At 62.5% G+C, this 115343-nt stretch carries 100 protein-coding genes (2 of these 100 cut by a window edge); 64 read left to right on the forward strand and 36 right to left on the reverse strand.

Features of this window, described 5'->3' with window-relative positions; translation table 11 throughout:
• On the forward strand, window positions 1–794 hold the 3' portion of the coding sequence (locus AC07OJ_RS06885; RefSeq protein ID WP_065906984.1) for a TonB-dependent siderophore receptor. It extends 1633 nt beyond the left edge of the window; 794 of the gene's 2427 nt are visible here — the last part of the coding sequence; the start codon falls outside the window, past its left edge; it ends in the stop codon at window positions 792–794.
• Window positions 795–1450: 656 nt separating this feature from the next.
• Complete coding sequence (gene dacB / locus AC07OJ_RS06890; RefSeq protein ID WP_495094284.1) at window positions 1451–2908, forward strand: D-alanyl-D-alanine carboxypeptidase/D-alanyl-D-alanine endopeptidase; 1458 nt, start codon at window positions 1451–1453, stop codon at window positions 2906–2908.
• A 6-nt stretch (window positions 2909–2914) separates the two neighbouring features.
• On the opposite strand, the gene AC07OJ_RS06895 is transcribed toward dacB, so the two are convergent.
• On the reverse strand, window positions 2915–3694 hold the full coding sequence (locus AC07OJ_RS06895) for an IclR family transcriptional regulator (protein ID WP_106805085.1): 780 nt from the start codon (window positions 3692–3694) through the stop codon (window positions 2915–2917).
• Between the two features lie 119 nt (window positions 3695–3813).
• On the opposite strand from AC07OJ_RS06895, the gene hmgA reads away from it, so the two are divergent.
• From hmgA to AC07OJ_RS06915, 4 genes are all read left to right on the forward strand, one after another.
• A complete protein-coding gene (gene hmgA, locus AC07OJ_RS06900; protein ID WP_120447682.1) occupies window positions 3814–5097 on the forward strand; it encodes a homogentisate 1,2-dioxygenase in 1284 nt (427 codons plus the stop codon).
• 3 nt (window positions 5098–5100) lie between these two features.
• Entirely contained in the window at window positions 5101–6387 is a 1287-nt protein-coding gene (gene fahA / locus AC07OJ_RS06905; RefSeq protein WP_495094285.1) for a fumarylacetoacetase, read from the forward strand.
• A 12-nt stretch (window positions 6388–6399) separates the two neighbouring features.
• Window positions 6400–7044, forward strand: coding sequence for a maleylacetoacetate isomerase (maiA, locus tag AC07OJ_RS06910; RefSeq protein WP_495094286.1), 645 nt, complete (start codon window positions 6400–6402; stop codon window positions 7042–7044).
• Between the two features lie 162 nt (window positions 7045–7206).
• A complete protein-coding gene (locus AC07OJ_RS06915) occupies window positions 7207–8568 on the forward strand; it encodes an MFS transporter (RefSeq protein WP_106805081.1) in 1362 nt (453 codons plus the stop codon).
• Between the two features lie 397 nt (window positions 8569–8965).
• On the opposite strand, the gene AC07OJ_RS06920 is transcribed toward AC07OJ_RS06915, so the two are convergent.
• Window positions 8966–9769: a SirB1 family protein gene (locus tag AC07OJ_RS06920; protein ID WP_282397805.1), complete on the reverse strand. Its 804-nt coding sequence runs from the start codon at window positions 9767–9769 to the stop codon at window positions 8966–8968.
• A 188-nt stretch (window positions 9770–9957) separates the two neighbouring features.
• Between AC07OJ_RS06920 and AC07OJ_RS06925 the strand changes: the two genes are divergently transcribed.
• Complete coding sequence (locus AC07OJ_RS06925; protein WP_065906967.1) at window positions 9958–10977, forward strand: Glu/Leu/Phe/Val dehydrogenase family protein; 1020 nt, start codon at window positions 9958–9960, stop codon at window positions 10975–10977.
• Window positions 10978–11032: 55 nt separating this feature from the next.
• On the opposite strand, the gene AC07OJ_RS06930 is transcribed toward AC07OJ_RS06925, so the two are convergent.
• Window positions 11033–11293: a YebG family protein gene (locus AC07OJ_RS06930; protein WP_012722374.1), complete on the reverse strand. Its 261-nt coding sequence runs from the start codon at window positions 11291–11293 to the stop codon at window positions 11033–11035.
• A 248-nt stretch (window positions 11294–11541) separates the two neighbouring features.
• Here AC07OJ_RS06930 and AC07OJ_RS06935 point away from each other — a divergent pair, with 248 nt between their 5' ends.
• Window positions 11542–12030, forward strand: a complete 489-nt coding sequence (locus tag AC07OJ_RS06935; protein ID WP_201143581.1) for a phosphate-starvation-inducible PsiE family protein — start codon at window positions 11542–11544, stop codon at window positions 12028–12030.
• On the opposite strand, the gene AC07OJ_RS06940 is transcribed toward AC07OJ_RS06935, so the two are convergent.
• The 3 genes from AC07OJ_RS06940 to AC07OJ_RS06950 all read right to left on the reverse strand — a co-directional run bounded on the left by AC07OJ_RS06940 (window position 12027) and on the right by AC07OJ_RS06950 (window position 15373).
• Entirely contained in the window at window positions 12027–12344 is a 318-nt protein-coding gene (locus AC07OJ_RS06940) for a DUF3509 domain-containing protein (RefSeq protein WP_065906965.1), read from the reverse strand. The two genes, AC07OJ_RS06935 and AC07OJ_RS06940, sit on opposite strands and share 4 nt — an antisense overlap.
• Window positions 12345–12643: 299 nt before the next feature.
• A complete protein-coding gene (locus AC07OJ_RS06945) occupies window positions 12644–13936 on the reverse strand; it encodes a serine/threonine transporter (protein ID WP_495094287.1) in 1293 nt (430 codons plus the stop codon).
• A 60-nt stretch (window positions 13937–13996) separates the two neighbouring features.
• Window positions 13997–15373, reverse strand: a complete 1377-nt coding sequence (locus tag AC07OJ_RS06950; protein ID WP_495094288.1) for an L-serine ammonia-lyase — start codon at window positions 15371–15373, stop codon at window positions 13997–13999.
• 137 nt (window positions 15374–15510) lie between these two features.
• On the opposite strand from AC07OJ_RS06950, the gene AC07OJ_RS06955 reads away from it, so the two are divergent.
• Both AC07OJ_RS06955 and AC07OJ_RS06960 read left to right on the forward strand, forming a co-directional pair.
• On the forward strand, window positions 15511–16458 hold the full coding sequence (locus AC07OJ_RS06955) for a LysR substrate-binding domain-containing protein (protein WP_065906960.1): 948 nt from the start codon (window positions 15511–15513) through the stop codon (window positions 16456–16458).
• A 212-nt stretch (window positions 16459–16670) separates the two neighbouring features.
• Window positions 16671–17081, forward strand: coding sequence for an HPF/RaiA family ribosome-associated protein (locus tag AC07OJ_RS06960; RefSeq protein WP_065906958.1), 411 nt, complete (start codon window positions 16671–16673; stop codon window positions 17079–17081).
• 59 nt (window positions 17082–17140) lie between these two features.
• Here AC07OJ_RS06960 and AC07OJ_RS06965 read toward each other — a convergent pair whose 3' ends face one another.
• Complete coding sequence (locus tag AC07OJ_RS06965; RefSeq protein WP_495094289.1) at window positions 17141–18652, reverse strand: MFS transporter; 1512 nt, start codon at window positions 18650–18652, stop codon at window positions 17141–17143.
• 104 nt (window positions 18653–18756) lie between these two features.
• On the opposite strand from AC07OJ_RS06965, the gene AC07OJ_RS06970 reads away from it, so the two are divergent.
• The gene (locus tag AC07OJ_RS06970; protein WP_495094290.1) at window positions 18757–19668 is read left to right on the forward strand and encodes a LysR family transcriptional regulator; all 912 of its coding nucleotides are present in this window, start codon (window positions 18757–18759) and stop codon (window positions 19666–19668) included.
• Between the two features lie 130 nt (window positions 19669–19798).
• Here the strand turns inward: AC07OJ_RS06970 and fecA are convergent, their stop codons facing one another.
• From fecA to AC07OJ_RS06985, 3 genes are all read right to left on the reverse strand, one after another.
• Window positions 19799–22135, reverse strand: coding sequence for a TonB-dependent Fe(3+) dicitrate receptor FecA (gene fecA / locus AC07OJ_RS06975; protein ID WP_213552968.1), 2337 nt, complete (start codon window positions 22133–22135; stop codon window positions 19799–19801).
• Window positions 22136–22226: 91 nt separating this feature from the next.
• A complete protein-coding gene (locus AC07OJ_RS06980; protein WP_495094291.1) occupies window positions 22227–23168 on the reverse strand; it encodes a FecR domain-containing protein in 942 nt (313 codons plus the stop codon).
• Window positions 23165–23653, reverse strand: coding sequence for a sigma-70 family RNA polymerase sigma factor (locus AC07OJ_RS06985; RefSeq protein ID WP_120447691.1), 489 nt, complete (start codon window positions 23651–23653; stop codon window positions 23165–23167). The genes AC07OJ_RS06980 and AC07OJ_RS06985 overlap by 4 nt, the downstream gene beginning before the upstream one ends.
• 170 nt (window positions 23654–23823) lie before the next feature.
• On the opposite strand from AC07OJ_RS06985, the gene AC07OJ_RS06990 reads away from it, so the two are divergent.
• The 5 genes from AC07OJ_RS06990 to AC07OJ_RS07010 are packed head-to-tail and all read left to right on the forward strand — an operon-like array spanning window position 23824 to window position 27585.
• Window positions 23824–24126, forward strand: a complete 303-nt coding sequence (locus AC07OJ_RS06990; protein WP_065906949.1) for a DUF3649 domain-containing protein — start codon at window positions 23824–23826, stop codon at window positions 24124–24126.
• On the forward strand, window positions 24123–25697 hold the full coding sequence (locus AC07OJ_RS06995) for a PepSY-associated TM helix domain-containing protein (protein WP_120447692.1): 1575 nt from the start codon (window positions 24123–24125) through the stop codon (window positions 25695–25697). Before AC07OJ_RS06990 ends, AC07OJ_RS06995 begins: the two co-directional genes overlap by 4 nt.
• Complete coding sequence (locus AC07OJ_RS07000) at window positions 25697–26023, forward strand: DUF3325 domain-containing protein (protein WP_282397812.1); 327 nt, start codon at window positions 25697–25699, stop codon at window positions 26021–26023. Before AC07OJ_RS06995 ends, AC07OJ_RS07000 begins: the two co-directional genes overlap by 1 nt.
• 9 nt (window positions 26024–26032) lie before the next feature.
• Window positions 26033–26611: an RNA polymerase sigma factor gene (locus tag AC07OJ_RS07005; protein WP_495094292.1), complete on the forward strand. Its 579-nt coding sequence runs from the start codon at window positions 26033–26035 to the stop codon at window positions 26609–26611.
• Entirely contained in the window at window positions 26608–27585 is a 978-nt protein-coding gene (locus tag AC07OJ_RS07010; protein ID WP_495094293.1) for a FecR family protein, read from the forward strand. The genes AC07OJ_RS07005 and AC07OJ_RS07010 overlap by 4 nt, the downstream gene beginning before the upstream one ends.
• On the opposite strand, the gene AC07OJ_RS07015 is transcribed toward AC07OJ_RS07010, so the two are convergent.
• Window positions 27586–27939: a glutaredoxin family protein gene (locus AC07OJ_RS07015; protein WP_213552962.1), complete on the reverse strand. Its 354-nt coding sequence runs from the start codon at window positions 27937–27939 to the stop codon at window positions 27586–27588.
• Complete coding sequence (yejK, locus tag AC07OJ_RS07020) at window positions 27939–28943, reverse strand: nucleoid-associated protein YejK (protein WP_010212893.1); 1005 nt, start codon at window positions 28941–28943, stop codon at window positions 27939–27941. Before yejK ends, AC07OJ_RS07015 begins: the two co-directional genes overlap by 1 nt.
• Window positions 28944–29340: 397 nt before the next feature.
• Between yejK and AC07OJ_RS07025 the strand changes: the two genes are divergently transcribed.
• Window positions 29341–29622 (forward strand): HU family DNA-binding protein, encoded by a 282-nt coding sequence (locus AC07OJ_RS07025; RefSeq protein ID WP_003188840.1) that lies wholly within the window; start codon window positions 29341–29343, stop codon window positions 29620–29622.
• Between the two features lie 73 nt (window positions 29623–29695).
• Here AC07OJ_RS07025 and rlmF read toward each other — a convergent pair whose 3' ends face one another.
• From rlmF to AC07OJ_RS07050, 5 genes are all read right to left on the reverse strand, one after another.
• Window positions 29696–30712, reverse strand: coding sequence for a 23S rRNA (adenine(1618)-N(6))-methyltransferase RlmF (rlmF, locus tag AC07OJ_RS07030; RefSeq protein ID WP_065906937.1), 1017 nt, complete (start codon window positions 30710–30712; stop codon window positions 29696–29698).
• A 218-nt stretch (window positions 30713–30930) separates the two neighbouring features.
• Window positions 30931–33777, reverse strand: a complete 2847-nt coding sequence (locus AC07OJ_RS07035; protein ID WP_120447697.1) for a valine--tRNA ligase — start codon at window positions 33775–33777, stop codon at window positions 30931–30933.
• Window positions 33778–33907: 130 nt separating this feature from the next.
• Entirely contained in the window at window positions 33908–34306 is a 399-nt protein-coding gene (locus AC07OJ_RS07040) for a DNA polymerase III subunit chi (RefSeq protein ID WP_495005046.1), read from the reverse strand.
• A gap of 7 nt (window positions 34307–34313) precedes the next feature.
• Entirely contained in the window at window positions 34314–34742 is a 429-nt protein-coding gene (locus AC07OJ_RS07045; RefSeq protein WP_106805068.1) for a DNA polymerase III subunit chi, read from the reverse strand.
• Between the two features lie 124 nt (window positions 34743–34866).
• On the reverse strand, window positions 34867–36357 hold the full coding sequence (locus tag AC07OJ_RS07050; RefSeq protein WP_495094294.1) for a leucyl aminopeptidase: 1491 nt from the start codon (window positions 36355–36357) through the stop codon (window positions 34867–34869).
• A gap of 283 nt (window positions 36358–36640) precedes the next feature.
• On the opposite strand from AC07OJ_RS07050, the gene lptF reads away from it, so the two are divergent.
• From lptF to tadA, 10 genes are all read left to right on the forward strand, one after another.
• Window positions 36641–37759, forward strand: coding sequence for an LPS export ABC transporter permease LptF (gene lptF, locus AC07OJ_RS07055; protein ID WP_016978267.1), 1119 nt, complete (start codon window positions 36641–36643; stop codon window positions 37757–37759).
• Window positions 37752–38831 carry an LPS export ABC transporter permease LptG gene (lptG, locus tag AC07OJ_RS07060; RefSeq protein ID WP_065906929.1) on the forward strand — a complete coding sequence of 360 codons (1080 nt, stop codon included), beginning with the start codon at window positions 37752–37754 and terminating at the stop codon, window positions 38829–38831. The genes lptF and lptG overlap by 8 nt, the downstream gene beginning before the upstream one ends.
• A gap of 151 nt (window positions 38832–38982) precedes the next feature.
• Window positions 38983–40782: a translation elongation factor 4 gene (lepA, locus tag AC07OJ_RS07065; protein WP_028618986.1), complete on the forward strand. Its 1800-nt coding sequence runs from the start codon at window positions 38983–38985 to the stop codon at window positions 40780–40782.
• A 5-nt stretch (window positions 40783–40787) separates the two neighbouring features.
• A complete protein-coding gene (gene lepB / locus AC07OJ_RS07070) occupies window positions 40788–41642 on the forward strand; it encodes a signal peptidase I (RefSeq protein WP_065906928.1) in 855 nt (284 codons plus the stop codon).
• 150 nt (window positions 41643–41792) lie between these two features.
• A complete protein-coding gene (gene rnc, locus AC07OJ_RS07075; protein WP_016978270.1) occupies window positions 41793–42482 on the forward strand; it encodes a ribonuclease III in 690 nt (229 codons plus the stop codon).
• Window positions 42475–43377, forward strand: a complete 903-nt coding sequence (gene era / locus AC07OJ_RS07080) for a GTPase Era (protein WP_016978271.1) — start codon at window positions 42475–42477, stop codon at window positions 43375–43377. Before rnc ends, era begins: the two co-directional genes overlap by 8 nt.
• 164 nt (window positions 43378–43541) lie before the next feature.
• Window positions 43542–44231, forward strand: a complete 690-nt coding sequence (gene recO / locus AC07OJ_RS07085) for a DNA repair protein RecO (RefSeq protein WP_106805066.1) — start codon at window positions 43542–43544, stop codon at window positions 44229–44231.
• A gap of 51 nt (window positions 44232–44282) precedes the next feature.
• Window positions 44283–45026: a pyridoxine 5'-phosphate synthase gene (gene pdxJ / locus AC07OJ_RS07090; RefSeq protein ID WP_065906925.1), complete on the forward strand. Its 744-nt coding sequence runs from the start codon at window positions 44283–44285 to the stop codon at window positions 45024–45026.
• 361 nt (window positions 45027–45387) lie between these two features.
• Window positions 45388–46770, forward strand: a complete 1383-nt coding sequence (locus AC07OJ_RS07095; protein ID WP_106805718.1) for a multicopper oxidase family protein — start codon at window positions 45388–45390, stop codon at window positions 46768–46770.
• A complete protein-coding gene (gene tadA, locus AC07OJ_RS07100) occupies window positions 46770–47267 on the forward strand; it encodes a tRNA adenosine(34) deaminase TadA (protein WP_106805065.1) in 498 nt (165 codons plus the stop codon). Before AC07OJ_RS07095 ends, tadA begins: the two co-directional genes overlap by 1 nt.
• A 138-nt stretch (window positions 47268–47405) precedes the next feature.
• Here the strand turns inward: tadA and cmoB are convergent, their stop codons facing one another.
• The 6 genes from cmoB to AC07OJ_RS07130 form a co-directional block, all read right to left on the reverse strand.
• On the reverse strand, window positions 47406–48362 hold the full coding sequence (gene cmoB, locus AC07OJ_RS07105) for a tRNA 5-methoxyuridine(34)/uridine 5-oxyacetic acid(34) synthase CmoB (RefSeq protein ID WP_495094295.1): 957 nt from the start codon (window positions 48360–48362) through the stop codon (window positions 47406–47408).
• Window positions 48359–49102, reverse strand: a complete 744-nt coding sequence (gene cmoA, locus AC07OJ_RS07110) for a carboxy-S-adenosyl-L-methionine synthase CmoA (RefSeq protein WP_065906921.1) — start codon at window positions 49100–49102, stop codon at window positions 48359–48361. The genes cmoB and cmoA overlap by 4 nt, the downstream gene beginning before the upstream one ends.
• A gap of 36 nt (window positions 49103–49138) precedes the next feature.
• Window positions 49139–49795, reverse strand: coding sequence for a lysoplasmalogenase (locus tag AC07OJ_RS07115; protein WP_120447703.1), 657 nt, complete (start codon window positions 49793–49795; stop codon window positions 49139–49141).
• Window position 49796: 1 nt separating this feature from the next.
• Window positions 49797–50186, reverse strand: coding sequence for a protease inhibitor I42 family protein (locus AC07OJ_RS07120; RefSeq protein ID WP_120447704.1), 390 nt, complete (start codon window positions 50184–50186; stop codon window positions 49797–49799).
• Window positions 50187–50425: 239 nt separating this feature from the next.
• Window positions 50426–52849 (reverse strand): endopeptidase La, encoded by a 2424-nt coding sequence (gene lon / locus AC07OJ_RS07125; RefSeq protein WP_065906917.1) that lies wholly within the window; start codon window positions 52847–52849, stop codon window positions 50426–50428.
• A 135-nt stretch (window positions 52850–52984) separates the two neighbouring features.
• Window positions 52985–53974: a GntR family transcriptional regulator gene (locus tag AC07OJ_RS07130; RefSeq protein WP_213552953.1), complete on the reverse strand. Its 990-nt coding sequence runs from the start codon at window positions 53972–53974 to the stop codon at window positions 52985–52987.
• Window positions 53975–54310: 336 nt separating this feature from the next.
• Here AC07OJ_RS07130 and AC07OJ_RS07135 point away from each other — a divergent pair, with 336 nt between their 5' ends.
• The 9 genes from AC07OJ_RS07135 (at window position 54311) to AC07OJ_RS07175 (ending at window position 64629) form a co-directional block, all read left to right on the forward strand.
• A complete protein-coding gene (locus tag AC07OJ_RS07135; RefSeq protein WP_495094296.1) occupies window positions 54311–55642 on the forward strand; it encodes an amidase in 1332 nt (443 codons plus the stop codon).
• A gap of 11 nt (window positions 55643–55653) precedes the next feature.
• On the forward strand, window positions 55654–56532 hold the full coding sequence (locus AC07OJ_RS07140) for a polysaccharide deacetylase family protein (protein ID WP_065906905.1): 879 nt from the start codon (window positions 55654–55656) through the stop codon (window positions 56530–56532).
• A gap of 61 nt (window positions 56533–56593) precedes the next feature.
• Entirely contained in the window at window positions 56594–57934 is a 1341-nt protein-coding gene (locus AC07OJ_RS07145; protein WP_065906903.1) for an MFS transporter, read from the forward strand.
• Between the two features lie 10 nt (window positions 57935–57944).
• Window positions 57945–58706, forward strand: coding sequence for an SDR family NAD(P)-dependent oxidoreductase (locus tag AC07OJ_RS07150; protein WP_495094297.1), 762 nt, complete (start codon window positions 57945–57947; stop codon window positions 58704–58706).
• 156 nt (window positions 58707–58862) lie between these two features.
• Window positions 58863–59612, forward strand: coding sequence for an SDR family NAD(P)-dependent oxidoreductase (locus AC07OJ_RS07155; RefSeq protein ID WP_120447706.1), 750 nt, complete (start codon window positions 58863–58865; stop codon window positions 59610–59612).
• Between the two features lie 13 nt (window positions 59613–59625).
• Entirely contained in the window at window positions 59626–59928 is a 303-nt protein-coding gene (locus tag AC07OJ_RS07160) for a hypothetical protein (RefSeq protein ID WP_106805059.1), read from the forward strand.
• A 12-nt stretch (window positions 59929–59940) separates the two neighbouring features.
• Window positions 59941–60915 (forward strand): CobW family GTP-binding protein, encoded by a 975-nt coding sequence (locus AC07OJ_RS07165; protein ID WP_495094298.1) that lies wholly within the window; start codon window positions 59941–59943, stop codon window positions 60913–60915.
• Window positions 60912–62084 carry an ABC transporter substrate-binding protein gene (locus AC07OJ_RS07170; RefSeq protein ID WP_106805057.1) on the forward strand — a complete coding sequence of 391 codons (1173 nt, stop codon included), beginning with the start codon at window positions 60912–60914 and terminating at the stop codon, window positions 62082–62084. Before AC07OJ_RS07165 ends, AC07OJ_RS07170 begins: the two co-directional genes overlap by 4 nt.
• A gap of 208 nt (window positions 62085–62292) precedes the next feature.
• On the forward strand, window positions 62293–64629 hold the full coding sequence (locus tag AC07OJ_RS07175; protein ID WP_495094299.1) for a putative bifunctional diguanylate cyclase/phosphodiesterase: 2337 nt from the start codon (window positions 62293–62295) through the stop codon (window positions 64627–64629).
• A gap of 64 nt (window positions 64630–64693) precedes the next feature.
• On the opposite strand, the gene AC07OJ_RS07180 is transcribed toward AC07OJ_RS07175, so the two are convergent.
• Both AC07OJ_RS07180 and AC07OJ_RS07185 read right to left on the reverse strand, forming a co-directional pair.
• A complete protein-coding gene (locus AC07OJ_RS07180) occupies window positions 64694–67111 on the reverse strand; it encodes a glucose/quinate/shikimate family membrane-bound PQQ-dependent dehydrogenase (RefSeq protein WP_065906886.1) in 2418 nt (805 codons plus the stop codon).
• 400 nt (window positions 67112–67511) lie between these two features.
• Entirely contained in the window at window positions 67512–69530 is a 2019-nt protein-coding gene (locus AC07OJ_RS07185; protein ID WP_201143598.1) for a TonB-dependent receptor, read from the reverse strand.
• A gap of 212 nt (window positions 69531–69742) precedes the next feature.
• Here AC07OJ_RS07185 and AC07OJ_RS07190 point away from each other — a divergent pair, with 212 nt between their 5' ends.
• The 11 genes from AC07OJ_RS07190 (at window position 69743) to AC07OJ_RS07240 (ending at window position 78789) form a co-directional block, all read left to right on the forward strand.
• On the forward strand, window positions 69743–69976 hold the full coding sequence (locus tag AC07OJ_RS07190) for a VF530 family protein (protein WP_012722427.1): 234 nt from the start codon (window positions 69743–69745) through the stop codon (window positions 69974–69976).
• A 4-nt stretch (window positions 69977–69980) separates the two neighbouring features.
• Window positions 69981–70604 carry a Pr6Pr family membrane protein gene (locus tag AC07OJ_RS07195; RefSeq protein WP_495094300.1) on the forward strand — a complete coding sequence of 208 codons (624 nt, stop codon included), beginning with the start codon at window positions 69981–69983 and terminating at the stop codon, window positions 70602–70604.
• A 438-nt stretch (window positions 70605–71042) separates the two neighbouring features.
• Entirely contained in the window at window positions 71043–71552 is a 510-nt protein-coding gene (locus AC07OJ_RS07200; RefSeq protein WP_065906879.1) for a fimbrial protein, read from the forward strand.
• 49 nt (window positions 71553–71601) lie between these two features.
• Window positions 71602–72162 carry a fimbrial protein gene (locus tag AC07OJ_RS07205; RefSeq protein WP_065906878.1) on the forward strand — a complete coding sequence of 187 codons (561 nt, stop codon included), beginning with the start codon at window positions 71602–71604 and terminating at the stop codon, window positions 72160–72162.
• 19 nt (window positions 72163–72181) lie between these two features.
• Window positions 72182–74785, forward strand: coding sequence for an outer membrane usher protein (locus tag AC07OJ_RS07210; protein WP_495094301.1), 2604 nt, complete (start codon window positions 72182–72184; stop codon window positions 74783–74785).
• Window positions 74782–75543 carry a fimbria/pilus periplasmic chaperone gene (locus AC07OJ_RS07215; protein ID WP_120447711.1) on the forward strand — a complete coding sequence of 254 codons (762 nt, stop codon included), beginning with the start codon at window positions 74782–74784 and terminating at the stop codon, window positions 75541–75543. The genes AC07OJ_RS07210 and AC07OJ_RS07215 overlap by 4 nt, the downstream gene beginning before the upstream one ends.
• A gap of 21 nt (window positions 75544–75564) precedes the next feature.
• Window positions 75565–76146 (forward strand): fimbrial protein, encoded by a 582-nt coding sequence (locus AC07OJ_RS07220; RefSeq protein WP_495094302.1) that lies wholly within the window; start codon window positions 75565–75567, stop codon window positions 76144–76146.
• A 10-nt stretch (window positions 76147–76156) separates the two neighbouring features.
• On the forward strand, window positions 76157–76651 hold the full coding sequence (locus tag AC07OJ_RS07225; RefSeq protein WP_106805717.1) for a fimbrial protein: 495 nt from the start codon (window positions 76157–76159) through the stop codon (window positions 76649–76651).
• Window positions 76652–76664: 13 nt separating this feature from the next.
• Window positions 76665–77144 carry a fimbrial protein gene (locus AC07OJ_RS07230; protein WP_495094303.1) on the forward strand — a complete coding sequence of 160 codons (480 nt, stop codon included), beginning with the start codon at window positions 76665–76667 and terminating at the stop codon, window positions 77142–77144.
• Between the two features lie 11 nt (window positions 77145–77155).
• Window positions 77156–77704: a fimbrial protein gene (locus AC07OJ_RS07235; protein WP_201143602.1), complete on the forward strand. Its 549-nt coding sequence runs from the start codon at window positions 77156–77158 to the stop codon at window positions 77702–77704.
• A gap of 128 nt (window positions 77705–77832) precedes the next feature.
• Window positions 77833–78789, forward strand: coding sequence for a fimbrial protein (locus tag AC07OJ_RS07240; RefSeq protein WP_120447713.1), 957 nt, complete (start codon window positions 77833–77835; stop codon window positions 78787–78789).
• A 19-nt stretch (window positions 78790–78808) separates the two neighbouring features.
• On the opposite strand, the gene AC07OJ_RS07245 is transcribed toward AC07OJ_RS07240, so the two are convergent.
• Entirely contained in the window at window positions 78809–79576 is a 768-nt protein-coding gene (locus AC07OJ_RS07245) for a siderophore-interacting protein (RefSeq protein ID WP_495094304.1), read from the reverse strand.
• Window positions 79573–80121 (reverse strand): PadR family transcriptional regulator, encoded by a 549-nt coding sequence (locus AC07OJ_RS07250; RefSeq protein WP_106805046.1) that lies wholly within the window; start codon window positions 80119–80121, stop codon window positions 79573–79575. The genes AC07OJ_RS07245 and AC07OJ_RS07250 overlap by 4 nt, the downstream gene beginning before the upstream one ends.
• A 521-nt stretch (window positions 80122–80642) precedes the next feature.
• On the opposite strand from AC07OJ_RS07250, the gene AC07OJ_RS07255 reads away from it, so the two are divergent.
• The 6 genes from AC07OJ_RS07255 to AC07OJ_RS07280 all read left to right on the forward strand — a co-directional run bounded on the left by AC07OJ_RS07255 (window position 80643) and on the right by AC07OJ_RS07280 (window position 87061).
• Complete coding sequence (locus tag AC07OJ_RS07255; RefSeq protein WP_065906859.1) at window positions 80643–81134, forward strand: CS1 type fimbrial major subunit; 492 nt, start codon at window positions 80643–80645, stop codon at window positions 81132–81134.
• A 107-nt stretch (window positions 81135–81241) separates the two neighbouring features.
• The gene (locus AC07OJ_RS07260; RefSeq protein ID WP_495094305.1) at window positions 81242–83767 is read left to right on the forward strand and encodes a CS1-pili formation C-terminal domain-containing protein; all 2526 of its coding nucleotides are present in this window, start codon (window positions 81242–81244) and stop codon (window positions 83765–83767) included.
• Window positions 83768–83793: 26 nt separating this feature from the next.
• A complete protein-coding gene (locus AC07OJ_RS07265) occupies window positions 83794–85014 on the forward strand; it encodes a hypothetical protein (protein WP_495094306.1) in 1221 nt (406 codons plus the stop codon).
• A 15-nt stretch (window positions 85015–85029) separates the two neighbouring features.
• Window positions 85030–85770 carry a molecular chaperone gene (locus tag AC07OJ_RS07270; RefSeq protein ID WP_495094528.1) on the forward strand — a complete coding sequence of 247 codons (741 nt, stop codon included), beginning with the start codon at window positions 85030–85032 and terminating at the stop codon, window positions 85768–85770.
• A 56-nt stretch (window positions 85771–85826) separates the two neighbouring features.
• Window positions 85827–86300, forward strand: coding sequence for a CS1 type fimbrial major subunit (locus AC07OJ_RS07275; RefSeq protein WP_065906851.1), 474 nt, complete (start codon window positions 85827–85829; stop codon window positions 86298–86300).
• Between the two features lie 20 nt (window positions 86301–86320).
• Window positions 86321–87061, forward strand: coding sequence for a molecular chaperone (locus AC07OJ_RS07280; RefSeq protein ID WP_495094307.1), 741 nt, complete (start codon window positions 86321–86323; stop codon window positions 87059–87061).
• On the opposite strand, the gene AC07OJ_RS07285 is transcribed toward AC07OJ_RS07280, so the two are convergent.
• Both AC07OJ_RS07285 and AC07OJ_RS07290 read right to left on the reverse strand, forming a co-directional pair.
• Window positions 87051–92075, reverse strand: coding sequence for an NEL-type E3 ubiquitin ligase domain-containing protein (locus AC07OJ_RS07285; protein ID WP_495094308.1), 5025 nt, complete (start codon window positions 92073–92075; stop codon window positions 87051–87053). The genes AC07OJ_RS07280 and AC07OJ_RS07285 overlap by 11 nt on opposite strands.
• 118 nt (window positions 92076–92193) lie before the next feature.
• Window positions 92194–95325: a transglycosylase domain-containing protein gene (locus AC07OJ_RS07290; RefSeq protein ID WP_495094309.1), complete on the reverse strand. Its 3132-nt coding sequence runs from the start codon at window positions 95323–95325 to the stop codon at window positions 92194–92196.
• A 180-nt stretch (window positions 95326–95505) separates the two neighbouring features.
• On the opposite strand from AC07OJ_RS07290, the gene AC07OJ_RS07295 reads away from it, so the two are divergent.
• Window positions 95506–100095, forward strand: a complete 4590-nt coding sequence (locus AC07OJ_RS07295; protein WP_495094310.1) for a hypothetical protein — start codon at window positions 95506–95508, stop codon at window positions 100093–100095.
• A gap of 258 nt (window positions 100096–100353) precedes the next feature.
• On the forward strand, window positions 100354–101772 hold the full coding sequence (locus AC07OJ_RS07300; protein WP_106805036.1) for an amino acid permease: 1419 nt from the start codon (window positions 100354–100356) through the stop codon (window positions 101770–101772).
• A gap of 81 nt (window positions 101773–101853) precedes the next feature.
• On the opposite strand, the gene AC07OJ_RS07305 is transcribed toward AC07OJ_RS07300, so the two are convergent.
• The 3 genes from AC07OJ_RS07305 to AC07OJ_RS07315 all read right to left on the reverse strand — a co-directional run bounded on the left by AC07OJ_RS07305 (window position 101854) and on the right by AC07OJ_RS07315 (window position 105109).
• The gene (locus AC07OJ_RS07305) at window positions 101854–102993 is read right to left on the reverse strand and encodes an OpgC family protein (protein WP_120447723.1); all 1140 of its coding nucleotides are present in this window, start codon (window positions 102991–102993) and stop codon (window positions 101854–101856) included.
• Between the two features lie 132 nt (window positions 102994–103125).
• On the reverse strand, window positions 103126–103422 hold the full coding sequence (locus tag AC07OJ_RS07310) for a cupin domain-containing protein (protein WP_495094311.1): 297 nt from the start codon (window positions 103420–103422) through the stop codon (window positions 103126–103128).
• A 67-nt stretch (window positions 103423–103489) separates the two neighbouring features.
• Window positions 103490–105109, reverse strand: a complete 1620-nt coding sequence (locus tag AC07OJ_RS07315) for an FMN-binding glutamate synthase family protein (protein ID WP_106805033.1) — start codon at window positions 105107–105109, stop codon at window positions 103490–103492.
• A gap of 178 nt (window positions 105110–105287) precedes the next feature.
• Here AC07OJ_RS07315 and AC07OJ_RS07320 point away from each other — a divergent pair, with 178 nt between their 5' ends.
• A complete protein-coding gene (locus tag AC07OJ_RS07320) occupies window positions 105288–105869 on the forward strand; it encodes a hypothetical protein (protein WP_495094312.1) in 582 nt (193 codons plus the stop codon).
• On the opposite strand, the gene AC07OJ_RS07325 is transcribed toward AC07OJ_RS07320, so the two are convergent.
• Window positions 105841–106605: a helix-turn-helix transcriptional regulator gene (locus tag AC07OJ_RS07325; protein WP_106805031.1), complete on the reverse strand. Its 765-nt coding sequence runs from the start codon at window positions 106603–106605 to the stop codon at window positions 105841–105843. The two genes, AC07OJ_RS07320 and AC07OJ_RS07325, sit on opposite strands and share 29 nt — an antisense overlap.
• 93 nt (window positions 106606–106698) lie before the next feature.
• On the opposite strand from AC07OJ_RS07325, the gene AC07OJ_RS07330 reads away from it, so the two are divergent.
• The 6 genes from AC07OJ_RS07330 (at window position 106699) to nosR (ending at window position 111743) form a co-directional block, all read left to right on the forward strand.
• Window positions 106699–107520 (forward strand): carbon-nitrogen hydrolase family protein, encoded by an 822-nt coding sequence (locus AC07OJ_RS07330; RefSeq protein WP_282396799.1) that lies wholly within the window; start codon window positions 106699–106701, stop codon window positions 107518–107520.
• A 252-nt stretch (window positions 107521–107772) separates the two neighbouring features.
• Entirely contained in the window at window positions 107773–109098 is a 1326-nt protein-coding gene (locus tag AC07OJ_RS07335; RefSeq protein ID WP_065906826.1) for an APC family permease, read from the forward strand.
• A gap of 100 nt (window positions 109099–109198) precedes the next feature.
• Window positions 109199–109471: a type B 50S ribosomal protein L31 gene (locus AC07OJ_RS07340; protein ID WP_025858669.1), complete on the forward strand. Its 273-nt coding sequence runs from the start codon at window positions 109199–109201 to the stop codon at window positions 109469–109471.
• A 164-nt stretch (window positions 109472–109635) separates the two neighbouring features.
• Window positions 109636–109914 carry a type II toxin-antitoxin system RelE/ParE family toxin gene (locus AC07OJ_RS07345; RefSeq protein ID WP_120447727.1) on the forward strand — a complete coding sequence of 93 codons (279 nt, stop codon included), beginning with the start codon at window positions 109636–109638 and terminating at the stop codon, window positions 109912–109914.
• An 8-nt stretch (window positions 109915–109922) separates the two neighbouring features.
• Window positions 109923–110228 (forward strand): HigA family addiction module antitoxin, encoded by a 306-nt coding sequence (locus AC07OJ_RS07350; protein ID WP_120447728.1) that lies wholly within the window; start codon window positions 109923–109925, stop codon window positions 110226–110228.
• 177 nt (window positions 110229–110405) lie between these two features.
• Window positions 110406–111743: a response regulator c-di-GMP phosphodiesterase, NosR family gene (gene nosR, locus AC07OJ_RS07355; protein ID WP_120447729.1), complete on the forward strand. Its 1338-nt coding sequence runs from the start codon at window positions 110406–110408 to the stop codon at window positions 111741–111743.
• Here nosR and AC07OJ_RS07360 read toward each other — a convergent pair.
• The gene (locus tag AC07OJ_RS07360; protein WP_120447730.1) at window positions 111738–112238 is read right to left on the reverse strand and encodes a RidA family protein; all 501 of its coding nucleotides are present in this window, start codon (window positions 112236–112238) and stop codon (window positions 111738–111740) included. The two genes, nosR and AC07OJ_RS07360, sit on opposite strands and share 6 nt — an antisense overlap.
• 52 nt (window positions 112239–112290) lie before the next feature.
• The gene (locus tag AC07OJ_RS07365) at window positions 112291–112890 is read right to left on the reverse strand and encodes a helix-turn-helix domain-containing protein (protein WP_120447731.1); all 600 of its coding nucleotides are present in this window, start codon (window positions 112888–112890) and stop codon (window positions 112291–112293) included.
• A gap of 166 nt (window positions 112891–113056) precedes the next feature.
• Here AC07OJ_RS07365 and AC07OJ_RS07370 point away from each other — a divergent pair, with 166 nt between their 5' ends.
• Window positions 113057–113470, forward strand: coding sequence for an NUDIX hydrolase (locus AC07OJ_RS07370; RefSeq protein ID WP_120447732.1), 414 nt, complete (start codon window positions 113057–113059; stop codon window positions 113468–113470).
• 14 nt (window positions 113471–113484) lie between these two features.
• On the opposite strand, the gene metR is transcribed toward AC07OJ_RS07370, so the two are convergent.
• Window positions 113485–114402, reverse strand: coding sequence for a transcriptional regulator MetR (gene metR, locus AC07OJ_RS07375; RefSeq protein ID WP_065906818.1), 918 nt, complete (start codon window positions 114400–114402; stop codon window positions 113485–113487).
• A gap of 182 nt (window positions 114403–114584) precedes the next feature.
• Between metR and AC07OJ_RS07380 the strand changes: the two genes are divergently transcribed.
• A protein-coding gene (locus tag AC07OJ_RS07380; protein ID WP_065906816.1) for an alpha/beta fold hydrolase crosses the window boundary here: on the forward strand, window positions 114585–115343 show its 5' portion. 261 nt of this gene lie beyond the right edge of the window; only the first 759 of its 1020 coding nucleotides appear in the window; the start codon lies at window positions 114585–114587; its stop codon lies beyond the right edge, outside the window.

Here is a 115343-nt window from a genome sequence, read left to right on the forward strand (position 1 = left end):
CCGGCAAGGGCGTGCCATTCAGCGTCAACACCAACGGCAACGGCCAGGCCTGGGTGCCACGTGCCGGCCTGGTGTACCGCTACACCGATGAGTTGTCGTTCTACGGCAGCTATACCGAATCCTTCAAGCCCAACTCCACCATTGCGCCTTTGGCCGATGGCAGCAAACTGACCGGTGACCTCACGCCGGAACAGTCCAAATCCTGGGAACTGGGCGCCAAGCTCGACATCCCCGGACGCATCACTGCCAGCGCGGCGTTGTTCAACATCGACAAGCGTAACGTGTTGGTGTCGGTGGGTTCGGGCGCGAACACCATCTACAGCATCGCCGGCCAGGTGCGTTCGCGTGGCCTGGAACTGGACGCCACTGGCCAGTTGACCGACCAATGGAGCGTGATCGGCAGCTATGCCTACACCGACGCCGAAGACGTAAAAGACAAAGACCCGACCCTGGAAGGCAACCGCCTGCAGAACGTGGCCAAGCACACCGGCTCGCTGGCGCTGGCCTATGACTTCGGCAACGTTTTTGGCGGTGACCAACTGCGCGTCGGCACCGGCGCGCGGTATGTCGGCGCCCGCGCAGGCGACGCCGCCAACGATTTCACCTTGCCCGGCTACACCGTGGCGGACGCGTTCGCCACCTACGACACCAAGATCGAAGGGCAGAAGGTCAAGTTCCAGCTCAACGTGAAGAACCTGTTCGACCGCACCTACTACACCTCGGCGGCCAGCCGGGTGTTTGTGTCCCTTGGCGATGCGCGACAGGTATCGGTCTCGAGCACGCTGGAGTTCTAAAGATCCACCGTTGTGGAGAGCGGGCTGCCTGTGGCAAGCAAACTTTCCGGGGCCGGCATGCTGCCTGTGATAAGCAAACTTTTTGGGGCCAGCATGCTTCCTGTGACAAGCAAGCTTTTTGGGGCCAGCATGCTTCCTGTGACAAACAAGCTTTTTGGGGGCCGTGTGCTTCCTGGGACAAGCAAGCTTTTTGGGGCCAGCGTGCTCCTGTGACAAGCAAGCTTTTCGGGGCCAGCATGCTTCCTGTGACAAGCAAGCTTTTTGGGGCCAGCATGCTTCCTGTGACAAGCAAGCTTTTTGAGGGCCAGCATGCTTCCTGTGACAAGCAAGCTTTTTGGGGCCAGCATGCTTCCTGTGACAAGCAAGCTTTTTGGGGGCCAGTGTGCTTCCTGGGACAAGCAAGCTTTTTGGGGGCCAGCATGCTGCCTGTGACAAGCAAGCCTTTTTTGGGGCCGACATGCTTCCTGTGGTGAGCGGGCTTGCCCCGCGTTGGGCTGCGCAGCAGCCCCAAATCCAGGCACCGCGATACCCCTGAAAAAAACGCAGTGGCTTTATTGGGTCCGCTTCGCCGCCCAACGCGGGGCAAGCCCGCTCGCCACAAACACCTTGAGCTGTTAGCGTTGCCGCCACCTGACGCTTTGCGGAACACGATACTGATGCACTTTGGACGATGGTTACACACCGGCACGCTGTGGGTCGGCTTGAGCTTTTTACTGGGCGGTTGCGCGAGTGTTTCGCCGACCTCCACCCCAGCGACCCTGGACCACCTGCTGGCCGACCCGGCTCTCAACGGCGCCACCGTCTCAGTGATGGTGCGCGACGCCCGCAGTGGCACCACCCTCTATCAGCACAACCCGCGCACGCGGTTGATCCCGGCCTCCAACCTCAAGCTGCTGACCACTGCTGCGGCGATGGATGTGCTCGGCCCGCAGTACCGCTTTTCCACCCAGCTCTTGAGCAACGGCACCCGCCAAGGCGAGCGCCTCAGCGGCAACCTGTACCTGCGTGGCCTGGGCGACCCGACCACGCAGTTCGCCGACTACCAGGCCCTGGCCGCCCAGCTGGCGAGCCAGGGCGTGCGCCAGGTGCAGGGCGATTTGGTGTTCGACGACACCTGGTTCGACGCCGAGCGCCTCGGCGTGGACTGGGCCCAGGATGACGAAAGCACCTACTACGGCGCACAGATTTCGGCGCTGACGGTGTCGCCCAACAGCGATTTTGATGCGGGCACTTTGCTCGTTACCGCCCGCGCGCCGGTAGCAGTCGGGCAACCGGTGAGTGTCGCGGTGAGCCCGGCCACCGATTATGTGCAGCTCAGTAATCGTGCGGTGAGCGGAGCGGGCAACAGCTACGCGATCACTCGCCAGCACGGCACCAACCTGCTGCTACTCAGCGGCGCTTTGGCGCCGGGCAAGCAAAGCCGGCAGTGGGTGAGTGTGTGGGAGCCGACGCAACTGGTGGCCAATCTGTTCGAACAGGCGCTGGCGCAGCAGGGCATCCAGGTGCTGGGGCGGCGCGTGATCGGTGCGAGCAGCCCTGCGACGGCCACTGTGTTGGCGGAGCATCAGTCGGCACCGCTGCAGGAGCTGATCACGCCGTTGCTCAAACTCTCGAACAACAACATGTCCGAAGCCTTGCTCAAGGCCATGGGCCGCAAGACCGCCAATGCCGGCACGGCAGCGGCGGGCGTGGCGGCGGTGGCGGGCTTTCTGCAGCGCCAGGGGCTGGACCCGGCAACGCTGAGCCAGGTGGACGGCTCGGGCTTGTCGCGACGCAACCTGGTGTCGTCGCAGACCCTCACCGACCTGCTGCTGGCCACGTCCAGACAGCCGTGGTTCGAGGCCTGGTACAACGCCTTGCCGATTGCCGGGAATGCCGACCGCATGACCGGTGGCAGCCTGCGTTACCGCCTGCGTGGCAGCGCTGCCGAAAACAACCTGCACGCCAAGACCGGCTCGATGGCCGGCGTGTCATCGCTGAGTGGCTACATCACCGACGCCAAGGGGCGGCGCCTGGTGTTCTCGATGATCAGCAATAACTATGTGAGTGACGCCGCGCCTATTCGCGCTGTGGAAAACCGCGTGGCGCTGGCCTTGAGCCAATGGCACGAGTGAGTTGACTCAGGGCTGATAGCCCATGCGCCAACTCACGGCCCGAGTGGCGGCCAGCAAGTGCTGGGCCGCCGGGCCATCTTCATCGGCGTGAAACAGTGAGGTGGGACCGACCACGGTCATCACCGCCGCCACTTGCCCGACCGCGTTGAACACCGGCGCCGACAACGCATCCACCCCCGGCATCAGCAGGCCGTGCACAAAGTGCAGGCCGCGCTGGCGGATCTGCTCGCAGGTGCGCGCATAGGCCTGATCGTCCGCCAGGGCATGGGCGATGCCGGCCTGGACCTCACGCTCACGCAACTCCACGGTTTCCCGCGAAGGCAGGAAGGCGCTGAATACCAGCCCGGTCGACGAACTGAGCAACGGCAATACCGACCCCAACTGCGTCACCACGGTGATGGCGCGCACCGCCGGCTCGATGTGCACGACGGTCGCGCCTTGATTGCCCCACACCGCCAAAAAGCAGGTTTCATTCAATTCATCGCGCAGTTCCGCCAGCGGCATTGCGCCGACTTTCAACACATCCATGCTGCCCAGCGCGGCCAGGCCGACACGCAGCGCCTCGCGGCCGAGACCGTAGTGGTTGGTGGCGGTGTTCTGTTCGGCAAATCCCGAGGCGATCAGCGCCTGCAGGTAACGGTGCACCTTGCTCGCCGGCATTTGCACATGATCGGCCAGGCGTGACAGCGAGGTGGCCGGCGACAATTCGGCCAGGGCCTTGAGGATATCGGTGCCCACTTCGGCCGAGCGGACTTTCTGTTTACCGGTGTCGCGGGGCTTTTCCATGGAGGGGCGAGAATCCGAGAGATGAATGGGCGTCTTTATAGCTTGACGGTCGACAGTGATCAAATTACGTTATGCGTAACTGGATTACGATAAAAACAACTTCCGTCAGAGGATGATCCATGAACCTCGAATACCTCTCGGGCTTCGGCAATGAATTCGCCAGCGAAGCCCTGCCCGGCGCATTGCCGGTCGGCCAGAACTCCCCGCAAAAAGCGCCCTACGGGCTGTACACCGAACTCTTCTCCGGCACTGCCTTCACCATGGCGCGCAGCGAAGCCCGCCGCACCTGGCTGTATCGCATCCAGCCGTCGGCCAATCACCCGGCGTTCGCCAAGCTGGAGCGGCAATTGGCCGGTGGACCACTGGGCGCGGTGACGCCCAATCGCCTGCGCTGGAACCCGTTGGATAGTCCGAGTGAGCCGACGGACTTTATCGACGGTCTGGTCGGCATGGTCGCCAACGCCGGCTCGGAAAAGCCTTCAGGTATCAGCATCTACCACTACCGCGCCAACCGCTCGATGGACCGCGTGTTCTTCAACGCCGATGGCGAGTTGTTGCTCGTCCCCGAGCAGGGGCGCCTGCGCATCGCCACCGAACTCGGTGTGCTGGACGTCGAGCCGCTGGAAATCGTGGTGCTGCCGCGCGGCCTTAAATTCCGCGTCGAACTGCTGGATGCGCAAGCGCGCGGCTACGTCGCCGAAAACCACGGCGCACCGCTGCGCCTGCCGGACCTGGGGCCCATCGGCAGCAACGGCCTGGCCAACCCACGCGACTTCCTCAGCCCCGTCGCCCACTACGAAGACCTGAAGCAGCCGACCACGCTGGTGCAGAAATTCCTCGGTGAACTGTGGGCCTGCGAGCTCGACCACTCGCCGCTGAACGTGGTGGCCTGGCACGGCAACAACGTGCCGTACAAGTACGACCTGCGCCGCTTCAACACCATCGGCACAGTGAGTTTCGATCACCCGGACCCGTCGATCTTCACCGTATTGACCTCGCCCACCAGCACCCACGGGCTGGCCAACCTCGACTTCGTGATCTTCCCGCCGCGCTGGATGGTGGCCGAGAACACCTTCCGTCCGCCGTGGTTCCACCGCAACCTGATGAACGAATACATGGGCCTGATCCAGGGCGCCTACGATGCCAAGGCCGAAGGTTTCCTGCCCGGCGGCGCCTCGCTGCACAGCTGCATGAGTGCCCACGGCCCGGACGGTGAGACCTGCACCAAGGCCATCAATGTGGACCTGGCGCCGCACAAGATCGACAACACCATGGCCTTCATGTTCGAGACCAGCCAGGTACTGCGGCCCACGCAATTCGCGCTGCAATGCCCGCAGCTGCAACCTTCCTACGACGCGTGCTGGGCCTCGTTGCCTGCCACCTTCAACCCGAATCGGAGATAACCCATGACGCAACCAACCCTCACCCGCAGCTGGGTAGCCTCCGCCAACGGTCATCGCGATTTTCCCCTGCAGAACCTGCCGCTGGGCGTGTTCAGTATCAACGGCTCGGCACCGCGCAGTGGTGTGGCGATCGGCGACGCGATCCTCGACCTGCACGCGGCCGTGGACGAGTTCGACGGTGAAGCCCTGCGTGCAGTTGAAGCCACCGCCGGCGGCCAGCTGAACGCCTTTTTCGAACTCGGCCGAGGCCCGCGCGTGGCGTTGCGCGAACGGCTGCTGGAACTGCTCGCGGAGGGCAGCAAACTGCAAACCCGTGAAGCGCAGGTGTTGCATCGCGCCGCTGATTGCCAGATGCACCTGCCAGCCAAGATCCACGACTACACCGACTTCTACGTCGGCATCGAGCATGCGCAGAACGTCGGCAAGCTATTCCGCCCGGATAACCCGCTGCTGCCGAACTACAAGTACGTGCCGATTGGTTATCACGGACGCGCCTCGACCATTCGCACCTCGGGCGCCGAAGTCCGTCGTCCCAAAGGCCAGACCCTGCCGGCCGGGCAGACCGAACCCAGCTTCGGCCCCTGCGCACGCCTGGACTATGAGTTGGAACTGGGCATCTGGATCGGCCAGGGCAATGCCATGGGCGACTCGATTGCAATTGGCGATGCGGCCGAGCACATCGCCGGTTTCTGCCTGCTCAATGATTGGTCGGCGCGGGATATCCAGGCCTGGGAATACCAGCCGTTGGGGCCGTTCCTGTCGAAAAGCTTTATCACCACGATCTCGCCCTGGGTGGTGACGGCCGAAGCGCTGGCGCCGTTCCGCAAGGCGCAACCGGCGCGTCCCGAAGGCGACCCGCAACCGCTGCCGTACCTGCTGGATCAGCGCGACCAGGCGGGCGGGGCCCTCGATATCGAACTGGAAGTGCTGCTCACCACCGCGTCGATGCGCGAGCAGAACCTGCCGGCCCACCGCCTGGCCCTGAGCAACAGCCTGCATATGTACTGGACCGTTGCGCAGTTGGTTGCGCACCACAGCGTCAATGGCTGTCAGTTGCAGGCCGGTGACCTGTTTGGTTCAGGCACCTTGTCGGGGCCGCAGGCCGGGCAATTCGGCAGCCTGCTGGAGATGACCGAAGGTGGCAAAAAACCGATTGAATTGCCCTCCGGCGAGGTGCGCAAATTCCTCGAAGACGGCGACGAAATCATCCTGCGTGCGCGTTGCAGTCGCGAAGGCCATGCCTCGATTGGCTTCGGCGAATGCCGCGGCACCGTGGTCGCCGCGCGCTAGGAGGGCAGGGCGATGGAACTCTATACCTACTACCGCTCCACCGCGTCGTACCGGGTGCGCATCGCCCTGGCGCTCAAGGGCCTGGATTTCACTGCGCTGCCGGTGAATCTACTGGTGCCGGCGGGCGGCGCCAATCGCCAGCCGGACTACCTGGCCATCAACCCGCAGGGCCGCGTGCCGGCCTTGCGCACGGATGACGGCGAGTTGTTGATCCAGTCTCAGGCGATCATCGAATACCTGGACGAACGTTATCCACAGGTGCCGCTGTTGTCCGAAGACCTGGCCACCCGTGCGCACGAGCGCGCGGTCGCCTCCATCATTGCCTGTGACATTCACCCGCTGCACAACTCCAGCACCCAGAACCTGCTGCGCCAGTGGGGACATGACGAGGCGCAGTTGCTGGAATGGATCGGGCACTGGATCAGCCAGGGCCTGGGTGCGGTGGAGCAGTTGATTGGCGACGAGGGTTATTGCTTTGGCGCGCAGCCGGGGCTGGCGGATGCGTTTCTACTGCCGCAGGTGTATGCGGCAGAGCGCTTCAAGGTGGCGTTGACGGCGTACCCGCGTATCGGGCGGGTAGTGGCGTTGGCGGCTGGGCATCCGGCGTTCCTTCAGGCTCACCCCGCAAATCAGCCGGATACCCCTGCCACCCCGTGAATCTGAAGGCTTGCACCGGTCAATTGTGGGAGCGGGCTTGCTCGCGAAAGCGCTGTATCAGTCACAGAGTCGACGACTGACACTCGGCTTTCGCGAGCAAGCCCGCTCCCACATGGGGTCTCCAGCGTGTCCAGAATATAAAAACAATACAGGTACCTTGCGATGCACAATCAGATTGCCAGCTTTCGCGCGGCACTCGACGCCCGTCCGGTGTCGCGCTATCAGTGGTTGATCCTCCTGTTGCTGGCGCTGCTGCTGGTGACCGATGGCTACGACGCCCAGGTGCTGGGCTATGTAGTGCCTGCGCTGGCCAAGGATTGGGGCCTGGAAAAAGCCGCCTTCGGCCCGGTGTTCAGCGCCAACCTGTTGGGCCTGACCCTCGGCTCGCTGCTGGTGACGCCCCTGGCGGATCGCTTTGGTGTGCGGCGCATCCTGCTTGGCTGCGTCCTGATCTACGCCAGCCTCACAGTGTTGATGGTGTTCGCCAACTCGTTGACGACGCTGATGGCCGCGCGGTTTATCTGCGGCATTGGCATGGGCGGGGCGATGCCCAGCGCCATGGCCTTGATGTCGGAATATTCGCCGCCGCGCCTGCGCACCCTGATGGTGACCCTGGCGGCGTGCGGTTTCTCGTTCGGCGGCGCCGCGGGCGGGTTTGTGGCGGCGGGTTTTATCGAGGGGTATGGCTGGCAGGCGGTATTCCTGGCGGGCGGTGTCACGCCATTGCTGCTGTTTCCTTTCCTGGTGTGGCTGCTGCCGGAATCACTGCCGCGCCTGCTGCGTGATGCGCCGCCGTATGCGCGGCTGCAGAAGGTCACCGCGCGCATGCTGCCCGGCTGGCAGGCCCCGCCGGCAAGCGCGGCGGAAAACGCTCAAGAGCAAGGCAGCAAACTGACGGTGGTGGAGTTGTTTCGCAATGGCTACGCGCGTCCGACCGTACTGATCTGGGCGACCTTTTTCGTCAGCCTGATCCTGCTGTACTTCATGATCAGTTGGTTGCCGTCGCTGTTGCTGGAAAGCGGCCTGGCCCTCAAGCAAGCCAACCTGGTGACCTCGATGTTCCTGTTTGCCGGCACCTTGGGTGCGATTGGCATGGCGTGGTTTGCCGACCGGTTGAAGAGCAAGGTCCGGCTGTTGTCCGGCGTGCTCGCGGCAGCAGCCGTGTGCACTGTGCTGCTGGGCTTGAACCACGACAATCCGCGCTACCTGGTGGCCTGCGTGTTCGCGGCCGGGTTCTGCATCATCGGTGGGCAACTGACCCTGAATGCCTTCGCCAGCAACTTCTACCCGGCGCACGTACGCGCCACGGGTACCGGCTGGGCATTGGGCGTGGGGCGGTTTGGCTCGATCCTCGGGCCGCTGTTTGGCAGCATGCTGCTGGCGATGCAGATTCCGGTGCAGCAGATTTTCTTCTTCTGCGCGATTCCGGCGGTGATTGCCGCATTGCTGATTATCCAGGTGCGCTCGCCGGGTGTAGGGTCGGCGGAACGCCCGGTGCCGGGCGATATTCTCAAGACCCCTTGAGGCCAGGCGCGAGTCACTGTGGCGAGCGGGCTATTTGTGCTGAGCAGACTTGTCGTGGTGAGCATGCTTATTGTGGTGAGCGGGCTTGTTGTGGTGAGCGGGCTTGCCCCGCGTTGGGCGGCGAAGCCGCCCCAAACCTGGCGCTGAGGTATACCTGACCCACCGCATGGGTTTTTGATGGGGCTGCTGCGCAGCCCAACGCGGGGCAAGCCCGCTCGCCACGTTAGTCATCTGCCCAAATCCCCTTGAATCAGGCGCCAGTCACTTTGGTGAGAGGGCCTGTCGTGGTGAGCATGCCTGTTATGGTGAGCATGCTCACCACAGTCATTGATACAGCCACAGTCCCTGCCAGAGCCCCCCCCCCACCCAGAACTCAACACCAACGGATCCGGCAGCGTCAATGCACCACTGTATTCGGCGGCAAGTGTCCCAGGCGCTCCGTCAGGCGCAGGCGCTGGATCGGATCTTCACTGAGCAGCAGTGCGTGTTCCAGGTCAAAGCGCTCGGCGTTCGGGCAGTCCAGGCGCTGATATAGGCTGGCACGGGCGAGGTAGTCGGCGGCACTCGCATTGCCCAGTTCCAGCACGCGCTCGGCGTCGATCAGGGCGGACAACGGGTTGTCATTGGAAAGGTGCAGCTGGCGCAGGTTGCGCGACAGGCGCTGCAGGATCGAGCGCGGTCCGGCGGTGTGCAGATGGTCGGCCTGCAACTTGAGGTTGGGGCCGTATTGGCGTTGCAACAATTCGCGGCAATCATTGGGGTACAGGCGCCGACCGCCGCAAGGGTCCAGCAGGTGATCGGCGCCGGGCACCCGCAGCAGGAAGTGGCCCGGAAAGTTGACGCCGACCATGGGGATGTCCAGGCGTCGCGCCAGCTCCATCGCAATCAACCCCATGGCCAGCGGCTGTCCGCGCTTGCGCTGCAGGACCTTGTCCAGCAGGGCGGCGGCGGGGCGCAGGGGGGTGAAGTCATCCTGGGCGAATCCGAGGTCATTCATTCGCCGCAGCAGTGGTTGACCCAGTTCATCGGCCGGCAACATTGGCATGCCCAGGCTCACCTGTTGTTGCAGCAAACCCAGCTCCTGCAGGATCACCAACGGCTGCACCGCCGGGTCATGCTCGGCAGCAATCCACAGCGCGGCTTCAAACAGCGCAGGGGGTGAACGTTCCAGGCAGGCGAAAAAGGCTGTGCGGGGGTTCATTGCATTCTCCGGCGGATGCCCTCCCGTTTTAGCCTTGCTGGGAATTTTCGTCCAGTGGCTTAGAAAATATCCTCCGTGCTTATGTCGCAAGCCCCGTAAAACCGGGCGGCTTATTCCAGCGTACTTCGGCAGTTTTCTGCCGCAAGCCTATACTTGGCGACTACAAAGAGTGATTCGGGAGCTCGACGATGTTTGCTCTCATGCACAGCACCCGCCTTGAATCGCTGCACCTGAGCATCGACCCGGTGACGGGGTTGAAGGCGGTCATCGCCATTCACAACAGCCGCCTGGGCCCTGCCCTGGGCGGCTGTCGCTACCTTGCCTACCCCGACGACGAAAGCGCCGTGGCCGATGCCGCGCGCCTGGCCCAGGGCATGAGTTACAAGGCTGCCCTGGCCGGGCTGGCGGTGGGCGGCGGGACGGCGGTAATCATCCGTCCCGTGCACGTGGAAAGCCGCGCCGCCTTGTTTGAAGCCTTTGGCCGTTGCATCGAAAAACTCGACGGCCGCTTCATCACCTCGATCGACAGTGGCACATCAGTGGCCGATATGGATTGCATCGCCCAACACACGCGCTTCGTCACCAGCACCACGGCGGCAGGCGACCCGGCTCCGCATGCCGCCATGGGTGTATTCACCGGCATTCGCACCACCGCCATGGCCCGCCTGGGCAGCGACAACCTCGAAGGCCTGCGCGTAGCGGTGCAGGGCCTGGGCAATGTGGGTTATGCCCTGGCTGAACAACTGCACGCCGCCGGCGCCGAACTGCTGGTCAGCGACATCGACCATGGCAAGGTGCAACTGGCCATGGAGCAATTGGGTGCACACCCCATCGCCAATGATGCCTTGCTCAGCACGCCCTGCGACATCCTTGCACCGTGCGGTGTGGGTGCGGTGTTCAATCGGCACAGTGTTGGCCAACTGCGCTGCGCCGCCGTGGCCGGTTCCGCCAGTGCGCAACTCACCAACCTGCAAGTGGCCGACCAGTTGGAAGGGCGCGGCATCCTCTACGCCCCGGACTACGTGATCAACTCCGGCGGCCTGATCTACGTCGCTCTCAAGCACGGCGGCGCCGAGTTGCCGACCATCACCGCGCACCTGTCCAACATCGGCACGCGCCTTACCGAAATATTCGCCCACGCCCAGGCCGAAAAACGCTCGCCTGCACGGGTCGCGGATGAGCTGGCCGAGCGCCTGCTGTACAAATAGGCCGGGTATTAAAAAGGCCCTGAATCCATGATTCAGGGCCTGTTCAATTCGGGCTTTATTCCGCCGGCGCGTTGAGCAATTCGGACAGCGCGTCCGGTTGGCTCTTGAACGCCTTGGCAAATACATCGCGGTTCTTCGCCATGTAGATCCCGGCTTCTTCAACCTGCTGCTCGCTCAGCGACGGCACGGCTTTTTGCAACACTTCTGCCAGCAACTCAGCGAGTTCAAGCATCTTGTCATGACGGTCAGCTTCGGCTTTATCCATGAACAAACGCTCCAGATCTCGGCTGCTGCGGTATACCACTTCGACGGCCATTCACCACCTCACATGCCTTCACGATAGTTGTCTTTTGCGACTACTGTATTTATATACAGCGAAAAGGGTAAGCCAAACCACGGGGTTTGGGTAGCAGTTTTTTAATCTAGCCCGTAAATACAGGTTGAGCGTGCCTCATGTCACCCCGCCATCATCTTATACCTGCCTCTGGCCTTTTTTCTGCATGCAGAACAACCGTCACGTCCAACCCGCATTATCCGGTCGAGTCGACCTAAGGAAGCATCATCGTGAATATCAACTGGGCCGAAAAGCTGCGCCAGAACGTCCATGGGCTGGCTGAGTCCCTGGGCAATCTGTTTGTCGAGTCGTTCCACTACCTGGCGCTGTTCGCCATTGGTGCAGTGACCGCCTGGGCAGCGGTGATGGAGTTTCTGGGGATGTTGGAAACCGGGCACATCAAGATCGATGACATCTTGCTGTTGTTCATCTACCTGGAATTGGGGGCGATGGTCGGGATCTACTTCAAGACCAACCACATGCCGGTGCGCTTCCTGATCTACGTGGCGATTACCGCGCTGACGCGCCTGCTGATCTCCAACGTGTCGCACCACAACCCGCCCGATATCGGCATCATCTACCTGTGCGGTGGGATTCTGCTGTTGGCGTTCGCGATTCTGGTGGTGCGCTATGCCTCGTCGGCCTTCCCGTCGGTGAAGGTCGAAGGCCCGCGTCGCAAGGGCGAGACGAGTCTGGAAACCGAGAAGGGCGAGCTTTAAAGCCCGACGCTGAAGGGCAGGGCGCGGGTCGGTGGCCGTTGCAACAGTTTGTGGCTGTCGCCGTCGGTCATCACCGCCAGGATTTCCATGGCGCTGTGGCCCTGCTCGATGGCAATTCCGAATTGGATGCTTTGCACCAGGCGTTTGAGGCGTTGCGGGTCGTTGCGCTGTTCGGCGCTGATCATGCGCTTGGCGACGACGCCGGTGTCATCCGAAAGGGTGAGCATGATGCTGCCATCCAGCCGCTGGATGCTCAGGTTGACGCGGTATTGGGGGGTGAAAGTGTCGGTGATGATCTGAAAAGGATTGTCCATGGTGCGTTACCGCCTGATAAGAACATGCAGTCATTGACGACCGGTGTCTGGATTAGTTCGCATTGCCTGACCGCCGGCCACTCCGTCGCTGAGGGTGTACAAATTCCGTTTGCCTCATGAGCTGTACAGCAAGGGGCGTGCCGTACAGTGACTTCCCAGCCCATGGGGCCTGGATGTGGGAGCGGGCTTGCCCGCGAATGCGCTCTTTCAGCTAATAAATACTCAGCTGAAGGAGTGCATTCACGAGCAAGCCCGCTCCCACATTTATCTTGGGTTGATCTTCAGGTCTGTGGGCTATTTCAGGGCAGTACCGAGAAAACGATCGCAGACAGCGCAATCAACCCGATCACCACCACAAACACGTTCGACAGCTGGCCCGAGTACTGGCGCAGAGATGGCACGCGGCGGATCGCGTACATCGGCATCAGGAACAGCAGGCACGCGATGATCGGCCCGCCCAGCGTCTCGATCATGCCGAGGATGCTCGGGTTGAACGTCGCTACGGCCCAGCAGGTCAGCACCATGAACAGCGCGGTGCAGCGCTCCAGTCCTTTGGACGACATCGAACGGTTGCGCCCGCGCAGGGATTTGACGATCAACCCCTGGAAGCCTTCGCTGGCGCCGATGTAGTGGCCCAGGAAGGATTTGGTAATCGCTACCAGCGCGATCAACGGCGCGGCATAGGCAATCACTGGCGTCTGGAAGTGGTTGGCCAGGTACGACAGGATCGAGATGTTCTGGGCCTTGGCCGCCGCCAGGTCAGCCGGCGACAGCGCCAGCACGCAACTGAAGCAGAAGAACATCACGGTCAGCACCATCATGCCGTGGGCGGTGGCCAGGATGCCGCTGCTCTTGCGCTCGGCCTGCGCGCCGTACACGCGTTTCTGGTCGACGGCAAAGGCGGAGATGATCGGCGAATGGTTGAACGAAAACACCATCACCGGGATTGCCAGCCACAGGGTATTGAAGAACATCGGCAGCGGCATGCCGTCGCCGGCGGAGGCGAAGAATGCACCGTTCCAGTTGGGGATCAGGCTCACCGCCAGCAACAGCAGGGCGGCGACGAACGGGTAGACCAGCACGCTCATGGCCTTGACGATCACACCCTGGCCGCAGCGCACGATGGCCATCAGGCCGAGGATCAGCACCAGCGACAGGATCGCCCGGGGCGGCGGCGCCATGTGCAGTTGATGTTCCATGAAGCTGCCGAGGGTGTTGGTCAGCGCCACGCTGTACACCAGCAGGATCGGGAAGATCGCGAAGAAATACAGCAGGGTGATCAGCTTGCCCGCACCCACGCCGAAATGCTCTTCGACGACTTCGGTGATGTCACCGGATTTGCCCGACAGCACAAAGCGCGTCAGCCCACGGTGGGCGAAGAAGGTCATCGGGAAGGCCAGCAGTGCCAGCACGATCAGCGGCCAGAACCCGCCGACGCCGGCATTGATCGGCAGGAACAGGGTGCCCGCGCCGATGGCGGTGCCGTAGAGGCCAAGCATCCAGGTGGTGTCGTGTTTGTTCCAGCCTTTTGCAACGGGGGTCGTCAGGTCTACAGCGGGATTTTCGGCAGCAGGTGTACGTACATCGGTCATCGTTATTGCCTCGTTATTATTTTTGCGCGGGCTCACGTTGGGGCGGTCAGGGAATGCTCCTCAGCACTCCACCCAGTTCACGGCCAGGCCGCCCCGTGAAGTTTCTTTGTATTTGTCATGCATATCGGCGCCGGTATCGCGCATGGTGCGGATCACCCGGTCGAGGGAAATGAAGTGTTTGCCGTCACCGCGCAGGGCCATCTGCGTGGCATTGATCGCCTTGACTGCCGCGATGGCGTTGCGCTCGATGCACGGCACCTGTACCAGGCCACCGACCGGGTCGCAGGTCAGGCCGAGGTTGTGCTCCAGGCCAATTTCGGCGGCGTTTTCCAGTTGCTCGGGCGTGGCGCCCAGCACATCGGCCAAGCCGGCGGCGGCCATGGCACAGGCCGAGCCGACTTCGCCTTGGCAACCGACTTCGGCGCCGGAGATCGAGGCGTTTTTCTTGCAGAGGATGCCGACGGCGGCCGCGGCCAGGAAGAAATTGACTACGTCGTCGTCAGACGCGTCGGGGTTGAACTTCATGTAGTAATGCAGCACCGCCGGGATGATGCCCGCCGCGCCATTGGTCGGCGCGGTAACCATGCGCCCGCCGGCGGCGTTTTCTTCGTTGACGGCGAGGGCGAACAGGTTGACCCATTCCATCGCCGACAAGGTCGAAGTGATCACATTCGGTTTACCGATTTCCAGCAGGCTGCGGTGCAGTTTCGCAGCGCGGCGCGGCACGTCCAGGCCGCCGGGCAAGATGCCTTCATCGCGCAGACCCTGCTCGACGCATGCGCGCATCACCGACCAGATATGCAGCAGTCCGCTGCGGATCTCCTCGTCACTGCGCCACGCGCGCTCGTTGGCCATCATCAGTTCCGAAACCCGCAGCCCGTGCTGGTTGCACAGGGCCAGCAGTTCGACAGCGCTGGAAAAGTCGTAGGGCAATTCCACGTCACTGGTCGGCGCAATGCCCGAAGCCGCTTCAGCGGCTTCGATGATGAAACCGCCGCCCACCGAGTAATAGGTTTGCTCGCTCAGCAGGCCATTGTCGCCGTACGCATGCAGGGACATGGCGTTGGGGTGGTAGGGCAGGCTTTCGTCGAGCAGCAACAGGTCGCCGTGCCAGTTGAAGGCGATGTCCTGCTGGCCGGCGAGCAGCAGCCGGCCGCTCTCGCGCAGTTGCTGGATACGGGCGTTGATCGAGGTGGGGTCGATCTGGTCTGGCCATTCGCCCATCAGCCCCATCACGCAGGCGCGGTCGGTGGCGTGGCCCACGCCGGTCGCCGACAGCGAGCCGTACAAGCGCACTTCGACGCGACGGGTTTCGCTGAGTAGCTGTTGGTCGATGAGGGCTTGGGCAAACGTCGCCGCAGCGCGCATCGGGCCGACGGTATGGGAACTGGACGGGCCGATGCCCACCTTGAATAGATCGAAAACACTGATAGCCATGCTAAAGCCTTACAAGCAATGGAGTAGGAATCGCTGCCATGTTTTGTAGGACGAGCGCAATTGGCGCGATACTGAGCCTCTGGAACGGCACTGACCAACGAATTATCCTAAGACACCCTTTAGCAGGACTAAACCCTATGACCCGGCCCCTTCATGGCCAGACGTATGTCTGGTTGCACGTTTTTTCCTGCGCGGCGCGGCATTTGTCGTTCACCCGTTGCGCCGAGGAACTGCACATCACGCCGGGGGCGGTGAGCCAGCAGATTCGCCAGCTGGAAGAGCGCCTGGGTTTCCGCCTGTTCCATCGGCGCGCGCGGGGCGTGGAGTTGAGCGCAGAAGGTCAACGGCTGGCGACCACGGTGGGGGAGGCCTACGGCAGCATTGATGCCGAGTTGCAGCGCTTGGATGCGGGGATGATCAGTGGCACCTTGCGCCTGCGTTCGATCCCGTCGTTTCTGGGCAAATGGCTGACGCCGCGCTTGCCCCGCCTGCAGCAGCGGTTCCCGGATATCCAGCTGCGCATGGTCGCCGAAGACAGCAGCATTGCGCTGCACGAGGGCGACTTCGACCTGGCGATCGACCTGAACGACGGCAGCTACCCCGGCCTGTTATCCACAGCCTTGCTGGATGAACAGATTTTCCCGGTGTGCGCGCCCAGCCTGCTGCGCGGCCGTCCGCCGTTGCATGGGCCGGCTGACCTGGTGCATTTCCCTTTGCTGCATGACATTACCGCGTGGCGTGGGAGTTATGAGTACGCCGAGTGGGAGTTTTACCTGAATGCCATCGGCTATCACCACGCCGACGTACGGCGCGGGCACACCTTCAACCGCAATCACCTGACCATCGAGGCCGCCATCGCCGGCATGGGCGTGGCCATCGCGCGGCGCACCTTGCTCAACGATGAGTTGGAGCGCGGCACCTTGATCGTGCCGTTCGGCCTGGCCGTGCCCAACCATAAACGCTACGTGCTGCTGTATGCACCGGGCGCGCTGAGCCATCCGGGCGTGCGGGCAGTGCATGACTGGCTGGTGGAGGAAGCAGGGATTTTTCGCAGCTTGCACCCGTTGGGAGAGGGGCAATTGTGAGGATTGTCGGGCGTAAGAAGATGTAACTAACTCCCCACCCTACCAGCGTTTTTGCTCGTAGTCAGAGTTAATTTGTAATGTGTGATTTATCTTTGCAAAGGGGTTGAATTGTTCTGCTGACTGCTCAATTGTGTAATCAAGAGGTCATGGTTTCACCACACCGGTGTTGCAGTTGTGACCTCTCGCGAGCTAGCTGAAATAAGGGAAGAACTATGCAAATCCAAGTCAATAGCGATAACCATATTGAAAGCAGCATCCGACTGGAGGAGTGGGTACGTAATACCATTGAAAGCACGCTCGAACGTTATGAAGAAGACCTGACCCGTGTCGAGGTCTACCTGCGGGATGAGAACGGCGACAAGCCCGGTCCCCACGATCTGAGTTGCCGCCTGGAAGCGCGGCCAAAAGGCCATCAACCGCTGTCGGTGCTGCACAAGGCCGATACCTTGGAGCAGGCGATCGACGGCGCTGCGACCAAGCTGGACCATGCGTTGGAACATTTATTCGGCAAACTGCAAGGCAAGCCCCGCGCTGCCGGGAAAAGTCTGTCGGACACCAAAGTGAATGAAGATGAGCTTGAACAGGAGTTTCTGGAAAAAGAACGTGCCGTGTTTAACAGCTGATCGCTGAAGGTTTTTACCCTCCGACTGAAACGGGCCTGCACATGCAGGCCCGTTTTCGTTTAGCGGCCGCGTCGGAAGAAATACCCGCTGAGCAGCGCCAGGACACCAGCCCCCAAGCCAGCAAAAAGCATCGCCCATCCCGCCCCTTGGCGCAGCCCCGCCTGTGCCTGGGAGATTGCCAGCCCAGGCACTTCCAGTTTGCCTGCCGCAATCTCCTGGCTGAGGGCCGGCCACTGGGAGGCCGTGGTGGCGGGCAATACTTCGGCCAGGTAATGGCTGATCCCCAACAACAGCACCAGTCCCATCAACGCGATGTTGAGTGCCAGGGTAATCAGGCGTGCACTCAGGTCGATGCCCGAGGCCATGCCCGCGCGATCAGCCGAGACCGCGCCAGTGGTGGTGTTGGTGGTCGGTGAGTTGGTCAACGCCAGGCCCACGCCGGCGATCACACAACTGGCCAGCATCCAGAAGAGGCTCGGATGCCCGGTTCCATTCGCGGTGGCCATGGCCAGGAAGCCTGCACCCATCAGGCCCAACCCCAGCGGGATAATGCGCTCGGCACCGTAGCGCAGCGCCAGGCGCTCGGCGAGCGGCGGTACCAGCAAGGTGGGCAAGGTGTAGGCGAGCAGGGCGCCGCCGGTGGTCAAGGTGTCGTAGCCGAGGCCGGCCTGGAAGTAGAGCGGCAGGTAGATCATGAACGGCCAGAAGCTGAAGTTCATGCCGATGGAGCCCATCAGCGCGCCGTTGAAACGCTGGATTCGAAACACCGAGAAATCGAACATCGGCTGCGCACTGCGGCGCTCGACCACGATGAACAGCAGTAACCCGCCGATCGCCAACCCGGCCCAGCCGAGCATGGGCGCCGTGCCGAAGCCTTGCTCGGTGCCCTGGGTAATGAAGTACACCAGCGCAAAGACCGACAGCGTCAACGTGAGCATGCCGGCGATGTCCAGGCGATGGGCCGCCGGATCGCGGGATTCCTGCACGCTGATGTGCAGCAGCGCCAGGGTGAACAACGTCAGCGGCACATGCACGAGGAAGACCCAGCGCCAATCCGCGATCGCCAGGATCAACGCGCCCACCATCGGCCCGAAACCCAGGCCGATGCCGGCAATCACGCCCCATATCGCAAACGCCCGCGCCCGTGCCGCCGGCTCGCGGAACAGGTGCGAAAGAATCGCGAACTGGCAGATCATCATCGCTCCGGCGCCCACGCCTTGTACGAAACGTGCCGCGATCAGTGTCGGCGCATGATCGGCCAATCCACAGGCCAGCGATGCCAGGCCGAACACCCATAGACACAGCACCAGCATGCGCCGCCGCCCGAAGCGGTCGGCCAGCGTGCCCGCCGCCATCAGTACACTGGTGCAGGCCAGGGTGTAGGCATTCATGATCCATTGAGCATCCTGAAAGCCGGTGCCCAGCTCTCGTTCAAGCGTCGGGAGGATGACGGGCACACTGGAAATCTCCAGGCCGAACATGAGGGCGACGAGGCACACGGCGGTGAGGGCCAGGCCGTTCCTGGCGGTAAGCGCAGGCGTGGCGGCGGATAACGTAGCGGCGGGTGGCATGGGATTCTCCTGTCGATGGCAATCGGGTTATTTTCAGGGGAATCTGTTTCTTTATTCGTGATAAGTTTTCTTCTTATCAGGGAATCAAGAGCGACAATCGAATCATGGCCACTCCGCGTTTTGATGGCGTCGAGCTGTTTCTACAGATCGTCGAAAGCGGCAACCTGACCGAAGCCGCCGAGCGGCTTAACCTCACGCGCTCTGCGGTCGGCAAAGGGCTGGCGCGATTGGAGGCGCGCCTGGGCACCTGTTTGTTGCAGCGTTCCACGCGCCGCCAGCGATTGACCGAGGACGGCCAGGCCTATTACGAGCATTGCCTGCGCGCGCTGGCGGAGCTGGAGGCCGCCGAGTCGGTGCTGGAGAGCGGTCGGCAGCAGCCACGCGGACGCCTGCGCGCGAGCCTGCCGCTGGCGTTCGGGCACCACTATGCCGCGCCTGCGCTGTGGCGGTTGATGGACCAGTTTGCTGAGCTGGAGATCGAGATTTCGTTCTCGGATCGGCTGATCGATGTGGCGCAGGAGGGTTTTGACCTGGCGGTGCGTATTGGCCCGCTGCCCGACACTGATCGCTTGAGTGCTCGCCGCCTGGGCGAACAGGCCATCGGCCTGGCGGCGTCATCTGCGTATTTGCAGCGCAGCGGCCGGATCGAGTGCATCGAGGATTTGGCGGGGCATCGCGGTATTGCCTACCGCTGCAGTGCTCCACGCCTGGAATGGGAGTTGAAGGATGCGCAAGGGCGCGCGCACCGTGCGCGGGTGGCCTCGCCGTTGATGATGGACGACCTCCAGGCCGTGGCCGATGCCGCGATCGCGGGCGTGGGCCTGGCCTGGTTGCCGAGTTGGTTGATTGCCCACTATGTTTTGCGTGGGCAGCTGGAGGCGGTTTTGCCGAGCTATCGCGACCAGCCTGCGCCGATCCATGTGATTTGGCCGACGGCGGCGCATATGCCGGCCAAGACGCGTTGTGCCATTGATGCCTTGGTTGCTGCGACGCCTAGTTGTTTGGCGGGGAGTTAGGTGTCAGGGCTTTTTGGGGGTTGCTTCGCAACCCAACGCGGGGCAAGCCCGCTCGCCACAGGAAGCGTGCTTGCCACATCAAGCCTACTTGCCACGGGAAGCCCGCGTGGGCTTTGTTCTCTGACGGCAGTCAGAACGCGATAGACGTTTGCACGTATACCGTACGCGGCTCGCCGACATACTTGCCCTTGTTGTTGTCGTCGAACGAACGGGTGAAATACTGGGTGTTGAAGATGTTCTTCACTCCGACGGCCACGTTCAAGTCCGATAGTTGCGGGCCGAAGTCATACGCCGCGCGGCTGCTGAACAGCATGTAGCCGGGGATGCGACCGGTGGCACCGTTGGCGCTTTCGGCCTCGGTGTTGGCGTTGTCGGCGAACTGGCTGCTCTGGAAGCTGCTGTCCAGGTTGAGCTTCCAGCGGCCTTCGGTGTAGCCCACGCCGAGGGTGCCTTTGTGCTTGGACGAGAAGGGCACGCGGTTGCCTTTGTTCGGGCCGTCTTCGCGGATGGTGGCGTCGACATAGGCATAGGTGGCGTACACATCAAACCCCGCCAGCGCCGGGCTCAGGCCGTCGAGTGCATAGTTGACGCTGGTCTCGATGCCCTGGTGGCGGGTTTCGCCACGGGCGATCACCGAGTCATCGGTCTGGTTGCTTTCGTACTGGTTGTCGAAGTTGATCAGGAACGCGCCGATCTCTGCACGCAAGGTGCCGTCGTCGTAGCGGGTACCGAGTTCCCAGGTGCGGGCCTTTTCCGGTTGCACTTCGCCCTTGGGCACGCGCTTGGCCATCTGGCTGTATTGCACGCTGCCGAACGAACCTTCGGTGTTGGCGTAGAGGTTCCAGCTGTCGGTGAGGTGATAGAGCACGTTCAACGCGGGCAGTGCGGTGTTGTAGTCACCTTTGTAGTTCAGGTTGTTGATGTGGTCGGTCTGCTCGGACTTGATCATTTCGTAGCGCACGCCCGGGGTGATGGTCCACTTGCCGATATCAATCCGGTCATCGAGGAACAGTGCGTTGGCCTCGGTGCTGCCGCGGGTGTCGCGGTCGTTGCGGCTGTCGGTGGTGGGGATCTGCTGGTTGGCGGCGATCGGTGTGCGGTAGCGCAATTCGTGGCCGGCTTCGTTGATGTAGCGGTAGCCGATGCCCACTTCGTGGCTGGTCGGGCCGAGGTCGAAGCCTTGGGCGAAGCGCGTTTCCAGGCCGCGCACCCAGTATTCGCGTGGCGACAGCGAGAGGAAGTTGCCCTGGTCCAGGTAGCCGTTGCGCAAGGTGGTGGTGAAGAAAGTGTTGGCGGTGAATTCGCGGCGATCTTCCTGGTAGCGGTAGCCGGCATTGAACATAGTGCGCCGGCCCCAGAACTTGTCGTAGGGACGGGTGGATTGGTAGGGGTCGGCCTTGTAGTCCTTGACGTTCAACCCCCCAGGCATATCGGCCTGGCCTTCGTAGTACTGCGCCATGGCGTTGAAGCTGTTGGCGTCGTCGAGCTGGTATTTGCCTTTGAGAATCAGGTCATCAATGCGCGTATTGCTGTTTTCGCGCCAGTCGCCGCCACGGGTCCCGGAGTACAGGATCGCGCCGCCGAGGCCGTTGTCGGCAGTGCCGCCGGCGAGCAAATTGCCGGTGGTCTTGAACCCGTCGTGGCTGGAGGACGGGCTGGTTTCAGTCTGCAGGCCGCCTTTGACGGTTGGCGCATCGGGAATCGCGCGGGTCACGAAGTTGACCACGCCGCCGACGTTCTGCGGGCCATAGCGCACGGCGCCGCCGCCGCGCACCACGTCCACCGCGTCCATGTTGCCCATGCTGATCGGTGCAAACGAAAGTTGCGGCTGGCCATACGGCGCGAATGGCACCGGGATGCCGTCCATCAGCACGGTCGAACGCGAGGCCAGGCGCGGGTTGAGGCCACGAATGCCGAAGTTCAGCGCCATGTCATGGCTGCCGGTGCCGTTGTTTTCCGGAGCATTGACGCCGGGAATACGGTTGAGCACATCACGGGCCTGGGTCGCGCCCTGGCGTTCGAATTCTTCGCGACGGATCACGTCGCGGGCGCCGGGATGTTCGAATACGTTGGTCTGCGCTGCATCGCCGAGCCAGTCGCCCACCACGCTGGAGGTGCCCAGTTCAATGCTGGCCGGGGCGTTGGCCGGTTGCAGGCTGTAGGCATTGTCGCCTTCGGCACGTGCTTGCAGGCCCGTGCCTTCGAGGAGTTTCTGCAGGCCGTCAGCGGCGCCGTAATTGCCCGACAACCCACGACTCTGCATGCCCGCAGTGACTTCGGAACCGAAGGAAATCAGCACGCCGGCTTCACGACCAAACTGGTTCAGTGCCGCCTCCAGCGACGCCGGGGCGATGTGGTAGGGCTTGGCGTCAGCGGCCATTACCGGTGGCAGCACGGTCAGGCCGAGGCTGGCGCCGAGCAGGAGTTGGCGCAGGGTGCGGGCGAGAAGGGTGGGTTGCTGGGGCATGACGAGCGGTCCTGAGAAGGAAGGATCAAGGTGGCTTTCCTTCTCTGTCACGCGAGGTGTGGAAAACGGCTCACTGGGATTGAAAATAATTTCAGGCGCGTGCCTGCACGGTCACCCAATAGCGGGTAAAGCGCCGCACTTTCACCGGCAGGCTGATTTCGAGCAGGTCGAGAATGCGCTCGCTGTCGTCCAGCGGGTAGCTGCCGGAAATCAGCAAATTGGCGACTTGCGGGTCGCAGTTGACCTGGCCACGGCGGTAGCGGCCCAGTTCGGCGAGGAAGTCCTCCAGGCGCATGTGCGCGGCCATCAGCATGCCATCGGCCCAGGCACCGCTGTTGGCGTCGGTGGCGCGCGGGGTGTCCCAACCCTTGCGGGTAAAGTTGACCTGGCGTGCGGCCTCGACCGTCAGCGGCAGGCCGCTGTAGTGATTGGGCATCACCTCGACGCGCCCGCTGAAGACCGCCACTTGGGTGTGGTCGTTGAACTGGCGCACATTCAGGCGCGCTGCCTGGCTGCTGAGCACGCCCTGGCCGGTCAGCACGTGCAGCGGTGTCGCGCCGGCGCTGCCCGTCAGCAGGATCTCGCCTTCGAGCAGGCGGATCAGCCGTTGCTGGCCATCGAAATGTACATCCACCGCGCTGCCGGTATTGAGCTGCAACTGGCTGCCATCGGCCAGTTTCACCTTGCGCCGCTGGCCGACGGGGCTGCGGTAATCGGCCGTCAGCGGTGGCAGGATATGTTGCTGGCGCAGGCTCCAGGCCGCCGCCGAGCCAGCCCCCAGGATCAACAGCAACTTCAGTGCCTGGCGCCGGCTGGTGGACGTCGGCGCGTTCAACGCTGCGTGCGCCAATGGCGAGGGCATGCCGCGCAGGCGCTGGTTGACGCGCTGGATATGGTCCCACGCGCGCTGGTGTTCGCTGTGGGCATTCAGCCAATGCTGCCAGGCCGCCTGCTGGCGCGGGTTGAGTGCGCCTTGCTGCATTTCCATCAGCCAATGCACGGCTTGTTCGGCAACCTGGGTCGAGAAGTTCATAGGGCGAAGTAGCAGCGCATCGCTGCTTTATTCAGGTGGCGCTTGACGGTGGCAATGGAGATGCCCAGCTCCGCGCCGATTTGGGCGTAGGTGAGGCCGTCGAGCTGGGCCAGCAGGAATGCACGCTTGACCTGCACGGGCAGGCCGTCGAGCAACTGGTCCAGTTCAATCAGGGTCTGCAGGATGATCGCGCGTTCTTCTTCCGACGGCGCCACGTGCTCAGGCATTTGCGCCAAAGCATCGAGGTAGGCGCGCTCGAGGTCCTGGCGGCGGTAGAAATTGAACAGCACGCGCTTGGCGACGGTGGTGAGGAATGCGCGCGGTTCGATCAGCGTGGGGGCTTCCCGGGCGGTCAGCACGCGGATGAACGTGTCTTGTGCCAGGTCGGCGGCGCTTTCCGGGCAGCCGAGCTTGCGTCGCAACCAGCCGGTGAGCCAGTGGTGATGGTCGTGGTACAACACTTCGACGGTGTGGGACGGGCTCAACGAAGACACTCCACAAGCACCCATGCACTTTAGAGAACAAGAATTGTTCGCATTGTAGGGCGCAAGAACGGCTTCGGCAATCGGCCTGGGCAGGTGATTCATCCGTTCTGTTTTGCTTATGAGAATATTTATCATTAATATTGCGCGCTGATGAACCTGGCGCCTCCCGCATGAAAAGCAAAACCTCGCTGCCTGTCTCTTATCGTCTTGCCGTGACCTCCCGCGTGCTGGCTGCCGTGGTCGGCGGCTACCTGATGGCTTCGCTCGCCAGTATCTGCCTGGCGCTGTGGATGCCCACCAGCCGCGCCGATGCGGTGATCACCGGGATGATGAGTTCATTTGTGTTCTATCTGCTGGCGGTGCTCTGGTGTTTCGCCTGTCGCAGTGCCGCGCGCGCCTGGTTCGGCGTGATGTTGCCGAGTGCGGCGTTTGCCACCCTGGCGGGTGTGGGGTTCTGGATGACACGCACATGAAAGAGGGATTTCGCCAGGCCATGGCCTGGCTGCACACCTGGGCCGGCTTGATCTTTGGCTGGTTGCTGTTCGCGATTTTCCTGACCGGCACCTTGTCGTATTTCAAGGATGAGATCAGCCACTGGATGCAGCCTGAAGTGCAGGCGCATCCGCTGGACGATGCGCGCAGCCTGAGCGTGGCGCAAACCTACCTGCAGCAGGTGGCGCCGTCCGCCGCGCGCTGGTTCATCACCTTGCCCGACAGCCGTGACCCCGGCCTGTCGGTGATGTGGCAAGACAAGGTCGACCCCGGCAAGCGTGGCAACTTCATCCAGAAAACCCTCGACCCGGTCAGCGGCCAGGCAGTGCAGGCCCGCGAAAGCATGGGCGGCGAGTTCTTCTATCGTTTCCATTTCCAGCTGCAGATGCCTCATCCCTGGGGACGCTGGTTGTCGACGATTGCCGCGATGGTGATGTTTGTCGCGTTGATCACCGGCATCATCACCCACAAGAAAATCTTCAAGGACTTCTTCACCTTCCGCCCCCGCAAAGGCCAGCGGTCCTGGCTCGACGGGCACAATGCGGTCGGGGTGCTGGTGCTGCCGTTCCACTTGATGATCACCTACAGCAGCCTGGTGATTTTCATGAGCCTGGTCATGCCGGCGCCGATCCTGGCCTCCTATGGCAATGACACCCGTGCCTTTTTCAATGAGGTGTTCCCGGCCTCCAACAATGCGCCCGCGCTGGGCCAGCCGGCCGAACTGCTGCCGCTGGTGCCGATGTACGAGCAAGCGCGGGCGCAGTGGGCGGGCGGTCATGTCGGGCGGTTGGCGGTGAATAACCCCGGTGATGTCAACGCGTCGGTGAATGTGTTCCGCGCCGGCTCCGACCGCGTGGTCCATGATTTCGGCAGCACCGTGTCGTTCAACGGCAGCACCGGCGAGCTGCTGCGGGTGAGCGGCGAGCAGTCGCTGCCGGCGGTGATCGGCGGCAGTTTCTACGGCCTGCACATGGGCCATTTCGCCGGCCCGGTGCTGCGCTGGTTGTACTTCATCTGTGGCCTGGCAGGCACGGCGATGATCGGCACGGGGCTGGTGATCTGGCTGGGCAAGCGCCAGCTCAAGCATGCAAAGGCCTCGGTCATGCCGTTTGAGTTGCGCCTGGTCGAAGTGCTGAACATGGCCAGCATGTCCGGGCTGATGATCGCGATCGCGGCATTTTTCTGGGCCAATCGCCTCTTGCCGGTGAGCTTCGCCGAACGCTCCGACTGGGAAGTACAAACCTTCTTCATCGCCTGGGGCTTGAGTCTGTTGCACGCGATCCTGCGTCGCGGCCGCCAGGGTTGGGTCGAGCAGTTGAGTGTTGGCGCGCTGCTGTTTGTTGCCATCCCTGTGCTCAACGCACTGACCACGTCCAGCCACCTGGGTGTGTCCTTGGTCACTGGCGACTGGGCCATGGCCGGTTTCGACCTGACTTGCCTGGCCAGCGGCGTGTTCCTGACCTGGGCTGCCTGGAAGATGCAACACCGCACCGCGCCCGTGGCCAAGGCCGAACGTGCGCGCCCGATGACCCTCAAGCGCGAGGCGAACTGATGCTGCTCGCCCTGTTGATGTGCTACGCCGGTTTCACTGCCTTGTGCCTGTCCACCGACCGTCATCATGGCGAATTGCTCCACAGCAAGCCTTCGCCGCAACGGCGTGTGGGGCTGCGGGTGATCGGCTGGTTGCTGTTGAGTGTGTCGATCTGGCCGGCCGTGAGCATCGCCGGTTGGGGCCAGGGCCTTGTCGAGTGGTGCGCCGTGTTGATGCTCAGCGCACTGCTGCTGGTGCTGTTGTTGCCGTATCGGCCAAGGCTGGCCTTGATCCTGGCGGGTGTCGGACTGCTGGCCAGCCCCGTCGCGGCCTTCGCCACCCTCTGAGCCCCAGCCATGATGATCAGCACGCCGCCCGAATCCCAGGACAGCCAGCACGCTGAAGCGGCGGGCGGGCGTGCGCATTTTCTGCAAGTGTTCCTGTCCCAGCGTTCGCAGATGGAAGCCCTGGTCAGCCGCCGCGTCGGCTGCCGTGCGACGGCGGCCGACCTGGTGCAGGACTTGTTCCTGCGTTTCTGGCGCCGGCCGCTGGTGCAGGTCGAAGAACTCAGCACCTACTTGTTGCGCTGCGCCGGCAACATCGCCATCGACCACTTGCGCAGCGAAGGCGCGCGGCTGCGCAGCAGCGAGGGCTGGTTGCCCGAACAGCAGGATAACCAGGGCTGCGAACCGCAGGCTGCACTGGAAGCGGGCAATGACCTGCGCCATGTCGAGGCCGCGCTGCGCAGTTTGCCGGAGCGCACCCGACAGATCTTCCTGCTCAACCGCATCCATGGCCGCAAATACGCACAGATCGCCAAGGCGATGGGCCTGTCCCAAAGTGCCGTGGAAAAACATATGATGCGTGCCCTCGAAGCCTGCAAGGCCAGCCTTCGCGAACCCTCACCCCCACGCACGCCAGGGAAAGCACCGTGAACGCCAGCCCCACGCCCGACCAGGAACAGGCCGCTCTCGCCTGGCTGAGCCTGCTGCATGATCAGCCCAGCAGCGGCGACCAGGCCACGTTCAGCCGCTGGCTGCGCGCCGACCCCGCGCACGTCGAGGCCTATTCCCAGGCCCAGGTCCTGTGGGAACTGAGCGAAGTGCCAGCGCGCAAGCTGGCGGACGAAGACGCCCTGGCGCTGCAGGGCTACCTGAATGCGATGAACACTCCGACGCGTTCGCGAGTGCTGCGCTGGTCCGGCGCCATGGCCATGGCCGCGTGCTTGCTGGTGATGGTGTCGTTGGGCGCTGGCTGGCAGCCTTCGCGCTGGGTCGATGACTTCGGCGCCGACTACGTGACCGCGCCAGGCGAGGTGAAGACCGTCACCCTGGCTGATCAATCCCAGGTAACCCTGGATGCCGACAGCGCCATCGCTGTGGATTTCAGCCACGGCGAGCGGCATATCCAGCTACGTCGAGGCGCAGGATTTTTCCGCGTGACCCACACCGGCGAGTCGTTTGTCGTGGGGGCGGGCAGTGGCGAGGCGCGGGTGTTGGGCACGCAGTTTGAAGTGCGCCTGCAACCGGCGGGGGCCCAGGTAACGGTGTTGTCGGGGCGGGTTGGGGTGACGCCGTCGAAGCAGGGCCAGCAGCAAATACTGACGGCAGGCCAGCAAGTGGCCTACGCCGATGGCATCGCAGAGCCCCTGCATGCGGTCGACAGCGAGTCACGCCTGGCGTGGCGCGACGGCTGGCTCAACTATTACAAGGCGCCGCTGGCGGACGTGCTCAAGGATCTGGGCCGCTACTACCCAGGCCGCATCCTGTTGCTCAACGAAGAGATGGGCGCCAAGCGCGTCAGCGGCAGTTTCCCGAGCAAGGACCCGCAAGCCGTTTTGAATGCCTTGCAGGCGGTGCTGGGGTTTGAACAGCACCAGCTGCTGGGCCGGATGATCGTGGTGCGCTGATTACTGAGTCAGCGCCGCCATGATTTTCTCGGGGCTGTACTCGCGGATCAGCGTGCCGTTCACCGCCACAAACGGAATTCCGCCGCCGCCCAGCGCCTCATACGCCTTGCGGGCCTGGGCGTCCTTGTCGATATCAAACGCCTGGTAGGGAATGGCTTTCTGGTCGAGGAAGCGGCGAATCTGCTTGCAGTAGCCGCACCACTCCGTGGTGTATAGCACCACCTGCGCCGACTCACGCAGGTGTTCGGGTGCCACCTGCGAAGGGTTGAACACCCGCTCGATCTTGCCCCAGTTCTGGATCACCACGACCACCAGCAACACCAGCAGGACTTTCTTGAAAACCCCGCCGAGCATCAGTTACGGCGCTTGAGCTGATCGGTCAGTTGCGTTGGCAGGCCCTTGATGATCAAGGTGCCAGCGGCTTCGTCGTACTCGATCTTGTCGCCCAGCAGGTGCGCTTCAAAGCTGATGGACAGGCCCTCGGCGCGTCCGGTGAAACGGCGGAACTGGTTGAGAGTGCGCTTATCCGCCGGGATTTCCGGCGACAGGCCGTAGTCCTTGTTGCGGATGTGGTCGTAGAACGCCTTTGGCCGATCTTCATCGATCAAACCCGATAATTCTTCAAGGCCCATCGGCTCGCCGAGCTTGGCCTGGCTGCTGGCGTAATCGACCAGGGTCTTGGTTTTCTCGCGGGCGGACTCGTCCGGCAAGTCTTCGCTTTCGACGAAGTCGCTGAAGGCCTTGAGCAGGGTGCGCGTCTCGCCCGGGCCGTCGACACCTTCCTGGCAGCCGATGAAGTCGCGGAAGTACTCCGAGACCTTCTTGCCGTTCTTGCCTTTGATAAACGAGATGTACTGCTTGGACTGCTTGTTGTTCTGCCACTCGGAGACGTTGATGCGCGCCGCCAGGTGCAACTGGCCCAGGTCGAGGTGGCGCGAGGGGGTCACGTCCAGCTCGTCGGTCACCGCCACGCCTTCACTGTGGTGCAACAGGGCGATGGCCAGGTAATCGGTCATGCCTTGCTGGTAGTGGGCAAACAGCACGTGGCCGCCGGTGGACAGGTTGGACTCCTCCATCAGCTTTTGCAGGTGCTCGACAGCGGTGCGGCTGAAGGTGGTGAAATCCTGGCCACCGTCGAAATATTCCTTCAACCAGCCGCTGAACGGGTGCGCGCCGGACTCGGCATGGAAGAAACCCCAGGCCTTGCCTTGTTTGGCGTTGTAGCTCTCGTTGAGGTCGGCAAGCATGTTCTCGATGGCGGCCGACTCGGCGAGTTCGGAGTCGCGGGCGTGGAGAACTGCGGGTGTGCCGTCGGGTTTTTTGTCGATCAGGTGGACGATGCAATGACGGATCGGCATAGGCTTCTCGGCTGGTTGAGCGGGGAGCGGTTGGCCTCCCCGAAAAGTCGCCCAGTGTACCGCACCCATTGGCCAAGACACCTGTCGAAGGGCATTTTGCGGGCTCTCCGACGGGGCATATGCCTTTTTTTCACGGTTTAGAGCGATAAAGCTGACCAAATGGGTAGGTAGAAGCGGATATTTCCCCGTCTCTGTGCTAGTTTTGCCCCGTCTTACGCCAAGTCTCGGCGATAAGCGTGCATTCAGCATCTGTCAGGTCGAACCAATCCCCGTTTCAAGCATCTATAACCCCGATCTCCGTGGTTATAGCCGGGGGTGCCAGGCCATGACGGCCAGGCTCGACGGCTGACACTGCACTCTGCAATCCATATGAATTTGATAGGGAAGGAACACCACAATGGCTATTACTAAAGACCAACTGATCGCTGACCTGGCTGAAGCAGTAGACGCACCGAAAACTACCGTGCGCGCTCTGCTGGACCAACTGAGCCAAGTTGTTGCTGACCAGCTGGAAAACGGCGGCGAAATCACTCTGCCAGGCGTTGGCAAACTGAAAGTGACCGAGCGTCCTGCCCGTACTGGCCGTAACCCTTCGACTGGCGCTGCCATCGAAATCGCTGCCAAGAAAGTTATCAAGCTGGTTGTGGCCAAAGGCCTGACCGACGCTGTTAACAAGTAAGACGCAGCAAAAAAAACCGTGCTCCGGAGCGATCCGGGCACGGTTTTTTGTTGCCTGCGATTTGTTGCCGGTCCTAGCGAACCCAGCGCTGGCGCCAGATCTGCTGTTCGTTCTTGGTCTGGAAGGTCCAGGCCACGAAGCGGCTTTGCTTCTGCCCCTGGGACATTTCCACCACCTGGCTTTCCAGCACGCCGGCTTTTTTCAGGGCTGTCTCGATCGCGGGCAAGTTCGACGCTTTTGACACCAGTGTGCTGAACCACAACACCTTGTGGGCAAAATGCGCACTCTCGGCAATCAGCTGCGTCACAAACCGCGCCTCGCCGCCTTCACACCACAACTCCGCCGATTGGCCGCCGAAGTTCAGTACCGGCAACTTGCGCTTGGGGTCCGCCTTGCCCAGGGCGCGCCACTTGCGCTCGCTGCCCTTGGTGGCTTCGTCCATGGATGCGTGGAACGGCGGGTTGCACATGGTCAGGTCAAAGCGCTCACCCGGCTCCAGCAGGTTCAGCAGGATCTGCTTGGGGTTGGTTTGCTGGCGCAGCTGGATGACCTTGCTCAGGTCGTTGGACTGCACGATGGCCTTGGCGGCGGCCACGGCGGTAGGGTCGACCTCCGAACCGAGGAAGTTCCAGCGGTACTCCATGTAGCCAATCAGCGGGTAGACGCAGTTGGCGCCCATGCCGATGTCCAGCACCTTGACGATCGAACCGCGCGGGATCTTGCCGTCATTGCCGCTGGCCAGCAGGTCGGCGAGGAAGTGCACGTAGTCGGCACGCCCCGGCACCGGTGGGCACAGGTAATCGGCCGGGATGTCCCAGTGCTGGATGCCATAGAAGCTTTTCAGCAGCGCGCGGTTGAACACTCGCACCGCGTCTGGGCTGGCGAAGTCGATACTTTCCTTGCCGTACGGGTTGATGATCACGAATTGCGCCAGTTCCGGCGTGGTCTTGATCAGCGCCGGGAAGTCGTAACGGCCTGTGTGGCGGTTGCGCGGGTGCAGGGTGGCCTCTTTGCGCGGTACCACGGGCTTGGCCGGGGTGGCGGTTTTAGGCTTCTTGCGCGGAGGTTTTGGCGTGCTGGGGGCGGTCATGTTGATTCTGGTGTTGGCTCAAAGTGGTGGGCATTGTCACACATCCTGAGGCCAACTCGTTCAAATCTGGGCGCTGGCTTGCCTGCGATGCTGGCGACTCGGTCTATCCGCCACACCCAGGTGATGCTATCGCCGGCAGGCCAGCGCCTACATTTGTTGGGTTTTCAAGGCAAAAAAAAGGGACCCGAAGGTCCCTTTTTTTCACACGGTTCGCACCCTTACAGGCTGGAAATCCGCGCATGTTGCTCCGCCAGCTTGCCCAGGGCCTGCTCAGCCTCGGCCAGCTTGGCGCGTTCCTTCTCGATCACTTCGGCCGGCGCCTTGTCGACGAATGCCGCGTTGGACAGCTTGCCGCCCACCCGCTGCACTTCGCCTTGCAGGCGCAGGATTTCCTTGTCGAGACGTGCGAGTTCCGCACCTTTGTCGATCAGGCCGGCCATCGGCACCAGCACTTCCATGTCGCCCACCAGCGCGGTGGCGGACAGTGGTGCTTCGGCTCCGTCGGCCAACACAGTGATCGACTCCAGTTTCGCCAGCTTCTTGAGCAGAGCGTCGTTCTCGGTGAGACGACGCTGGTCTTCGGCGCTGGCGTTCTTGACGAACACGGCCAGTGGCTTGCCCGGCCCGATGTTCATTTCGGCGCGGATGTTGCGCGTGCCGAGCATCAGGGTCTTGAGCCACTCGATGTCGCTTTCGGCGGCTTCATCGATGCGTGCTTCATTGGCCACCGGCCAAGGCTGCAGCATGATGGTCTTGCCGTCGATACCGGCCAGCGGCGCGATGCGCTGCCAGATTTCTTCGGTGATGAACGGCATGAACGGGTGCGCCAGGCGCAGCGCCACTTCCAATACGCGTACCAGGGTGCGACGGGTGCCACGCTGGCGTTCGACCGGCGCGTTTTCGTCCCACAGCACTGGCTTGGACAGTTCCAGGTACCAGTCGCAATACTGGTTCCAGATGAACTCGTACAAGGCTTGTGCGGCCAGGTCGAAACGGAACTGGTCAAGTTGGCGGGTCACTTCGGCTTCAGTGCGCTGCAGCTGCGAGATGATCCAGCGGTCAGCCAGGCTCAGCTCATAGGCTTCGCCGTTCTGGCCACAGTCTTCGCCCTTGTCCAGCACGTAGCGCGCGGCGTTCCAGATCTTGTTGCAGAAGTTGCGATAGCCTTCGACGCGGCCCATGTCGAACTTGATGTCGCGACCGGTGGACGCCAGCGAGCAGAAGGTGAAGCGCAGGGCATCGGTGCCGTAGCTGGCGATGCCGTCGGCGAATTCGTCGCGGGTCTGCTTCTCGATCTTCTTCGCCAGTTTCGGCTGCATCAGGCCCGAGGTGCGTTTCTGCACCAGGGTTTCCAGGTCGATGCCGTCGATGATGTCCAGCGGGTCCAGGACGTTGCCCTTGGACTTGGACATCTTCTGGCCCTGGCCATCACGCACCAGGCCGTGCACGTACACGGTCTTGAACGGTACCTGCGGCGTGCCGTCCTCGTTCTTCACCAGGTGCATGGTGAGCATGATCATCCGGGCAACCCAGAAGAAAATGATGTCGAAGCCGGTGACCAGCACGTCGGTGGAGTGGAATTTCTTCAGGAATTCGGTCTGCTGCGGCCAGCCCAGGGTCGAGAAGGTCCACAGGCCCGAGCTGAACCAGGTGTCCAGGACGTCGTTGTCCTGTTGCAGCGCAACGTCAGCCCCCAGGTTGTGCTTGGCACGCACTTCGGCTTCGTCGCGGCCGACATAGACCTTGCCCGACTCGTCGTACCAGGCCGGGATGCGGTGGCCCCACCACAGCTGACGGCTGATGCACCAATCCTGGATGTCGCGCATCCACGAGAAGTACATGTTTTCGTACTGCTTGGGCACGAACTGGATACGGCCGTCTTCCACGGCAGCAATGGCCGGCTCAGCCAACGGCTTGGTCGACACGTACCACTGGTCGGTCAGCCACGGCTCGATCACGGTACCGGAGCGGTCGCCTTTCGGGACTTTCAGGCCGTGGTCGTCAACGCTGACCAGCAGGCCGGCGGCATCAAAGGCCGCAACGATCTGCTTGCGTGCTTCAAAGCGGTCGAGGCCGGCGTATTCGGCCGGGATCTTGCCGTCGATGCTGTCGTTCAGCGTGCCGTCGAGGTTGAACACCTGGCAGGCCGGCAGGACAGCGGCGTTCTTGTCGAAGATGTTCAGCAGCGGCAGGTTGTGACGCTTGCCGACTTCGTAGTCGTTGAAATCGTGGGCCGGGGTGATTTTCACGCAGCCGGTGCCGAATTCCGGGTCGCAGTAATCATCCGCGATGATCGGGATGCGGCGGCCGACCAGCGGCAGCTCGACGAACTTGCCGATCAGTGCCTGGTAGCGCTCATCGTTTGGGTTAACGGCCACGGCGGCGTCGCCGAGCATGGTTTCCGGACGGGTGGTGGCGACGATCAGGTAGTCGTTGCCTTCAGCGGTCTTGGCGCCGTCGGCCAGCGGGTACTTGAGGTTCCACAGGAAGCCTTTCTCGTCGTGGTTTTCCACTTCGAGGTCGGAAATCGCCGTGTGCAACTTGGTGTCCCAGTTGACCAGGCGCTTGCCGCGGTAGATCAGGCCGTCTTCATGCAGGCGCACGAAGGCTTCTTTCACGGCTTCCGACAGGCCGTCGTCCATGGTGAAGCGCTCACGGCTCCAGTCGACGGACGAACCCAGGCGACGGATCTGACGGCTGATGTTGCCGCCGGACTGGTCTTTCCATTCCCAGATCTTCTCGAGGAATTTCTCGCGACCGAGGTCGTGACGGTTCTGGCCGGTGGCTTCGAGTTGGCGTTCCACCAGCATCTGGGTGGCGATACCGGCGTGGTCGGTGCCGGGCTGCCACAGGGTGTTGCGGCCCTGCATGCGGCGGAAACGGATCAACGCATCCATGATCGCATTGTTGAAGCCATGGCCCATGTGCAGGCTGCCAGTGACGTTCGGTGGCGGAATCATGATGGTGTAGGAATCGCCCGCGCCTTGCGGAGCGAAATAATTCTCGGACTCCCAGGTCTGGTACCAGGAAGTTTCAATAGCGTGCGGTTGGTAGGTCTTATCCATGCGCGGCGGGACCCTAGTTGGCATTAATTCAGGAAAGCCGACAAGTATAGCGGGGGGGAGCAGCTGCAAGCTACAAGCGACAAGCTGCAAGTTGATCGCGGTGCTCTGACTTGCAGCTGGAGGCTTGAAGCTAGTTGCTTGTGGCCGCGGCGATCAGCCGCTCCATGCGCGCATCCAGCCGGCGCTTGATCTCGGTCTCGATATGCGGGGCAAAGTCGTCGATCACGTCTTGCATGATCAATTGCGCGGCGGCGCGCAGTTCGTTGTCCAGGTGCAGCAACAAGGCGTCCGGGGACTTCTCGGCGACAGGCTCTGCAACGGGGGCGGCTGGCGCGACAGGCGCCGCAACCGGCTCAGCTGCGGCAGGTTTGCCACCGACCATGTCGAACAACAGCGGAATCTGTACCTCGCCATTGACCGATTCGGTCAGCAGCGGCGGTTGCAAGTCATCATCACCCAGCAACTGACGGATCGACTCGAGGTCGTCCAGCAGGTGGTCGTCTTTTTTTATAGGGTTTGGAGTGTCCATCATGTGCTCAAAGTCGTTGTAGCCGGTGATCTTGCAAAGGATAGCCCTGTTCGCGGTAGAAGCGGAAACTCTCCCGCGCGGCCTGACGAATAGCCGGATCTTCGACCACCACTTCCGCCACGCGGGCGAATGCCTTGGCAAAGGGCGGCACTTTCAGGTCCAGGTTGACCAGCAGGTCATGGTGATCGCCACAGCTGTCGCCCAGGCCCAGGACGATCAGGCCTTCGGGTTCTGATTCGGCGGGGCCGTGCGGCACGAAGCTTTCACCCTTGAAGCGCCAGAGGCGGGCGTCGAGTTCATCGCGTTGGGTCGCGTCGCTGCAATGCAGGTAGATGCGGTGGCCCATGCGCCAGGCTTTTTCGGTGAGTTTGCAGGCAAAGTCCAGGCGCGCGGAGGGATCGGCGCTGGGCAATATATAGAAGTCGACTTGGGTCATTACAGTTCCTGGGCATGCGCATACCCCTTGCAGGAGCCGGCTTGCCGGCGATGAGGCCCTTGAGTCTGGTGACGATTTCAAGGCAGCCATCGCCGGCAAGCCGGCTCCTGCGCAGGGGTTGCGTTTAGGCCTTGGCGCGATCCAGCAGGTACTGGGTCAGCAGGGGCACCGGACGGCCGGTGGCGCCCTTGTCCTTGCCGCCGCTGGTCCAGGCGGTGCCGGCGATGTCCAGGTGCGCCCAGTTGAAGTTCTTGGCGAAGCGCGACAGGAAGCAGGCCGCGGTGATGGTGCCGGCTTTCGGGCCGCCGATGTTGGCGATGTCGGCGAACGGGCTGTCCAGTTGCTCCTGGTACTCATCGAACAGCGGCAATTGCCAGGCACGGTCGTCGGCAGCCTTGCCGGCGCTGAGCAGTTGCTCGATCAGCTCGTCGTTGTTGCCCAGCAGGCCCGAAGTGTGGGCGCCCAGGGCAACCACGCAGGCGCCGGTCAGGGTCGCGATGTCGATCACGGCCTGTGGCTTGAAGCGCTCGGCGTAGGTCAGTGCGTCGCACAGCACCAGGCGGCCTTCGGCGTCGGTGTTGAGGATTTCGACGGTCTGGCCGCTCAGGGTGGTGACGATGTCGCCCGGACGGGTCGCGCCGCCGCTCGGCATGTTCTCGGCGCAGGCCAGGATGCACACCAGGTTGATCGGCAGCTTCAGCTCGAGCACGGCGCGCAGGGTGCCGAAGACGCTGGCGGCGCCGCCCATGTCGTACTTCATCTCGTCCATGCCCAGGCCCGGCTTGAGGCTGATGCCGCCGGTGTCGAAGGTAATGCCTTTACCCACCAGGGCGTAAGGCTTCTCGGACTTCTTGCCGCCGTTGTATTGCATCACGATCAGGCGTGGCGGCTGGTCGCTGCCCTGGCCCACGGCATAGAACGAGCCCATGCCCAGTTCCTTGATCTTGTTCTCGTCCAGCACTTCGACCTTGAGGCCCTTGAACTCTTTGCCCAGCGCCTTGGCCTGTTCGCCCAGGTAGGTCGGGTGGCAGATGTTCGGCGGCAGGTTGCCCAGGTCGCGGGTGAACGACATGCCGTTGGCGATGGCCTGGGCATGGGTCACGGCGCGCTCGACTTCAGCCTGGGCAGCCTTGATGGTCAGCAGGGTGATTTTCTTCAGGGCGCGCGGTTCGGCTTTCTGGCTCTTGAACTGGTCGAAAATGTAACCGCCGTCTACCAGGGTCTCGGCCAGCAGGCGGGTCTTGCCGTAGCTGTCACGGCCCTTGACGACGATTTCGTCGAGTGCCAGTGCCGCGTCGCTGCCGCCCAGGCCCTTGAGGGTGCTGAGGATGCTGCTGATGATCTTGCGGAATGGACGGTCGCCGAGCTCGGTGTCCTTGCCCACGCCCACCAGCAATACGCGGTCGGCCTTGAGGTTGGGCAGGCTTTGCAGCAGCAGGCTCTGGCCGACTTTGCCGGCCAGGTCGCCGCGCTTGAGCACGGCGCTGATCGCACCGCCGCTGAGTTCGTCGAGTTGCTTGGCGGCGACGCCGAGCTTGCGGCCTTCGCCGATGGCGACCACGAGGGTGGCGGTTTTCAACGTTTCGGGGCTAACGCTTTTTACAACCAATTCCATTTTCGGGTCCCTTATAAAGGTCTGAGAGCCGTACGTCTGTACGCCGGCTTTAAGGCTGGGCAGCGGTGTAAGCCGCCCGCGACAAAGGCCGCAGTTTGAACCTCGCCGGCGGAGCCTGACAACCCTTGCCACGTGCTTTGTGCATGTGCATGAGGTTGCGCAGTGACAGGCGCGGTCAATCACAGGATAATGCGCCATCTTTTTAGCCGGCCCGCTGTAAACGGGCTGACTCGGTATGCTGCTTGTTTGGCCGCCTTAGCCTGACAACCCTGGAGTGTCTGGTTTGATCGTCTTCCGTTATCTGTCCCGCGAAGTCCTGTTGACCCTGAGTGCCGTGAGTGCGGTGTTGCTGGTCATCATCATGAGTGGTCGTTTCGTCAAATACCTGGCCCAGGCTGCCTCCGGCGCCCTGGACCCAGGCTCGCTGTTCCTGATCATGGGCTTTCGCCTGCCGGGGTTCCTGCAGCTGATCCTGCCCTTGGGCCTGTTCCTCGGGATCCTGCTGGCCTACGGCCGCCTGTACCTTGAAAGCGAAATGACCGTGCTCTCCGCCACCGGCATGAGCCAGCAGCGCCTGTTGGGCATGACCATGATCCCGGCCGCCGGGGTCGCGCTGATCGTGGCCTGGTTGAGCCTGAGCCTGGCCCCGCAAGGCGCCATGCAGTTCCAGCTGGTGCTGAACAAGCAGGACGCGATGACCGAGTTCGACACCCTCGAACCTGGCCGTTTCCAGGCCCTGAACGACGGTTCACGGGTGACCTACACCGAAACCCTGACCGACGACCGCGCCAACCTGGGCGGTGTCTTCATCTCTGAGAAGCGCTTGGGCCAGGACAAGAAAGACCGCGGCATTTCCGTGCTGGTAGCCGATTCCGGCCGCCAGGAAGTCCGTCCGGACGGCAGCCGCTACCTGATCCTGGAGAATGGCTATCGCTACGATGGCAGCCCGGGCATGGCGGATTATCGCGCGATCAAGTACGACACCTATGGCGTGATGCTGGCTCGTCCGGACATCAGCGACGAAGTCACTGACCGCGACGCCATCCCCACCACCGACCTGTTCGGCAGCAAGGAGCTGCGCTCGATCGCCGAGCTGCAATGGCGGATTTCCCTGCCGCTGCTGGTGTTCATCGTGACCTTGATGGCCGTGCCGCTGTCGCGCGTCAACCCGCGCCAGGGCCGTTTCCTCAAGCTGTTGCCGGCGATCCTGCTGTACATGGCTTACCTGACCATCCTGATTTCCGCCCGTGGCTCCCTGGAGAAAGGCAAGCTGTCGCCGACCCTTGGCCTGTGGTGGGTGCACGGTATCTTCCTGGTGATCGGCCTGGGGCTGCTGTATTGGGAACCTATACGCTTGAAAATGATGAGCCGTCGTGGCCAGAAGGAGTTGGCTCGTGGCTAAGCTCGATCGCTACATTGGTAGCAGCGTACTGATCGCCATCCTGGCGGTATTGGGCATCATCCTGGGCCTGGCCTCGTTGTTCGCCTTCATCGATGAAGTCGGCAACGTCAGCGACACCTATACCGTGTGGGACGTGCTGAGCTATGTCGCCCTCACCGCACCGCGTCGCCTCTACGACATGATGCCGATGGCCGCGCTGATCGGCTGCCTGATCGGCCTGGGCAGCCTGGCCAGCAACAGCGAACTGACCATCATGCGGGCCGCTGGGGTGTCCATCGGCCGTATCGTCTGGGCGGTGATGAAGCCCATGCTGCTGCTGATGCTGTGCAGTGTGCTGATCGGCGAATACGTCGCGCCACCGGCTGAAACCACGGCCCAGGCCAACCGCGCCCTGGCCCAGGGCTCGGGCGATGCGCAAAGCTCCAAGCATGGCCTGTGGCACCGCCAGGGTGATGAGTTCATCCACATCAACGCCGTGCAGCCGGGCGGCCTGTTGATCGGGGTCACGCGCTACACGTTCGACAAGGAACGTCACTTGCTGGCGTCCAGCTTCGCCAAACGTGCGCAGTACGGCGATGAAAAGTGGCAACTGAGCGACGTCACCACGACTTATTTCCGCAATATCGGCCAAGGCACCAAGGCCAGCACCGAAGTGATCAATGTGCCAAGCGAGGAGTGGGATATCGCCCTCAAGCCGCAATTGCTCAACACCGTGGTGATGGTCCCCGAAAGCCTGCCGATCTCCGGCCTGTGGGGCTACATCCACTATCTCAAGGACCAGGGCCTGAACAACGGCCGCTACTGGCTGGCGTTTTGGGTCAAGGTGTTGCAGCCGGTGGTCACCGCCGCGCTGGTACTGATGGCGATTTCGTTCATCTTCGGCCCGCTGCGTTCGGTCACCCTCGGCCAGCGCGTGTTTACCGGCGTGCTGGTCGGCTTCACCTTCCGGATTGCCCAGGACCTGCTGGGCCCGTCGAGCCTGGTGTTCGGGTTCTCGCCCCTGTTTGCGGTGCTGGTGCCGACCGGTATCTGCGCGTTGGCTGGGTTCTGGCTGTTGCGCCGCGCCGGTTGATGCCGCGCTTATGAACAAAAAATGCCCCGCTCGCGAGATCGGGGCATTTTTGTTCTGGTCAGCAAAGATGACGCCTGGCCTGAGCATCAGGTACAATTCCCGGCTATTTTTCAGCGGGCAATCTGCCTGCAGCCTTTTTGAGTGTTGATCCGTGAGTGATTTGAGTCATATCCGCAATTTCTCCATCATCGCCCACATTGACCATGGCAAGTCGACGCTGGCCGATCGATTCATCCAGATGTGCGGCGGCCTTGCCGAGCGTGAAATGGAAGCCCAGGTCCTGGACTCCATGGACCTCGAACGCGAGCGCGGGATCACCATCAAGGCCCACAGCGTTACTCTGTATTACAAGGCCAAAGACGGCATCACCTACCAGCTGAACTTCATTGACACCCCGGGCCACGTCGACTTCACCTATGAAGTCAGCCGTTCCCTGGCGGCCTGTGAAGGTGCCTTGCTGGTGGTCGACGCCGGCCAGGGCGTTGAAGCGCAGTCGGTTGCCAACTGCTACACCGCTATCGAGCAGGGCCTGGAAGTCATGCCCGTGCTGAACAAGATCGATCTGCCGCAGGCCGAGCCCGAGCGCGTCAAGGAAGAGATCGAGAAGATCATCGGCATCGACGCCACCGACGCCGTCACCTGCAGCGCCAAGACCGGCCTGGGTGTCGACGAAGTGCTCGAGCGCCTGGTGCAGACCATTCCCGCGCCGACCGGCAACTACGAAGATCCGCTGCAAGCGCTGATCATCGACTCCTGGTTCGACAACTACCTGGGCGTTGTGTCCCTGGTCCGCGTGCGCCATGGCCGCGTGAAGAAGGGCGACAAGATCCTGGTCAAGTCCACCGGCAAGATCCACCTGGTGGACAGCGTGGGTGTGTTCAACCCCAAGCACACTGCGACCGTTGATCTGAAAGCCGGTGAAGTGGGCTTCATCATCGCCGGTATCAAGGACATCCACGGCGCGCCGGTAGGTGACACGCTGACGCTCAGCTCGACGCCGGACGTCGATGTGCTGCCGGGCTTCAAGCGCATTCAGCCACAGGTCTATGCCGGCCTGTTCCCGGTCAGCTCCGATGACTTCGAGGATTTCCGCGAAGCCCTGCAGAAGCTGACCCTCAACGACTCGTCGTTGCAGTACACCCCGGAAAGCTCCGACGCCCTGGGCTTCGGCTTCCGCTGCGGGTTCCTGGGCATGCTGCACATGGAAATCATCCAGGAGCGCCTCGAGCGCGAATACGACCTGGACCTGATCACCACCGCACCGACGGTTATTTTTGAGCTGTTGCTGAAAACCGGTGAAACGATTTACGTCGACAACCCGTCCAAGCTCCCGGATCTGTCGGCAATCGAAGACATGCGCGAGCCTATCGTGCGGGCCAATATCCTGGTTCCGCAGGAGCACCTGGGCAACGTCATCACCCTGTGTATCGAAAAGCGTGGCGTACAACGCGACATGCTGTTCCTCGGTACCCAGGTGCAAGTGACCTACGACATGCCGATGAACGAAGTGGTCCTGGACTTCTTCGACCGCCTCAAATCCACCAGTCGCGGCTACGCTTCGCTGGACTACCATTTCGATCGTTACCAATCGGCTAATCTGGTGAAACTGGATGTGTTGATCAACGGCGACAAGGTAGATGCCCTTGCACTGATCGTGCACAAGGACAACGCGCACTACAAAGGTCGCCAGTTGACCGAGAAGATGAAAGAACTGATTCCGCGCCAGATGTTCGACGTCGCGATCCAGGCCGCCATCGGCGGGCAGATCATTGCGCGGACCTCCGTCAAGGCTCTCAGAAAGAACGTACTGGCCAAATGCTACGGCGGTGACGTAAGCCGTAAGCGCAAGCTGCTTGAGAAGCAAAAGGCCGGTAAAAAACGCATGAAGCAAGTGGGTAACGTGGAAGTTCCACAAGAAGCCTTCCTTGCGGTGCTCAGGTTGGATAGTTAGGTCCTATGTCGCTAAATTTCCCGCTGTTGCTGGTCATCGCCGTTGCCGTTTGCGGTCTCTTGGCGTTGCTCGATCTGGTGTTCTTCGCCCCGCGTCGGCGGGCGGCTATCGCGTCCTATCAGGGCAGCGTCAGCCAGCCCGATGGCGTGGTTATCGAGAAGCTGAACAAAGAGCCTTTGCTGGTTGAATACGGCAAGTCGTTCTTCCCGGTGTTGTTCATCGTGCTGGTGCTGCGTTCGTTCCTGGTGGAACCGTTTCAGATCCCTTCGGGGTCGATGAAACCCACCCTGGATGTCGGCGACTTCATCCTGGTGAACAAGTTTTCCTACGGGATCCGCCTGCCGGTGATCGACAAGAAGGTCATCGAGATCGGTGATCCGCAGCGCGGCGACGTGATGGTGTTCCGCTATCCGAGCGATCCGAACGTCAACTACATCAAGCGTGTAGTGGGCCTGCCGGGCGACGTGATTCGCTACACCAGCGACAAGCGCCTGCTCATCAACGGCGAATCGGTGGCCGAGAAGTTGATCGGTTCCGAACCGAACAGCCTGGGCAGCGCTGAGCTGTACGAAGAAAAACTCGGTGCGGTAGAGCACGAAATCCGCAAGGAAATGAGCCGCTACCGTGCCCAGCCTGATGGTGAGTGGAAAGTGCCGGCCGGGCACTATTTCATGATGGGCGACAACCGTGACAACTCCAATGACAGCCGCTACTGGGATGATCCCACCATACCCAAGGACCTGCTGGGCATGGTTCCCGACCAGAATATCGTCGGCAAGGCCTTCGCGGTCTGGATGAGCTGGCCGGAACCCAAGCTCAGCCACCTGCCGAACTTCTCGCGGGTCGGGCTGATCAAGTAATACAGGCGGCGCTGTGAACACAGCGCCGAATGCTTTTCTGGGGTTGGGACAAATCGGTCCCGCCTCATGCAGCACCAACCAGGATTTGAATTTGAACACTGCGTCAATCGTCGATGGCCGCCGGTGCCACCAAACAGATATGGGTAAACCGTGAGCGTTTCTTTAAGCCGTCTCGAGCGTCAGCTCGGCTACACCTTCAAGGACCAGGAATTGATGGTCCTTGCCCTTACACACCGCAGCTTTGCCGGGCGTAATAACGAACGCCTGGAATTCCTCGGTGATGCCATCCTCAATTTCGTCGCCGGTGAAGCCCTGTTCGAGCGCTTCCCACAAGCCCGTGAAGGCCAGCTGTCGCGCCTGCGTGCGCGCCTGGTGAAGGGCGAGACCCTGGCGGTGCTGGCCCGTGGCTTCGGCCTGGGCGAGTACCTGCGCCTGGGGTCCGGCGAGTTGAAGAGTGGCGGTTTCCGGCGTGAATCGATCCTCGCCGATGCCCTCGAAGCGCTGATCGGCGCGATCTACCTCGATGCCGGCATGGAAGCGGCCAAGGAGCGCGTCACCGCGTGGCTGACCTCCGAGATCGAAAGCCTCACGCTCGTCGACACCAACAAAGATCCCAAGACCCGCCTGCAGGAATTCCTCCAGTCGCGCGGGTGCGAACTGCCACGCTACGAAGTGGTGGATATCCAGGGTGAACCGCATTGCCGCGTGTTCTTCGTGGAATGTGAAATCACCTTATTGAATGAAAAAAGCCGAGGTCAGGGTGTGAGCCGTCGTATTGCCGAACAGGTAGCGGCCGCTGCAGCACTGATTGCCCTGGGCGTGGAGAATGGCCATGACTGATTCAACCGCAACACGCTGTGGCTATGTTGCCATCGTCGGCCGCCCCAACGTGGGCAAGTCCACGCTGCTGAACCACATCCTCGGCCAGAAGCTCGCGATCACCTCGCGCAAGCCGCAGACCACCCGCCACAACATGCTGGGCATCAAGACCGAAGGCAACGTGCAAGCGGTCTACGTCGACACCCCGGGCATGCACAAAGGCGGCGAGAAAGCCCTCAACCGCTACATGAACAAGACCGCTTCGGCGGCGTTGAAAGACGTCGACGTGGTGATCTTCGTGGTCGACCGCACCAAGTGGACCGACGAAGACCAGATGGTCCTCGAGCGTGTGCAGTATGTCACCGGCCCGTTGATCGTGGCGCTGAACAAGACCGACCGCATCGAAGACAAAGCCGAGCTGATGCCGCACCTGAGCTGGCTGCAGGAACAACTGCCGAACGCGCAGATCATCCCGATCTCGGCCCAGCACGGGCATAATCTCGATGCCCTGGAACGCGTGATCGCCGAGCACCTGCCGGAGAACGAGCACTTCTTCCCGGAAGACCAGATCACCGACCGCAGCAGCCGTTTCCTCGCCGCCGAACTGGTGCGCGAGAAAATCATGCGCCAGATGGGCGCCGAGCTGCCGTACCAGATCACCGTCGAGATCGAAGAGTTCAAGCAGCAGGGCAAGACCCTGCATATCCATGCGCTGATCCTCGTCGAGCGTGACGGCCAGAAGAAAATCATCATTGGCGACAAGGGCGAGCGCATCAAACGCATCGGCACTGAAGCGCGCAAGGACATGGAATTGCTGTTCGATTCCAAGATCATGCTCAACCTGTGGGTGAAGGTGAAGGGTGGCTGGTCCGATGACGAGCGCGCACTGCGTTCGCTGGGCTACGGCGACCTGTAAACGGCCTTCGGTAACGCCGCAAGTCAAAATGTGCGAGCGGGCTTGCTCGCGAATACGGTCTATCAGCGATGAATGTATCGACTGACACTCCGCCTTCGCGAGCAAGCCCGCTCCCACATTGGATAGTCGCAGTTTTCAAGACCGTGCTTGTCAGCGAGAACCCAATGTCCCAATCCCCACCTCCCAGCCAACTCGCCTACGTCCTGCACAGCCGCGCCTACCGCGAGACCAGCGCGCTGGTGGATTTCCTCACGCCCCAAGGTCGCCTGCGCGCAGTGTTGCGCAGCGCGCGGGGCAAGGCGGGTACATTGGCGCGGCCCTTCGTGGCGCTGGACGTGGAGTTTCGCGGCAAGGGCGAGCTGAAGAACGTCGGCCGCATGGAAAGCGTCGGCACCAGCGCCTGGCTCAATGGCGAGGCGCTCTTCAGCGGCCTCTACCTGAATGAACTGCTGATCCGCCTGCTGCCCGCTGAAGACCCGCACCCCGCGGTCTTCGATCACTACGCTGCCACCTTGCTGGCCCTCGCCGAAGGACGCCCGCTGGAGCCGTTGTTGCGCGCCTTCGAGTGGCGCCTGCTGGATGACCTCGGCTACGGCTTCGAACTGGCCAACGACCTGCACGGCGAGCCCATCGCCGCCGACGGCATGTACCGCCTCCAGGTCGATGCTGGCCTGGAGCGCGTGTACCTGCTGCAGCCGGGGCTGTTCCAGGGCACTGAGCTGCTGGCCATGAGCGAAGCCGACTGGACCGCCCCCGGCGCCTTGTCCGCCGCCAAGCGCCTGATGCGCCAGGCACTGGCCGTGCACTTGGGCGGACGGCCGCTGGTCAGTCGCGAGTTGTTTCGAAAGCCCTGACATCCCCGTGTATGCTGTGCACCGATTCTTTCCCTTTTCAGGAGCGCTTCCGTGACCACCAGCAATCGCATTCTTCTTGGCGTCAACATCGACCACGTCGCCACCCTGCGCCAGGCCCGGGGCACCCGTTACCCTGACCCGGTCAAGGCCGCGCTGGACGCCGAAGAAGCGGGCGCCGACGGCATCACCGTGCACCTGCGCGAAGACCGCCGCCACATCCAGGAGCGCGACGTGCTGCTGCTCAAGGACGTGCTGCAAACCCGCATGAACTTCGAAATGGGCGTCACCGAAGAAATGATGGCGTTCGCCGAGCGCATCCGTCCGGCGCACATCTGCCTGGTGCCCGAAACCCGCCAGGAACTGACCACCGAAGGCGGCCTTGACGTCGCCGGCCAGGAAGCGCGGATCAAGGCCGCGGTGGAGCGCCTGTCGAAGATCGGCAGCGAAGTCTCGCTGTTCATCGACGCCGATGAGCGTCAGATCGAAGCGTCGCGCCGCGTCGGCGCGCCGGCCATCGAGTTGCACACCGGCCGTTATGCCGATGCCACCACGCCGACCGAAGTCGCCGACGAACTGCAACGCATCATCGACGGGGTCAATTGCGGGTTGAATGAAGGCCTGATCGTCAACGCCGGCCATGGCCTGCACTACCACAACGTCGAGGCCGTGGCTGCGATCAAGGGCATCAACGAGCTGAACATCGGCCATGCGCTGGTGGCGCATGCGCTGTTTGTCGGCTTCAAAGGTGCGGTGGCCGAGATGAAGGCGCTGATTCTGGCAGCTGCCAAGGCCTGATACCGCAGCCCAAGCTCAGTCGTGCTTCCTGTGGTGAGCGGGCTTGCCTGTTGGGCTGCGAAGCGGCCCTGAAACCTGCGATTCCGGTCTCCCTGACACTCGGCGGCGATTGAACTGTGGCTGCTGCGCAGCCCAACGCGGGGCAAGCCCGCTCGCCACACAAGGCGTGTTCGGCCCGACAGGCTCCTTGTTACAAAAAGCCTGCTCGGCATGACAAGCTCTTTGTTACACAGCGTACTCGCCAAGCGACCCAATGAAATCAGCAACTGCGGCAATGCGAAGCCTTACTGTTTAGCCGATGCAGGTGTATCGTATCTGCCTTTTGCGGGCCTCTGGCCTGCAGCAGATTCGTGAGGTTGTTGTGTCCCGATCCTTTTCCCGTCGACAAATCCTGGGTGGTCTTGCAGGCCTGGCCGTTGTGGGCGTCGGTGCCGGTGGCGCCTATCGCTACTGGCTGGGGAAAGTCGCCGAGGCCGAAGCGGGGCACGATTACGAACTGATCGCCGCGCCGCTCGACGTGGAGTTGGTGCCAGGACACAAGACCGAAGCCTGGGCGTTCGGCCCGTCGGCGCCGGGCACCGAGTTGCGGGTGCGCCAGGGTGAATGGCTGCGGGTGCGCTTTATCAACCACCTGCCGGTCGCCACCACCATTCACTGGCACGGCATCCGCCTGCCGCTGGAAATGGACGGCGTGCCCTACGTCTCGCAACTGCCGGTACTGCCTGGCGAATACTTCGACTACAAATTCCGCGTACCCGACGCCGGCAGCTACTGGTATCACCCCCACGTCAACAGCAGCGAAGAACTCGGCCGTGGCCTGGTCGGTCCGCTGATCATCGAAGAGCGCGAGCCCACCGGTTTCAAACACGAACGCACCCTCAGCCTGAAAAGCTGGCACGTGGACGAAGAGGGCGCCTTTGTTGCCTTCAGCATCCCGCGTGAAGCGGCGCGTGGCGGGACCGCCGGGCGCCTGTCGACGATCAATGGCGTGTCCCAGGCGGTGATCGATTTGCCGGCCGGGCAGATCACCCGCGTGCGCCTGCTCAACCTCGACAACACCCTGACGTATCGCCTCAATATTCCCGAGGTTGAAGCGCAGATCTACGCGTTGGACGGCAACCCGGTCGAACCGCGGCCGTTGGGCAAGGAATACTGGCTGGGCCCGGGCATGCGCATCTGCCTGGCGATCAAGGCGCCAGCGGCGGGTGAAGAGCTGTCGATCCGCAACGGGCCGGTGCGCCTCGGCACGTTCCGTTCCGTCGCCAATAACGACGCTCCCACCGAGTGGCCGCCCGCTTTGCCAGCCAACCCGATTGCCGAGCCCGACCTGGCCAACGCCGAGAAACTCAACTTCAATTTCGAATGGGTCGGCTCGGTTTCCGTCGACGTCGACAACGGTAAGCCGCCGAGCCTGTGGCAGATCAACGGCAAGGCCTGGGACATCACCGACAAGACCTGTGCCGACCGCCCGATTGCCAAGCTGGAAAAGGGCAAGAGCTACATTTTCGAATTGAAGAACATGACCCAGTACCAGCACCCGATCCACCTGCATGGCATGAGCTTCAAGGTGATCGCCTCGAACCGCCACAAGGTGATCCCGTACTTCACCGACACTTACCTGTTGGGCAAGAACGAGCGCGCGCGCGTGGCGTTGGTAGCGGATAACCCGGGGGTGTGGATGTTCCACTGCCACGTGATCGACCACATGGAAACCGGCCTGATGGCCGCCATCGAGGTGGCGTGATGCGCCAGTTTCGGCCCACGGCGATCATCGACCGCAGCCGCGACCAGGACTTCATGCGCGAAGCCCTGGCCCTGGCGGCCCAAGGTGCTGCGCTGGGCGAGGTGCCGGTGGGCGCAGTGCTGGTGCAGGACGGCGAAATCATCGGTCGCGGCTTCAACTGCCCGATCAGTGGCAACGACCCCAGTGCCCATGCCGAAATGGTCGCGATCCGCGCCGCCGCGCAAGCGATCAGCAACTATCGCCTGGTCGGCAGCACGCTGTATGTGACCCTCGAACCGTGCAGCATGTGCGCCGGCCTGATCGTGCATTCGCGGGTGGCGCGGGTGGTGTACGGCGCGCTGGAACCCAAGGCCGGGATCGTGCAAAGCCAGGGGCAGTTCTTTACCCAGGGCTTTCTCAATCATCGCGTGCTGTTTGAAGGCGGGGTGCTGGCTGAGGAGTGTGGGACTGTCTTGAGCGAATTCTTCAAGGCGCGCCGCGCAAAACCAGCGGTTTAAACAACACTGAAAACCAATGTGGGAGCGGGCTTGCTCGCGAAAGCGATGGGTCAGCCACCCTCTGCATAGCTGAACCAGTGCTTTCGCGAGAAAGCCCGCTCCCACCTTTTGATCTGCATTTATCCAGGGCGATGGGGTTTATTTCTTGGCGATGATGACGGCGCGCATCGGCGCCGGCAGCCCTTCGATCGTCTTGCTGTGATCCTGCGGATCGAGGAAGTCGCTCAGCGACTGATACTTCATCCACTCCGTCCCGCGTTGTTCCTCGACCGTCGTCACGCTCACGTCCACACAACGCACCTCACTGAAGCCGGCGCGGCGCAGCCACAGCATCAGCGCCGGCACCGACGGCAGGAACCATACGTTGCGCATCTGCGCGTAGCGGTCCTCCGGCATCAGCACTTGCTGCTGGTCGCCTTCGACCACCAAGGTTTCCAGCGCCAGTTCGCCGCCCTTGACCAGGGTGTCCTTCAGCGCCAGCAAATGCTCGATCGGCGAGCGACGGTGGTAGAACACACCCATGGAAAACACGGTGTCAAAGCCTTCCAGATTGGGCGGCAGGTCTTCGAACGGGAATGGCAGGTGCCAGGCATTCGGCGCGGACAAATAGCGCTGCACGGCCTGGAACTGACAGAAGAACAGCCAGTTGGGGTCCACGCCAATCACGCTGTCGGCGCCGGCGCCGAGCATGCGCCACATGTAGTAGCCGTTGCCGCAGCCGACGTCGAGGATGCGCTTGCCCTTGAGGTCCAGGTGCGGCGCCACGCGCGACCATTTCCAGTCCGAACGCCACTCGGTGTCCACATGCACGCCGAACAGGTGGAACGGCCCCTTGCGCCACGGGCTCAGGCCCATCAGCGCGGTGTGCATTTGCGCGCGAGTGGCATCGTTGCAGTCGGTGTCCAGGGTCAGGCCGTTGAGCAAATCCACTTCGCTGGGCTGGATGGCAGGCAACGCATCCAACGCACTCTGCCAGCGCTCGAGGTCGCCATGACCTTTTTCCATCTTGCTATCGAGTTGCGCTTGCAGGCCCTGGGCCCACACGGCCAGGGGGGTGCCGACCAGATGGCGGGCGAGGGGAGACAGATCAATCATGGCAAGGCAATCAACGAGGCAAAGTTAAGACACTGGAACCACGGCACGACTTTCGAGAACCCGGCCGCCAGCAGGCGTTCGCGGTGTTCTTCGAGGCTGTCGGGCTTCATGACGTTTTCGATGGCGCTGCGCTTCTGGGCGATTTCCAGTTCGCTGTAGCCATTGGCGCGTTTGAACGCGATGTGCAGATCGGTGAGCAGCGCGTGTTCTTCAAGGTCATTGAAGCGCAGCTTTTCCGACAGGATCAACGCACCGCCCGGCAACAGCGACTGGCGGATGCGGCCGAGCAGCGCCAGGCGCTCCTCGGGGGCGATAAATTGCAGGGTGAAGTTCAGCGCCACCACCGAGGCCGGTGCAAATTGCAGCGCGAGGATATCGCCTTCAACCACCTCGACCGGCAACAGCTCCTGGAACATCGAGTCCTGGCCATTCAGGTATTCGCGGCAGCGCTCGACCATGGCCGCCGAGTTATCCACAGCGATCACCCGGCAACCGTCGGTGCGCACATGGCGGCGCAACGCTTGGGTGACCGCGCCAAGGGATGACCCCAGGTCATACAGCACACTGTTGGGCTGGGCGAACTGCGCCGCGAGCACGCCGAGGTTCTCGACGATGGTCGGATAACCCGGCACCGAGCGCTTGATCATGTCCGGGAACACCCGCACCACGTCCTCGTTAAAGGCGAAGTCCGGCACCTGGGGCAGGGGCTGGGCGAATAGGCGATCGGGTTCTTTGCTCACGGCTGTTCCGGCGACGATTGGGGAAAGGCCGGCATTTTAGCCAACTTGGCCCTCGGATGCGCGGGTTGTCTGATGGAAAGCAGAGGCCGTGATACCCCACTGGCCAAGCCAGTAAGTGACGATCAACAGATACGGCGCTGCCTCGAACGACAGCACAAACCGATTGATGCCGATCAGCGTGTCGGAAAACACAAACGACACCGCACCGGCCGCCGCCAGCAGCGCCGAGCGTTTCGGCACGTCACTGCCCAGCCGTGCCAACGCGCGCCAGAGCATGGCGCTGATCACCGTCGCGTACACCACCACCGGAATCAGCAGGTCGCCCAGGCCGTGGGAAATCAGGATGCTCAGCAGGATCGCGCCCACGCCCAGCGCCAATACCAATGGCAGCAGCGCCAAGCGGCGGCAATCGCTGAAGTAGGCTTTCAGATACGCCAGGTGCGCGAACAGGAACGCGCCGAGGCCGAAGATGAACAAGTCGCCCGGCCACGCCAGCAGCACATCGCCGACCAGCGAGAAAATCAGCCCCAGGCTGATCCAGCGTCGATAGTCGGTGGGCGGCGCGTCATGCAGCCAGCCCAGCAGCGCGAGTACCGGCAGCGGTTTGACCAACAGGCACAACAGGGTGGCGTGGGTGGTCAGGCCGTAGATAAAGGTGCCGGCGCCCATCAACGCAAGAATCAGCCATGGCATATCAGTTCACCGTAATGGCGCAGTCGAAGGTTTCGGCGGGTTCGGCTTCCGGCTCCCAGGGTTGCTGGGAGGTCAGGCGCAAACGTCCCTGGCCGGCCGCAAAGGCCTGGAAGCGCCAGGTGGACTGGCCGCCGCCACCAATCACGCCGGATTCCGTGCTGCTGTAGACCTCGGGGCTCAGCGCGCGCAATACGCCGCCGGCCGAATCCTGAATGGCCCAGCGGTAACCGGTGGTGGGGTTGCTGGGCAGGGTCAGGATCAGATTCTGCCCGGACTTGAGCTGGAGCGGGCAGGCGCCCTGATCTTCCACGGTGACGTTTTGCTTGGGGGCACTGGCGCAGGCGGCCAGCAGGGCAAGGCTCAGGGGAAGCAGCAGGCGGGCAGCGGTCATGGAGGCTCCGTTGATTAGCGACGAAGGGCGAGCATAACCGAAGATGAGACAAGGTGTGACAAGAGGACCGCAGAGTGCCCTGCGTTGGGCTGTGGAGCAGACCCAGAACTGACGACCCCATTCTTTCGGAAAGAATGGGGTCTATTCAAGAGGGGCTGCTACGCAGCCCAACGCAGGGCAAGCCTGCTCACCACAGGGGGGGCACTCGGGCCACTCGGGGCACTCGGGCTAGTGAGCTATCAGAAGAGCACCTTCGCCACGTCGGCAAAGCGCTTGGCAAAGTGCACGGTCATGCCTTCCTTCAGGTAGTCCGGCAACTCCTCGAAGCTGCCACGGTTTGGCTCCGGCAGGATCAGCTCGTGAATCTTCTGGCGTCGCGCCGCAATCACCTTCTCGCGCACCCCGCCAATCGGCAGGACATGCCCGGTCAGCGTCAATTCACCGGTCATCGCCACGCCTTTTTTCGGCGGCTGGTTGCGCGCCAGCGACAGCAACGCGCTGGCCATGGTCACCCCGGCGCTCGGGCCGTCTTTGGGCGTGGCGCCTTCCGGCACGTGCAGGTGCACGAAGGCCTCGTCGAAGAACTTCGGATCACCGCCAAACGACTTCAGGTTGGAGCTGATGTAGCTGTAGGCGATTTCGGCAGACTCCTTCATCACCTCACCCAACTGCCCGGTGAGCTTGAAACCACGGTTGAGCGTGTGGATGCGCGTCGCCTCGATCGGTAGCGTGGCGCCGCCCATGCTGGTCCAGGCCAGGCCGGTGATTACCCCGGTGCCGGACAGCACTTGCTCGTTGCGGAACACGGGAATACCCAGGGAGCTTTCCAGGTCCTTGTTGCCGATCTTGATCACCGAGTCGGGCTCATCCAGCAGCTTGACCACGGCTTTGCGCACCAGTTTGCCCAGCTGTTTCTCCAGCTGACGCACACCGGCTTCCCGCGCGTAGCCGTCGATCAACGCGCGCAGGGCGCCGTCGCTGATGCTCAGGCTGTTTTTCGACACGCCGGCTTTTTCCAGCTGTTTGGGCCACAGGTGACGCTTGGCGATGGCGACTTTTTCTTCAGTGATATAGCCGGACAGGCGAATCACTTCCATCCGGTCCAGCAGCGGGCCGGGGATGGAATCCAGGGTATTGGCGGTGCACACGAACAGCACCTTGGACAGGTCCAGGCGCAGGTCCAGGTAGTGGTCGAGGAATTCGACGTTCTGCTCAGGGTCGAGGGTCTCCAGCAATGCCGACGCCGGGTCGCCCTGGAAGCTCTGGCCCATCTTGTCGATCTCGTCGAGCATGATCACCGGGTTCATCACTTCCACATCTTTGAGCGCCTGCACCAGCTTGCCCGGCAGGGCGCCGATGTAGGTGCGGCGATGGCCCTTGATCTCGGCCTCGTCGCGCATGCCGCCGACGCTGAAACGGTAGAACGGCCGGCCCAGTGACTCGGCGATGGATTTGCCGACGCTGGTCTTGCCCACGCCCGGCGGGCCCACCAGCAGCACGATGGAACCGGCGACTTCGCCTTTATAAGCGCCCACCGCGAGGAACTCGAGGATGCGGCTCTTGATGTCGTCCAGCCCCGCATGGTGTTTATCCAGCACCTTGCGCGCGTGCTTGAGGTCGAGCTTGTCCTCGCCATACACCCCCCACGGCACCGAGGTGGCCCAGTCGAGGTAGTTGCGGGTGACCGCGTACTCCGGCGAGCCAGTTTCCAGGATCGACAGTTTGTTGAGTTCTTCATCAATGCGTTTTTTCGCCTGGGCCGGCAACACTTTGCCTTCCAGGCGTTGCTCGAATTGCTCGACGTCCGCGCTGCGGTCGTCCTTGGTCAGGCCCAGCTCCTGCTGGATGACCTTGAGCTGTTCCTTGAGGAAGAACTCGCGCTGGTGCTCGCCGATCTTGCGGTTCACTTCGGCGGAGAGTTCTTTTTGCAGGCGCGCGACTTCGACTTCCTTGCGCAGCATCGGCAGGACTTTTTCCATGCGCTTGAGCATGGGCACGCAGTCCAGCACTTCCTGCAGCTCGTTGCCGGTGGCCGAGGTGAGGGCGGCAGCGAAGTCGGTCAGCGGCGACGGGTCGTTGGGGCTGAAGCGGTTGAGGTAGTTCTTCAGCTCTTCGCTGTACAGCGGGTTGAGCGGCAGCAGTTCCTTGATCGCATTGATCAGCGCCATGCCGTAGGCCTTGACCTCGTCGGTCGGCTCGCTGGGCTGGTGCGGGTATTCGACTTCCACCAGGTACGGTGGGCGGTGGTGCTTGAGCCAGGTGCGAATCCGCACGCGGGTCAGGCCCTGGGCGACGAATTGCAGTTTGCCGTTCTCGCGGCTGGCGTGGTGCACCTTCACCAGGGTGCCGTACAGCGGCAGGCTGGAGGTGTCGAAATGCCGGGGATCTTCGGGCGGCGTGTCCATGAAAAACAGGGCAAGCGAGTGGTGATCGGATTTGCTCACCAGCTCCAGGGTTTCCGCCCACGGTTCTTCATTGACGATCACCGGCAGCACTTGCGCCGGGAAGAACGGCCGATTGTGGATCGGAATGATGTAGACCTTGTCCGGCAGGTTTTGCCCAGGCAGGGCAAGGCCGGTATTGGATGAAGCTGCGTGTTCAGCGTTTTCGGGATCGGCGTAATCGTTGAGGTCGATGTCCGGGAATTCTTGCTGGTCGCTCATGGGGCACCTGCATAAGGAAGTATGCAGGTTAGATGGGGCAGGGCAGTGGTGGTTTCAATGGCGGGCGTGAGATAGCAACATATTGCATGATATTTTCGAAACCCGTAGGCGCCAGCAAGCCGGCTCCTGCAGGGCTCAGCTGATTTTGTGGAGATAGGCGGGCAGTGGTTGTTCCGGCAGCACCGACAACACTTTCAAGCGCTGCAACATTCGCTGCCGGGCCCGTTGCAGGTGCTCGCGCAGGTTCAGCGCGGCCGCGTCGACGGCACCGTGCAGCAACAACTCCAGAATCAGGCGATGTTCGGCAAGCATGGCTGGATCGGCGCCGATCCCCAGCAAACGGTAGAAAATCCGGCTGATGATCATCGGGCTCTGGCCCTGGCGAATCAACGCGGCGATCTTGCGATTCTGCAGGCCGGCCAGGCAGCGCTGGTGCAAATCCTCTTCGATCTGTTCGATGGCTTCCAGGCTGCAATGGGGGCTGTCCTGGGCGTCCAGCACGCGTTGCAACATGGCTTCGAGCAGCTCGCGGTCCAGGTTCGGTGCGCTCTGGCGCAGGGCTTCGGGCTCCAGGCAGGCACGCAGTTCGTAGTCTTCGGTGACTTCCCGCGCGGTCAGCGGCCCCGCCAGCCACTGCGAGTACGGCTCTTTTTCCACCAGGCCCCGGTCGCGCAGGCGCATCAGCGCTTCGCGCACCACCGCGCGGCTGACGCCGTAGTGGTCGGCGGCGGCCTGTTCGTCCAGGCGGTAGTGGCCGAAGGCGATGCAGGTGGACAGCGCCGCGCCGATCTCCTCGACGATCCGCTCGCCCAGCGGTCGGGTATCCACCAACTCATCCTCGCCATTCAGGCCCAGGTGCGCATGGCTCAGCGGCAAGCGCAGCGGCTCCATGGCCAGGCCGTCGGGGTTGATCAGGTAGCCGCGGCCGTTGAAGCGGCAAATCAGCCCTTCCGCGTGCAGCAGGTCCAGGGCCTTGCGCACCGGTACGCGGCTGGTGCCGAACAGTTCGGCCAGCGGTGCCTCCAGCAGGACCAGCCCGTGGCGCGCGGTGCCGTTGACGATCGCATCACGCAACAGCTGATGAATCATCGCGTAACGGGAGGCCGAGGCGGACACTGCTTTCATTGCTTTCTCAAGAGGATGTAGGACGGTGGCCGGGGATTCTCTCATAGATGCGCCTGTCACTCTGCGCCACATCGGTGGCACTTTTTTGGGGCCTGGACAGCGGGAATGTTACTTTTCTGCACCAAAATGTACTTATTCATAAAAGATACATTATTTCTTTTAAACCCTGCGCTGGACGTCTTGCACGCTTTTTTTTCCAGACCCAGGAGCATCTATCCCGTGGATCCTGACGCGAACATCTGATCTGCACGTTGGGCGCGTTCACAGACTGGCACGAAACCTGCCTTTGTAAAATGTACATTTTATTAATATGTACGTTTTGTGAGGGTCATCTTGATGTCAGACGCCACTTCGATGGCCGAGGATTTCGCCAGCGGTCGCAACGACCCGGTGCAAGCCCTTGAGCAGGCACTCGACAAGGCCAGCCAGGTACCGGCGGTATTTATCAGCCTGACCACCGAGCGCGCCCGCCGTGAAGCCGAAGCTGCCGCCGCGCGCTGGCGGGCCGGCCAGCCATTGAGTGGGTTGGATGGCGTGCCCTTGGCCTGGAAGGACCTCTATGACGTGGCCGGCAGCGTCACCACTGCCGGTGCCGCCTACCGGCGCAACGCGCCTGCCGCCTTGCTCGATGCGCCCAGCGTAGGGCTGCTGTGCCGCGCGGGGATGGTCAGCGTCGGCAAGGCCAACCTCAGCGAGCTGGCCTATTCCGGGCTCGGCCTCAATCCGCACTTCGGCACCCCGCACAACCCGCACGGCACTGACCAGCCACGTATCCCGGGTGGCTCATCGTCCGGCTCGGCGGTGGCCGTCGCCGCCGACATTGTGCCCATCGCGATGGGCACCGACACCGCCGGTTCGATCCGCATCCCCTCGGCATTCAATGGCCTGGTGGGCTACCGCAGCAGCAGCCGACGCTATAGCCGCGACGGCGTGTTTCCCCTGGCTCACACCCTCGACAGCCTTGGCCCGCTGACCCGCAGCGTGCGCGATGCGCTGGCCATCGACGACCTGCTCCACGGCCGCCGGCAAACCCATGTCGCGCGAAGCCTCAAGGGCCAGCACTTTGTGCTGGAGCAAGGCGCCCTGGAAGGCATTGAACCCGCCGTGCACAACAACCTGCTGCGCGCGGTGGACCAACTCAAGGCCGCCGGTGCGCGGGTCGAGTTGCGCCCCTCGCCCACGTTCCAGGCCACGCTGGAGCTGATCAAGCACCAAGGCTGGCTCGGCGCCTTCGAAGCCTTCGCCCTGCACCAGGCGTTGCTCGACAGCGCCGACGCCGAGCAACTCGACCCCCGCGTACGCCGCCGCCTCGAAGCCGCGCGCGCGTTGCCGGCCAGCCAACTGATCGCCCTCACCGATGCCCGCCGCCGCCTGCAACAGCAACTCATCGACGACCTCGACGGCGCCGTGCTGATCACCCCCACCGTTGCGCATGTCGCCCCGGCCCTGGCACCGCTGGAAGCCGACGACGCGCTGTTTGTCAGCACCAACCTCGCCACCCTGCGCCTGACCATGCCCGGCAGTTTGCTCGACATGCCCGGCGTGAGCCTGCCCAGCGGCCGCGACGCCCTGGGATTACCCACCGGCCTGCTGCTCAGCGCCCCCAGCGGCGAAGACGCACGCCTGCTGCGGGCCGCTTTGTCGGTCGAAACCGCCCTGACTTTTTAAGGAGACACACCATGGCTAAAGACATCCTCTGTGCATTTGGCGTCGACGTCGACGCCGTCGCCGGCTGGCTCGGTTCCTACGGCGGCGAAGACTCGCCCGATGACATCTCCCGCGGCCTGTTCGCCGGGGAAGTCGGCGCGCCGCGCCTGCTCAAACTGTTCGAACGCTACGGCCTGCGCACCACCTGGTTCATCCCCGGCCACTCGATGGAAACCTTCCCCGAGCAGATGAAGGCCGTGGCCGACGCCGGCCACGAAATCGGCGTGCACGGCTACAGCCACGAAAACCCGATCGCGATGACCGCCGAGCAGGAAGAAATCGTCCTCGACAAGTCCATCGAGCTGATCACCCAGGTCACCGGCAAGCGGCCCACCGGCTACGTCGCGCCGTGGTGGGAATTCAGCAAGGTGACCAACGAGCTGCTGCTGAAAAAAGGCATCAAGTACGACCACAGCCTGATGCACAACGACTTCCATCCCTACTACGTGCGCAAGGGCGACACCTGGACCAAGATCGACTACAGCCAGCACCCCGATACCTGGATGAAGCCCCTGGTGCGCGGCGAAGAAACCGACCTGGTGGAGATCCCGGCCAACTGGTACCTCGATGACCTGCCGCCGATGATGTTCATCAAGAAAGCCCCGAACAGCCACGGCTTCGTCAACCCGCGTCACCTCGAGGAAATGTGGCGCGACCAGTTCGACTGGGTCTACCGCGAGCACGAACACGCGGTGTTCACCATGACCATCCACCCCGACGTGTCCGGCCGCCCGCAAGTGCTGTTGATGCTGGAGCGCCTGATCGAGCACATCCAGAGCCATGCCGGCGTGCGCTTCGTCACCTTCGACGAAATCGCCGACGACTTCATTCGCCGCCAACCCCGTACCTGAACCCCACCCTGCAGGAGCCGGCTTGCCGGCGCCTGCCGGTCAAATCCTTGAGGCGCGCCCCATGTCCATCTACAACAAGCTTGACCTGACTGGCTGGAAACCCCGGCAACTGACGTCCCAGGAAGTGCGCTTCGCCACCTGGATCGCGTTTTTCGCCTGGGTGTTTGCGGTGTATGACTTCATCCTGTTCGGCACGTTGCTGCCGGAGATCGGCCGGCACTTTGGCTGGGGTGAAGTGGAGCAAGCTGAAATCGCGACCTGGGTGGCGGTGGGCACGGCGGTGGTCGCGTTTGCCATTGGCCCGGTCGTGGATAAGTTGGGTCGGCGCAAAGGCATCATCTTCACCGTGGCCGGTTCGGCACTCTGCTCGGCACTCACCGCGATTGGCGGGGCGTGGGGCAAGTCGCCGCTGATTCTGATCCGGTCGCTGGGCGGCCTGGGCTATGCCGAGGAAACCGTCAACGCGACCTACTTGAGCGAGCTGTATGGCGCCTCCGAAGACCCGCGCCTGACCAAGCGCCGCGGGTTCATCTATAGCCTGGTGCAGGGCGGCTGGCCGGTCGGTGCGTTGATCGCCGCCGGGTTGACCGCGCTGTTGCTGCCGGTCATTGGCTGGCAGGGCTGCTTCATCTTCGCCGCGATCCCGGCGATCGTGATCGCGATCATGGCGCGCAAGCTCAAGGAGAGCCCGCAGTTTCAGATCCACCAACGCATCAGCGAGCTGCGTAAAAGCGGCGCGGTGAAGGACGCGCAGAACGTCGCCGCGACCTACGGCGTGGACTACGACGAACACAGCAAGGCCGGCCTCAAGGCGGCCTTCCGTGGCCCGGCGCGCCGCGCCACGCTGGTGATCGGCGCCGCGCTGCTGCTCAACTGGGCGGCGATCCAGGTGTTCAGCGTGCTGGGGACTTCGGTGATCGTCAGCGTGCACCACATCTCGTTCGAGAACTCGCTGATCATTCTCGTACTGTCGAACCTGGTGGGTTACTGCGGCTACCTCAGCCACGGTTGGATGGGCGACAAGATCGGCCGCCGCAACGTGATCGGCCTGGGCTGGATGCTCGGTGGGCTGTCGTTCGCCGGCATGCTGTTTGGCCCGAGCAACATGGCGATGGTCGTCGGGCTTTACAGCCTGGGCCTGTTCTTCCTGATCGGTCCGTACTCGGCAGCGCTGTTCTTCATCAGCGAAAGTTTCCCCACCAGCATCCGCGCCACCGGTGGCGCGATCATCCATGCCATGGGCCCGATCGGCGCGGTGGTCGCAGGTTTTGGCGCGACCCAGGTGTTGTCCGCCGGCAGCGACTGGCAGACCGCCGCGCTGTGGTTCGGTGCACTGCCGTGCTTTTTGTCCGGTGCCCTGATGTTTGCCGCACGCCACGTGCGTCCGGAAACCGTTCAGTAAGGAGTGTTTGATGAGCCGTAAAGTTGCCTTGATTACCGGTGCCGCCAGCGGCATCGGCCAAGCCCTCGCTGTGGCCTATGCGCGCAACGGCGTGGCGGTGGTCGGCGGGTATTACCCCGCCGATCCCCATGACCCGCACGCCACTGTGGCCCTGGTGGAAGCGGCCGGCGGCGAGTGCCTGATGCTGCCACTGGACGTGGGCGCCAGCGCCTCGGTGGACGCCCTGGCCGAGCAGGCCGTGCAACATTTTGGCCGCCTCGATTACGCAGTGGCCAACGCGGGTCTGCTGCGCCGCGCGCCGTTGCTGGAGATGACCGATACGCTGTGGGACGAAATGCTCAATGTCGACCTGACGGGGGTGATGCGCACCTTCCGCGCGGCGACCCGGCATATGCACGAGGGCGGCGCGCTGGTGGCGATTTCGTCGATTGCCGGCGGCGTGTATGGCTGGCAGGAGCACAGTCACTACGCGGCGGCCAAGGCCGGTGTGCCGGGGCTGTGCCGGTCGCTGGCGGTGGAGTTGGCGCCCAAGGGCATTCGCTGCAACGCGGTGATTCCCGGGTTGATCGAGACGCCGCAGTCGCTGGATGCGAAAAATTCGCTGGGGCCGGAAGGCTTGGCGAAAGCGGCGCGCGCAATCCCGCTGGGCCGGGTAGGGCGGGCGGATGAAGTGGCGTCGCTGGTGCAGTTCCTGACCAGTGAGGCATCGAGTTATTTGACCGGGCAGAGCATCGTCATCGACGGTGGCCTGACCGTGCGCTGGCCGGACTGATGCGGATTCAAGCCTGATGCACGTCAAATGCGGGAGCGGGCTTGCTCAAGAATGCGGTGGATCCGTTCTGCATGCATCGACTGACACACCACTTTCGCGAGCAAGCCGCTGCCATATTTAACCGCGTTCGCCGCTCGATTATTCAAGGAGTTCACCATGCCCCAACTCACTCACCGCCGCGCCGTCATCACCGGCGCCGGCAGCGGCATCGGGGCCGCCATCGCGCGCGCCTATGCCGTCGAAGGCGCACGCCTGCTGCTGTCCGACCGCAACGCCGCCAGCCTGGCTGAAACCGCGATCACCTGCCGCAACCTGGGCGCCGAAGTGGTCGAGTGCCTGGCCGATGTCGGCACGGTCGAAGGCGCCCAGGCCAGTGTCGACCGCTGCGTCGAGCATTTCGGCGGCATCGATATCCTGGTCAACAATGCCGGCATGCTCACCCAGGCGCGCTGCGTCGACCTCTCCCTCGAAATGTGGAATGACATGCTGCGTGTCGACCTCACCAGTGTGTTCGTCGCCAGCCAGCGCGCCCTGCCGCATATGCTCGCGCAGCGCTGGGGGCGGATCATCAACGTCGCCTCGCAACTGGGCATCAAGGGCGGTGCGGAGCTGACCCACTACGCCGCCGCCAAGGCCGGGGTGATCGGCTTTACCAAGTCCCTCGCGCTGGAAGTCGCCAAGGACAATGTGCTGGTCAACGCCATCGCGCCGGGCCCTATCGAAACGCCGCTGGTGGGCGGCATCAGTGCCGACTGGAAACGCGCCAAGGCTGCCGAACTGCCCCTGGGCCGCTTCGGCCTGGCGGATGAAGTCGCGCCCACCGCCGTGCTGCTGGCCAGCGAGCCGGGTGGCAACCTGTTCGTCGGCCAGACCCTGGGCCCCAATTCCGGCGATGTCATGCCATGAGCGGGGTGTAGGCATGTGCGGACTCTGCGGACTGCTCGGCGAAGACCTGCACTGGAGCGACCCCCTGGGCGACGAACTGCCCAGGCGCCGCGAACGCCTGCGCCGTATCGCCGCCATCAACCAGGTGCTGGCGGTGTTCCGGCTCAAGGTCGAAGACTTCCAGGGCGCGTCCTACCTGCTGCTGGGCGCCACCGGCAAACAGGCGTTGGCGAGCGGCCTGGATCAACTCTGGCAGGCCGCTGAAACCATGCTCGGCCGCCCGCTGGACCCGCTCGATCCGCACTTGCTCGATCACCTGGACCTGCAGGCGTCATGAGGTAAGAAGAAAATGAGCATCGCTCTAAATGTGATCACCGGCTTCCTCGGCAGTGGCAAGACCACCTTGCTCAAGCGCCTGCTGCAGCACGAAAGCCTGGGCGATACCGCGTTGCTGATCAACGAATTCGGCGACGTCGGCATCGACCATCTGCTGGTGGAAGAAGTGGCGCCCAATACCGTGTTGCTGCCCAGCGGCTGTATTTGCTGCTCGATCCGCGGCGAACTGAAAGACGCGCTGCTTGGCCTGTTGCAACGCCGCGAGCGCGGTGAGATTCCTGCGTTCAAGCGGGTGATCCTGGAAACCACCGGCCTGGCCGATCCGGCGCCGATCCTCGCGACCTTGAACAACGACGTGCAATTGCGCGGGCGTTTTCATATCGGCCTGGTGATCACCCTGGTCGACGCCAGTCACGCCGCGCTGCAGGAACGCCTGCACCCGGAATGGCTGGCCCAGGTCGCGGCGGCGGATCGACTGTTGCTGAGCAAGACCGACCTGGTGCCTGATTGCGCGGCGCTGCGTGCGCACCTGCAGGGGCTGAACGCCGGTACGCCGATCCTCGATACACAGGCGATTCTCAGCGGCGATCAACTGCTGCTCGGCGAAGGCCTGCGCAGCGCCGAGCCCGCCGTGGAAGTCAGCCGCTGGCAACTGCATCAAGCCACCAACGTCACCCACGGCGCCGCGCAGGTGTGCAGCCTGACCTTCGACCAGCCGCTGGACTGGGTGGGTTTCGGGGTGTGGTTGTCGATGCTGTTAAGATGCCATGGCGAACGAATCCTCCGCGTCAAAGGGCTGCTCAACGTGAACGCCAGTAACGCCCCCATCGTCATTCATGGCGTGCAGCATTGCCTGCACGCCCCGGTGCACTTGCCCGCGTGGCCGGGCAGCGACCGCCAGTCGCGCCTGGTGTTTATCCTGCGCGGGCTCGACCCCGCGCTGCTGCGGCGCTCCTTCGACGTGTTCTCGCGACGGTTCGCCGCATGATCACATTGCGCGTTCTCGGCACCTCGGTGACCCTGCTCGAATGCCTGCGCGTGCGCGCCGAACAGGAGCTGGGCATCCGCCTGGTGTACCAGGTGCACGACGTCGAACAGGCCCAGCGTATCGCGGTGATGCAACCCGACAGCTACGACCTCTACGACCAGTGGTTTCACAACGTCGACTTCGTGTGGCCGGCCCGCGCGATCCAGCCCATCGACACGCGACGCCTGGCGCTGTGGCACGAGATCAACGACTTGCCCAAGCGCGGGCGCCTGTCGCCGAACGACCGCCTGGGCAGCGGCAGCGTGCCCAGCGAGCGCCTATTCGTGCAGCACGACGGCAGCCTCGGCAGCACCGTCACCGAGCGCATCAGCATGTTGCCGCTGACCCACAACGCCGACAGTTTTGCCTACCGCCCCGAACGCTTGCCCGAGGGTTTTTGCCACGGCAATGAAAGCTGGGGCTGGTTGCTCGATCCGGCGTGGCGCGCACGCACGGCGCTGCAGAGTGACGCCGCCATCGGCGCGCTGGACGCCGCGCTGGCGGTGCAGGGCGCGGGGCTGGCCAACTTCAAGGACATCGGCAACATGAGCATCGAAGAGATCGATGTGTTGGCCGACATTCTGGTGCGCAAACAGAAGGAAGGGCACTTTGCGGCGTTCTGGTCCGATGACGAGGAGGCGGCGCAATTGATGCTCAGCCCGAGCATCGATATCCAGAGCCTGTGGTCACCGACCTTGATGCGCCTGCACCGCGCCGGGGTGAAATACCGCCTGGCGGTGCCGCGCGAAGGCTATCGCGCCTGGTTCGGCGGCTTGTCGTTGTCGCGCCATGCCCAGGGGCCGGTGCTGGATGCGGCGTATGCCTATCTCAATTGGTGGCTGTCCGGCTGGCCCGGGGCGGTGATGGCGCGCCAGGGTTACTACATCGGCAACCCCGCGCGCACGCGTGATCACCTGAGCAGCGCCGAATGGGATTACTGGTATGCCGGCAAGCCTGCGCGGGAGGAGTTGCTGGGCAGCGACGGCTTGCCGCTGATTGATATCGGCGAGGTGCGCGATGGCGGCTCCTACGAGCAACGCATGGGGCATATCGCGGTGTGGAACTCGGTCATGGATGAGCACAACTACCTGGTGCGGCGTTGGGGGGACTTTATGCGGGCGCGCGGCTGAGCGCCGGTCAAGCGCGTGTCGCCAATAAAATGACTGTGAAATCCCCGTATTTATTGAGTGCGCTTATGCTTTTCCCCAGCTAATCTGCTCAAACCAAATATTCATGCAAAATGGATATTTTTTTGACGCCAGTCAGCAGTTGCCAGGAAAGCATATGACAAAGGGACCGAGTGGCAGAGAACGGCGAAGGCAGCCAGCGGGCACTGCAATGAGCTGGCGCCACACCTTTCAAACCCGCATTGCGGGGGTGTTGGCGCTGTTGCTGCTGGTGGTCGTCGCAGCCACTTATTTCGCGGTCAAGACCGCGACGTCCCGCGCCGTGGAAAACCAGGCGCAAGTCCAACTCAAGACCGGCAGCCAGGTGTTCGAACGCCTGCTGGACCTGCGCGGCCGTCGCCTGCAATACGGCCTTGACTGGCTGACCGTCGACGGCCCGTTCAAACAAGCCGTGGCCGAGGGCCAGACCGTGCCGATCCTCGCCGCCCTGCGGCGTCATGGCACCGGTATTCGTTCCAGCGAAGTGTTTGTGCTGGGCCTGGATGGCAAGGTCATGGTCAGCACCTTGCCCGTCCTGTCGCGCGGCCAGGTGTTCCCCTATAACAACGCCCTGCGCCTCGCGCGGCGCAGCGGCCTGCAGATGTTGATCGTGGCCATGGACGGCCGGCCATACCTGCTGGTGCAGGAGGAAGTGCTCGACCCGTTGCCCATCGCACGGGTGGTGATGGGTTTTCCCATGGACAAGCTGTTCGCCAATGAGCTGCGGTCCATGAGCAACCTGGAGGTGTCGTTCCTCAGCGTGCAGGAGGGCAAGCCGGGTCCGCTGTTCAGCACCCAGCCCGATGCGTACCAGGCCTCCACTTTCAGCTTGCTGCGCGAAGCGCCTATCGACCCCGAGCCGCAGATCCACCTGTTCTACGGCCAGCGCGTGCTCAGCCAGGTACTGCCGCTGGCCAATACCGGTGACGGCAATGAAGTGCGGGTCCTGCTGCAAAGCCCGCTGGACCATGCGCTGGAATCCTTCGCGCCGCTGGACCGGCAGTTCCTCGGGATTGCCCTGGCGGTGCTGCTGGTGTCGTTGGCCGGCGCGCTGTTCCTCGCGCGTCGCGTGTCGCGCCCGCTGAATGCGCTGGTCGAGGCGGCGGGGCGGATCGGTGCCGGCGATTACCGCACGCCGGTGCGGGTGCGCGGTCATGACGAGTTCGGCCTCCTGGCGCGCGCCTTCAACGCCATGCAAAGCGGGATCGCCGTGCGCGAACGGCAACTGGCGCATAACGCCCTGCATGATCCGCTCACCGGCCTGCCCAATCGGGCCTTGGCCATGGAGCGCCTGGGCAGCGCGATCAGCGCGCGGCGGCCGGTGGTGTTGTTGTACCTGGGCATCGAGAACTACCGGGTGATCAACGAAGGCTTCGGTCCCGAGGGCGTCGAGGAGATGCTCCGCGAAGCCAGCCGCTGCCTGTCCATGAGCCTGTTGGCCAGCGACACGGCGGCACGCATCACCGGCAGCGAGTTCCTGTTGTTGCTGGAGAACACCGAGATCGACCGCGCCGTGGCCCGCGCCGACCGCCTCTACGCGTTGCTCACCGAACCCCAGCGCATCGGCAATGACGAACTGCGCCACGAAGTCAGCATCGGTATCGCTGCCTACCCTGCCGACGGCCAGCAGGTCGAAGAGCTGATCAGCCGCGCCGCCATCGCTCGCCATGATGCGGCGGCGCTGCCGGGCTACCTGCAGATCTACCAGCAGGACCGCGATCTTGCCCACCAGCGCCAGATCACCTTGATCCGCGACCTGCGCCGGGCGGCCGTCGAAGGCGAGTTGTACCTGTGCTACCAGCCCAAACTCGACCTCAAGCACGGCTATGTACGCCAGGCCGAAGCCCTGCTGCGCTGGCAGCATCCGAGCCTGGGGCTGGTCTCGCCCGCCGAATTCATCCCCCTGGCCGAGCGCACCGGCAGCATGGGCGGCCTCACGCAATGGGTGATCGAAGAAGCCATCCGCCAGGTCGGCGAGTGGGCGCAGCGTGGGCTGCATATTCAATTATCGGTGAATATCTCGGTGGATGATCTGGCCGATGATGGCCTGGCGATCCGCGTCACCACCTTGCTGATGCACTACGGCGTGTCGGCCCAGCAGCTGCTTTTCGAGATCACCGAAAGCGCGATCATGCATAACCCGCAGCAGGCTCTGAGCGTGCTGGAGCAATTGCGTGGTTGCGGTATCAGCCTCTCGGTGGATGACTTCGGCACCGGCTATTCTTCCCTCGCCCAGCTGCAACGGCTGCCGGTGCAGGAGTTGAAGATCGACCAGTCCTTCGTGCGCAACCTCGACAGCACCAGCGGCGACGGCGTGATCGTCCGTTCCACCATCGAGATGAGCCACAACCTGGGGCTCAAGGTGGTGGCCGAAGGGGTCGAGTTCGAGCCCAGTCTCAAGCTGCTCAAACTGTGGAATTGCGACACGGCCCAGGGCTACCTGATCAGCCGTCCCCTCAACGCCATGGCCTTCGAGATGTGGATGCGCCGCGAGCGCACTCCGGTTTAATCAGGCGCAATAAAAAGGCGGCTACCCCTGGGGGTAGCCGCCTTTTTTGTACCGCCGGTGGTGCTTAATCCGGCAGTTTGAACGCCATCACGTAGTCACCCTGCTTGGTGCCCAGCGAGCCGTGACCGCCAGCCATGACCAGCACGTATTGCTTGCCGTCCTTGCCGGTGTAGGTCATCGGTGTGGTCTGCGCGCCTGCAGGCAGGCGGCCTTCCCACAGCTGCTTGCCGTTTTTCACGTCATAGGCACGCAGGTACTGGTCGAGGGTACCGCTGAGGAACGCTACGCCACCGGCGGTGGTGAAGGTGCCGCCCAGGCTTGGTACGCCCATGGTCAGGGGGATTGGAACCGGCGAGCTGTCACGCACGGTACCGTTTTTGTGCATCCAGATGGTTTGGTGGTTGGTCAGGTCGACCGCCGCCACATAACCCCACGCCGGAGCCTGGCACGGCAGGCCCAGAGGCGACAGCAGTGCTTCGAGGATCACGCCGTACGGCGCGCCTTTGTTCGGCTGCACGCCTTCGGTTTCACTCACGCGCGGACCTTGCTTGGCGATATCGGCCGCCGGGATCAGCTTGGATTTGAACGCCATGTAGCTCGGGTTGACGAAGGCGATCTGGCGTACCGGGTCGACGGAAATGCCACCCCAGTCGAACACGCCGAAGTTGCCTGGGTAAACGATCGAGCCTTGCAGCGAAGGCGGCGTGAACGGGCCGTCGTAGCGCATGGATTTGAAATCGATGCGGCACAGCAGCTGGTCGAACGGCGTCACGCCCCACATGTCACGCTCCTTGAGGGGCGGTGGCATGAAGTTCAGCTCGGACTTCGGCTGGGTCGGCGAGGTGTGGTCGCCAGCAACAGCGCCTTGCGGCACGGCGACTTCGTGGATCGGCACCACCGGCTGGCCGGTAGCACGGTCGAGCACGTAGATGCTGCCTTGCTTGGTCGACGCCATCACTGCCTGCTTCACGCCGGCTTCGGTCTTGATGTCGATCAGCGAAGGCTGGCCGCCCACGTCCATGTCCCACAGGTCGTGGTGGGTGAACTGGAAGGTCCACTTCACGTGGCCGCTGTCGATGTCCAGGGCGGTCAGGCCGGCGCTGTATTTTTCCGAATCTTCGGTACGGTCGCCGCCGTATTGGTCGGGCATCTGGTTGCCCATCGGCAGGTAGAGCATGCCGAGTTTTTCATCCACACTGAACATGGACCACATGTTCGGCGAGTTGCGGGTGTAGGTCTTGCCTTCGGCCAACGGGGTAGTGTCGTCCGGGTTGCCGCTGTCCCAGTTCCACACCAGCTTGCCGGTGTGCACGTCGAACGCGCGGATCACGCCGCTAGGCTCGTCGGTGGAGACGTTGTCGGTCACGTGACCGCCGATCACCACGAGGTTCTTGGTCACGGCCGGTGGCGAGGTGGAGTAGTAACCGCCGGGGGCGAAGCTGCCGATATTGGCACGCAGGTCGACCTGGCCTTTGTCGCCGAAGTCTTCGCACATCTTGCCGGTGTCGGCGTTCAGGGCGATCAGACGGGTGTCGGCGGTCGGTACGAAGATGCGTTTCGGGCAGGCATTCGGCGCGGCGGCCGGGCTGGCGCTGCCGGTAGGGCTCTGCTCGGAGGCATAGACGGCGTCATCGTGATACGACACGCCACGGCAGGTCATGTGCGCCCAGCCCTTGAAGTTCTCGGCACCTTCGGTGCTGATCTTCGGGTCGAAACGCCAGATTTCCTTGCCGGTGTCCGGGTCCAGCGCGATCACCTGGCTGTGCGGCGTGCACACGTAGAGCATGCCGTTGACTTTCAGCGGGGTGTTTTCCGCGGTGGTTTCACCCGGATCGCCAGCACCAGGAATGTCGCCGGTGCGGAAGGTCCACGCCGGGACCAGCTTGTGCGCGTTCTCCGGGGTGATCTGCGCCAGCGGCGAGTAGCGATCACCATGGGCCGAACGGCCGTAGGAGTTCCAGTCGCCATCGGCCTGGGCCGGCGCAGAACTGGCCATGCCAGGTACCGCGTCGCGGTCCAGTTGGCCGGTCTTGACCATCTCACCCGGGTTGGTGAATTGGCTGGCGAGGGCGGCAGCACCGGCCAGCACCACGGCCACGCTCAGCGCGCCAGTGCCCAGCGGGGCAGGCTGGCCACGCAGCAACGGACGGCGAAACCACGGGAGCAGCAGGACGATGCCCAGGGCAAACAGCAGTGCCAGGCGCGGCACCAACTGCCACCAGTCCAGGCCGACTTCCCACAAGGCCCATACGGTACTGGCGAACAACACCAGTGCGTACAAGCCCAGCGCGGCGCGGCGGGTAGCCAGCAGCAACACGCCGGTCAGGGCGATGCCGATACCGGCCAGCAGGTAGTACAGCGACCCGCCGAGCATGCTCAGCTTGACGCCGCCGGCCAGCAAGGCCAGCCCCATGATCAGCAGCAAGATCCCCAGCAGCCTGGGCAGCAGGCGGCTTGGGCTTGAAGCACCATCAGTGCTCATAGTGTGTTTCTCCGTTACGTTGGAATTATGTAACCCCGTGCTTCACTGTAGATGACGATTCGGCGCGGGCTTGGTTCAGCGTTAATTCGGTTTTTCTGGGGACAGGCGGTTATCCACAGGCGGGCGATAGACCTTCAGGCGCAGGTCGGTGCAAGACAGCGCTGTCTTCGAGGAGAGGGCAATTCGGCAAAATGGGATCGACCGCGGGAGTGAAACGTTTCAGTTTGTTGCGGCAAGGATAAAGTGCTGGTGCACCAAGAGAAAGCACAAATCGCAAGATGCATCATTTCCGATTTGGTAACAGTGACAGAACGTCGCTGCAAAAAGTGTAGGCGCCGGCTTGCCGGCGATGGGCCCGTGAGGCTGCCATCGCCGGCGAGTCGGCGCCTACAGGCGTGGGTTAGAAGGTGGTGCGGATACCCAATTGCACACTTCTGCCCGGTGCCGGCGCGATGTCACGCAGGATCGAGCTGGCGTAGCGCACGGTCTGGTTGGTGAGGTTTTCGCCGTTCACAAACGCCAGCCATTGGCTGCCGCCGACGTTGAAGCGATAGCCTGCGCTCGCGCCCAGCGTGGTGTAGCCGTCGGTGCCGCTCTCGTTATTCGGTACCCGGCCCTGGCCGGCGGCGTGTTCCACATCGATACGTGCCTGCCAGCGGTCGAGTTCCCACAGCAGGCCGCTGTTCAAGCGCAGCGGCGCAATGCGCGGCAAGGCTTCGCCGGTGTCGAGGTTGGTGGCGCGGGTGTAGTCGCCCGACAGCTCCAGGGCGAACTTGCCGTAGGCGCTTTCTCCGAGTTTCCAGTGGTCCTGGGCTTCAAAGCCGGCAAATCGCGCACGTACGCCGGAATATTCGTACTCAGGGATACCGCCGGCGTCTTCTTCGCCTTCATCGTTCAGCGTACGACCGGTGCCCAGCAAGCCGATGTAATTGGAGAAGTGGCTGTAGAACACGCCGAAGCTGCCCTTGTGGGTGCCGTTGTCGAAACGCAGGGCCAGGTCGCTGGACACGGCTTTTTCTTTCTTCAGGTTGGCGTTGCCCAGCTCATAGGTACCGGTGGCGACATGCGCACCGTTGGCGTACAGCTCGTAGAACGTCGGCGCGCGCTCGGTGTAGCCGAGGGTCGCGGCCACCGACCAGATCGGCGTGAGGGTGTACACCGCACCCGACGACAGGCTGCCGGCGGTGAAGTCATTGCTTTTGTCGGCGCCGGCAAAGCGCTCGTTGCCCTTGGCGTCCGGGTCGACGCTGGTGTGTTCCAGGCGCCCGCCGAGGCTGAGTTTCAAGCGCTCGGTGGCCTGCATTTCTTCGAGGATAAACAGCGCGCCGGCCGTGGTGTCGGTCTGCGGCACGAACGCTTCTTCACCGAGGGCGGAGAACTCGTTGCGGGTGACCTGTGCGCCGACCACCCCGTCGAGCGGGCCAAGTGGCTGGTGACGGGCTTCAACCCGTGCCTCATAACCCTTGTTCTTGAAGATCGTGCCGGTCTCGCCGCCTTCGATTTCGCGGTGCTCGTAGTCGGTGTAGCCCGCGTCGACTTTCACCGAGGTGAACGGGCCTTGCAGGTTGCGGACTTCGGAGGCGAATGCGTAGTGATCCTGCTTCATGCGGATGCGCACGTCCTGCTCGGCGGGGGAGCCGTAGTTGGCGTCGTAGCTGCTGTAGGACAGCCCGGCGTAACCGTCATCCCAGGTGTAGGAACCGCCCACCGCGCCGCCGTCCTGGCGTCCGTCGCTGTTGCCCAGGCGGCCGTTCTTGCCGGGGGCGTCATCGGTTTCCGGGGCGTGGCGACTGCGTGCCTGGCCGGGGATTTTCAGGTCGTTGAATTCCCGCGCATTCGCATCCAGGTGCAAGGCGAAGGTGCCGTTGCCGGCTTCCAGCTTGCCGGCGCTGCTACGCGTGGTGTCGGCGCCGCCGTAGCGCAATTCACCGGCACCGTGGATGCCTTCGATGGCTTCGGTGGGAATGCGGTTGTCGAAGGTGTTGACCACGCCGCCGATGGCGCTGCCGCCGTACAGCAGCGCTGCCGGACCGCGCACAATTTCGATGCGGTCGACGTTGACCGGGTCCAGTGGCACCGCGTGGTCGTAGGACAGCGACGAGGCATCCAGCGCGCCCACGCCGTTGCGCAGGATGCGGATGCGGTCACCGTCCTGGCCACGGATGATCGGCCGGCTGGCGCCCGGCCCGAAGTACGAAGACGACACGCCGGGCTGCTTGTTCAGGGTTTCGCCGAGGCTGCCTTTTTGCTGCAGGGTCAGGTCATCGCCTTCCAGCACGGTGGTCGGCGAGGCGAGTTGCTCGCTGCCCAGCGGGTTGCCGGTGATGACTTGGGGTTGCAGTTCCAGGGCGTGGGCTTCGGAGCAGATCAACAGGGCGGCGGCAAGCGGGGTCAAGCGCCACAGGGAGGAGAGGGACATCGGACATTCCTTGGCAAAACGGCAAAAAAGAGAAGGCTGCAGACGGTATCGAACGGCTTACTTTTGATAAGTATCGTTACAATATAACATCTCTTTTTTCGCTGAAAAGGGGAACTTTCTCCCAAGGGCTATATTCAATGCAGTGCTTCCACCGGTACGCCCCGTCGGCTAAGGTGCGCGGCTGTATTTCCTCTTATTGCAAAAGGCCCGGCATGACCGCGACAAGCAACGACCCACTCCACGGCGTGACCCTGCAGCACGTCCTCACCACCCTGGTGGAACATTACGAATGGGAAGGCCTGGCCGAGCGCATTGATATCCGCTGCTTCAAGAGCGACCCGAGCATCAAGTCGAGCCTGACCTTCCTGCGCAAGACGCCGTGGGCGCGGGAAAAAGTCGAAGGCTTGTACGTCAAGCTGATGCGCACCAAACGCCCGCTGGACTGACCTCATGAAGCGGTATGTGGCGGCAGCGGCGTTGGCCGGATGGGTCGGGTTGGCGATTCAGCAATACCTGATCTTTTATTCGCGCTGGGACGCCGGCGCCAGCCTGCTGGGCGGGCTGATCAACTTTTTCAGTTTCTTCACCGTGCTGACCAACACCCTGGCGGCGGTGGTGTTGAGCTATGCGTGGGTCAAGCGCGACTCGCCGGCGAAGCGGTGGTTTCTCGCGCCCGCGGTCAGCAGTGGCATCGCAGTGAGCATCGTGGTGGTGGGCCTCGCCTACAGCCTGTTGCTGCGGCATTTGTGGCAGCCCGAGGGCTTTCAATTTATCGCCGATGAGCTGCTGCACGACGTCATGCCGGTGTTGTTCGTCGTGTACTGGTGGCGGTATGTGCCCAAGGGCCATCTGCGCCTGAAACACATCGGCCTGTGGGTGATCTACCCGCTGGTGTACTTCGGCTATGCGCTGCTGCGCGGGGATTTGCTCGGGCAGTATCAGTACCCGTTCATCGATGTCGGCACCCTCGGTTATCCACAAGTGTTCGTGAATGCCGGGGGGATTCTGGCGGGCTTTGTGCTGGTTGCACTGGCCGTGGTGGGGCTGGATAAGCGCATCAAGCCCCGCTCCTGATTGATTCTTTCCTTACCTACCCGGCGAGCACCGTCTCGTCGAGCGGTTGCGTGCCTCTTCTCGAACGCTTCAACTCATTAGTTAATCTTTCTACATGAAAGCGTTGACTTTCCAGGTGATGTAGTTCGGTTCTTACAGTTATAGTTGCCGACAACTCAGTATTCATAAACTTCATGTCATCCACGTCTTACAGATGAATATAAAGTTTTGGCAAATTGCCATAATTTTCTTATAAGTCTTGGCGTCGTCAGGCTACGTCATTAAATGAACGGGCCGACTTTCCTTTTAAAGTTTGCACTGGATAATCACTCGGGCTCATCAAGCGAGTTGAGTTGCAATACAAGTAATTGGAAAAAGGTAGGGCGTTCTGCGCGCTCAGGCGTCGGAATGACTTAATGACGTTTATTACTATGTGAGCCTCTAGACATGAAAGCCAAAATGAACACTGTGCTGTTATCCATCGGGTTGTTGGTAGGGTCTGTGTCTGTTGCCCAGGCGGCGGATGGAACGGTCACCTTTTTGGGTTCGGTGCATTCCGGCGCCTGCTCCATCAAGCCTGACTCCGTCGATCAAACCATTCCCCTTGGCGCGATTGCCAAGCATCAGTTGCAGGCGGGTGGGAAGTCCGAGCCACGGCGCCTGCTGATTGAACTCGAAGGTTGCGACCTGGCCGGCCTCACCGATAACACGGTGACCACGACCTTCACCGGGGCGCCATCCGGCGTGGTGCCGGGTGCGCTGGGCACCGTCGGTAGCGCGGGCAACGTCGGCATCATGATGACCCATGGCAGTCAACCCGTTCGATTGGGCGTGCCTACCACGCCGCAGATCATTGCCACCGGTGATAACACGCTGGAGTTCGGTGCCTATGTGCAAGGCGCTGCTACGGGCGACGTGTTGCCGGGTGATTTCAGCGCGGTGACCAATTTCACCTTGGCTTATCAGTAAGCTTTTCCCCCGCCACCCAGCGTGGCGGGGGAGGCGGGTGGAGGCACTGGTGAAAACATTCGTAAGTCTCGCTATCACCTCTTCTTTGGCGATGTTCGCCAGCCCTTGGGGGGTTGCCCAGGAGCTTGCGCACGGGGATGGGCTCGTCACGCTGGGAGGAGAGGTCGTTGACTCGGCCTGCGGGTTGGAGTTGGTCAGCGTCGATCAAACCATCGATATGGACCCTGAGCCTATCGGCCGGTTTTTACGACGCGCCAGGGGCGGCGACCAATCCTTCCAGCTGCGCCTGGTCAATTGCACATTGAGTCGCACCGATCCGTTACGCCCCGGGGTAACGCTGCCCGACTGGCAGCACCTGCGGGTGACATTTGACGGTCCCTCCGACAGGGAGGGTCGCTCTTTTGCTGTATTGGGTGGCTCGCAAGGTGTTGCTCTCAATATCCAAGATTCGGTTGGCCAATTAAGTATTCCCGGTCAGCCGATGACACCGCACCCCTTGGCGGAAGGCGACATGACGCTGCACTTCACGCTTCATTTTGTTGGCAACGGATTGCCCATAGTGGCCGGAGCACACCGCGCCACCGTGCGATTCAAGTTGGAATATTTCTGAACTTTGATGGGTTGCTTGCATGTTGAATACGGCGAAGGTCAAGAATACGCTGCGCTCAAACTTTTTTAGTGGGTTGATATTATTACCGAGCACGGCTATGGCGAGCGGGGATATTGAGTTCAATACAGACGTCCTCGATCTAAGTGATCGGACCAATATTGACTTGTCTCGGTTTGCCCGCAGCGGTTTTATTCTGCCTGGTACTTACTCGATGGTGGTGCAGATCAATAATCAGGCGATGGCCGAGCAATCGGTGGCGTTCTTTCCCCCTGATAATGATCCCAAAGGCAGCCAGGCCTGTCTGTCGCCGGCGCTTGTGGACCTGCTGGGCCTGAAAGTGTCGAGCGCTGCCGAACTCAAGTGGTGGAAAGGCCATGACTGCCTGGATATAGAAAGCTTGCCGGGCATGGAGGTCAGTGGCGATCTGGCCACCTCCACGCTGAACATCAGCGTGCCCCAGGCCTACCTTGAATACAGCGCCATCAATTGGGACCCGCCTTCCCGCTGGGATGAGGGCGTGCCGGGGCTGCTGATCGATTACAACATGACGGCGCAGTCCCGCTACCAGAAGAATGACGGCACCCGTAACAACTTGACGGGTAACGGCACCGTGGGGGCGAATGCCGGCGCCTGGCGCCTGAGGGCGGACTGGCAGGGGCGTGTCGAAAAAGGCCTCGACAGTGGGTACGGCGATCCACAACAACTGGAGTGGAGTCGTTACTACGCGTATCGCGCAGTGCCTGCGCTGAAGGCGCGCCTGACGGTGGGAGAGGACTATCTGTACTCGGACCTGTTTGACAGCTTCCGCTATACCGGTGCCGCACTCGTTTCGGATGCAAGCCAGCTGCCACCCAACTTGCGCGGTTATGCCCCGGAAGTGGTGGGCGTGGCCAAGACAAACGCCCGGGTTGTTATCAGCCAGAAGGGCCGCGTGCTGTATGAAACGCTGGTCGCTGCAGGCCCGTATCGTATCCAGGACCTCAATGACGCCGTCAGCGGCACCCTGGATGTACGGGTGGAAGAGCAGGATGGTTCGGTCCACACCTTCCAGATCGACACGGCAGGCATTCCCTACCTGACGCGTCCTGGCCAGGTTCGTTACAAGCTGGCGTTGGGGCGGCCCTCCGATCTTCAATACGGCGCCAATGGCAATTTTTTCGGTACCGGTGAGTTCTCCTGGGGCGTCAGCAATGGCTGGTCGCTGTTCGGCGGTGCTATCACCGATAACAACTACCGTGCGTTGTCTGTCGGCGCCGGTCGTGACCTGTTGGCGTTCGGCGCCGTATCGCTGGATGTCACCCAGTCCCACGCCAGCGTGTGGAATCAGGCGCTCTCGGGCAAATCCTACCGCCTTCAATACTCCAAGCACTTCGAGCAGTACGACAGCCAGGTGACGTTTGCCGGCTACCGGTTTTCCGAGAAAAACTACTTGAGCATGAGTGAGTACCTGGACGCCAGCCATTACGGGTTGAACGGCGAGCTCGGCGGGATCGAGAACGTAGAGATCATCGAGGGCTGGAAACCGATTGGCGACAGCAAGTCACTGTATACGGTGACGCTCAATAAACAGTTTCGTGACCTTGGGGCGACCGTCTACGCCAGTTACAACAAACAGACGTATTGGGGGCGCCCGGACACTCAGCGCTGGAACCTGTCCATGTCGCGCTACTTTAATCTGGGGACAGTCAGGAACATGAGCCTGTCCCTGAATATGTACCGCAGTCAGGAATACGCCTACAAGGATAGCGGAATGGCGCTGACGGTCAGCCTGCCATTGGGGCGCAGCGGCACACTGTCGCTGGATGGCAGCAGGACCTCGGGCAAAGGGAGCTATGCCACGCGTTACAGTGACCGCCTCGATGAGCGCAATAGCTATCAGCTCAGTGCAAGTGACAACTCTACCAGCGGTTACCTGAGCCATATTGGCGACCAGGCTGACATCGATCTCAGCGCCAGCACACAACAAGGCAATGGCAGGACCCTCAGTGCGTCTGTTCGCGGTGGCGGCACACTCACGCCCTACGGTGCAGCCCTGCACCGAACCAATGCCGTTGGCGGAACCCGTCTGATGATCGATTCCGGCGGGGTACCCGACGTGCCTGTGCGGGGCTACGGCGTGTCGACCCGCACCAACATCTTCGGCAAGGCGGTGATCTCCGATATCAGCAGCTACCAGCGCACGGCCGCCAGTGTCGACCTGGAGAGCTTGCCGAGCAACGTCGAAGCCACGCAGTCGGTGACGCAACTGACACTCACCGAAGGGGCCATCGGTTATCGATCGCTGGAGGTGATTGCCGGTGAAAAGGCCATGGCCGTGCTGCGCCTGCCGGATGGCAGTTCACCGCCCTTCGGCGCGACGGTGAAGAACCTAAAACAGCAGGACACCGGGATTGTGAACGACGGCGGTGCTGTTTACCTGAGTGGCATCCAGGCCGGCGAGCAGATGATTGTCAGTTGGAGTGGCCTCGAGCAATGCCTGCTCACGCTCCCTGTGGTTTTGCCAGCCGACAGCTTGAGCGATGCCCTGCAACTGCGCTGCCAGAGTGTAGCCACTGATCAATCCTCACCCGAGCCAGCATCGCTGACCGGCAAGCGTACCGATACGGAGAACCCCGCCTCATGATGCTCAATACGCGCTCTAGATTCCTGCTCTTCGCACTCTTGGCTACAGGCCTGAACCCGGCCGCCAACGCTGCGGTTGGCCTGGATCGCACCCGTGTGATCTTTGAGGGTGGCAAGGATGCCACCAGCGTGAACATCACCAATAACAACACCCAGTTGCCGTACCTGGCCCAAGGGTGGATCGAGGATGAGCAGGGCAACAAAATCACCTCGCCCTTGATCGTGCTACCGCCGGTTCAACGCTTGGAGCCCGGTAAACAAAGCCAGGTGAAAGTTCAGGCGTTGCCGGCGGTCAAATCGTTGCCCCAGGATCGCGAGACTGTTTACTACTTCAACCTGCGGGAAATTCCGCCGCGCAGCGACAAATCCAACACCCTGCAAATTGCGCTGCAGACCCGCATCAAATTGTTCTACCGCCCCCAAGCCATCATGCCCAGCCAGCAGGACTTGTCCAACCCCTGGCAGGAAAAGCTCACCCTGACCCGGCAGGGCGACCGATACCAGGTGAATAACCCCACGCCTTACTACGTGTCCCTGGTGGACGCGCGCAGCAGCAAAGACGGCAAAACCGTGGCGGGCTTTGAACCGGTGATGATCCCGCCCAAGGGGACGCTGGCCTTGGGGCCAACGGCCACGGCACTTGGCCAGGCCCCGTATTTGGCCTACGTCAACGATTACGGTGGACGCCCGCTCCTGGCATTCACTTGCAGTGGCGAAACCTGCACCGTGAACGCGCAGGTCTCATCGCCTAATGAGTAGCGCCTGCTGCGGGAGAACGTCATGAAGTCCCACACCGTGAAAGTCTTGGGTTGCGTGTTATGGGTCCTGGCGGCGCGGGTAGGCGCCGAGGATGACGAAGGCATCGATGGCCAACGTGGGCGGTTGAACGTTAACGGGTCCATGCATGAATCGCCTTGCAGCCTGGAGATGACATCGCGCCATCAAACAATTGACCTGGGCGCCGTGTCGGCCAGCCTGCTGCTACGACCTGGCGACCAGGCGCCATCAAGCGCATTTCAGCTGCGCTTCCAGGATTGCCAGCGCACCGCCGGCAGCATCCGCAGCGAGCGTACCGGGAACCTGGCATGGAGTTCCCATCAACCGGTGTTGTCGGTCACGTTTCTCGCGCCTGCCGATGCCGATGATCCACGGCTGGTCAAAGTGCAAGGCATCACCGGGATGGGGCTGCGGTTGACCGATGCCCTGGGTCGGGACGTGCAACTGGGCTCCCGGGGCGAACCGTTGTTTCTGACCGAGGGCGGCAGTCTCCAGACCTGGAATGTTCAACCCACGCGCACCTCCGCACCGTTGACCAGTGGGGCCTTCCGCGCCGTCGTGGATTTCAGGCTCAGTTATGAGTGAGGCCAATGTAATGACCAAGGCAGTCGGCCCGCGGGCCATTCTTATTGGGGCAGGCCTGCTGTGGGTCGCCAGCCAGGGTGTGCAGGCCGACACCAACCTGATTATCCGCGCGGTCATCATCGCACCTCCGCCGTGCATCATTAACGGCGCGAGTACGCTCAATGTGCCCTTTGGCAATGACCTTCTGACGTCACGGGTGGACGGTGTCAACTACCGTCGCAACGTGCCTTATACCGTCACCTGTGATGCCCCTTTCAGCAACGCCATGAGACTTGAACTCAGGGGCACGGGGGCCTCGTTTGATGCTCGCGTACTCTCGACCCGCAACCCGAATCTTGGGGTGAAACTGTTCATCAACGGTGCGGATTGGCCGCTGAATGCGGCCGTGAATTTTACCTATCCCAACTTCCCCGTCGTGCAGGCAGTACCGGTCAAGCGCGCGGGCAGCGTCCTGCTCGGGGGCGCATTTGATGCCGCCGCCACGCTTGTGGTCGATTACCAATGATGAGGAATGCGCAATGACATGCGGGCAGCAGCGAGCCTTGCTCGCCTTGTGTTTGATCGGCCTGAGCAGCAGTGCTTCGGCCAACTTGACGTTCAGCGGGACGCTCAACGAGCCACCGCCCTGCACGATCAATGCGGGGAACACGATCGAAGTCGATTTCGGCGATGTCGGCGTCAAGCGAGTCGATGGCGTGAGATACCGCCGAGCGCTCGGCTACATCATCAGCTGTGGTAGCGCCACGCTCCCGTGGGTGCTGAAGTTGAGTGTCAACGGCACACCCACGACGTTCGACGGCTCGGCTGTGCAAACCAGTGCGACAGGCCTGGGCATTCGGATATTCCAGAATAACCTGCCGTTTCGACCCAATACGCCATTGGACATAACCGTGTCGTCCCCGCCGATGTTGGAAGTCGTGCCGGTCAAACAGCCGGGTGCAACGCTGGCCCCCGCACGGTTCACAGCGGTGGCCACGCTGTTGGCCGAATACCAGTAGGAGTTGAATCCATGGGACATGAGAGTGTTCATCCCAGGTGGCTGTGCGCCGTGCTGGCCTGGGTGCCAGTCTTCAGCCTGATACCCGAGGCGTCTGCGACGGACAACCTGAATTTCAAGGGCAACCTGGTTGAACAGGCTTGCAACATCAGGCCTGGCGACGAGGCAATCACCCTGGAGCTCTGGGACCTGACCAGCAAGCACCTCTACATCAACACGCGCTCTGTGGGTAAAGGCTTCAAGCTGCATCTGGAAGACTGCGACACCACCATCGGCAACACGGTGACCATCACCTTCGGCGGTGTGGAAAACCGGGCGCTGCCCGGGTTGTTCGCGCTGGATAGCGGCAATGGTGCCTCGGGTATCGGGCTCGGTCTGGAGACGCTGAGTAACAAGCCATTGCCCGTGAACAAAGTCAGCGACGAACAGGTTTTGGCCAATGGCAGCAATGTCATTGAGCTCAAGGCCTACGTGCAGGGGGAGCCGGATGCCCTCAGGGAGCAGACCATAGGGCACGGAGCCTACAGGGTGACCTCGACGTTTACGCTGGACTACCCGTAGCGCTGTGAATCGTAACTCATAGGCCGCCACGGCCTCGGACGAACTTCAACTCTCTTCTGGACGGCACCAGACCGCAGGCCGATATTCGCTGCGCGGTGCCAGGGGAGGGAAGCCACGAGATATAACAAATGAAACGACTGCATGTAGCCATCGTGACTCTCGTCTTGCTGGGTGTCGGTACGACCGCGCAGGCGGTTGATTGCCGAGTGAATGGCGGGCCCTGGGTCAACGGGAATCCCAACCTGGTTGTGCCGGTCACGGTCACCCTGAGCGCAGACCGCACGCGGGTTTTTATGGAAGGGGCAAGGCTGGAATGTCGATTTACCCCTGATGGAGGTCCATCTTCGCGCGAGGACTACTGGACCACTGGCAGCGTCGCAGGCGCGCCCTGGTCTCCCGGCCCCAAGTTCAGCACTCAAGGGACGGGATTGCGGATTAACGGCGCGTTCTATAACACCCCTGTCCCGTCGGGTATTCGGATAGCCACTATTCCGAACAATATGGCTGCTTACCCGATCAATATCACCCCCTACATTCTGTTGCGTAACTATCCGGCTACGCCGATCGACGTGCGAATAGGGGACAACCTCGGGCTATTGCGCCTCACCAGTTCGAACAATTACGACGCCACCCGGCCGCAACTCACCGTCACTTATACGGCCGCCAACACCTTCACCATTTCCCCGTCTACCTGCACGATCAACAATAACAACCCGATCGAGATCAACTTCGGCAATGTTCACCAGAGAGCAATCGGTACCGATCCGCTGACCACGACCATCCGCAGCAACCGCCGGCTCACTTATTCATGCCCGGACGGCGGGATCAGCACACCGATCACGATCACTTACAAAGGCACCGCCTCTTCGTTCGACACGCGTCTGCTGCGAATGACCAACCCGGACGTGGGGACGGCCCTTGTTCGTGGCGCAAGTGCGGTTCATGTCAACGGTTCATTCCTGACCCAAATTACCAACAGTGCGGGGGGCGACGATGTGACGTTTTCCCTGGTCCGGCGAGCAGGCTCCCTGCCTGCCGCCGGAGCCATCAGCGGCAGCGGAGTACTCGTAATGGGAGTGCCATGACACACCCCTGGCGTACGGCTTACTCCTCTTCGCTGCCGTCCGCACGCCAGTAGCCCACGGCCTTGAGGAACTCCTCATTGACCTTATGGGTGTCCAGCAGCACCCGGCGTATTTGGCGCGACAGCTTGGTTTCGGTGGCGACAAAGCAGTACAGCGAGCCACTCGGCAGCGTGAGGTTTTTCACGCGGTCGAGCAGGTCGTCCTGACCGCGCACCACCCAGATCACCTCCACATCGGCGGCGCTTTGCAGCGCTTGTTGTTCCGCCGCATCGGCGATCTCGATCACCGCCAGCACCTTGCGCCCCGCCGGCAGTTCTTCCAGGCGGCGGCCGATGGCCGGCAACGCGGTTTCGTCGCCGATCAGCAGGTAGCTGTCGAAGATGTCCGGCACGATCATCGAGCCGCGTGGCCCGCCGATGTACAGGTGCTGGCCGACCTTGGCCTGGTCGGCCCAGGTGGAGGCGGGGCCATCGCCGTGCAATACGAAGTCGATGTCCAGTTCACCGATGTCCAGGTCATAGCGGCGCGGCGTGTAGTCGCGCATCGCTGGCTGCGGGCCTTCGCCCTTGATGCTGAAGGTCGGGCTTTCCAGCGCGGCCTGTTCGGCAGCGTTCTGCGGGAACAGCAACTTGATGTGATCGTCGCTGCCCAGGCTGATAAACCCGGCCAGTTCCGGCCCGCCGAGGGTGATGCGGCGCATGCGCGGAGTGATGTCGACCACGCGCAATACCTGCAGGCGGCGGCGTTTGATCTCGTGGGTCACGCGGTGGATGGCTTGAGTATTCATTGAGCTTTCCCGTCGGCAATGGCTTGGGCGGTGCTGTTGAGCAGCGCCGCGACACGAACGATTTCTTCCGGGCTCCAGCGCCCGTGGTGCGAATGCAAGGCGTGGCGCAGGTTGTGCACCGCCTCGTGAATTTCCGGTGGACGGTCATGGCCGCGCAGCGAGCGTTTGCTCACCTCCATGCGCAGGCGAATGCCGTCAAGGGCCACCGTCTGTTCGCTTAAGAAGAGACGACCGGCGTCGGTGATTGTGTAGCGTTTTTTTCCGCCTTCGGCGTCGCCGGCGATCAACTCGCTTTCTTCCAGGAAGGTCAGCGTGGGGTAGATCACCCCGGGGCTGGGGCTGTAGGCGCCGTCGAACAGGGTTTCAATGCGGCGGATCAGGTCGTAGCCGTGGCACGGCTGTTCGGCGATCAACGCCGGCAGCAGCAATTTCAGGTCGCCCGGCGCAAAGACGCGCGGGCCGCGCCCACCGCGTTCGCGGCCAGGGCGTTTTTCGAAGCCATCGCGGTCGTCACCGTGGTCTCGGTGGTGATGAGGGTCTCTCACTGTCGTGTTCTCCTGTCTGATTTAGATACAACTTAAGATATATCTTACGTAAAGCGCAAAACCGTCTGACGAACGGTAGCGACAGGAAAACGCGGCTGCGCAAGGTGGCCGCCGCCTCCGAACAGGGCTTCGCCTTATCAACGAATCAGCGCGGCTAAATGACCATTTTATGAAGACACCATCAGTTGGTTCAGTGGAGTTATTGCTCTAATGGCGGGGAATAACCAGAGCGGCTCTGGTGTGTAGCTGATGTCCTACAGAGTGCGGATTTATATAAGTAGTACTGTCCATGTTTGCGTGTAATAACTAGATGACAGTTAATATTCATCTTTTTGAATTTTATGGTTTTTTTCTGTATTTGCGTGTCGTGTTTAATTACGGGTCAGCGCGAAAGGGCCGGCATCATCAAGTGGCGTTTCGAGGGACTATTTGCCTGCTTCGCAAGACCGGATTATCGGGTTTCGGCGGGGCGAGAAAACAGTTTTCTCAACTAACATTTGATGTCACCACAGGTACTAAAAATGCTTAAAAAGACCGCTTTCGTCCTGCCTCTCGTTGCTTTGGCGATCGGCTCCTCCAGCGCTTTCGCTGCCGGCGAGGCCAGCAGCGTCATCAACATCAAGGCGACGATTCCTACCAAGCAGTTCCATGTGCTGCCACGTGATCCCAACTTCGGTCGCGACGAAACCATGAACTACAACCCCGTCACCGGTGAACTGAGTTCGCTGCGCGCCACCTACGACCTGAAAAACACTGACGGTTCGATCCACGCCTACATCGAAGGCGGCCCCGCTTCGTTGACCAACGGCACCTCCGCGATCGCACTGACCAACACCTTCAACGGTGTAGTCCTGACCGGCGCGCCACTGGAAGTGGCCGATGACGCAAGCACCACCCCAGGCACCCAGGCTGACCTGGTCGTGGCTGCCGCCAAACCTGCAGATGGCGTATCAGGGCTGTTCACCACCAACTACACCATCGTCTTCGACCACGTGCCACGCGTCACACAGTAAGGCCTGATCAGCACCGGCTTATTGTTGGGTAGCGATACCGGTCGACAGGCAGTCGCTGTCGGTCGACCGGTTTTGCGTTTGAAGTCCGAAATCAGAGTATTCCGTTCATGTTCCCGATGACTTCCATCGCGGCAGCGCTTGCCTTGTTGTTTTGTGCGGGCGCGTTGGCGGCAGGTACCGCCGAAGGCACAATACCGCGTAGTTTGCTTTCCCAGGCCAAGGGATTGCCGGCGGACTTTGAAGAGCACTTTTTTGATGTCCCCCTGGCCGTCAGGGTTGAACTGGACCAGGAGTTTGTCTCCGAGGCAATGATCGTCCTGACCCGTGACGACCGCCTGACCCTGCTCGACTTTACCGACCACGACGGCAGCGTCATCAAGGATGAAGAGCGCGACCACTGGGCCGATTACCTGAAGCAGGGTGTGGCGCTCGGTGCCTGCGCCAGCAACTGCCCCTCGGGGCTCATGGCCGTGCACTACAACCTGGAAAACTCCACGGTGTCCCTGCTCACCGAAAACGCCGAGCGTGATGCCCAGGAGCAGCGTTATTACTTCCTGCCCACCGGCGGCAGCACCGGCCTGATCGTGCGCAACCAATTGAACCTCAGCGGCGGCGAAGGCCAGGACCTCGGCGGGCGCTTCGGCGTCGACGCCAGCAGTAGCCTGGGCCTGTGGAGCCAGACGCTGAACATGCAGTTCTCGCGCCTTGGCGGCCCCGATGACGATGAGCTCAACCACGCGGTGTACGCGCTCTACACCCAGCGTGAGCTGGAAGGCAACTTCCTGCGCCTGGGTTACTTCACGCCCAATGCCGAAGGCCTGACGCGCCAACTGCGCACTTTCGGGGCCAGCCCCGACACCGCCGTCGGCGTGATGTACGGCAGTTCCGACAGCCTGGTGATCAGCAACGCCAAGCCTGCGGTGTACCCGATCTACGTCACCGCCAGCCGTCAGGCGTCGGTGGAGATTTATCGCAATGGCCTGCTGATCAACACGCAGCCGGTCGGCAGCGGCTTGCACAGCCTCGACACGCGGCCCCTGCCCGGCGGCATCTATGAAGTGGAAGTGCGCCTGGTGGAAGACGGCCAGATCACCAGCACCACCCAGGAGCTGGTGTACAAACCCAACAACTGGCGCAACCACGACGAGCGCTGGCGCTACAACCTGTTCGCCGGCCAGGAAAGCAAGCTGCTGAGCAACTTCGACGAGCAGAGCAGCGGCAGCCCGACTGCCGGCGTCTCCCTCAACTACCTGGCGCATCCGCGTGTGGTGCTGGGGGTGTCCGGGCGCCAGGTCAAGGACAACATGCAGTACGGCACCTCGTTCGACTGGACCCTTGCCGACCAGGCCAGCCTGTATGCCAACGTCTACTGGACGGAAAAATACGGCACCGGCCTCGACTTCAATGGCCTGTACAACTACGGCCTGGGCAGCGTGGTGTTCAACCACACGCGCAGCTGGCTCGACACCCGCAACACCTACGAAACCCTGCCCGACGGCACGCGCATTCGTCAGCGCGACGTGTTCATCGGGCAGACCAGCAATTCGTCGATTTCGGTCAACCACCGCCTGAGCAACCTGCGCTCCATCAATGCCCGGCTGTTCTACAGCGAGGGCAACAACGAAGGTGTCGGCCTGGACCTGGGTTGGACCGAACGTACCCACCTGTTCGGCAACGACGCCAACTGGCGCGTGTCGGTGTTTGATCGGCCTGCCAGCTTCGCCACGGGCGAGCAGCGCAATCGCGGGGTCGACCTGAGCATCAGCCTGGCCCTCGGCGCGCCGGGCGAGCAATGGTCCGCCAGCATCGGCACACGGACTTCCCGCGACGGCACCCGGGACAACAACGCTTCGCTGACGTACCGCAAGGACCTGCAGGACCACCTGCTGCAAAGCGTGTCCGCCACGACAACCACCGACACCTACGGCATCGGTTTGTCCGGCATGGCCAGTTTTGAAAACGAGTATGTCAACGGTGACGGCTACCTGCAGCGCTCCTCGTTCAACGACGACTTGAGTGGCGGCCTGAATCTGGACAGCACGTTCGCCGTCGGCCAGCAAAAGATGGTGATGACCAGCCAGTACCACGGCAACGGCTCCGGGCTGATCGTGGACGTGGAGACCGACGTCGACGACATCGCCCTGCGTGCCGACGACCTGAGTGGCGGCAGCACGGCCTTGCGTCCCGGTCGCAACTTCATCCCGATCACTGCCTACAAGGGCAGCTCGGTGAGTTTCGACTTCGACGGCAACCATGCGCCGTCGGCCTCGATCCAGCCGCCGCGCACGCGCTACCACCTGAACAAGGGCGGGGTGGAGTACCGCAAGATCAGCGTGATGCAAACCGTCACCGTGCTCGGCCGCCTGGTCGACCCCCAGGGCAAACCGCTCAAGGGCCTGCACGTCATCAATCACGCCACCCGTGGGGTGAGCGAGGTCGACGGGTTCTTCTCGCTGGAAATGAACGCCAGTTCACCGACCCTGGAAGTGCGCCGCAATAACCAGTTGCTCTGCCAGTTCCGGCTCGACCCTTCCAAGGCCCGCAGTGAAAACAACCTGCTGATGATCGGTGATTTGCGCTGCACGCCGGACACGTTGGCCGAGTCCACCGCCACTGAACAGATTGCCGGTTGAGCATGATGACGAGAAAACCCAAGGTTATGAACAGCTTCCTTTTACGCACCACGGGCACGGCGATGCTGCTGTGTTCCTTCGCGGCGTTGGCTGACGAGGACATCACTGCACGCTTCCGGCCGGACCCCAGCAACCCTATGGTGAACAAGTTCGAGAACACCACGCCGATCAGTTCGATCTGCGGTTACCACATTGCAGCGCGCTGCAAGGCGATGGGGATTTTCAGCCTGCGGGATGTGAACCTCAGGATCGCCAGCAATGCGCCGATCATTGCCAATCATGAGCAGGAGCGCCAGGGCTTCATGGTCAAGGTACCGTCCGATTGGCGTGATTTGACCGTAACGCATACCGCCACCCAGGAAACCGAGATCGTTCAAGTGCGGATGGCCGGGATCGGTGGGCTCTGGACTGTGCCCAGTCCAGGTGTTTCGGCGTGGGCACAGCCTGGGATCGCCTGGACAACGATGTGGCGGTCTGCGCCTCCCCCTTGCCAAAGCACCAACCACCTTGCAGCGGGTACCCGGACGGCTTCGTACTTCTGGCTGACGCCTGAAGGTGCTGGCCCTTGCAGCCGGAAACCGTCCCAGGATCTGCTCAGGACGAGCGTCAACACCATGGAGTACGCCTACGAACTGCGCACGCCCAACCCGTTGGGCATGTCCAGTGGGCTGTACACCGGCAGCATCACCTACAGCATGGGCCCGGGCGGCGATTACGATTTCGGTGACGTCATGATGCCCTCGAAAAACGCCCTCACTCTCAACTTCACCTTGAGCGTGGAGCACGACCTGAAGGTCGACGTGCCGCCCGGTGGCAACCGAATCGAGCTGGTGCCCCAGGGTGGCTGGCAAGCCTGGCTCAGCCAGGGCCGCAAACCTGCACGGCTGTTCCGTGACCAGACCTTCCACATCTCCGCTTCATCGCGTTTCAAGATGCAGATGGCCTGCGAGCGCGTCATCGGGGACACCTGCGCCCTGCGCAACACCACTGATGGCCACGAAGTGCCGGTGGATGTCAGCGTCAGCCTACCCCATGGCCTGAACCGTGAAGACGGCGGCGCCGTGATTCGTCAGCCGCTGTTATTGAGCGGCGCCGGTACCGAGCAGTTCCAGCCAGGGTTTTATGTCAGCCGGCGACCCGGCACCTTGCATTTCGAGGTCCAGAAGCCATACGCCGACCAGATGGTCGAGCGCGGCGGCAGCACGTACGCGGGCCAGGTTTCGGTGATTTGGGATTCGGATCTCTAGATGAGGCTCATGACAATGAAACATGTGTTGGCGCTGTGCGCGCTGTGCTGGTTGCCGCAGTCGGTACCGGCGGCTCCGAATATCAATGTCGGGGTGTTTTATGACTACCTGGATGCCGATAAAAGTACCTACCTGAAACGCGTGTTCAACAGTGGTGACAGCACGGCCTTCATCAAGGTCGCGGTGATGGAAATCCTCTACGACAGCGCCGGCGGTTCCGCGGAAGTCGAGCTCAAGAGCGATGCCCAGACCGGTGTCCGCGATGGCCTGATGGCCACGCCGTCACGCCTGATCGTGCCGGCCAATGGCGTGCAGGGCACGCGCTTGCTGTACCTCGGCGAGCGGGAAAAAGAGCGCTACTTTCGCGTGCGTTTTGTGCCGGTGATGCCCGAGCAGGACGACGAGTTTGCCGTGTCGGAGGAGGAGCGCGACGCCTACAAGACCCGCCTGTCGGCCGGGGTCACGGTGCTGGCCGGGTTCGGCACGGTGTTTTTCGTGCGGCCCAAGGTCACGCGGTTTGCCACCCGTGTCGATGAGCAACCCGTTGAGTACGGGCTGCATAACGACGGTAACAGTGTGGTGGTGGTCGATGAGTTCAAGGACTGCGCCAGCGGCGATAGCCAGGACTGCCGACCGGTGACCAAGCATCACATTTTGCCGGGTCGTGCCTTCGGTTTTACCAGGCAGGCCGGGCGTACCTATCGCTTTACCCTGATCGAGGGCAGCGAGAAAACACCCTATGAGGTCAAAGGCTGATGGTCAGTGAAATAGCCCAGGCACGCGCATACCGTGCGTGCAGACGGTGCAAGGTCATGTCCGCGGCGCTGCTGCTGATGGTGCTCGCGTTGCTCAGTACCCAAGCCCTGGCGATCCGTGAAGAGCACGTGTTTGACGTGTCGGTGACCATCCCCACCCAGGATTTTTATGTACTGCCGATCAACCCCGGGTTCTTCGAACGCGAACAACAGATGGTCTGGGACCTGGTGCCGGGACGCCTGCGACCGGTGCGCGAACACTTTGACGTGAAGAGTTCGGCGGGCGGCATCAACGCACGGCTGGGCGCGCTGCCGATGCTGTTCAACGGCGGGCGTACCTACATCGACTTGAGTGTGACCTTCAACGGCCAGGTGCTGGGCCTGGCTGACACCCTGGTGGTGCCGCAGGCCGAGGCCAGCCAGGGCAAGCGCGTGCTGCTGGATATCTCGGCGGTCGAGCCGGCGGAGGGGTTTACCCCGGGTGAGTACTACGGCAGCGTCGAGTTGCTGTTCGATGCGGTACGGCCGTGATGGTTTTTCGAGGAGTGGTGATGAAGTCTTTATGTGCAATCCTGGGTTTGCTGCTGTGTGCCCTGAACGCCCACGCCGGGCCGAACATCAATGTCGGTGATTTCTACGACTATTTGCGCGGCGATAAAAGTACCTACCTGAAGCGCATCTTCAACGGCGGCACCCAGACCGCCTTCGTCAAGGTCAACGTCAGCGAGATGCTCTACAAACCGGACGGCAGCTATGAGGAAGTGCCGCTTCGGGTCGAGGCCGACGGCAGCGTGCGCAATGGCCTGATCGCCAGCCCGGCGCGCCTGATCGTGCCGGCGGACGGCATGCAGAGCACGCGCCTGGTGTTCATTGGCGAGCGCGATCGCGAGCGCTATTTCCGCGTGCGCTACCTGCCGGTGGCACCCGATAAAGATGACGGCTTCGGGCTGAACGATGAAGACCGCCAGGCCTACGAAAACACCCTGGCGGGCGGCGTGCAGGTAATGGCGGGCTACGGCACGGTGTTCTTCGTGCGGCCCACGGACAGCCGCTTCGATACCCGTGTCGAGAACGGCGGCCGTACCTACACCTTGCGCAATGCCGGCAACACCGTGGTAGTGGTGGATGAGTTCAAGGATTGTGCGGTGAATGACCGCACCGCCTGCGCGCCCACCACCAAGAACCATATCTTCCCCGGCCGGGTCTTCAGCTTTGAAAAACAGGCCGGGAGGATCTATCGGTTCTTCCTGGTGGAAGGCACCACCGAGAGCGTCATCGAGATCAGCGGCTAGGGCGATTGCGTAAGGTGCGCGCCGCCATCAGCGCTGCGCGGGTGCGGTCACGCATCCACGCCTGGGCGATGTCGCCCAGTTCTTCCTCGCGTTTTTCGCAGGCGGCCTGGAATGCCGCCGGGTCGGCGGGGTTCAGTCCGCTCATGCCCAGCTCACTGGCCAGGGCATCGACCTGTGTTTGCAGCGCTGCGGTGTCGGGTGTCTGCGGCCACTGTTCGCCCAACTCCAGCAGGTCGAACAAGCGGTTGTGTTGCGCCTTGAGCCACTGCTGCTGTTCGGCATATTGGCCGGCATAGCGACGTTGCAGCCACTCGCACCAGTGCGCGTCGAGCAGCATGCGGTTGACCAGGCCGTCGCCCTCGCCAAGCTCAAGTACTTTGGCATACGCCGCGTCGATCTGTGCGTCGCTGACCCCGGCGATGCTGCGGTAGAGCATGTGCTCGGCGATCCACGGCAGGTCCAGGCGCTCGGCGAGGGCGGTCTGGTAAGCCAGGTAGATTTCCACTTCATCCACCTGGCCGGCCACGCCGTCGACGACCTCGGTGAGAAACCGCAAGCCCTGGCCTCCTTGGGCGACCGGCGCCAGGCGCTGTTGAACGTCGGCCCGGATTACATCGTTGAGCTGTTGCAGGCGCGCACGGCCCTTGACCAGGGTGACCAGTTGCCGTTCATGGGCCTCTGGCGTCGGTGACTGGTGCTCGATCTGGTAGAGCAGTACCTCGACCCCCATTTCGTTGAAGATCTGCGTGCCGGCATCCGGGCAATTGCCGGGGAAACTGGCGATCTCGAACAGCCGATTGCGCAGCGGGGTGTCGACGGCGGCCGCTTGCAGCAGGGTCCAGACCTGCCGGGTCAGGGTGCGGTGGTTGGCGCGGTAGCGTTGCTGATCTTCATCTGTCTGGAACCGCTCCGGTATTTCCAGGGCCTTGATCACCTCGAACAATCCCTGGGAGCCGTGTTCGTGCTCCAACGCATCCCAGACTTTGCGGGCGTCGTCCTGGCCTTGCGGTGACAGGTAGTCCAGCCACGGCGTGCTGTCGCCCTGGGGTTCATAGGTGCGCTCGGGATCCAGCCCGACTGACGCGCGGTAGGCCTTGAACCGTTCACGCTGCAGGGCGTCGAGTGCGGCGCGATTGAGGTAGGTCGCGGCGACAAGCCGGGCCTCGGCACTGCCCAGGGCCACCTCGGGCACGTGGGTGATGGCGGTGCCCTGCAGGTTGAGGACAAACCGCGAGGACCGGGGCACCTCGAACAGCCCATCGGGCCACTGCGCGACAGGACTGTGGCTGAGGTCCAGGTGAACCAGGTCGCGCATGCGCCCGATATCCGGGGCCCTGTGGCTGCGGGTGTTGTTGAGCTTCAGGCGCCGCAGGTAGCGCAGGTTTTTCAGGCGGGTGACATCCACCGCCTGCAACGCCAGCGGGCACCAGGCCAGGTCGAGGTTTTCCAGGTGGCGCAGGTCGCGGATCGCTTCCGGCAGCCGGGACAGCGGGTTATCCGCCAGATACAGGGTGGACAGCTGCGGGAAGTGTTGCAGGAACTCACCATGGTCCGCGTTGAACTGACTGTGGATCAGGTTCAGCCGGGTGACATGGCTGAAGTCGGCGCGCAGCGGTGGCAGGGTATCGGGCAGCGTTATGCCGCTCAGATCCAGGCGCGTGCCGGAGGGTTCGGTATAGGCGCGGATCTGATCCTGCCAGCATTCAAGGAGTTTGCCGCGAATGAACAGGCGCAACTCAAGCTCCCTGTCCGGCGGATGGTTGCCTGGCTGGCGCGACCAGTGCGCCAGGTCAGCGTCCAGGCGGTAATGGTCGACGATCAGTTGGTTGACGCGGGGGCTGAGGTGCTCGCTGCCGACTTTTTCCATAAAGGCCAGGATGTGCGCCTCGCTCTGGTGCGTAAATACGGTTTTCAAGGCGTTCAGGATCACCACCTGCTCACTCATGACGACCAGCTTCGGCGTGCGCGCAGGCGCGGGGGAGCCGAGCAGCTTCAGTGTCTCCTCGTCAGCCTGGCTGCGCACGGGGGGTTGGGCCAGCGCGCTGCGGCGTTCGGCCAGCGGTTCCAGGGTGGTCAGCAGCCAGTGCCGCAGGCCCTCGCCTTGGCCGGGTGAAAGCCCGACCGCCTGGCGGCTATCGGCGGGCGCGGCGTGCAACAGGGCTTCGTACAGGGTGTCGGGGCCGTGCAGCTTGCGGTGGGCGCCGTCGCGGACCTCATAGCCCAGGGTGTCCTTCCTGACCAGGATGCGCCGGGTGCCGGCATTGACCGGGCCGGCCTCGCAGCGCAGGGGACCGTCGGCGGTGTGCTGGCGAATCTGCAGGTGCAGGTCGGCGAAGAAGTCGCTGTGCCGCTTCAGGGTATTGAGCAGCATGCGTTCGCTGTCGGCGGTCTGGCGCCAGGGGAAGTAGAAACTTTCATAGGCGTGGCTGGTGCCGGCGGCGAAATTCAGTTCGCGCGCCAGGTTTTCCAAACGCAGCGGCAGGCGCCGGTGGTCCAGCATCAGGCTGCGCTCGGCGGCATCGGCACTGTCGAGCAGAGACCGTGCGACGCTGGAGTCCATTTGCGGGAAATGCTCGCGCAGCAGGCGGATACCCGGCTCATCGGACAGCTCACGCACATGGTGGGCGTACTGGCCGATCTCGGGGGCCTGGCGGGTGACGTAGGCGGCCAACAGCTCGCGCAGGTGCTGCACTTGCCCGGCCTTGGGCACCTGGGCGCCGAGCAGCAGGCGCGCCTGGGCTTCATCGAGAAACCCCAGCACCCGCTCCGGCAACTGCCCGGACATCACCTGCGCCACACTCATCTTGAGAGTGTCCGCCGGGGCGGCGTCGAGCCTGCCATAGCGGTGGGAGTCGCCGCTCAGGCTGGGGCTGAGGAACACTTCCAGGGCCTTGTCCTGTGGCCAGCCGTCGAGTTCGGTAACAGTTTGCTCGAACCAGGCGGCAGCCGGGTCCAGCGGCATGCCCGTGCGGATCTGATCACTGGCCGACTGCGCGCTGGCGTAGGCCTCGAAGCGGTTGAGCGTGTCGGCGAGCAGCGGTGGCAGCGGCTGGTCCTGCAGATACGCGCCGCGTAGCACGTCGTCATCGCAGCCACTGGTGAGGCGGATGCGTTCGAGTTGCTCATCGCTGAAGGCCGCGACCCTGGGCCCGAGGCGGCGCATCAACGTGCGGCTGTCCCAGGTCTGCGGCTGGTCGGCTTCATGCACGACAATCCCGTTGGCCCGGCGATACAGCTGTGGTCGATACGCTTGCGGGCGGCGTGGGTGGACGATGCGCGCGTGTTGCACCCGATACTGCGCGCCTTCGTGTATCAGCCTTTGCGCGGGATCGAGTGTGCCCTGGTCGTCGACATAGGGCGCAAGGTCCGGGTTCCACAGGCGTTGACGACCGTCTGCACTCTGCACGGGCTTGAGCCCTTCGACGAACGCCGAGAGTTTCAGGCGCAGTGGCGCGGCCAAGGTGGTACCGGCGGCGAACAGGCCGAACTGGACAAAGTCCTGCGCCACCCCGAGCAGATGATCCGCCGCCTCTGCGCCTCGGCCCTGGGCCCAATCGACCACGCCTTCGAACACCTCGTCGGTGATCTGGTAGGCAGTGTAGGCGAGCATCACTTCGCCCAACCCCGGCACAAACGGCGTGAGTACCTGCAGGGCGGCGTTGAAGAGATCGCCGAGGATTTTCCCCAGGTTGTCCCACCAGGCCTGGCGCGCCAGGGTATCGGCGCGAAGGGTGGAAACGGCGATGTCCTGGGCGTCGTTGAGCACCTTGTTCAGGTGTACCCGGTAGCGGTAGTGCCACAGGTCATCTGCGCCGCCGTTGCTGGCGCGGTTGGGGTGGTCAGCCGCGATGGGCTGCACATGAAATTGCAGGTGGGGGTTGTCCAGCGGTGTGTCTTGCCAGGTGGGCTGGCTGTCGGTGGGTGCTTTGATGCGCCACTGCACCCGGCTCAGGCGGGTGTTGAGGTTGGCGAAAAAAAAGCCGCGCTGGTCATGGTCGACAAACCGGCTGAAGAACACCTGGTAGTGCTCGGCATCCCGCAACTGGCGGGTCACTTGCGTCATGAACGCTATCGGCGTCGGGTATTGCTTGAGCGGGTGCTCGGGGTCGTCCGGCACATAGGCGATCACCCGCGCTGCCGAGGGCGGCGTCGCGCAGAACAGCAGGATGCCGGTGAGCCGGCTGTTCATCATGTCCAGGGTATGGGCGGCCAGGGTCTGGCCGTCGAGGCGCAGTGTCGGGTTTCCATTGATCAGCCCCAGCGCGGCGGTGCAGGCATCCTGGGTAATATCGCCCTTGACCAGCGCCAGGTGGGCGGCGGCTTTCAACCCGGCTTTGTGCTGGTCGATCACTTGCCGGCGCAGGTCGCGGGCGACCGTGGGGGTGTAGACCCCCATGACGATCTTCAGGTGCTCGCGGTAATGGCGGCCGATGTCCAGGCCACGACACAGTTGCTTGAAGCGCTCGGCAGTGAGGGCGGTGCCATTGGCCTTGTGCTTGAACGTCAAGCTGCGTTGCTGGCCACGGGCATCGGCGGCGGACAGGAAGGCATAGTCGACGAAACGTTCTGAGGCGGCAAAGTTGTGCAGCGCCGCGTCCAGCAGGGACACCGTGCGGCTGGTCACGGCTTGCTTGAAGTCATGCACCCACCACGCGCTGGTGGCTTTGACATACACGCGCAGGAAGGTGTTTCTCACATCGATCGGGCCGTAGTCCGCCAGCAAGGCGCTGCCCAGCACCCGTTCGGCGTAGGCATATACGTCATTGAGCTTCTGCAGCCGCTGGTCGAGGGTGTTGAGGGTGTCCCAGTGGTCGGCAATCGCCTGCTTGAGGCCGGCGTGCTGGTCCGGCGTGGCGTGGGGGTACGGCGCGGGATCCTTGAGCCCGACGGCGCGCAAGGCGTGCAGGCGTGCCAGGGAGGTGCTTTTGAGCCAGGGCGGCAAGGCATGCTTGAGCAGCGGGTAGTGCCGACCTTGAAACGCGGTATTGAACGGGACAGGGGAAATGACGACCATGCAACAGATCCTGAAAAGAGCCATGAAAGCGCTTCAGTCTATTGAGGCCAGGGGCCGAGAATAAGCTTGAATACTGGGTCGGACAGGCCGGATAACCGCGCCTTCCGTTCAACAAATGTCACCTCGAAAACAGCCGGCTACCGCCTTCGGTGACCGCCATCGTGGCGGGGGTGCACAAGGTATGGCTGCCCGGTTGCAGGTACGGCATCAGCACCGGTGCCATGCCCTTGAGCACCTGCACCGGCAACGCCGAGGTAAAGGTGAAATTCTGCGCGCCGCTGCCGGGGACGAAGGCGGTGAGGGTGCCGAAATGCCGGTCGCCGATGTAGAACACAAAGGTCGCCGTGCGGTTGATCGCCTTGGAGCTGAGGATGCGTCCACCGGCGCCGATCGCCTCGATACGGTTGTCGCCGGTGCCAGTCTTGCCGCCCATGGCCAGCGGTGTGCCGTCGGCCAGTTTGAAACTGCCCGACACGCGTTTCGCCGTACCCGCATCCACCACCTGCGACAACGCCCCACGCAATGCGGTGGCAACTTCGCTGGGCATCACCCGCTTGCCTTTGTCGGGGTTGTTCACCAGCCGGGTTTCATACGGCGTGTCGGCGGCAAAGTGCAGGCTGTCGATGCGCAGCGTCGGCTCGCGTATGCCGTCGTTGAGGATGGTGCCGACCAGTTCCGCCAGCGCCGCCGGGCGGTCGCCCGAGCTGCCGATGGCGGTGGCCAGGGATGGCACCAGATGGTCGAACGGGTAGCCGACCGCCTGCCAGCGCTGATGAATATCCAGGAACGCTTCGATCTCCAGCATGGTGCGGATACGGCTGTCGCGAGCGCTTTTGTGCCGGCTCTTGAACAGCCAGCCGTAGACTTCCTGGCGCTCATGCTCGCTGGCGGAGACGGCCTGGGTGAAGGTGGCGTCGGGGTGGTTCAACAGGTAGCCGAGCAACCACAAGTCCAACGGGTGGACCTTGGCGATATAGCCTTGGTCCGGCAGGTCGTAGGCGCCAGGGCCGTAATCTTTATAGAGCTTGGCCAGGCGTTCGTCGGTGAGTTTTTCCGAGGCTTTTTGCGTGTTCAGGTGCGCCCGGACAAAGCGGTTGAAACTGTCCTGGCTGGCCTGCGGCAGCAGGTAACGGTGCACGGCGGCCAGGCGCATGGCGGTTGGGCGCATGCCGTCCAGGAAGGTGTCGAGTCGGGCCTGGGTGTCCTTGTTGCGGTACTTTTTCCAGAAGCGCAGCAGGAAGGTGGTGCCTTCGCGGTCGGCGAATTGGGCCAGGTATTCCTGGCGACGTGGATCGCTGTCGTCCTTGAGCAGCTCGGCACTGTTGTTGGCGCCGTGATAGGTGCTGTAGCGCACCAGGTCGCGCATCAGCCGAATGAACGGCAGGTTGATCGACTCGCGCAGGGCGTCGCGCAAGCTGGGGCTGCGGCCGTTGTCTTCGTTGCGAAAGTTGTGAAAGTGATGCATCCCGCCACCGGTAAAAAAGCTCTCGCCGGGGCTGGCGGAATACTGCCGGTCAAGCGCCGCATCGAGCATCTTCGGCAGGCTCTGGTCGCTGTTTTGCGCCAGGTAGTCCACTGCCCAGCGCGACAGGCGATCCTGTTCGTCGATGTCGACTTTCTTCAAGGCCGCAGGCGTCTGGCCGGCGTAACGGTCGTGCAGCTCGCTGATGATTTGCAGGTAGGTGGTGAGCACGCGCAGCTTGGCCGTGGAACCGAGTTCCAGCTTGCTGCTCTCGTTGATATCGAAGGGCTGGTCGGTGTTGTCGGTCTGCACCCGCACGCGGGCGCCGTCGCCGGTCATCTCATACAGCGTGAAGCTGTAGCGCACCTGGGCGGTGCTGGCGGGCGTCAACAGACGCGGGCCGAGCAGGCCGAGCTGGCCGGCGAAGGCGGGATCGGCCAGGTGCTTGAGGTAGGCGGTGGCCTGGGTCTGCAGGTCATTTTGCAGGGTGCTGGTGGCGGACAGGTCGAGGCGGTCAAGGTCGTACAGCGGACGGTTGAGCAGGGCGGCCAGGCGACTGCGCGCGACGCTGATGCCTTTGTTGGTTTCAATCGGTTGCAACGTCGGTTGCTGCAGCCAGTCGCGGTAGCTGATCTTGCTCGCCAGCGCGGCCTTGGCCAGGGCCGGCTCGACCACGCCGTTCTGCTCCAGCAGGCGGATATGGCTGTCGGTCAGGCTCGTCAATTCGTCGCGGCCCTTGGACAAGTAATGCGAAGGCCGGCGCTGGGCAATCATCAACGACAACACTTCGCGCAGCGCCAGGCCTTTTTGCGCGAGGTGTTGCGTGCCGGGTTCGGCGAGCAGGGCGTTGGTTTTGTCAAAGTCAGCGCCGTACCACACCCGCAAACCTTCGGCCATGCCATGCACTTCACCATGACCGGGCACGGCCGACAGCGGCACGCTGTTGAGGTAATCGCGCACGATATTCTGCCGGGCCTGCAAGGTTTGCGGGCCGGCCTGATAGGCGCGCACGCTGGCGGAAAACATCTGGCGCAGTTTCTCGCCGCCGGACAGGGTCAGGCCGTCGGGGGAGTGGCGGTATTTTTCCAGTTGCGTGGCCAGGGTACTGCCGCCGGCGCTCTGCCCGGGCAAGTGCAGCAGCCTGGCCACTTGTGACCATGCCGCCTTGGCGAAGCGCGGCCAGTCCACCGCCGGGTTGGCCTGGGGCTGTGCCGGGTCGAGCAGGTCGCGGTTCTCGATGAACAGCAGGCTGTTGACCACCACTGGCGGGATCGCGCTGAACTGCTGGTACGCCTGTTGCGGGTAGGTGAACTGGTACAGCGGCTCGGCCCGGCAGTCATTGATCGACAGGCCCGCCTGGATCTTTTCGGCATAGGGCACGAACAGGCCGCGCCCGACATACGTCATGAGTGGCGCGGAAAAGCGCACCTGGCTCTGCACCTGGTAATTGCGCTTGAGCAGGCGTGGCAGGAATTGATCGAGGTCGCTGTAGCCCAGGCGCTTGTCGAAGGGGCCGTCACCGGGATACACGATGGCATCGCTCGCACCGGCTTGCAGCGTGTAGCCGAGGGTGCCCGCCAGGCGGCTGAGTTCGCGCGCCTGCCAGTGCGCGGTGCGCATCTCGCGCTGGGCGGCAAACCCTGCGGCGATCAGGCCGATCACCAGCAGCAGCCACACCAGGCGCCAGCGGTACGCAGGTCTGCGCGGGCGTCGTGGCAATGGCTGTTCATCCGCGCTGTCGGTGGGAACCGCAGCCTGGGTTGAATCGGTTTGCCATAGAGCGCCCATAGTCGATTGATCCCATCCCGGCAGATTGATCGGACTTGAATGAAGCTTAGACGCTGATTGGCGCCGTCGAATAATTTGTCTGCGTGGGGGCATCCGGTTACCACCGACCGTCGTGGTACTTCCCTACCGTTCGGGCTTATCGGACTCACTTCAGCGTCCGTCACAAGGAAGTCCACTGCCATGTCTGCAACACATTCGCCGCGTCGCCCCCATATCGAGCAGATCATCAGTCTGTTTTCCCAGCCCCCGACACTGCGGGAAGTCGCCCTCAAGCAACTGCAAGCCACGCTGAATCAACGTTTCCCCAGCCTCAATCTGCGCGCCGAAGGGGTGAGCATCGGTACCCCGGTGCAAGCCGATCAATATCATTACAGCCCGCTGGCCGATGAGGTGCTGGTGTGCCTGGCCGGCGCCGAGCCGCTGCGCTATGTCGAGGATTATCACCAAGTGTTCCTGCACCAACGCGAGATCCATGTGCGCGGGGGCCCGCCACTGGCGGACATCGAGCAAGTGATCAACCAGCTCGGCCCCAGCCTGCTCGACGCCTGGCTTGAACAGCTGCAGGACTGGTGGCGGGGCACGGTGCCGGTGAACACCACGCGCTGGGCTTATTTGTCGGATGATTGCCTGGCGTTGCTCTATGACAGCCCGAAACCACCGGGCATGAATGCGCAGCAATTCAGCGACGCGTTCCCACGCGCGGCGATGCGTGCCAGTCGTCCGGATCACCAGTGGAGCCTGCACGACGCAACCTTGCCGGTGCACACCGTGTACGTGCGGCCCCGAGGCACTGCGCAGCCGGCGCAAATGCTGCCGCTGTTGATCCTCGGCACGTGGCTGTTCAGCCCTGCGACCGGGCTTCACCTGCTCGAGCGTGTGGACGATATCGACACGCGGATCCCCGACTACCTGAACGCCCGCCTGGCCGGCCAGGCCCTTGAGTGGTTTGTGCAGGCCCCCTGGGGCGACCCCTTCGATGCGCTGGCCGCCAGCTATGCCGAGCGCCAGCGTGCGGACACCTTGGCGATCGACCGCACGGTGCCGCGCACGCCCGCACAGTTCCAGGCCATGCTCGATTACATCACCGACCCTTCGCGCTGGTTCGAGTCGGTACTGACCCCGTTTCAACTGCGCGTGCAGGACCAGTTGCCGCTGTGGCTGATCCATGCCTCGGCGGCCGACAGCCTGGCCTACGCCGGCGCGTTGCAGGCGATGGTAGTGGCGGGCGGGCAGGGTTTCCTGGACGGCATTGCGCCGATCCGCACCTTTGCTGCCGAGGCCCTCAAGGGCTGCCTGCGCAAGGAGCGCCGCGCTCATGGCATCGAGCCGGACGACATCGAGCTGACTTACCACATCGTAACGGCGGCCATGACTCCGGGCGGCTTTGCCACGGGCGAGGTGCACCCGCTGACCTTGACGCTCACGGACCTGGCGCTGGAGAACCTCGGCGGGTTCCCTCACTTGCCGTCGGCGATCAAACTCAAGGGCGTCGCCGCGCCCGACTGGATGACGGCCACCCTGCTCACGGGCTGTGTCACCGAGGTGGATATCGGCCAGGCGTACCCGGCGCTGCTGCGCCAAAAGCTGGTGGACGATCCCGCCGAACGCCTGCGCCGTGAAACGTTGTTCACCCAACAGCTGCGTGCGCAACTGCCGCTGCTGGCGTTGCAGATGAAGCTCCAGGGCGAGAACGGCCTGACCGACGCCGGTTATCGCCTGGTGCAGGCTGCGCTGCTGCAGCAGCCGGAGGCGGCGTTATGGCCGTTGGCATTCAAGGCCTCGCCGACCTCTGCGCCGGACACGGTGCTCAATCTGTATGTCATTGGCCCACGGCATTCGGAGGATGGACCGCACCTGCTCTACCAGCCACTGTTCAGCCCCAGCCTGCGTGAGTTTGCATCCGCCCAGGCGCTGTTCGATGCGATCGGTGCGCCAGGCCCGTTGCAGGACACGGTGCTGGCGTGGCTGCCGCCGAGGCGTCAGGCGGTGTACGCCAACGGCGGATTCCAGGAGCCCCATGTGCAGCATTTCCTGGCGGGTGATGAGTTCACTGTGCCCGACCGTCCTGCGCCGGTGCGCCTGAGCAAACAACTGCTGGACGCGGACCCGTTGCCTGGGGTGTTCGCCTCCACGGTGCAGGCGCTGGTCAGCCTGGCAGAGAGCGAATCAGTCTCCAACGCCGAGCAGCGCTGGATGACGTTCAAGGAAGGCGGCTGGTTGCTCTTCAATAGCCTGTTGCCGTTTCTCCGGGGGCCGGTGGCGCTGGTGGGATGGATGCTGCAGGTGATGGACAGTGTTCACCAGGATGTGCCGGCCATCAGTACGACTGACCCTGCCGCCCAGGCCAAGGGAGTGATGGACCTGCTGACCAACCTGGTGCTGATCATCGCGCATCGGGCGTCACCTCACGAGGTGCCTGCCAGCCTTGACCTGCAGCATCCGGCGTTCGAGCCGACGCCGCGGCCGGCGCCGACCACGTTGGTTCGCGGTCCGCTGGAGGTGCCGTTGCGCGCCGCCGGTGGCTGGAGCAATGCCCGTGACACCCTTGCACCGGCGATGCAGGCGCGGCTCGAGCGGCTGAGCCTCAAGGCCTTCGCCCGGCCCTGGCCGGCGCGGTTGCCCGGCGCGCAGGTGGGCGGGCGCCTCGACGGGGTGTTGTTCAATGCCGCCGCGCAACCGCCGCAATGGCAGGTGCTGGTGCGGGGTCACGTGTACCGGGCCAGGGTCACCGACAACAGTGTGCGAGTCATCAGTGCCGATGGCCGCGAGAACGGGCCTTGGCTCAAGTTGCTCGACACTGGCGGCTGGGAGGTGGACCTGCGCCTGCGCCTGCTGGGGGGGCAGCCCGATCATCCGCGCGTTGGCGTGGACAGCGAATCGCGCCGCCAGCAGCTGGAGCAGGAGTACCGCCAGTACGGCGTGCGCCGCGAGACCGCGAACCGCGCCATGGTGGTGGCTTACACCCTCAAGACCAGCGACGCCGCCAGCGTCACCGCACAGCAACGGGCCACGGCGGCCAGCCGCTACACCCAGGAGCTGCAGAACAAACTCGACGCTTCGCTGCTGGAGCTGCAGTGCCTCAAGGACCTGCAGGCACTCAAGCCCCGAGCCGGTTATGAACGTGAACTGTCGACGTCGCTTGAAGGCGTGATCCTCGGCCTGCAGCAGTTGCTGGTAGAGGCGCGCTCAACGACCCTCGCGATCAATACTCGCCTGGAGCCGCTGCTGGACCGCGTGCAGTCGCTGAGTGAGGAAGAGGCCGCATTGGACATCAATCTGCAGGCGCATCAGACCCTGATCGACGGGCTGCGGCAATTGGCGGACAGCAACGAGAACGCGATCCGCTGGCGCACCCAGGAGTTTGCCTTCCTGAAGGAATTGGAGCGTGTTCCCAAGTTCGGACAGGACAAGGCCCGGGCCTTGCAACTGGGCTTGCCGACAAGTCCGTCGGTGTTGGAATTGCAGTCGCTGCAGGTGACGGCGTTGTGGGCGGTGGCGCTCAATACCGAAGGGCCGAGGCTGGATGAGGATTTTTTTCAAGGCTTGGACGACACCATTCAGCGCGCACGCTGGGCCAGTGGATCCCAGGCGCAGCTGGAGGAGTTGGCGCCCCATAGCACTGAACTGCGCATCGAGTTGCTGGAGAGCTTCAACCGTGTTTATGCCCAGACCGATGACCGCATCGAATTCTGGCGCGCGATGGCGCCGGATAAATTCCACCTGGTTTACCTGGACAAGTTGCAGCAGCTGTTCAGCCAGTTGCACGCAGAGGCAGACCGCGAGTTGTCCACCGCCCTGGCGCCTGCGACCCCTGCGACCCCTGTGACCCCTGCGCCACGCACACAGCTGACACCTCGTGCGCCGCGCAAAAACATCATCCGCACGCGCAATCAGGAGCTGTATGTGGCTCAGCTAAAGATAACGACTGGCGAAGAGCCGGCGGAGGTGGCAGAGGTGGTGGATGCACAGAACACCGTAATCGCCTCGTTTACCCATGCCGCCGATGGGGTCTGGGAGCCGGTCAAGAAACCGGCTGCCACGCGTGCAGGTTCAATGTCCGGTCTCAATAGCCTGATTGAGCAGGGCCAGGCATTGCGGGCTGAGGTGGAAAAAGCCATCGGCGAGGTCTTGAGGATGGCGCGCACGGCCAACGAGCCGCAGTCGCTGCAGGATATCCTGGAGCAGCGTGCCGATAAGTTGCGCCAGTGCGCCGAGACCCTTCATCGGCATCTGCAGTACAGCGAGCCAGCGCGCCTGGCCGCCACCCAACGGGCGCGCGCCAGGACCGAGGTCGATGCCCTGCGAGCCGCCGCCAGCCGTTTATCCGAGCAGGGTTTGCGCGCTCGACTGAGTGCCATCAAGGCACGCCTGCCTACTCAGTCCGGCGTGGATGTGCTGGTCAGTCATCATGAGGCGAGCATATTCCGGCAAGGCGGGCGAGTCGCGGTGGCCGGCAGCCCCAATGATTGGCTGCAAACCTATGTGGTGATCGATGTGCATACGCGCGAGGCCTTTTGTTACGCGCACTTTCACTATGAGCGCCAGACCAGCCCGGACGATCACTTCAATGCCGCGCACCTCAAGACATCTGCGCAGCATCGGATGGGCAAGCAGACTCAGGCCCAGGCCCAGGCGCAGGCATTTGCCAGTATTCAGGCCGGGCAGGGCGGGCGTGTCAGCCTAAGCCTGGATATCCATCGCGGCGAAATCAACCGGCGGATGGCACGCAAGTTGTTCTTCGACGCACCGCTGTGGACGCCTGGTGGATAGGCCGGGCTTGAAATGGCGCACCATTGCTGTGCGATACTCCAACCGCGCAATAGGATTTATACGGGAATTCCCTCTGAATATTGCCGTTTATAGAGTGAAAATCACTGGGTTGAGCTTTTTATACTGCACCCCCCTGATCTGGCCCGGCCAGACCGATTGACCCAAAAGGCCAAGCGGAAACGGTACGCCATGGCAGACCCGTCGTGACGTACCGGACTCAGAGGCTCATATCCAATAACAAGACGAGGTTGTATCCCTATGCCAGTCGGCAACCACCTGCCCCATGGCGAGACCGCTTCGGGCGGCCCGCTCAAACGCGAACTGGGCGAGCGGCATATCCGCCTGATGGCCCTCGGCGCCTGTATCGGTGTCGGCCTGTTCCTGGGCTCGGCCAAGGCCATCGAAATGGCCGGACCGGCCATCATGCTGTCCTACATCATCGGTGGCCTGGCCATCCTGGTGATCATGCGCGCCCTCGGCGAAATGGCCGTGCACAACCCGGTGGCCGGCTCCTTCAGCCGCTATGCCCAGGATTACCTCGGGCCGTTGGCGGGCTTCCTGACCGGCTGGAACTACTGGTTCCTGTGGCTGGTGACCTGCGTGGCCGAGATCACTGCCGTGGCGGTGTACATGGGCGTGTGGTTCCCCGATACGCCACGCTGGATCTGGGCCCTGGCGGCGCTGATCAGCATGGGCACCATCAACCTGATCGCGGTGAAAGCCTTCGGTGAGTTCGAATTCTGGTTCGCGCTGATCAAGATCGTCACCATCATTGCGATGGTGATCGGTGGTGTCGGCATCATCGCGTTCGGTTTTGGCAACGACGGCGTGGCACTGGGGATTTCCAACCTGTGGGCCCACGGCGGCTTCATGCCCAATGGCATCCAGGGCGTGCTGATGTCGCTGCAAATGGTGATGTTTGCCTACCTGGGCGTAGAGATGATCGGCCTCACCGCCGGTGAAGCGAAGAACCCGCAGAAGACCATCCCCAGCGCCATCGGCTCGGTGTTCTGGCGCATCTTGCTGTTCTACGTGGGCGCGTTGTTCGTGATCCTGTCGATCTACCCGTGGAATGAAATCGGCACCCAGGGCAGCCCGTTCGTGATGACTTTCGAGCGCCTGGGTATCAAGACCGCCGCCGGCATCATCAACTTCGTGGTGATCACCGCGGCGCTGTCGTCGTGCAACGGCGGCATCTTCAGCACCGGGCGCATGCTCTACAGCCTGGCGCAGAACGGCCAGGCGCCGGCCACGTTCGCCAAGACCTCGAGCAATGGTGTGCCGCGCAAGGCGCTGCTGTTGTCGATCTTTGCCTTGTTGCTCGGCGTGTTGCTCAACTACCTGGTGCCGGAAAAAGTCTTCGTCTGGGTGACGTCGATTGCCACCTTCGGGGCGATCTGGACCTGGCTGATGATCCTGTTGGCCCAGCTCAAGTTCCGCAAAAGCCTGAGCCCGGCCGAACAGAAAGCCCTCAAGTACCGCATGTGGCTGTACCCGGTCAGCTCCTACCTGGCCTTGGCGTTCCTGGTGCTGGTGGTGGGCCTGATGGCGTACTTCCCGGACACCCGTGTGGCGCTGTATGTAGGGCCGGTATTCCTGGTGCTGCTGACGGTGCTGTTCTACGTGTTCAAGCTGCAACCGACCCAGGTCGGCGTGGGTTCACAGCGTTCGGCGTGACCCTTTGAACCTGGCCTGCCGGTGGTCACCACAGGCAGGCCAGCTAGGGTTCAAGTGTGTGGCAAGGTCAGCTACGTGCCCTCAGCCAACTGACGTGCTTGGCAGTGCAGTGCCCTGGGCCAGGTTCAAACGCTTGTTGAACTCCAGCCATGCCGCCAGCCCCGCCATCAGTGCCAGCCCCAGCAGCGCACTGAAAATCTGCATGGTCCAGGCGTCGTCAGCCATGGCGTTGAGCATGTCCGCCAGAGGCGCCAGCAACACGCCGAGGCAGAAGACTTCCAGGGAATAGCGACCCATGCGGCAGCTTTGCTGCGCCCACCAATTCTGCGTCCAGCCGCGACCGGGCAGCAGCTTGGCGGTGACGTAGGCCAGGGCCAGGAAGTGCAGCAGGCGCAGCGGCGACAGGTCGGTCTTGCTGATGGGGTAGATCACATCGCTGAGCCACGCGGGCATCAGCGCGTCGTGTACCTCGGGCCAGCGCCAGGATAGCGTCAGCACTGCGGCAGCCAAGGTGTAGAGCGCCGCCGTGACGAACAGCGGTTGGCGCAGCAGCGGACGGGGTTCAGGCGCACGCGCCCGTCCGGCATGGAGCGCGGCCGCGCCACCCAGGATAAACAGAAACTGCCAGGTCACCGGGTTGAAGTACCACACGCCGTCGGCAATCGCCCGCAGGTTCCAGCCCATCCATGGTGCCAGCAGGTACACCGTCGCCGACGCGCCCACCACCAACCAGGTCTTGCGCAACAGCAACGGCAGCACCAGTGGCAATCCGGCGAGCAGCACGATATACAGCGGCAGCGGGTCCATCAGGTTGGGTTTGAAACGCAGCAGCAGTTCATCGGTAAGGGCCTGCTGCGGGTGCGTGATGAAGTGCGTCAGTCCCATCTCCTCGACCAGGTCACGGGTTTCCACGTGGCTGTTGGCGAAGAACACGATGCCCATCAGCATCGCCAGCAAAAAGATATGCACCACATACAACACCCAGGTGCGGCGCAGGATTTTCAGTGAGGCCATCCAGTAGCCGTCGCGTTGCAGGATCTTGCCGTAGGCGAGCACCGCGGCGTAGCCGGCGAGGAACACGAACACTTCCGCGGCATCGCTGAAGCCGACGTTGCGTAGGGTGATCTGGCCGAGGGGGTTGTGGGGGACGTGATCCCAGAAGATGAAGATCAACGCCAGGCCCCGAAAAAAATCGATGCGTGGGTCGCGTCCGTTCAGCATGGCAGCGGGCTCTTGAACAATAGGTTTAGTAATGACAGGCGAACGCGCACATCGTCGTACGCCGCACGTCGGGCGGGCGCAGGTTGGCGGTATTTATACGCAATTGCAAAGGTTGGGTATTACTGAATGTCTCTAGACATCAATGATCACCAGCGTGCCCTGGCTACCGGCGAGTACAGCGTGAGGGGTGCCGGCGCGCACGAGGTACATCTGGCCGGCTTGCACACGGATTTCTTCTGCGCCGATGCGCAGGCGTAACTGGCCGCTCACCACCAGCAGCCCTTCGTTGTAGTCGTGGGTTTCCTCCTCGTACGCGCGCTCATCCATGCGCAACACCTTGATCCGCGCCGGGCCGACCTGGCCCAGGCGCGTGGATTTCCAGGTATCGGGCAGCTGTGCGGCGATGGCGGAAAAGTCCAGTAACGGCATGTGAATCTCCTTGTTTCAACGATGCCGTCGGTGGTCCGGTTCAGCGGGGAGGGGGTGTGTCTATAGGTCAGGCGGCGGCCACTTCGTTGGGCTCGAAACTGTCCGCCCGCGCCATCTGCCACATGCGCGAATAAAACTCGCCGTTGACTTCGCCGGTGAGCAATTCGCCAGGCTTGAGGAACACGTGCAACTGCGAGAACAGCTTGATTTCGGTGGCAGACATGCGCCGCACCAGGTGTTTGGCCGACAGTTGCGACGGATGATCCAGGCCGGCTGCCGCGAGCATTTCAGCCAAGGCTTTCAGCGTGTTGCGATGGAAGTTGAACACGCGCTGGGCCTTGTCCGGTACCACCAGGGCGCGCTGGCGCAGCGGGTCCTGGGTCGCGACGCCGGTCGGGCATTTGTTGGTGTGGCAGCTTTGCGACTGGATGCAACCAATGGCGAACATGAAGCCACGCGCCGAGTTGGCCCAGTCGGCACCGATGGCGAGGACGCTGGCGATATCGAAGGCGCTGACGATCTTGCCGCTGGCGCCGAGCTTGATCTTGTCGCGCAGGTTCAGGCCCACCAGGGTGTTGTGCACGAACAGCAGGCCTTCACGCAGCGGCACACCGATATGGTCGGTGAACTCTACCGGCGCGGCACCGGTGCCGCCTTCCTTGCCGTCGACCACGATGAAGTCCGGGAGGATGCCGGTTTCGAGCATGGCCTTGGCGATGCCCATGAACTCCCACGGGTGACCCAGGCAGAATTTGAAGCCCACCGGTTTGCCGCCGGACAGTTCACGCAACTGCGCGATGAACTGCATCATTTCGACCGGGGTGGAGAAGGCACTGTGACGTGACGGCGAGATGCAGTCTTCGCCCATCAGGATGCCGCGGGTATCGGCGATTTCCTGGGTGACTTTGTGCTTGGGCAGAATCCCGCCGTGGCCCGGCTTGGCACCCTGGCTCATCTTGATTTCGATCATGCGCACTTGCGGGTTCTGTGCCTGCACGGCGAAGCGCTCGGGGTCGAAGCGCCCGTCGCTGGTGCGGCAGCCGAAGTAGCCGCTGCCCAGTTCCCAGGTCAGGTCGCCGCCGTTTTCGCGGTGATAAGGGCTGATGCTGCCTTCGCCGGTGTCGTGGGCAAAGTTGCCGAGCTTGGCGCCCTGATTCAGCGCGCGGATGGCGTTGGCGCTCAACGAGCCAAAGCTCATCGCCGAGATATTGAACACTGAGGCCGAGTACGGCTGCGTGCACTGCGGGCCGCCAACCATGACGCGAAATGCGCTGGGGTCGCTCAGCGGCGCGGGGCGCATGGAGTGGCCGATGAATTCGAAGCCCGATTGGTACACGTCGATCAGCGTGCCGAAGGGTTTGTCGGCGGTTTCGTTCTTGGCGCGCGAATACACCAGCGAACGTTGGGCCCGCGAGAAGGGCAGGGCGTCGCTGTCGGACTCAAGCAGGTACTGACGGATTTCCGGGCGGATGGCTTCCACCAGGTAACGGATATTGCCCAGGATCGGGTAGTTGCGGCGCACCGCGTGGGGGCTTTGCAGCAGGTCGAACAGACCGATCAGGCTCAGTACACCGGTGACCAGGGTGATGGGCCACAGCCATTCATGTTCGATAAAAGGGAGGCTGGCGAGGGTGAAAATGACACAGGCAGCAAAGAACGCGTAACGGCTTAACAAGGACAGGCTCATACGGTTTTTCCTTGGTTCAACTCTGAAGGTCGATCACCCATTCTGCGCCTGTTGCGAAACCGCGGACAAGGTTTGAGCGCGCAGAGGCCCATTTCAGAGGGGTTGGCGCGCGGAACTCATCGGTTGCCCCAAGCCACTTAAACACACGTTCCTCAACCTCTCCCAAAGTGAGCCGACCATGAATATCAATACTGCCCTGACTGCGGTGGATCTCCTGACACGCCTGACCCAGGCGCCGGAGGCGCGTCCTGCTGCGCCTCAAGTGGCTTCCGGGCGTGAGCCGTTCATCACACCGACCCATCGCCAATTTCCGTCCGGCTTGCGCAATGACAACCCCTTGGTCAGGTCCAGGCTCGACCAGCAATTCTCGTCTTCATCGGGCCACCATCCACGGGCCGCATCAGCGCAAATGCCGGGAGGCGCCGAGCGCACTGGGCTACAAAAGGCGGCGGGCGATGTTGCTCGCAACACCTGGTTTATTCCCGGCTTGAGCAACATGCTCCATGGGGTGGAAAAGTCCGATGGTAGCTTGGGCGGCGCGTTGGCGGGGATGATAAACGGTGTTGATAAAACCCTGCAGACGGGCCTGGCCACTGCGGCTCTGGGGGCTGCGAGGGGCGATTGGATGGCGGTTGCCGATGGCTACTCGCAAGCGGTGGCCCATAACGAATCCACGCCCGACTCGGTCAAGTCGACGCTGGCGCTGTCCCACTCCGTGAGGGGCGTCGCGGCTAGTTCCGCTGCGCTTGCAGGAAAATAGAGAACAGCTCCGACTGGGATTTGATCCCCAGCTTGCTGTACATGTGTTTCTTATGGACTTTCACGGTTTCCACCGAGATTTCCAGCTTGCGCGCGATCTCTTTGCTGGAGCAGCCGCTGAGCATCAGGCGGCCCACGTCCAGCTCGCGGGCGGTGAGTTGGGCGCCCCAGTCGTCATTCTGGATCGGCGGCTGTGGGGTGCTGACCTGGTTGAGTTCAAAGGGCAGGCGCTGGCGCAGCAGGCTCAGCACCCAGGGCTGGATCAGCGACAGCAGGGCAATCTGCTGCGGGTCGAAACGCTGCTTCGAGCCCAGGGAGAGGCACAGGGTGCGCCCGTCCGGCAGGTGGCAATTGAACTGAATTTCATCGGCCACCACATTGAGGCGGAAGTAACGCTGGTAGTACTCGGTGAGTTCGAAATGCTCCGGCGCCACTTCAGCCAGGCGTAACAGGCCGGTGTGCGAGTGCTCGCGGCTGGCGATATAGAAAGGGTCGAGCAGGTAGAGGCCGTTGAGATAATCCTGGAACAAATGGTCCGGGGTGCCGTCGGCACCCGGGCATTCGGCGAACACCAGCGGGCGGTGTTCGCTGCTGAACAGCAACACCACCCAACTGTCGAACGGCACGTACTGGTCGAGCAGGCGCACCAGTTGGGTCCAGAAGTTGGCCTGGTCGAGGGCGTCTATCATTTGCCCGACCGAACGGTGCCAGGCGATGTCTTGCAGCGAAACGGTCATTCGTCTACCCCCATAGGGTTACCCCGGCGGCGTGATTTCCCCGGCGTGTGCGGCTGCGCATACTGCGCCACAGATAAAACCACAGGATGTCCCATGAAGGTCGAATTTGCCCAGTTGGCAGGCCGCGATAACGGCACAGCTTACAACCTTGAGCGCGCGTTGGCGGCGATTGCTGCAAGTGCAAGCGACACGCAGCTGATCGTATTCCCGGAAACCCACCTCATGGGCTTCCCGACAGCCGAGACCGTCGCCGCCATCGCCGAGCCGGTGGATGGCCCTACTGTGCAGGCGATTATCCAGGCCGCCCAGGCGCGCAATATCGCGGTGGTGATCGGCATGGCCGAAAGCGACGGCGGCCAATTCTATAACACCACCTTGCTGATCACCCCCGAAGGTATCGCGCTGCGTTATCGCAAGACCCACCTGTGGGCCTCGGACCGTGGCGTGTTCACCCCGGGCGATCGCTACGCCACTTGCGTGTGGAACGGCGTGCGCGTGGGCCTGCTGATCTGCTACGACATCGAGTTCCCGGAGAGCGCCCGCGCCAATGCGCAGTTGGGTGCTGAATTGCTGATCGTCACCAACGGCAACATGGACCCGTACGGCCCCACGCACCGCACCGCGATCATGGCCCGGGCCCAGGAAAACCAGGCGTTTGCGCTGATGGTCAACCGCGTGGAAGAGGGCGATGGCGGCCTGCTGTTCGCCGGCGGCAGCGCCCTGGTGGACCCGTTCGGCACCTTGCTGTTCGAAGCCGGGCGCGAGGCGGGGCAATTTACCGTCGAGCTGGACCTCGACCAGTTGGCGGCGGCGCGCAAGGACTACCGCTACCTGGATGACCAGCGCTTGAAATTGCCCGGTGAGGTGATTGAGCACCCTGACGGCACGCGCGAGCTGCTGATCCCTGGAAACTGATGGAGCTCCTGTGGCGAGCGGGCTTGCCCTGCGGCCCCGAAACCTGCCACCGCGGGTTGTCTGGAGAAATGCGCTGAGCGCAATGGGGGCTGCTGCGCAGCCCAACGCGGGGCAAGCCCGCTCGCCACAATAAAACGGCTGGGCCTATCAATCGGCTTGGCCTTGTAAATCGGTTTGACCATAAGAAAAAAGACGTCCGCTTCACCGACTTCAGTTCTGCCATAAATCTAATAAATCAGCGGAGAATCGCTCATGGCTCGTTTGCAACGCACCCTGTCGTTAGGGTCGGTGGTGCTGTTTGGCATCGCCTATATGACGCCGATCATTGTGCTCGGCACCTTCGGCATCCTCGCGCAATCCACCGCCGGCATGGTCCCTGCCGCCTACCTGGCAGCGCTGGTGGCAATGTTCTTTACCGCCATGAGCTACGGGCGCATGGCCTCGGCGTTCCCGGTGGCCGGTTCTGCCTACAGCTACGTGCGCAAGGCGATCAGCCCCAAGCTGGGCTTTATCGCCGGCTGGGCGGTGTTGCTCGATTACCTGTTCCTGCCCATGGCCATCTGGCTGATCGGCGCGGCGTACCTCAACTCGGCGTTCCCTGCGGTGCCGCAATGGGTCTGGGTGCTGGCGTTTATCGGCATCACCAGCGTCATCAACATCATTGGCCTCAAGCTGGCGAATGGCATCAACGCGTTGCTGATGCTGGTGCAGTTTCTGGTGCTGATCGCGTTTGTCGCGCTGTGCATCCACTACATCGGCGGTGATGCGAGCAAGCCCTTGTGGACCGTCGCCCCGTTCTTCAACGGCCAGATGCAGATGCCGCTGATCATGAGCGGCGCCGCCATCGCCTGCTATTCGTTCCTGGGTTTTGACGCGGTCAGCACCCTCACCGAAGAAACCCGCGACCCTCGCCGCACCATCCCGCGGGCGATCATGTTGATCACGTTGATCGGCGGGCTGATTTTCGTGGCGGTGTCCTATTTCGTGCAGATCGCCCATCCGTCTTTCGAATTCGCCAATGTCGATTCGGCGGCGTATGAAATCGCGCGCAACATCGGCGGCGACCTGTTCGTGTCGATCTTCTTGATCGGCCTGATCGTCGGCCAGTTCGCCTCGGGGCTGTCGGCCCAGGCCAGTGGCTCGCGCCTGCTGTTTGCGATGGGCCGCGACGGCGTGTTGCCCAAGTCGTTCTTCGGCACCTTGCATGCGCGGTTCGGCACGCCGGTCAACAGTATCCTGCTGTGTGCAGCGGTGGCGCTCCTGGCGTTGAAGCTGGACGTGACCACCTCCACATCGTTCATCAACTTCGGCGCGTTCCTGGCGTTCAGCCTGGTGAACCTGTCGGTGATCTTTCACTACTGGATCGGCGCCCAGCAGCGTGGTGTCCGTGAGTTGATCCTGTTCCTGGTGTTCCCGACCATTGGCTTGCTGGCGGACCTGTGGCTGATGATCAGCCTCGACCACCTGGCGATCTACCTGGGCCTGGTGTGGTTGGCGATCGGCCTGGTTTACCTGGGTTTCCTCACGCGCGGCTTCTCCCGACAGCCGCCGGAAATGGACTTCCAGGAGGCCGCATAGAAGCGTACGGCCTATTCTTATTGCAATCGGTTCTCGTTTGGGTGCATGATTTGTGTTACTGTATAACACATCAAATGCACCCAGACGCCCCGGAGGCCTTATGAAAGCTGGTATCCATCCCGACTACCGTACCGTGTTGTTCCATGACACCGCCGCCGATGTGTTCTTCCTGATCGGCTCCACCGCCGACAGCGACCGCACGCATAAACACAGCGACGGCAACACCTACCCTTACATCCCGCTGGACGTGTCCAGCGCCTCGCACCCGATCTACACCGGCCAACAGCGCAAGACCCAGGCCGAAGGCCGTATTGCCGGGTTCAACAAGCGTTTCGCTTCGTTTGGCTCCAGCCCGAAAAAAACCGAGGCGTGAGGGCTCCGCGTTTCACCTCGAAGGCCGCTCCAGAGAATGGAGCGGCTTTTTTTTGCGCTACTGACCACTCGTCGCCGTATTCCAGTGCTTTTCCAGCCTTGCGTTGAATATCTCGAAAACCAATGTAGAGTTGGGCTTTAACGAATAACGTTAAGCGTTAACCGATGATAAGAAGCTTTAAATGCGCTGACACCAGGACCGTTTTTGAGACCGGTCGATCCAGGCGCTGGTCCGCCATCCTGTCGGTGGTGGAACGAAAGCTGAGCATGCTCGATGCAGCGGTAGAACTCGCTGACTTGCGTTCCCCACCTGGGAACAGGCTGGAACCCTTGTATGGCGACCGAGAGGGGCAACACAGTATCCGAATCAATGGTCAATTCCGGGTCTGTTTCGTTTGGGGCCCTAACGGTCCGGAAAACGTTGAAATTGTGGATTACCACTGAGGTGAATCATGTTTAAGAACGGCATGCGACCTGTGCACCCTGGAGAAATTCTCAAGGAGGAGTACTTGGAGCCGCTGGGCCTGACGGCCGCCGCCCTTGCCAGGGCGCTGCACGTTTCTGCGCCGACGGTGAATGACATTGTGTTGATGCGTCGCAGCATCAGTGCCGATGTTGCATTACGCCTGGCAGCTGCGTTGGAAACGTCCGCGCAGTTCTGGCTGAACCTGCAGACGGCCTATGATCTGCGCACAGCGGAAATCGCCAAGGGCGACCAGATAGCCAAAGAGGTCGAGAAGGTTGCGCATTGTGCGTAGTGCTGGATCTGCCTTTATCCGAACCCGGTGAAAAAACCGGGTTTTTAATGCCTGATGGAAATGCGTGATATCGAAGGGCCATCAGCTTTCAAAAAACCAACTAAACTCCTCAGTAATCGCCAAGGAGGCCGTGAACCACAACAACAAGGAAACCCAACCGACGATCCGAGGTGTGCCATGGGAGAGTCAGTGGCTTTCACCGATACCGAACGCGCCGTCGTGCTGCTGATCGATGCCCATCCGCAGGTGCTGCACAGCCTGACGCACCTGCTGCGGCTGGAGCCCTTCGAACTGCACAGCGCCACTTGCGCGGCCGATGCCCTGGCCATTCTCGCCAGCCAACCCGTCGACCTGGTGATGAGCGCTGCGCGCCTGCCCGACATGGACGGCGCGTCATTGCTGGCACATATCCACCAGCACTATCCCCATACGGTGCGCATCCTGCTGACCAGCGAGACCGACCTGACCCTGATCATCAAGGCCATCAACGAAGGCGAGATCTACCGCTACCTGAGCAAACCCTGGAAGGATGAAGAGTTGTTGCTGGCGCTGCGCCAATCCCTGGCGCATCAGCATTCGGAGCGCGAGCGTGCGCGGCTGGAGCAACTGATCCAGCAGCAGAACGACGCACTCAAGCAGCTCAACACGACCCTGGAAAAACGCGTGGCCTCGCGCACCAGCGAGCTGCAGCAAACCGCCGACATGCTTGACCTGGCCTACGAAGAACTCAAGCACAGCTATGCCACCGGCGCCGAGGTGTTCTCGCTGCTGGCCAACCTGCGCCTGCCGCGCGCGAAGCAGACCAACCGGCAGATCATCGAACTGGTACGCACCTGGTGCGTGGCCCATGGCGAGGACTGCGCCAGCAATCGCGACCTGACCATGGCCGCCGCGCTCTACAACATCGGCAAGTTGAGCTGGAGCGACAGCATGATGGCCTCGCCCTCGGACTTGCTGCACAGCAGCGACCGCGAACGGTATCGCGCCTACCCGGCCCAGAGCGAATCACTGCTGATGACCCTGGAGCCGATGAAAGATGCCGCGCGCCTGATCCGCCATCATCAGGAGCGCTGGGACGGCAGTGGCTTCCCCGATCACCTCAAGGGCGAAGCGATTCCCGCCGGGTCGCGGCTGTTGAAGTTGGCAGTGGATTTTATCGAGCTGCAAAAGGGCCTGATCCTCGAGCGGCAGATGAACAGCGATGAAGCGCTGCTGTACATCCGCAAATACGCCGGGCGGCTGTATGACCCGCTGTTGGTGGAAGACTTTGTGCAGGTCTGCGCAACCTACTTGAATGACGTGACCTTGGGCGACCCCAACGTCAAAGTGCTCGGCACCCGCGAGCTGGAGGAGGGCATGGTGCTGGCGCGCAATCTGAATGCCGACAACGGCATGCTGCTGCTCAATGCCGGCAAGGTGCTGAACCTGCCGCTGGTGGATAAGTTGATCGCGTTCGAAACCATGGAGGGTGCGCGCTACAGCGTGTTTATCAAGCACCTCGAGGTGTTGTCATAAGGCGGCTGTGGCCTCGATCTCGAACAGAATATCGGGGTGAAACAGCGCGGCGACGCCGATCAGGGTCGAGGTCGGGTGGCAGCCTTTTTCACCCAGGCGTTGCGTCAGCACCGGCATGGCTTCAAAAAACTGCGCCATGTCTTTCACGTAGTACGTCACCCGCACGACCTGCCCCAGTTGAGCACCACCTTCGGCAAGTACCGTCTCCAGGTTGTCCAGCGCCTGGAGGATCTGCGCGGCCATATCGTCTTTGTGCAGCGGGTTACCGTCGGCATCGACTGAGGTTTGCCCGGCGCAGAGGATCAGGCGGGCGTTGGCGCTGATCACCCGGCCCTGCACAAAACCATGTGCGTCCTGCCAGCGCCAGGGGTTGAGTATCGAGTTTTTCAGCGTGCTCGCCACGGCGCTGCGGCTGGCGGTGTAGGCCAATAGGGGCAGGGCCGCCGTCGCGAGCAGGCCTTTGATCAGATGTCTTCTGAAGAGGGTGATGGGCATTTCCGTACTCCGGTTTAGTGACTGGGCGCGGAGGTGCCAGAACCCTTGGGGTTCAGCCTTCGTGGCGTTCGCCTTTAAGCGCAGTGGCCGGGGGCGTCAGCACGAAAATCGCGCGAAAGGGGCTGTCTGCCAGGTTGGCGAACTCATGGGGTTCGGCAGTGCTGAACGCCAGGCTGTCGCCTTCCTGCATTTCAAAAATATCCTCGTTGACCTGAATGCTGCCGTGCCCGGCAGTGACAATCACCAGTACCGAGGTGTCGCCGTAGGTCAACTGGCCTGTCCGGTCGCCTGGGGCCATGTCCAGTTCGTAGGCTTCAACGTGCTTGAACGGCCTCGGCGTAATCAAATACTTGCGCGACCGCACTCCCCACTTCACATAGGGCCGTTCGGTCTGGCGAACCACGCGCGAAGTCGAGCTGATTTTGGCGTCGCTGACCAAGTCGCCCAGTGAAACACCCAGTGCATTAGCGATTCGCACAAGGTTGGCGAAACCTGGAGCGGCTTTGCCGTTCTCGATCTGGCTGATCATGCTCGCGCTGGTGCCTGCCTCTTCGGCCAGGCGGCGCACGGTCAGTTGACGCATTTTGCGAAAATCGCGGATTTTCTGGCCCAGCACGGCCATGTCGGCGTGGGGTGGCAATACAGTGGTCATTGATTGCTTTGTTCCATTAAGTTGAACAAAATGTTCAATAGGTTGTCAATGGGCTTGAATGCAGCGTTCATGTTAATTGAATTATTTGTTCAGAGACTGCGGCGTTTGCTGAAGCGCTGGCCGGCATGTGATCCTTGCGCCTTTTGCTTTCCAAGGAAGATTTCCCATGCCCTCGACCATCCGCATCGCCGCCGCCCTTTTGATCGGCAGTGACGGCCAGACCCTGCTGGTGCGCAAGCGCGGCACCCAGGCGTTCATGCAACCTGGCGGCAAGATCGACGCCGGCGAGCAACCTGCCGAGGCGCTGGCGCGTGAGCTGTTTGAGGAGCTGAACCTGCGTATCGAGCCCGGCGCTGCGACCTACCTCGGCCAGTTTTCGGCACCTGCCGTCAACGAGCCGGGTTTCACCGTGGAAGCCGAGTTGTTCCAGGTGCAGATCGACGTCCCGGTCACCCCCGCCGCCGAGATTGAAGAGGTACGCTGGATCGACCCCGCCGGCGATGGCGGCTTGCTGTTGGCGCCGTTGACCCGTGATCTGATCCTGCCGTTCTATCGCGCTTCGCTGACCACCCCGGCCTGATCGCCCCTTGCGCGTCAGCGCACCGCGCTGACGCCATCCAGCGTGGAAAACGAGGTGTCCTTGGCCGTCAGCAGGAAGTCGCGCATATACGGCGCGTCCAGCATGTCCGCGCGGATGCCCGCATACAGCGTGGCAAACAGGCCTTTCTCGCCCAGGCGCTTGGCCTTCACGTAACCCCGTGAGCTGTATTCATGCAGCGCCCAATGGGGCATGCCGCACACGCCGCGGCCGCTGGCGACCAGTTGCATCATCATCACCGTCAGCTCCGAGGTGCGCACCTGGGCCGGCTCCACATCGGCCGGCTCGAGGAAGCGCGTGAAAATGTCCAGGCGGTCGCGCTCCACCGGGTAGGTGATCAGGGTTTCGGTCAGCAGGTCTTCGGGCACGATGTAGGACTTGTGCGCCAGTGGGTGTTGATTGGCCACCGCGAGCATGGCTTCGTAGGTGAACAACGGCACGTAGGTGATGCCCGGCAATTCCAGTGGATCGGACGTCACCACCAGGTCCAGGTCGCCACGGGCCAGGGCTGGCAGCGGCGCAAAGGCGAAGCCCGAGGCCAGGTCCAGCTCGACTTCCGGCCAGGCATCGCGGAACTGGTCGATGGTCGGCATCAGCCATTGGAAGCAGCTGTGGCACTCGATCGCCATGTGCAAACGCCCGGCGGTACCGCCGGCCAATCGTGCGATGTCACGCTCGGCGCCGCGCAGCAGCGGCAGGGTCGCATCGGCCAGTTGCAGCAGACGCAGGCCGGCGCTGGTGAAGCGCAGCGGCTTGGTCTTGCGCACGAACAACGGCATGCCCAGGCGTTCCTCCAGCTCCTTGAACTGGTGGGACAGCGCCGACTGCGTCAGGTGCAGGCGCTCGGCGGCTTCTACCAGGCTGTCGGCTTCGCGCAGGGCGTGCAGGGTCTTGAGGTGGCGGATTTCGAGCACGGGCTCTCCATGAAGACAATTTGTGAAGAATTGGAATGGCGTGAGTTTGTCTCATGTTGTAGGCCGTGTCGACCATGACCACTGGGCACTCTTCATCAAACTGTCACGCAACTGTGGCAGCGCGCTCGAACAAACTTCATCAGACTCGCGCTCTACTGGGGTTCTGTGTTTCGGTGTTTTCCATGCGCGTGTTGCTGTTATTGGCCGCTTTCATGTTCGGCCTGCCGTCTTTTGCGGCGTCTCGATGTGATGTCAATGTCCCGACCCAAACGGTCGACCTGGAAACGGTCAGCATCGCCTACCAGAGCATCGGGCGGGCGTCCGATCCCGCGTTGCTGCTGGTCATGGGCCTGGGCGGGCAGTTGATCCACTGGCCGGATGAAGTGGTGGTGGCGTTGTGCGAACAGGGCTTTCGGGTGATCCGCTACGACAACCGGGATGTCGGCCTGTCCACCTGGCGACAGGCACCTGCCAGCGCCAACCTGACCTTCGAAGTGCTGCGCTACAAGCTCGGCCTGCCGGTGGCGGCGCCCTACACGCTGACTGACATGGCCGACGACGCCCTCGGCCTGATGGACGCGTTGCAGGTCCGCCAATTCCATGTGCTGGGCGCGAGCATGGGCGGCATGATCGCCCAGCACCTGGCGGCCATGGCGCCGCAGCGGGTCGAAAGCCTCACGCTGATCATGACCAGTTCCGGCGCCGAAGGGTTGCCGGCGCCGAGTGCGGCGTTGGTGCAATTGCTGTCGCGGCGCAGCGCACCGAACCGTGAAGTCGCGCTGGAGCAGCAGGCGGATTTGTTGGCAGCCCTGGGCAGCCCGTCGGTGAAAGACGATCGCCAGGTGTTGCTGCAGCAGGCGGCGCTGTCCTACGACCGCGCCTTCAACCCCGACGGCGTGAAGCGCCAGATCATGGCGATCCTCGCCGAGCCAAGCCGGGTA

Source organism: Pseudomonas sp. GW821-FHT09C08 (genome assembly GCF_059418125.1).

Excerpts from the sequence above, each read along its gene's own strand:
- dacB (WP_495094284.1), top strand. The coding sequence starts at position 1,451 with ATGCACTTTGGACGATGGTTACACACCGGCACGCTGTGGGTCGGCTTG.
- AC07OJ_RS06895 (WP_106805085.1), bottom strand. The coding sequence starts at position 3,694 with ATGGAAAAGCCCCGCGACACCGGTAAACAGAAAGTCCGCTCGGCCGAA.
- hmgA (WP_120447682.1), top strand. The coding sequence starts at position 3,814 with ATGAACCTCGAATACCTCTCGGGCTTCGGCAATGAATTCGCCAGCGAA.
- fahA (WP_495094285.1), top strand. The coding sequence starts at position 5,101 with ATGACGCAACCAACCCTCACCCGCAGCTGGGTAGCCTCCGCCAACGGT.
- maiA (WP_495094286.1), top strand. The coding sequence starts at position 6,400 with ATGGAACTCTATACCTACTACCGCTCCACCGCGTCGTACCGGGTGCGC.
- AC07OJ_RS06915 (WP_106805081.1), top strand. The coding sequence starts at position 7,207 with ATGCACAATCAGATTGCCAGCTTTCGCGCGGCACTCGACGCCCGTCCG.
- AC07OJ_RS06920 (WP_282397805.1), bottom strand. The coding sequence starts at position 9,769 with ATGAACCCCCGCACAGCCTTTTTCGCCTGCCTGGAACGTTCACCCCCT.
- AC07OJ_RS06925 (WP_065906967.1), top strand. The coding sequence starts at position 9,958 with ATGTTTGCTCTCATGCACAGCACCCGCCTTGAATCGCTGCACCTGAGC.
- AC07OJ_RS06930 (WP_012722374.1), bottom strand. The coding sequence starts at position 11,293 with ATGGCCGTCGAAGTGGTATACCGCAGCAGCCGAGATCTGGAGCGTTTG.
- AC07OJ_RS06940 (WP_065906965.1), bottom strand. The coding sequence starts at position 12,344 with ATGGACAATCCTTTTCAGATCATCACCGACACTTTCACCCCCCAATAC.
- AC07OJ_RS06945 (WP_495094287.1), bottom strand. The coding sequence starts at position 13,936 with ATGACCGATGTACGTACACCTGCTGCCGAAAATCCCGCTGTAGACCTG.
- AC07OJ_RS06950 (WP_495094288.1), bottom strand. The coding sequence starts at position 15,373 with ATGGCTATCAGTGTTTTCGATCTATTCAAGGTGGGCATCGGCCCGTCC.
- AC07OJ_RS06955 (WP_065906960.1), top strand. The coding sequence starts at position 15,511 with ATGACCCGGCCCCTTCATGGCCAGACGTATGTCTGGTTGCACGTTTTT.
- AC07OJ_RS06960 (WP_065906958.1), top strand. The coding sequence starts at position 16,671 with ATGCAAATCCAAGTCAATAGCGATAACCATATTGAAAGCAGCATCCGA.
- AC07OJ_RS06965 (WP_495094289.1), bottom strand. The coding sequence starts at position 18,652 with ATGCCACCCGCCGCTACGTTATCCGCCGCCACGCCTGCGCTTACCGCC.
- AC07OJ_RS06970 (WP_495094290.1), top strand. The coding sequence starts at position 18,757 with ATGGCCACTCCGCGTTTTGATGGCGTCGAGCTGTTTCTACAGATCGTC.
- fecA (WP_213552968.1), bottom strand. The coding sequence starts at position 22,135 with ATGCCCCAGCAACCCACCCTTCTCGCCCGCACCCTGCGCCAACTCCTG.
- AC07OJ_RS06980 (WP_495094291.1), bottom strand. The coding sequence starts at position 23,168 with ATGAACTTCTCGACCCAGGTTGCCGAACAAGCCGTGCATTGGCTGATG.
- AC07OJ_RS06990 (WP_065906949.1), top strand. The coding sequence starts at position 23,824 with ATGAAAAGCAAAACCTCGCTGCCTGTCTCTTATCGTCTTGCCGTGACC.
- AC07OJ_RS06995 (WP_120447692.1), top strand. The coding sequence starts at position 24,123 with ATGAAAGAGGGATTTCGCCAGGCCATGGCCTGGCTGCACACCTGGGCC.
- AC07OJ_RS07000 (WP_282397812.1), top strand. The coding sequence starts at position 25,697 with ATGCTGCTCGCCCTGTTGATGTGCTACGCCGGTTTCACTGCCTTGTGC.
- AC07OJ_RS07005 (WP_495094292.1), top strand. The coding sequence starts at position 26,033 with ATGATGATCAGCACGCCGCCCGAATCCCAGGACAGCCAGCACGCTGAA.
- AC07OJ_RS07015 (WP_213552962.1), bottom strand. The coding sequence starts at position 27,939 with ATGCTCGGCGGGGTTTTCAAGAAAGTCCTGCTGGTGTTGCTGGTGGTC.
- yejK (WP_010212893.1), bottom strand. The coding sequence starts at position 28,943 with ATGCCGATCCGTCATTGCATCGTCCACCTGATCGACAAAAAACCCGAC.
- AC07OJ_RS07025 (WP_003188840.1), top strand. The coding sequence starts at position 29,341 with ATGGCTATTACTAAAGACCAACTGATCGCTGACCTGGCTGAAGCAGTA.
- rlmF (WP_065906937.1), bottom strand. The coding sequence starts at position 30,712 with ATGACCGCCCCCAGCACGCCAAAACCTCCGCGCAAGAAGCCTAAAACC.
- AC07OJ_RS07035 (WP_120447697.1), bottom strand. The coding sequence starts at position 33,777 with ATGGATAAGACCTACCAACCGCACGCTATTGAAACTTCCTGGTACCAG.
- AC07OJ_RS07040 (WP_495005046.1), bottom strand. The coding sequence starts at position 34,306 with ATGGACACTCCAAACCCTATAAAAAAAGACGACCACCTGCTGGACGAC.
- AC07OJ_RS07045 (WP_106805068.1), bottom strand. The coding sequence starts at position 34,742 with ATGACCCAAGTCGACTTCTATATATTGCCCAGCGCCGATCCCTCCGCG.
- AC07OJ_RS07050 (WP_495094294.1), bottom strand. The coding sequence starts at position 36,357 with ATGGAATTGGTTGTAAAAAGCGTTAGCCCCGAAACGTTGAAAACCGCC.
- lepB (WP_065906928.1), top strand. The coding sequence starts at position 40,788 with ATGTCGCTAAATTTCCCGCTGTTGCTGGTCATCGCCGTTGCCGTTTGC.
- era (WP_016978271.1), top strand. The coding sequence starts at position 42,475 with ATGACTGATTCAACCGCAACACGCTGTGGCTATGTTGCCATCGTCGGC.
- recO (WP_106805066.1), top strand. The coding sequence starts at position 43,542 with ATGTCCCAATCCCCACCTCCCAGCCAACTCGCCTACGTCCTGCACAGC.
- tadA (WP_106805065.1), top strand. The coding sequence starts at position 46,770 with ATGCGCCAGTTTCGGCCCACGGCGATCATCGACCGCAGCCGCGACCAG.
- cmoB (WP_495094295.1), bottom strand. The coding sequence starts at position 48,362 with ATGATTGATCTGTCTCCCCTCGCCCGCCATCTGGTCGGCACCCCCCTG.
- AC07OJ_RS07115 (WP_120447703.1), bottom strand. The coding sequence starts at position 49,795 with ATGCCATGGCTGATTCTTGCGTTGATGGGCGCCGGCACCTTTATCTAC.
- AC07OJ_RS07120 (WP_120447704.1), bottom strand. The coding sequence starts at position 50,186 with ATGACCGCTGCCCGCCTGCTGCTTCCCCTGAGCCTTGCCCTGCTGGCC.
- lon (WP_065906917.1), bottom strand. The coding sequence starts at position 52,849 with ATGAGCGACCAGCAAGAATTCCCGGACATCGACCTCAACGATTACGCC.
- AC07OJ_RS07130 (WP_213552953.1), bottom strand. The coding sequence starts at position 53,974 with ATGAAAGCAGTGTCCGCCTCGGCCTCCCGTTACGCGATGATTCATCAG.
- AC07OJ_RS07135 (WP_495094296.1), top strand. The coding sequence starts at position 54,311 with ATGTCAGACGCCACTTCGATGGCCGAGGATTTCGCCAGCGGTCGCAAC.
- AC07OJ_RS07140 (WP_065906905.1), top strand. The coding sequence starts at position 55,654 with ATGGCTAAAGACATCCTCTGTGCATTTGGCGTCGACGTCGACGCCGTC.
- AC07OJ_RS07145 (WP_065906903.1), top strand. The coding sequence starts at position 56,594 with ATGTCCATCTACAACAAGCTTGACCTGACTGGCTGGAAACCCCGGCAA.
- AC07OJ_RS07150 (WP_495094297.1), top strand. The coding sequence starts at position 57,945 with ATGAGCCGTAAAGTTGCCTTGATTACCGGTGCCGCCAGCGGCATCGGC.
- AC07OJ_RS07155 (WP_120447706.1), top strand. The coding sequence starts at position 58,863 with ATGCCCCAACTCACTCACCGCCGCGCCGTCATCACCGGCGCCGGCAGC.
- AC07OJ_RS07160 (WP_106805059.1), top strand. The coding sequence starts at position 59,626 with ATGTGCGGACTCTGCGGACTGCTCGGCGAAGACCTGCACTGGAGCGAC.
- AC07OJ_RS07165 (WP_495094298.1), top strand. The coding sequence starts at position 59,941 with ATGAGCATCGCTCTAAATGTGATCACCGGCTTCCTCGGCAGTGGCAAG.
- AC07OJ_RS07170 (WP_106805057.1), top strand. The coding sequence starts at position 60,912 with ATGATCACATTGCGCGTTCTCGGCACCTCGGTGACCCTGCTCGAATGC.
- AC07OJ_RS07175 (WP_495094299.1), top strand. The coding sequence starts at position 62,293 with ATGAGCTGGCGCCACACCTTTCAAACCCGCATTGCGGGGGTGTTGGCG.
- AC07OJ_RS07180 (WP_065906886.1), bottom strand. The coding sequence starts at position 67,111 with ATGAGCACTGATGGTGCTTCAAGCCCAAGCCGCCTGCTGCCCAGGCTG.
- AC07OJ_RS07185 (WP_201143598.1), bottom strand. The coding sequence starts at position 69,530 with ATGTCCCTCTCCTCCCTGTGGCGCTTGACCCCGCTTGCCGCCGCCCTG.
- AC07OJ_RS07190 (WP_012722427.1), top strand. The coding sequence starts at position 69,743 with ATGACCGCGACAAGCAACGACCCACTCCACGGCGTGACCCTGCAGCAC.
- AC07OJ_RS07195 (WP_495094300.1), top strand. The coding sequence starts at position 69,981 with ATGAAGCGGTATGTGGCGGCAGCGGCGTTGGCCGGATGGGTCGGGTTG.
- AC07OJ_RS07200 (WP_065906879.1), top strand. The coding sequence starts at position 71,043 with ATGAACACTGTGCTGTTATCCATCGGGTTGTTGGTAGGGTCTGTGTCT.
- AC07OJ_RS07210 (WP_495094301.1), top strand. The coding sequence starts at position 72,182 with ATGTTGAATACGGCGAAGGTCAAGAATACGCTGCGCTCAAACTTTTTT.
- AC07OJ_RS07215 (WP_120447711.1), top strand. The coding sequence starts at position 74,782 with ATGATGCTCAATACGCGCTCTAGATTCCTGCTCTTCGCACTCTTGGCT.
- AC07OJ_RS07220 (WP_495094302.1), top strand. The coding sequence starts at position 75,565 with ATGAAGTCCCACACCGTGAAAGTCTTGGGTTGCGTGTTATGGGTCCTG.
- AC07OJ_RS07225 (WP_106805717.1), top strand. The coding sequence starts at position 76,157 with ATGACCAAGGCAGTCGGCCCGCGGGCCATTCTTATTGGGGCAGGCCTG.
- AC07OJ_RS07230 (WP_495094303.1), top strand. The coding sequence starts at position 76,665 with ATGACATGCGGGCAGCAGCGAGCCTTGCTCGCCTTGTGTTTGATCGGC.
- AC07OJ_RS07235 (WP_201143602.1), top strand. The coding sequence starts at position 77,156 with ATGGGACATGAGAGTGTTCATCCCAGGTGGCTGTGCGCCGTGCTGGCC.
- AC07OJ_RS07240 (WP_120447713.1), top strand. The coding sequence starts at position 77,833 with ATGAAACGACTGCATGTAGCCATCGTGACTCTCGTCTTGCTGGGTGTC.
- AC07OJ_RS07245 (WP_495094304.1), bottom strand. The coding sequence starts at position 79,576 with ATGAATACTCAAGCCATCCACCGCGTGACCCACGAGATCAAACGCCGC.
- AC07OJ_RS07255 (WP_065906859.1), top strand. The coding sequence starts at position 80,643 with ATGCTTAAAAAGACCGCTTTCGTCCTGCCTCTCGTTGCTTTGGCGATC.
- AC07OJ_RS07260 (WP_495094305.1), top strand. The coding sequence starts at position 81,242 with ATGTTCCCGATGACTTCCATCGCGGCAGCGCTTGCCTTGTTGTTTTGT.
- AC07OJ_RS07265 (WP_495094306.1), top strand. The coding sequence starts at position 83,794 with ATGAACAGCTTCCTTTTACGCACCACGGGCACGGCGATGCTGCTGTGT.
- AC07OJ_RS07270 (WP_495094528.1), top strand. The coding sequence starts at position 85,030 with ATGAAACATGTGTTGGCGCTGTGCGCGCTGTGCTGGTTGCCGCAGTCG.
- AC07OJ_RS07275 (WP_065906851.1), top strand. The coding sequence starts at position 85,827 with ATGTCCGCGGCGCTGCTGCTGATGGTGCTCGCGTTGCTCAGTACCCAA.
- AC07OJ_RS07280 (WP_495094307.1), top strand. The coding sequence starts at position 86,321 with ATGAAGTCTTTATGTGCAATCCTGGGTTTGCTGCTGTGTGCCCTGAAC.
- AC07OJ_RS07285 (WP_495094308.1), bottom strand. The coding sequence starts at position 92,075 with ATGGTCGTCATTTCCCCTGTCCCGTTCAATACCGCGTTTCAAGGTCGG.
- AC07OJ_RS07290 (WP_495094309.1), bottom strand. The coding sequence starts at position 95,325 with ATGGGCGCTCTATGGCAAACCGATTCAACCCAGGCTGCGGTTCCCACC.
- AC07OJ_RS07295 (WP_495094310.1), top strand. The coding sequence starts at position 95,506 with ATGTCTGCAACACATTCGCCGCGTCGCCCCCATATCGAGCAGATCATC.
- AC07OJ_RS07300 (WP_106805036.1), top strand. The coding sequence starts at position 100,354 with ATGCCAGTCGGCAACCACCTGCCCCATGGCGAGACCGCTTCGGGCGGC.
- AC07OJ_RS07305 (WP_120447723.1), bottom strand. The coding sequence starts at position 102,993 with ATGCTGAACGGACGCGACCCACGCATCGATTTTTTTCGGGGCCTGGCG.
- AC07OJ_RS07310 (WP_495094311.1), bottom strand. The coding sequence starts at position 103,422 with ATGCCGTTACTGGACTTTTCCGCCATCGCCGCACAGCTGCCCGATACC.
- AC07OJ_RS07315 (WP_106805033.1), bottom strand. The coding sequence starts at position 105,109 with ATGAGCCTGTCCTTGTTAAGCCGTTACGCGTTCTTTGCTGCCTGTGTC.
- AC07OJ_RS07320 (WP_495094312.1), top strand. The coding sequence starts at position 105,288 with ATGAATATCAATACTGCCCTGACTGCGGTGGATCTCCTGACACGCCTG.
- AC07OJ_RS07325 (WP_106805031.1), bottom strand. The coding sequence starts at position 106,605 with ATGACCGTTTCGCTGCAAGACATCGCCTGGCACCGTTCGGTCGGGCAA.
- AC07OJ_RS07330 (WP_282396799.1), top strand. The coding sequence starts at position 106,699 with ATGAAGGTCGAATTTGCCCAGTTGGCAGGCCGCGATAACGGCACAGCT.
- AC07OJ_RS07335 (WP_065906826.1), top strand. The coding sequence starts at position 107,773 with ATGGCTCGTTTGCAACGCACCCTGTCGTTAGGGTCGGTGGTGCTGTTT.
- AC07OJ_RS07340 (WP_025858669.1), top strand. The coding sequence starts at position 109,199 with ATGAAAGCTGGTATCCATCCCGACTACCGTACCGTGTTGTTCCATGAC.
- AC07OJ_RS07345 (WP_120447727.1), top strand. The coding sequence starts at position 109,636 with ATGATAAGAAGCTTTAAATGCGCTGACACCAGGACCGTTTTTGAGACC.
- AC07OJ_RS07350 (WP_120447728.1), top strand. The coding sequence starts at position 109,923 with ATGTTTAAGAACGGCATGCGACCTGTGCACCCTGGAGAAATTCTCAAG.
- nosR (WP_120447729.1), top strand. The coding sequence starts at position 110,406 with ATGGGAGAGTCAGTGGCTTTCACCGATACCGAACGCGCCGTCGTGCTG.
- AC07OJ_RS07360 (WP_120447730.1), bottom strand. The coding sequence starts at position 112,238 with ATGCCCATCACCCTCTTCAGAAGACATCTGATCAAAGGCCTGCTCGCG.
- AC07OJ_RS07365 (WP_120447731.1), bottom strand. The coding sequence starts at position 112,890 with ATGACCACTGTATTGCCACCCCACGCCGACATGGCCGTGCTGGGCCAG.
- AC07OJ_RS07370 (WP_120447732.1), top strand. The coding sequence starts at position 113,057 with ATGCCCTCGACCATCCGCATCGCCGCCGCCCTTTTGATCGGCAGTGAC.